General features: G+C 46.8%; 114 protein-coding genes (2 of these 114 running past the window's edge). 52 read left to right on the top strand and 62 right to left on the bottom strand.

The window, feature by feature from the left end; all coding sequences use genetic code 11:
* The 13 genes from ACMUEV_RS10910 to ACMUEV_RS10970 all read right to left on the bottom strand — a co-directional run.
* Positions 1-21: the 5' end (the start) of a hypothetical protein gene (locus ACMUEV_RS10910; RefSeq protein ID WP_277880469.1), read on the bottom strand. It extends 114 nt beyond the left edge of the window; only the first 21 of its 135 coding nucleotides appear in the window; its start codon is at positions 19-21; its stop codon lies beyond the left edge, outside the window.
* Between the two features lie 38 nt (positions 22-59).
* Positions 60-347 carry a pentapeptide repeat-containing protein gene (locus ACMUEV_RS10915; protein ID WP_190653270.1) on the bottom strand — a complete coding sequence of 96 codons (288 nt, stop codon included), beginning with the start codon at positions 345-347 and terminating at the stop codon, positions 60-62.
* A 63-nt stretch (positions 348-410) separates the two neighbouring features.
* Positions 411-872: an SRPBCC family protein gene (locus ACMUEV_RS10920; RefSeq protein WP_190653269.1), complete on the bottom strand. Its 462-nt coding sequence runs from the start codon at positions 870-872 to the stop codon at positions 411-413.
* A 39-nt stretch (positions 873-911) separates the two neighbouring features.
* On the bottom strand, positions 912-1,466 hold the full coding sequence (locus ACMUEV_RS10925; RefSeq protein WP_190653268.1) for a pentapeptide repeat-containing protein: 555 nt from the start codon (positions 1,464-1,466) through the stop codon (positions 912-914).
* 16 nt (positions 1,467-1,482) lie between these two features.
* Complete coding sequence (locus tag ACMUEV_RS10930) at positions 1,483-1,680, bottom strand: NblA/ycf18 family protein (RefSeq protein WP_190653267.1); 198 nt, start codon at positions 1,678-1,680, stop codon at positions 1,483-1,485.
* A 212-nt stretch (positions 1,681-1,892) separates the two neighbouring features.
* Positions 1,893-2,294 carry a fasciclin domain-containing protein gene (locus ACMUEV_RS10935; RefSeq protein WP_190653266.1) on the bottom strand — a complete coding sequence of 134 codons (402 nt, stop codon included), beginning with the start codon at positions 2,292-2,294 and terminating at the stop codon, positions 1,893-1,895.
* A gap of 156 nt (positions 2,295-2,450) precedes the next feature.
* Positions 2,451-2,750, bottom strand: coding sequence for a P-II family nitrogen regulator (locus ACMUEV_RS10940; RefSeq protein ID WP_190653265.1), 300 nt, complete (start codon positions 2,748-2,750; stop codon positions 2,451-2,453).
* Between the two features lie 96 nt (positions 2,751-2,846).
* The gene (locus tag ACMUEV_RS10945) at positions 2,847-3,290 is read right to left on the bottom strand and encodes a response regulator (protein ID WP_190653264.1); all 444 of its coding nucleotides are present in this window, start codon (positions 3,288-3,290) and stop codon (positions 2,847-2,849) included.
* A gap of 139 nt (positions 3,291-3,429) precedes the next feature.
* On the bottom strand, positions 3,430-3,915 hold the full coding sequence (locus tag ACMUEV_RS10950) for an allophycocyanin (protein WP_190653263.1): 486 nt from the start codon (positions 3,913-3,915) through the stop codon (positions 3,430-3,432).
* An 83-nt stretch (positions 3,916-3,998) separates the two neighbouring features.
* Positions 3,999-6,344, bottom strand: coding sequence for an NACHT domain-containing protein (locus ACMUEV_RS10955; RefSeq protein ID WP_190653262.1), 2,346 nt, complete (start codon positions 6,342-6,344; stop codon positions 3,999-4,001).
* Between the two features lie 90 nt (positions 6,345-6,434).
* Positions 6,435-8,843 carry an AAA family ATPase gene (locus tag ACMUEV_RS10960; RefSeq protein ID WP_190653261.1) on the bottom strand — a complete coding sequence of 803 codons (2,409 nt, stop codon included), beginning with the start codon at positions 8,841-8,843 and terminating at the stop codon, positions 6,435-6,437.
* A gap of 66 nt (positions 8,844-8,909) precedes the next feature.
* The gene (locus tag ACMUEV_RS10965; RefSeq protein ID WP_190653260.1) at positions 8,910-9,272 is read right to left on the bottom strand and encodes a pentapeptide repeat-containing protein; all 363 of its coding nucleotides are present in this window, start codon (positions 9,270-9,272) and stop codon (positions 8,910-8,912) included.
* Between the two features lie 182 nt (positions 9,273-9,454).
* Positions 9,455-9,757, bottom strand: a complete 303-nt coding sequence (locus ACMUEV_RS10970) for an RNA recognition motif domain-containing protein (protein ID WP_026148750.1) — start codon at positions 9,755-9,757, stop codon at positions 9,455-9,457.
* A gap of 382 nt (positions 9,758-10,139) precedes the next feature.
* Between ACMUEV_RS10970 and ACMUEV_RS10975 the strand changes: the two genes are divergently transcribed.
* A complete protein-coding gene (locus tag ACMUEV_RS10975; protein ID WP_017289052.1) occupies positions 10,140-10,340 on the top strand; it encodes a chlorophyll a/b-binding protein in 201 nt (66 codons plus the stop codon).
* Positions 10,341-10,526: 186 nt separating this feature from the next.
* Here ACMUEV_RS10975 and ACMUEV_RS10980 read toward each other — a convergent pair whose 3' ends face one another.
* A complete protein-coding gene (locus ACMUEV_RS10980; protein WP_190653259.1) occupies positions 10,527-10,958 on the bottom strand; it encodes a universal stress protein in 432 nt (143 codons plus the stop codon).
* A gap of 112 nt (positions 10,959-11,070) precedes the next feature.
* The gene (locus ACMUEV_RS10985) at positions 11,071-12,648 is read right to left on the bottom strand and encodes a phytoene desaturase family protein (protein WP_190653258.1); all 1,578 of its coding nucleotides are present in this window, start codon (positions 12,646-12,648) and stop codon (positions 11,071-11,073) included.
* Positions 12,649-13,188: 540 nt separating this feature from the next.
* Here ACMUEV_RS10985 and ACMUEV_RS10990 point away from each other — a divergent pair.
* The 3 genes from ACMUEV_RS10990 to ACMUEV_RS11000 all read left to right on the top strand — a co-directional run bounded on the left by ACMUEV_RS10990 (position 13,189) and on the right by ACMUEV_RS11000 (position 14,330).
* Positions 13,189-13,758, top strand: a complete 570-nt coding sequence (locus ACMUEV_RS10990) for a fasciclin domain-containing protein (RefSeq protein ID WP_190653257.1) — start codon at positions 13,189-13,191, stop codon at positions 13,756-13,758.
* Between the two features lie 68 nt (positions 13,759-13,826).
* Entirely contained in the window at positions 13,827-14,006 is a 180-nt protein-coding gene (locus tag ACMUEV_RS10995; protein ID WP_190653256.1) for a hypothetical protein, read from the top strand.
* Between the two features lie 96 nt (positions 14,007-14,102).
* Positions 14,103-14,330 (top strand): orange carotenoid protein N-terminal domain-containing protein, encoded by a 228-nt coding sequence (locus ACMUEV_RS11000; RefSeq protein WP_190653255.1) that lies wholly within the window; start codon positions 14,103-14,105, stop codon positions 14,328-14,330.
* Positions 14,331-14,426: 96 nt separating this feature from the next.
* Here ACMUEV_RS11000 and ACMUEV_RS11005 read toward each other — a convergent pair whose 3' ends face one another.
* The 9 genes from ACMUEV_RS11005 to ACMUEV_RS11045 all read right to left on the bottom strand — a co-directional run bounded on the left by ACMUEV_RS11005 (position 14,427) and on the right by ACMUEV_RS11045 (position 22,013).
* A complete protein-coding gene (locus ACMUEV_RS11005) occupies positions 14,427-16,007 on the bottom strand; it encodes a B12-binding domain-containing radical SAM protein (protein ID WP_190653254.1) in 1,581 nt (526 codons plus the stop codon).
* Between the two features lie 359 nt (positions 16,008-16,366).
* Positions 16,367-16,693 carry a hypothetical protein gene (locus ACMUEV_RS11010; RefSeq protein WP_190653253.1) on the bottom strand — a complete coding sequence of 109 codons (327 nt, stop codon included), beginning with the start codon at positions 16,691-16,693 and terminating at the stop codon, positions 16,367-16,369.
* Positions 16,680-16,946 carry a hypothetical protein gene (locus ACMUEV_RS11015; RefSeq protein WP_199329703.1) on the bottom strand — a complete coding sequence of 89 codons (267 nt, stop codon included), beginning with the start codon at positions 16,944-16,946 and terminating at the stop codon, positions 16,680-16,682. The genes ACMUEV_RS11010 and ACMUEV_RS11015 overlap by 14 nt, the downstream gene beginning before the upstream one ends.
* A gap of 13 nt (positions 16,947-16,959) precedes the next feature.
* Entirely contained in the window at positions 16,960-17,313 is a 354-nt protein-coding gene (locus tag ACMUEV_RS11020) for a hypothetical protein (RefSeq protein WP_148664732.1), read from the bottom strand.
* Positions 17,246-17,866, bottom strand: coding sequence for a hypothetical protein (locus tag ACMUEV_RS11025; RefSeq protein WP_017289042.1), 621 nt, complete (start codon positions 17,864-17,866; stop codon positions 17,246-17,248). The genes ACMUEV_RS11020 and ACMUEV_RS11025 overlap by 68 nt, the downstream gene beginning before the upstream one ends.
* A 53-nt stretch (positions 17,867-17,919) precedes the next feature.
* The gene (locus ACMUEV_RS11030; RefSeq protein WP_017289041.1) at positions 17,920-18,399 is read right to left on the bottom strand and encodes a hypothetical protein; all 480 of its coding nucleotides are present in this window, start codon (positions 18,397-18,399) and stop codon (positions 17,920-17,922) included.
* 2 nt (positions 18,400-18,401) lie between these two features.
* Positions 18,402-19,007: a heme-copper oxidase subunit III gene (locus ACMUEV_RS11035; protein ID WP_242044778.1), complete on the bottom strand. Its 606-nt coding sequence runs from the start codon at positions 19,005-19,007 to the stop codon at positions 18,402-18,404.
* A gap of 329 nt (positions 19,008-19,336) precedes the next feature.
* Positions 19,337-21,007: a cytochrome c oxidase subunit I gene (gene ctaD, locus ACMUEV_RS11040; protein ID WP_190653252.1), complete on the bottom strand. Its 1,671-nt coding sequence runs from the start codon at positions 21,005-21,007 to the stop codon at positions 19,337-19,339.
* A gap of 4 nt (positions 21,008-21,011) precedes the next feature.
* Positions 21,012-22,013 (bottom strand): cytochrome c oxidase subunit II, encoded by a 1,002-nt coding sequence (locus tag ACMUEV_RS11045; protein ID WP_190653251.1) that lies wholly within the window; start codon positions 22,011-22,013, stop codon positions 21,012-21,014.
* Between the two features lie 656 nt (positions 22,014-22,669).
* Between ACMUEV_RS11045 and ACMUEV_RS11050 the strand changes: the two genes are divergently transcribed.
* Complete coding sequence (locus ACMUEV_RS11050) at positions 22,670-24,274, top strand: helix-turn-helix domain-containing protein (protein WP_190653250.1); 1,605 nt, start codon at positions 22,670-22,672, stop codon at positions 24,272-24,274.
* A 15-nt stretch (positions 24,275-24,289) separates the two neighbouring features.
* Here ACMUEV_RS11050 and ACMUEV_RS11055 read toward each other — a convergent pair whose 3' ends face one another.
* The 11 genes from ACMUEV_RS11055 to nifB form a co-directional block, all read right to left on the bottom strand.
* Entirely contained in the window at positions 24,290-24,886 is a 597-nt protein-coding gene (locus ACMUEV_RS11055; RefSeq protein WP_190653249.1) for a (2Fe-2S) ferredoxin domain-containing protein, read from the bottom strand.
* 266 nt (positions 24,887-25,152) lie between these two features.
* Positions 25,153-25,353 carry a putative nitrogen fixation protein NifT gene (gene nifT / locus ACMUEV_RS11060; protein WP_190653248.1) on the bottom strand — a complete coding sequence of 67 codons (201 nt, stop codon included), beginning with the start codon at positions 25,351-25,353 and terminating at the stop codon, positions 25,153-25,155.
* Positions 25,350-25,616 carry a nitrogen fixation protein NifZ gene (locus tag ACMUEV_RS11065; RefSeq protein WP_017289033.1) on the bottom strand — a complete coding sequence of 89 codons (267 nt, stop codon included), beginning with the start codon at positions 25,614-25,616 and terminating at the stop codon, positions 25,350-25,352. Before ACMUEV_RS11065 ends, nifT begins: the two co-directional genes overlap by 4 nt.
* Positions 25,617-25,626: 10 nt before the next feature.
* Positions 25,627-26,736 (bottom strand): homocitrate synthase, encoded by a 1,110-nt coding sequence (nifV, locus tag ACMUEV_RS11070; RefSeq protein ID WP_190653247.1) that lies wholly within the window; start codon positions 26,734-26,736, stop codon positions 25,627-25,629.
* A 72-nt stretch (positions 26,737-26,808) separates the two neighbouring features.
* Positions 26,809-28,347: a nitrogenase molybdenum-iron protein subunit beta gene (gene nifK / locus ACMUEV_RS11075; RefSeq protein ID WP_190653246.1), complete on the bottom strand. Its 1,539-nt coding sequence runs from the start codon at positions 28,345-28,347 to the stop codon at positions 26,809-26,811.
* A 110-nt stretch (positions 28,348-28,457) separates the two neighbouring features.
* Positions 28,458-29,939 carry a nitrogenase molybdenum-iron protein alpha chain gene (gene nifD, locus ACMUEV_RS11080; RefSeq protein ID WP_190653245.1) on the bottom strand — a complete coding sequence of 494 codons (1,482 nt, stop codon included), beginning with the start codon at positions 29,937-29,939 and terminating at the stop codon, positions 28,458-28,460.
* Positions 29,940-30,095: 156 nt separating this feature from the next.
* On the bottom strand, positions 30,096-30,983 hold the full coding sequence (gene nifH, locus ACMUEV_RS11085; RefSeq protein ID WP_190653244.1) for a nitrogenase iron protein: 888 nt from the start codon (positions 30,981-30,983) through the stop codon (positions 30,096-30,098).
* Positions 30,984-31,164: 181 nt separating this feature from the next.
* Positions 31,165-32,049 (bottom strand): Fe-S cluster assembly protein NifU, encoded by an 885-nt coding sequence (gene nifU / locus ACMUEV_RS11090; RefSeq protein WP_190653243.1) that lies wholly within the window; start codon positions 32,047-32,049, stop codon positions 31,165-31,167.
* 21 nt (positions 32,050-32,070) lie between these two features.
* Positions 32,071-33,276, bottom strand: coding sequence for a cysteine desulfurase NifS (nifS, locus tag ACMUEV_RS11095; RefSeq protein WP_190653327.1), 1,206 nt, complete (start codon positions 33,274-33,276; stop codon positions 32,071-32,073).
* Positions 33,251-33,655, bottom strand: coding sequence for a DUF362 domain-containing protein (locus ACMUEV_RS11100; protein ID WP_415354768.1), 405 nt, complete (start codon positions 33,653-33,655; stop codon positions 33,251-33,253). Before ACMUEV_RS11100 ends, nifS begins: the two co-directional genes overlap by 26 nt.
* Positions 33,656-33,828: 173 nt before the next feature.
* Entirely contained in the window at positions 33,829-35,169 is a 1,341-nt protein-coding gene (nifB, locus tag ACMUEV_RS11105) for a nitrogenase cofactor biosynthesis protein NifB (protein ID WP_017289026.1), read from the bottom strand.
* 1,396 nt (positions 35,170-36,565) lie between these two features.
* Between nifB and cysE the strand changes: the two genes are divergently transcribed.
* The 19 genes from cysE to ACMUEV_RS11200 all read left to right on the top strand — a co-directional run bounded on the left by cysE (position 36,566) and on the right by ACMUEV_RS11200 (position 48,417).
* A complete protein-coding gene (cysE, locus tag ACMUEV_RS11110) occupies positions 36,566-37,279 on the top strand; it encodes a serine O-acetyltransferase (protein ID WP_017289025.1) in 714 nt (237 codons plus the stop codon).
* Positions 37,280-37,291: 12 nt separating this feature from the next.
* Positions 37,292-37,546, top strand: coding sequence for an Asr1405/Asl0597 family protein (locus tag ACMUEV_RS11115; RefSeq protein WP_017289024.1), 255 nt, complete (start codon positions 37,292-37,294; stop codon positions 37,544-37,546).
* Positions 37,547-37,610: 64 nt separating this feature from the next.
* On the top strand, positions 37,611-38,147 hold the full coding sequence (locus tag ACMUEV_RS11120) for a Dps family protein (protein WP_190653242.1): 537 nt from the start codon (positions 37,611-37,613) through the stop codon (positions 38,145-38,147).
* 112 nt (positions 38,148-38,259) lie between these two features.
* Positions 38,260-38,559, top strand: a complete 300-nt coding sequence (locus ACMUEV_RS11125) for a Mo-dependent nitrogenase C-terminal domain-containing protein (protein WP_190653241.1) — start codon at positions 38,260-38,262, stop codon at positions 38,557-38,559.
* Between the two features lie 41 nt (positions 38,560-38,600).
* Entirely contained in the window at positions 38,601-39,980 is a 1,380-nt protein-coding gene (gene nifE / locus ACMUEV_RS11130; RefSeq protein WP_199329701.1) for a nitrogenase iron-molybdenum cofactor biosynthesis protein NifE, read from the top strand.
* Positions 39,980-41,287 carry a nitrogenase iron-molybdenum cofactor biosynthesis protein NifN gene (nifN, locus tag ACMUEV_RS11135; protein ID WP_190653239.1) on the top strand — a complete coding sequence of 436 codons (1,308 nt, stop codon included), beginning with the start codon at positions 39,980-39,982 and terminating at the stop codon, positions 41,285-41,287. Before nifE ends, nifN begins: the two co-directional genes overlap by 1 nt.
* 30 nt (positions 41,288-41,317) lie before the next feature.
* Positions 41,318-41,731: a nitrogen fixation protein NifX gene (gene nifX / locus ACMUEV_RS11140; protein ID WP_017289019.1), complete on the top strand. Its 414-nt coding sequence runs from the start codon at positions 41,318-41,320 to the stop codon at positions 41,729-41,731.
* Positions 41,728-42,195 (top strand): NifX-associated nitrogen fixation protein, encoded by a 468-nt coding sequence (locus ACMUEV_RS11145; RefSeq protein WP_017289018.1) that lies wholly within the window; start codon positions 41,728-41,730, stop codon positions 42,193-42,195. The genes nifX and ACMUEV_RS11145 overlap by 4 nt, the downstream gene beginning before the upstream one ends.
* A 4-nt stretch (positions 42,196-42,199) precedes the next feature.
* Entirely contained in the window at positions 42,200-42,412 is a 213-nt protein-coding gene (locus ACMUEV_RS11150; protein WP_026148744.1) for a CCE_0567 family metalloprotein, read from the top strand.
* Complete coding sequence (gene nifW / locus ACMUEV_RS11155) at positions 42,409-42,729, top strand: nitrogenase-stabilizing/protective protein NifW (protein ID WP_017289016.1); 321 nt, start codon at positions 42,409-42,411, stop codon at positions 42,727-42,729. Before ACMUEV_RS11150 ends, nifW begins: the two co-directional genes overlap by 4 nt.
* A gap of 422 nt (positions 42,730-43,151) precedes the next feature.
* Positions 43,152-43,976, top strand: coding sequence for a HesA/MoeB/ThiF family protein (locus tag ACMUEV_RS11160; RefSeq protein WP_017289015.1), 825 nt, complete (start codon positions 43,152-43,154; stop codon positions 43,974-43,976).
* Positions 43,977-44,005: 29 nt separating this feature from the next.
* Complete coding sequence (locus tag ACMUEV_RS11165; RefSeq protein ID WP_190653238.1) at positions 44,006-44,371, top strand: iron-sulfur cluster assembly accessory protein; 366 nt, start codon at positions 44,006-44,008, stop codon at positions 44,369-44,371.
* A gap of 88 nt (positions 44,372-44,459) precedes the next feature.
* Complete coding sequence (gene fdxH / locus ACMUEV_RS11170; protein WP_017289013.1) at positions 44,460-44,759, top strand: ferredoxin FdxH; 300 nt, start codon at positions 44,460-44,462, stop codon at positions 44,757-44,759.
* 14 nt (positions 44,760-44,773) lie between these two features.
* Entirely contained in the window at positions 44,774-45,022 is a 249-nt protein-coding gene (locus tag ACMUEV_RS11175; protein WP_190653237.1) for a FeoA family protein, read from the top strand.
* A 22-nt stretch (positions 45,023-45,044) separates the two neighbouring features.
* Entirely contained in the window at positions 45,045-45,335 is a 291-nt protein-coding gene (fdxB, locus tag ACMUEV_RS11180) for a ferredoxin III, nif-specific (protein ID WP_026148743.1), read from the top strand.
* A gap of 78 nt (positions 45,336-45,413) precedes the next feature.
* A complete protein-coding gene (locus ACMUEV_RS11185) occupies positions 45,414-45,623 on the top strand; it encodes a TOBE domain-containing protein (RefSeq protein WP_017289010.1) in 210 nt (69 codons plus the stop codon).
* A gap of 262 nt (positions 45,624-45,885) precedes the next feature.
* The gene (gene modA / locus ACMUEV_RS11190; RefSeq protein ID WP_242044776.1) at positions 45,886-46,683 is read left to right on the top strand and encodes a molybdate ABC transporter substrate-binding protein; all 798 of its coding nucleotides are present in this window, start codon (positions 45,886-45,888) and stop codon (positions 46,681-46,683) included.
* Entirely contained in the window at positions 46,680-47,381 is a 702-nt protein-coding gene (gene modB, locus ACMUEV_RS11195; protein WP_190653235.1) for a molybdate ABC transporter permease subunit, read from the top strand. Before modA ends, modB begins: the two co-directional genes overlap by 4 nt.
* Complete coding sequence (locus tag ACMUEV_RS11200) at positions 47,332-48,417, top strand: sulfate/molybdate ABC transporter ATP-binding protein (RefSeq protein ID WP_190653234.1); 1,086 nt, start codon at positions 47,332-47,334, stop codon at positions 48,415-48,417. The genes modB and ACMUEV_RS11200 overlap by 50 nt, the downstream gene beginning before the upstream one ends.
* Before the next feature lie 34 nt (positions 48,418-48,451).
* Here ACMUEV_RS11200 and ACMUEV_RS11205 read toward each other — a convergent pair whose 3' ends face one another.
* The 3 genes from ACMUEV_RS11205 to ACMUEV_RS11215 form a co-directional block, all read right to left on the bottom strand.
* Positions 48,452-49,450 (bottom strand): LLM class flavin-dependent oxidoreductase, encoded by a 999-nt coding sequence (locus ACMUEV_RS11205; protein ID WP_190653233.1) that lies wholly within the window; start codon positions 49,448-49,450, stop codon positions 48,452-48,454.
* Positions 49,447-49,803 (bottom strand): hypothetical protein, encoded by a 357-nt coding sequence (locus tag ACMUEV_RS11210; protein WP_348251525.1) that lies wholly within the window; start codon positions 49,801-49,803, stop codon positions 49,447-49,449. Before ACMUEV_RS11210 ends, ACMUEV_RS11205 begins: the two co-directional genes overlap by 4 nt.
* Positions 49,804-49,950: 147 nt before the next feature.
* Positions 49,951-50,361 (bottom strand): winged helix-turn-helix transcriptional regulator, encoded by a 411-nt coding sequence (locus ACMUEV_RS11215; RefSeq protein ID WP_017289004.1) that lies wholly within the window; start codon positions 50,359-50,361, stop codon positions 49,951-49,953.
* A gap of 658 nt (positions 50,362-51,019) precedes the next feature.
* On the opposite strand from ACMUEV_RS11215, the gene pflB reads away from it, so the two are divergent.
* The 7 genes from pflB to ACMUEV_RS11250 all read left to right on the top strand — a co-directional run bounded on the left by pflB (position 51,020) and on the right by ACMUEV_RS11250 (position 63,416).
* The gene (pflB, locus tag ACMUEV_RS11220; protein ID WP_190653232.1) at positions 51,020-53,245 is read left to right on the top strand and encodes a formate C-acetyltransferase; all 2,226 of its coding nucleotides are present in this window, start codon (positions 51,020-51,022) and stop codon (positions 53,243-53,245) included.
* A gap of 92 nt (positions 53,246-53,337) precedes the next feature.
* The gene (pflA, locus tag ACMUEV_RS11225) at positions 53,338-54,084 is read left to right on the top strand and encodes a pyruvate formate-lyase-activating protein (protein ID WP_017289001.1); all 747 of its coding nucleotides are present in this window, start codon (positions 53,338-53,340) and stop codon (positions 54,082-54,084) included.
* A gap of 45 nt (positions 54,085-54,129) precedes the next feature.
* Positions 54,130-56,769 carry a bifunctional acetaldehyde-CoA/alcohol dehydrogenase gene (adhE, locus tag ACMUEV_RS11230; protein WP_017289000.1) on the top strand — a complete coding sequence of 880 codons (2,640 nt, stop codon included), beginning with the start codon at positions 54,130-54,132 and terminating at the stop codon, positions 56,767-56,769.
* A gap of 10 nt (positions 56,770-56,779) precedes the next feature.
* On the top strand, positions 56,780-59,533 hold the full coding sequence (locus tag ACMUEV_RS11235; RefSeq protein WP_190653231.1) for a bifunctional acetate--CoA ligase family protein/GNAT family N-acetyltransferase: 2,754 nt from the start codon (positions 56,780-56,782) through the stop codon (positions 59,531-59,533).
* Positions 59,534-59,544: 11 nt separating this feature from the next.
* On the top strand, positions 59,545-60,336 hold the full coding sequence (locus ACMUEV_RS11240) for a radical SAM protein (protein WP_190653230.1): 792 nt from the start codon (positions 59,545-59,547) through the stop codon (positions 60,334-60,336).
* A gap of 11 nt (positions 60,337-60,347) precedes the next feature.
* Positions 60,348-60,971 (top strand): 4Fe-4S single cluster domain-containing protein, encoded by a 624-nt coding sequence (locus ACMUEV_RS11245; RefSeq protein WP_190653229.1) that lies wholly within the window; start codon positions 60,348-60,350, stop codon positions 60,969-60,971.
* A gap of 18 nt (positions 60,972-60,989) precedes the next feature.
* The gene (locus ACMUEV_RS11250; RefSeq protein WP_017288996.1) at positions 60,990-63,416 is read left to right on the top strand and encodes a phosphoketolase; all 2,427 of its coding nucleotides are present in this window, start codon (positions 60,990-60,992) and stop codon (positions 63,414-63,416) included.
* 107 nt (positions 63,417-63,523) lie between these two features.
* On the opposite strand, the gene ACMUEV_RS11255 is transcribed toward ACMUEV_RS11250, so the two are convergent.
* The 8 genes from ACMUEV_RS11255 to ruvB all read right to left on the bottom strand — a co-directional run bounded on the left by ACMUEV_RS11255 (position 63,524) and on the right by ruvB (position 75,479).
* A complete protein-coding gene (locus ACMUEV_RS11255; RefSeq protein WP_190653228.1) occupies positions 63,524-65,428 on the bottom strand; it encodes a tetratricopeptide repeat protein in 1,905 nt (634 codons plus the stop codon).
* 174 nt (positions 65,429-65,602) lie between these two features.
* Positions 65,603-67,798 (bottom strand): hypothetical protein, encoded by a 2,196-nt coding sequence (locus ACMUEV_RS11260; protein WP_190653227.1) that lies wholly within the window; start codon positions 67,796-67,798, stop codon positions 65,603-65,605.
* A 284-nt stretch (positions 67,799-68,082) separates the two neighbouring features.
* Positions 68,083-68,310 (bottom strand): hypothetical protein, encoded by a 228-nt coding sequence (locus ACMUEV_RS11265; protein ID WP_144056231.1) that lies wholly within the window; start codon positions 68,308-68,310, stop codon positions 68,083-68,085.
* Positions 68,311-68,478: 168 nt separating this feature from the next.
* Positions 68,479-69,552, bottom strand: coding sequence for a class I SAM-dependent methyltransferase (locus ACMUEV_RS11270; protein WP_190653226.1), 1,074 nt, complete (start codon positions 69,550-69,552; stop codon positions 68,479-68,481).
* Positions 69,553-69,647: 95 nt separating this feature from the next.
* Positions 69,648-70,169: a nickel-binding protein gene (locus ACMUEV_RS11275; RefSeq protein WP_190653225.1), complete on the bottom strand. Its 522-nt coding sequence runs from the start codon at positions 70,167-70,169 to the stop codon at positions 69,648-69,650.
* 7 nt (positions 70,170-70,176) lie between these two features.
* On the bottom strand, positions 70,177-73,206 hold the full coding sequence (locus tag ACMUEV_RS11280) for a BTAD domain-containing putative transcriptional regulator (RefSeq protein ID WP_242044787.1): 3,030 nt from the start codon (positions 73,204-73,206) through the stop codon (positions 70,177-70,179).
* 383 nt (positions 73,207-73,589) lie between these two features.
* Positions 73,590-74,402, bottom strand: a complete 813-nt coding sequence (locus tag ACMUEV_RS11285; protein WP_017288990.1) for a tetratricopeptide repeat protein — start codon at positions 74,400-74,402, stop codon at positions 73,590-73,592.
* Positions 74,403-74,411: 9 nt separating this feature from the next.
* Positions 74,412-75,479, bottom strand: a complete 1,068-nt coding sequence (gene ruvB / locus ACMUEV_RS11290) for a Holliday junction branch migration DNA helicase RuvB (protein WP_415354785.1) — start codon at positions 75,477-75,479, stop codon at positions 74,412-74,414.
* Positions 75,480-75,592: 113 nt separating this feature from the next.
* On the opposite strand from ruvB, the gene ACMUEV_RS11295 reads away from it, so the two are divergent.
* The 7 genes from ACMUEV_RS11295 (at position 75,593) to ACMUEV_RS11325 (ending at position 81,548) form a co-directional block, all read left to right on the top strand.
* On the top strand, positions 75,593-76,132 hold the full coding sequence (locus tag ACMUEV_RS11295; RefSeq protein WP_017288988.1) for a hypothetical protein: 540 nt from the start codon (positions 75,593-75,595) through the stop codon (positions 76,130-76,132).
* Between the two features lie 43 nt (positions 76,133-76,175).
* Positions 76,176-77,057: an ABC transporter permease gene (locus ACMUEV_RS11300; RefSeq protein WP_017288987.1), complete on the top strand. Its 882-nt coding sequence runs from the start codon at positions 76,176-76,178 to the stop codon at positions 77,055-77,057.
* Positions 77,058-77,067: 10 nt separating this feature from the next.
* Positions 77,068-78,345, top strand: a complete 1,278-nt coding sequence (locus ACMUEV_RS11305; protein ID WP_017288986.1) for an ABC transporter ATP-binding protein — start codon at positions 77,068-77,070, stop codon at positions 78,343-78,345.
* 6 nt (positions 78,346-78,351) lie between these two features.
* A complete protein-coding gene (locus tag ACMUEV_RS11310; protein ID WP_190653222.1) occupies positions 78,352-79,146 on the top strand; it encodes a TylF/MycF/NovP-related O-methyltransferase in 795 nt (264 codons plus the stop codon).
* Between the two features lie 177 nt (positions 79,147-79,323).
* Positions 79,324-80,139 carry a PEP-CTERM sorting domain-containing protein gene (locus ACMUEV_RS11315; RefSeq protein WP_190653221.1) on the top strand — a complete coding sequence of 272 codons (816 nt, stop codon included), beginning with the start codon at positions 79,324-79,326 and terminating at the stop codon, positions 80,137-80,139.
* 113 nt (positions 80,140-80,252) lie between these two features.
* Positions 80,253-80,579: a carbon dioxide-concentrating mechanism protein CcmK gene (locus tag ACMUEV_RS11320; RefSeq protein WP_017288983.1), complete on the top strand. Its 327-nt coding sequence runs from the start codon at positions 80,253-80,255 to the stop codon at positions 80,577-80,579.
* A gap of 60 nt (positions 80,580-80,639) precedes the next feature.
* Complete coding sequence (locus ACMUEV_RS11325) at positions 80,640-81,548, top strand: glutaminase (RefSeq protein ID WP_017288982.1); 909 nt, start codon at positions 80,640-80,642, stop codon at positions 81,546-81,548.
* Between the two features lie 9 nt (positions 81,549-81,557).
* Here ACMUEV_RS11325 and ACMUEV_RS11330 read toward each other — a convergent pair whose 3' ends face one another.
* Both ACMUEV_RS11330 and ACMUEV_RS11335 read right to left on the bottom strand, forming a co-directional pair.
* Complete coding sequence (locus ACMUEV_RS11330) at positions 81,558-82,019, bottom strand: CYTH domain-containing protein (RefSeq protein WP_190653220.1); 462 nt, start codon at positions 82,017-82,019, stop codon at positions 81,558-81,560.
* Positions 82,020-82,022: 3 nt separating this feature from the next.
* On the bottom strand, positions 82,023-82,997 hold the full coding sequence (locus ACMUEV_RS11335) for a carbohydrate kinase family protein (protein WP_190653219.1): 975 nt from the start codon (positions 82,995-82,997) through the stop codon (positions 82,023-82,025).
* 233 nt (positions 82,998-83,230) lie between these two features.
* Here ACMUEV_RS11335 and ACMUEV_RS11340 point away from each other — a divergent pair, with 233 nt between their 5' ends.
* A complete protein-coding gene (locus ACMUEV_RS11340; RefSeq protein ID WP_190653218.1) occupies positions 83,231-84,106 on the top strand; it encodes a M23 family metallopeptidase in 876 nt (291 codons plus the stop codon).
* A 50-nt stretch (positions 84,107-84,156) separates the two neighbouring features.
* Here ACMUEV_RS11340 and ACMUEV_RS11345 read toward each other — a convergent pair whose 3' ends face one another.
* From ACMUEV_RS11345 to ACMUEV_RS11360, 4 genes are all read right to left on the bottom strand, one after another.
* On the bottom strand, positions 84,157-85,221 hold the full coding sequence (locus ACMUEV_RS11345) for an SH3 domain-containing protein (RefSeq protein ID WP_190653217.1): 1,065 nt from the start codon (positions 85,219-85,221) through the stop codon (positions 84,157-84,159).
* A gap of 700 nt (positions 85,222-85,921) precedes the next feature.
* A complete protein-coding gene (locus tag ACMUEV_RS11350) occupies positions 85,922-86,662 on the bottom strand; it encodes a dinitrogenase iron-molybdenum cofactor biosynthesis protein (RefSeq protein ID WP_190653216.1) in 741 nt (246 codons plus the stop codon).
* A 310-nt stretch (positions 86,663-86,972) separates the two neighbouring features.
* Complete coding sequence (locus ACMUEV_RS11355) at positions 86,973-87,413, bottom strand: RrF2 family transcriptional regulator (protein ID WP_190653215.1); 441 nt, start codon at positions 87,411-87,413, stop codon at positions 86,973-86,975.
* Between the two features lie 137 nt (positions 87,414-87,550).
* Positions 87,551-89,173 (bottom strand): ABC transporter substrate-binding protein, encoded by a 1,623-nt coding sequence (locus ACMUEV_RS11360; protein WP_190653214.1) that lies wholly within the window; start codon positions 89,171-89,173, stop codon positions 87,551-87,553.
* Between the two features lie 89 nt (positions 89,174-89,262).
* Between ACMUEV_RS11360 and ACMUEV_RS11365 the strand changes: the two genes are divergently transcribed.
* Positions 89,263-89,679, top strand: coding sequence for a hypothetical protein (locus tag ACMUEV_RS11365; protein WP_190653213.1), 417 nt, complete (start codon positions 89,263-89,265; stop codon positions 89,677-89,679).
* 6 nt (positions 89,680-89,685) lie between these two features.
* Entirely contained in the window at positions 89,686-90,891 is a 1,206-nt protein-coding gene (locus ACMUEV_RS11370; RefSeq protein ID WP_017288975.1) for an AAA family ATPase, read from the top strand.
* Between the two features lie 120 nt (positions 90,892-91,011).
* Here the strand turns inward: ACMUEV_RS11370 and ACMUEV_RS11375 are convergent, their stop codons facing one another.
* Positions 91,012-91,938, bottom strand: coding sequence for a tetratricopeptide repeat protein (locus ACMUEV_RS11375; protein WP_190653212.1), 927 nt, complete (start codon positions 91,936-91,938; stop codon positions 91,012-91,014).
* A 427-nt stretch (positions 91,939-92,365) separates the two neighbouring features.
* Between ACMUEV_RS11375 and ACMUEV_RS11380 the strand changes: the two genes are divergently transcribed.
* Positions 92,366-94,144, top strand: a complete 1,779-nt coding sequence (locus ACMUEV_RS11380) for a sensor histidine kinase (protein ID WP_190653211.1) — start codon at positions 92,366-92,368, stop codon at positions 94,142-94,144.
* A gap of 164 nt (positions 94,145-94,308) precedes the next feature.
* On the opposite strand, the gene ACMUEV_RS11385 is transcribed toward ACMUEV_RS11380, so the two are convergent.
* Together ACMUEV_RS11385 and ACMUEV_RS11390 are read right to left on the bottom strand one after the other, a co-directional pair.
* Positions 94,309-95,274 carry a M23 family metallopeptidase gene (locus ACMUEV_RS11385; protein ID WP_190653210.1) on the bottom strand — a complete coding sequence of 322 codons (966 nt, stop codon included), beginning with the start codon at positions 95,272-95,274 and terminating at the stop codon, positions 94,309-94,311.
* A 77-nt stretch (positions 95,275-95,351) separates the two neighbouring features.
* Positions 95,352-97,211 (bottom strand): TolC family protein, encoded by a 1,860-nt coding sequence (locus ACMUEV_RS11390; protein WP_348251524.1) that lies wholly within the window; start codon positions 97,209-97,211, stop codon positions 95,352-95,354.
* A 442-nt stretch (positions 97,212-97,653) separates the two neighbouring features.
* Here ACMUEV_RS11390 and ACMUEV_RS11395 point away from each other — a divergent pair, with 442 nt between their 5' ends.
* The gene (locus tag ACMUEV_RS11395; RefSeq protein ID WP_190653208.1) at positions 97,654-98,265 is read left to right on the top strand and encodes a DUF938 domain-containing protein; all 612 of its coding nucleotides are present in this window, start codon (positions 97,654-97,656) and stop codon (positions 98,263-98,265) included.
* A gap of 318 nt (positions 98,266-98,583) precedes the next feature.
* Here ACMUEV_RS11395 and ileS read toward each other — a convergent pair whose 3' ends face one another.
* On the bottom strand, positions 98,584-101,466 hold the full coding sequence (ileS, locus tag ACMUEV_RS11400; RefSeq protein WP_190653207.1) for an isoleucine--tRNA ligase: 2,883 nt from the start codon (positions 101,464-101,466) through the stop codon (positions 98,584-98,586).
* A 415-nt stretch (positions 101,467-101,881) separates the two neighbouring features.
* Here ileS and ACMUEV_RS11405 point away from each other — a divergent pair, with 415 nt between their 5' ends.
* Positions 101,882-102,643 (top strand): PEP-CTERM sorting domain-containing protein, encoded by a 762-nt coding sequence (locus tag ACMUEV_RS11405; protein ID WP_190653206.1) that lies wholly within the window; start codon positions 101,882-101,884, stop codon positions 102,641-102,643.
* 70 nt (positions 102,644-102,713) lie between these two features.
* On the opposite strand, the gene rdgB is transcribed toward ACMUEV_RS11405, so the two are convergent.
* Both rdgB and ACMUEV_RS11415 read right to left on the bottom strand, forming a co-directional pair.
* Positions 102,714-103,289 (bottom strand): RdgB/HAM1 family non-canonical purine NTP pyrophosphatase, encoded by a 576-nt coding sequence (gene rdgB / locus ACMUEV_RS11410; protein ID WP_190653205.1) that lies wholly within the window; start codon positions 103,287-103,289, stop codon positions 102,714-102,716.
* Complete coding sequence (locus tag ACMUEV_RS11415; RefSeq protein WP_190653204.1) at positions 103,286-103,978, bottom strand: GDSL-type esterase/lipase family protein; 693 nt, start codon at positions 103,976-103,978, stop codon at positions 103,286-103,288. Before ACMUEV_RS11415 ends, rdgB begins: the two co-directional genes overlap by 4 nt.
* 144 nt (positions 103,979-104,122) lie before the next feature.
* On the opposite strand from ACMUEV_RS11415, the gene ACMUEV_RS11420 reads away from it, so the two are divergent.
* The 3 genes from ACMUEV_RS11420 to ACMUEV_RS11430 are packed head-to-tail and all read left to right on the top strand — an operon-like array spanning position 104,123 to position 105,208.
* Positions 104,123-104,368: a DNA-directed RNA polymerase subunit omega gene (locus ACMUEV_RS11420; RefSeq protein WP_017288966.1), complete on the top strand. Its 246-nt coding sequence runs from the start codon at positions 104,123-104,125 to the stop codon at positions 104,366-104,368.
* 46 nt (positions 104,369-104,414) lie between these two features.
* The gene (locus ACMUEV_RS11425; RefSeq protein WP_190653203.1) at positions 104,415-104,852 is read left to right on the top strand and encodes a hypothetical protein; all 438 of its coding nucleotides are present in this window, start codon (positions 104,415-104,417) and stop codon (positions 104,850-104,852) included.
* Entirely contained in the window at positions 104,849-105,208 is a 360-nt protein-coding gene (locus ACMUEV_RS11430; protein ID WP_017288964.1) for a DUF1818 family protein, read from the top strand. The genes ACMUEV_RS11425 and ACMUEV_RS11430 overlap by 4 nt, the downstream gene beginning before the upstream one ends.
* A gap of 51 nt (positions 105,209-105,259) precedes the next feature.
* On the opposite strand, the gene ACMUEV_RS11435 is transcribed toward ACMUEV_RS11430, so the two are convergent.
* A complete protein-coding gene (locus ACMUEV_RS11435; protein ID WP_347277630.1) occupies positions 105,260-106,816 on the bottom strand; it encodes a phospholipase D-like domain-containing protein in 1,557 nt (518 codons plus the stop codon).
* A 93-nt stretch (positions 106,817-106,909) separates the two neighbouring features.
* Here ACMUEV_RS11435 and ACMUEV_RS11440 point away from each other — a divergent pair, with 93 nt between their 5' ends.
* Positions 106,910-108,079, top strand: coding sequence for a cysteine desulfurase family protein (locus tag ACMUEV_RS11440; RefSeq protein WP_017288962.1), 1,170 nt, complete (start codon positions 106,910-106,912; stop codon positions 108,077-108,079).
* Here ACMUEV_RS11440 and ACMUEV_RS11445 read toward each other — a convergent pair.
* The 3 genes from ACMUEV_RS11445 to psbD form a co-directional block, all read right to left on the bottom strand.
* Complete coding sequence (locus ACMUEV_RS11445) at positions 108,076-108,609, bottom strand: hypothetical protein (RefSeq protein WP_190653202.1); 534 nt, start codon at positions 108,607-108,609, stop codon at positions 108,076-108,078. The genes ACMUEV_RS11440 and ACMUEV_RS11445 overlap by 4 nt on opposite strands.
* 131 nt (positions 108,610-108,740) lie before the next feature.
* Positions 108,741-110,123: a photosystem II reaction center protein CP43 gene (gene psbC / locus ACMUEV_RS11450; RefSeq protein WP_190653201.1), complete on the bottom strand. Its 1,383-nt coding sequence runs from the start codon at positions 110,121-110,123 to the stop codon at positions 108,741-108,743.
* Positions 110,107-111,162, bottom strand: a complete 1,056-nt coding sequence (gene psbD / locus ACMUEV_RS11455; protein ID WP_017287122.1) for a photosystem II D2 protein (photosystem q(a) protein) — start codon at positions 111,160-111,162, stop codon at positions 110,107-110,109. The genes psbC and psbD overlap by 17 nt, the downstream gene beginning before the upstream one ends.
* 366 nt (positions 111,163-111,528) lie before the next feature.
* On the opposite strand from psbD, the gene ACMUEV_RS11460 reads away from it, so the two are divergent.
* The 4 genes from ACMUEV_RS11460 to cobM all read left to right on the top strand — a co-directional run.
* Positions 111,529-112,098: a photosystem I assembly protein Ycf4 gene (locus ACMUEV_RS11460; protein ID WP_017288959.1), complete on the top strand. Its 570-nt coding sequence runs from the start codon at positions 111,529-111,531 to the stop codon at positions 112,096-112,098.
* Positions 112,099-112,280: 182 nt separating this feature from the next.
* Positions 112,281-113,090 carry a peptidylprolyl isomerase gene (locus tag ACMUEV_RS11465; RefSeq protein WP_051077806.1) on the top strand — a complete coding sequence of 270 codons (810 nt, stop codon included), beginning with the start codon at positions 112,281-112,283 and terminating at the stop codon, positions 113,088-113,090.
* 76 nt (positions 113,091-113,166) lie between these two features.
* Positions 113,167-114,279, top strand: a complete 1,113-nt coding sequence (locus ACMUEV_RS11470; RefSeq protein WP_190647081.1) for a beta-ketoacyl-ACP synthase — start codon at positions 113,167-113,169, stop codon at positions 114,277-114,279.
* Between the two features lie 8 nt (positions 114,280-114,287).
* Positions 114,288-114,806, top strand: the 5' portion of a protein-coding gene (gene cobM / locus ACMUEV_RS11475) for a precorrin-4 C(11)-methyltransferase (protein ID WP_190647080.1). The gene runs 297 nt beyond the window's last position; the window shows 519 of its 816 coding nt (coding positions 1-519); it begins with the start codon at positions 114,288-114,290; the stop codon falls past the right edge of the window.

Here is a 114,806-nt window from a genome sequence, read left to right on the forward strand (position 1 = left end):
GCCTTTTTTCTCTTTCGCCATGTCCCTTCCTCCCATTAAGAGTTCTCGCCTTCAGTAGACTAAGTACCTAAGTAATTAGCAGATTCCAAAAAGTCGTTGTGTATACTGCCATTGGGCAGTTTTGCGCCTTTTAAGTTTGCTCCGCTAAGGTTAGCTCCTTTCAAAGTTGCCCAGTTTAGGTTTGTATAGCTTAGGTCTGAACTGCTCAAGTCTGATCCAGCCAAATTTGCTCCGGTAAAATCAACTCCGCTTAAATTTGCTTTCACAAAGTTCAAGTTTTTCAAATCTTCTGTTCTGAAATTCCTTTGTCCGTCTGCGTATCGTTTGAGGACTTCATTAGCATTCATCTTGGTCGCCTCGCGACGTGTAGCGCGATCGCTGTATCTCTATTGTAGAGCTTAATAGCTTTTCTAGCCACCTGATTGAACAGTCTGTCGAATTACTTCTGCTTCAATTTGCGACTGAAACTGATTTAAGCTTTCTATTAGATTAGTTTCTAACCAGCGATCCACACCAACTCTCTCTAATAAAGCTCCTACAATTCCTCCTGGTAAGTCGAAAGCGATCGTCAGCCGTAAGCGGCAACCACGATCGCTTGGAAAGAATTCGGCAGAACCTCGGTTTGAGAGTCCAGAAACTGATTGCCAAACAATTAAACGCAAAGGAATGCGTTGAGTAATGCGCGAAGTCCACTCAGTCAGAAGCGGAAAGCCTAAACCAAACGTCCAATGCCAGAGTTCTTGATCCCCAGGTAATCGACTGACTCTTTTGACAAGTGGCATCCAGCGAGGAACGTTTTCTAAATTTGCCCATAGACCGTAAACCTGTTCTACGGAACATCTCACATCTACTTCTACACTACGTTCAAGCATGATTGTCACACCCATCATTGTTCATGAGCATTCCTTAAGCTAGTCATGAATGCTGCCATCAGGCATGATCGTTTTACTGAACCCTGCATGGTCGAGATTGGCTCCTTGAATTGTTGCTCCCGTTAGATTCGCTTCACTCAAATGCGCGCCGTTGAGGTCTGCATCACTCAAATCTGACTCTCTCAAATCGGCTCCAGTCAAATTTGCGCCTCGTAAATCAGCACCGCTTAGATCTGCCTTGCTCAAGTCTGCTTTCCGCAAATTTGCCCCACCTAGCTTAGCTTCACTGAGATCTGCACCGCTCAAATCTGCATGAGTCAAATTCGCCCCACTTAGGTCTGCCCCACTCAGGTCTGCATGAATCAAGCAAGCTTGAATCATTGCGGCATCGGCTAGATTTGCTTGATTGAGTTTTGCTTGGTTAAGGTGAGCATCAGTGAGATCTGCTCCACGCAGATTCGCTCTAACCAACTCAGCCCCAATCAGCTTAGCTCCAATCAGCTTGGCATCTGTTAGGCAGACTTGAAGCAGTTTAACATGGCTAAAATCTCGTTGTCCTGTTGCATAGAGTTCTACAATCTCTTGAGCATTCATTATGTTTCTCCTGAGTTTAAATATTGGTGGGATTGAGTTCCAATTTCCATTCCTGCTTGAGAAGCCCTAGATACATCGTTTTCTGAACTAACATGAGTCGATACTGTACAATCAGAAATTCTTGAGCCTGCTCACGGGACATCTGATGAGCTTGATCTGCGAATTCTCTGAGGTTGAATTCTTGCTCTAGAGTGAGTCCGATCGATGAATCCATATTGACCTCTGATAATCCTAGTGAAGATAAAAATTGCGAACCTGATGGAAAATCACGAACTAGACAAAATGAAGCTGTGGATCTAGCGTGATTCAACTGATAGAAAACTCCCACCCGGTTCTGTAGAGACAAGGGTGAGAGCTAAAGTAATTCATCTATTGTAGCTTACCTCTAGAGAACGAATCTAGAGATCCACTCCTCAGCTACTTAACTTATGCAGGCATAAGTACCGTATCAATGATGTGAATGACTCCATTATCCGCCGCTACATCGGGGGTTGTCACATGAGAGTCATTGATTTGAACCCCATTTGAGGCATCAATCTTTACATCTGAACCTTGAACTGTCTTCGCTGACTTCAGCTTAGTTACATCAGCCGCCATGACTTTGCCGGAGACGACGTGATAAGTCAGGATTTTCTTGAGTTGGGGAATGTTTTTAAGCAATCCATCTACTGTTCCTGCTGGCAATTTAGCAAATGCCTCATCCGTGGGTGCAAACACTGTAAATGGCCCCTTACCTTTGAGCGTCTCAATTAAACCAGCAGCTTTGAGAGCAGCAGCTAGAGTGCTAAAAGAACCAGCTTTAACAGCAGTATCAACAATATCAGCCATGAGTTTCACCTTCGTTTGTTACTCGTTAACGTTGATTACGCTAACAATCATGAGTATGTCAGCTCCGTGTTTGATTTCATGTTGGAATTGTTGCTTGAGCTGTATTGTGTGAACGATCTCTTAGCTCATAACAGATGAATCTCTCCAAAGATAGATCTAATCAAACAATCCTTCTACGGTTTGCCGAAATGCAATTAGAGCGTGGGTTGATTGATATTGCTTTAGGTCTTCGAGCAGTTGATCCGAAATTTCTAAAGTGACAATGGTTTTGAGTTCGATATTGGTGTTGTACCCTGCTATGTCTCCCATGCGTTTACCATGGCTTCCTCCTCCTTGGGCTGGAATAATTGTGTAGCCGGATACTCCTAGCTTTGATAACAGACGAATTAGTCTCTCTTGTAAGACAGCTTCACCAATAATCGTGACAAGGACACCTTGAGCTAAAGAAGTAGACATATCATTTTCCTCCAAAGTATCGATTAAATGTATCAATCAATTCAGCCTACTACTCAGTAATGCACAATATGCATTGCCGATTCTCTGCATCAGTACTCAACTTTGAATGTTGAGTGGATAAGTAATTTCCGTCTCTTGAGTCAGATTCCAAACTTCATCTACAAAATCATCGAGGCTCACAGGTTTGAGTAAATACGCTTCTGTCTTTAACCTCCAGTGCTGAGTAAATTCTGTTCGAGAACAGGTTGAAATAATCAATATCGGAATCATTCTGCTATGCTTGCGCGCAAGATATCTAATTCGGCAAATCAGTGGATAAACACTTTCACCTAGAAATCTCATTTCACAGATCAAAACTTTAGGTATCCACCCATTCAGCAAAGCTAATCCATCTTGGACTGAACCTGCTGTGATGACTCCTGCACCACAGCCTTCAAGCACAAAAGCATAGAGTTCCCTATTGTCCCGATCATTATCTACAATAAGAATCTGGACATCGTTGAGGGGCTTAGGGTTTAGAGGTTTATTCAAGTTCAACATATCAATAGACCCAGTAAAACAACAGAGTTGCCTTCCTACGTTCTTTCTAAATTAATGCTGCTTGACTTTCTAACTCAATTGATTGATTACGAGACAAATCGTTACCTAAGTCCTGCCGAAGGACAGATGAAACTCTAGCTTACTGAAGCCTAGTAACTAAATAGTCAAAATACGTACCAACCTCACTTGCTTCTTCTGCCGACATAAGTGAAGTTGTCATCGCTTTCATGGCACGAACACCCTCAGCCACGCCCTCAAGCGGTGTACCAAGAGAATTGTACATCTGGCGCACTCCAATCAATCCGATTTCCTCAAGCGGAGTCGTTTCTCCAGCAGCAACACTATACGTGATTAAGCGCAGGTAGTAATCCATATCTCGCAAGCAGGTTGCGGTCATGGTCTCACCATAGGCGTTGCCACCTGGAGAGACTAAGTTGGGACGACGCTGGAACAATTGTCGAGCGGCTTCTTTAACAATGCGATCGCGGCTTTCGGTTAAGGTCTTGACCAAGCGTAATCGACGATCGCTACTCATCATAAAGCCTTTGATCTGATCCATTTCTCCTGGCGTAAGATAGCGGCACTCTGCGTCTGCGTTCACGATTAATTTTTGAATCACACTCATGATTACATTCCCCTAATGTTTTACAACCACATTGACAGAGCGATGTTTGATTTCATGTATGAATTGTTTGATTTCGATGCAATTCATTCTCCTTGCCATTCTCGATCCTCTAACTCTTTCTGAGGCAAGAGCAACGTCGCTTCAATCTCTTGTCGAATTGCGGCTGTGACTTCACAGTTACTATTCAAGCAATCAATCAGAAGTTGGTTGGCATCGTAGTAACGCTGTAGGACTTGCTGTTGCTCAGGACTAAACTGCCAGGGATGCTGAATGTTACGATAATGCGCAACTGTGCTTTTCAACTGTGTCACCCAAGCCGGATAGTTTGTCTGCCACCAGTCCTGAAGCCGTTCTCGATTTTGACTTGGAGCGGGCAACTGATCTCTCAACTGCTGCAGAGATTTATAGAATCCAGCATCCAGAACCATCACCAGAATGTTGTTGAGCGCTTCACTACACGCATTGATATAGGCAAAATCCTGGCTATGGTCGGTGGCAAACTCCAGCAGCAAGTTCTCTAATGCCGCATCTAAAAACATGCCTTGATCTAGGGTACTTGCTAAGGCAAACTGTCCTGCTGTATGGGGGGCTTGAGCAAGTGCAAGGTAAAATGCGCGCGTGGTTGCAACTTTCGGTTCGATTGGAATCGATTGGGATTTTTGGCTGACCCACATTAGGAAATCTTGTAAATAGGGGTCTTGAGCCACTAACGCATCAATTTGTTGTTTCATCAACTGCACGAGCGAATCTGCACTTCGCAACATCGCTGCCGTTAACAAGAACACTTCGCGCCAGTGGGGATCGGTAATGTGGCTCACCAAGCTTCCTAATGCTTGCTCTAATGCTCGCAGATTATGACTCGCGACAATTTTGCGAGCCGTGAAGTATTCTTGAAACGCCAAGTAGGAGAATGAAAAAATGCCTCGCGCTCGTTCAATTAAGAGTCCGTGCTGTGCCTCGATCGCTTTTAGCATCGCCTCGCTTTCAAGTTGCAGTTCTTCGGGTTCTAACGACGCATTCGGTAAGTTTCGTAGATAGTCTCCGATGTACTGTTCAATAATACGTTGTTCAAAAAAGTACTGACCCTGCTCAAAAGTGACTGCTGCTAATTGGCTCAGTAATCTTAGCTTCTGAGGTAGTAAAAAGCCTCGGTAAGCATCATCGCGTTCGACTCCTCTGGCTTCATCCCACTTCCCCAGCAGCAGATCGAGTCCTTGCTTGTAAAATTCAGTCCGCTTTGTTGGAAATTTTTCTTGACCATGAAACACCCAGCAGGCAAGGTGCAGAAACAAAGGAGTAACAACCAGTTGGCGAAACTGCCAGTTCTCCGGTAGGTCGAGTTTCTGCAGAAACTCAACGGACTGATTTTGCTGCGGTTCCTTCGGAGTTGCGCTCTGCGCTAATCGCGGTGTTGTTCGGCTGAATACGGCGAACCACTTTTGCGCGAATGTTGTGATTTGCGCTTGGGTGAACGGTGCAATCTCAACATCGGTGAAGCCTCGAAGTTGCAACTTTTGAGCCGCTGTCCGACAGGAAACAACAAACTGATTGCGATGATACTTATCTGAGAATTGACGAATTTCTCGTAGAACCGATGCACTGTCCTGATTCAGCAGTTCATCAATACCGTCCATTAATAGCAAAACTCGACCCGATTGCAACAATGTTTCAATCACGGCGGGGTCTGAAATGCCAGAAGGGACAAAGCAAGAGCAAACATAATGAAAAAGGCTAAAAGTGCCACTGTGTCTAGATTCTTCTGCAAACTCTCTCATCATCATAAAGAGCGGCACTCGATCAGCAGCAAATTCTCCCCGATTGCACTGAATCGCTAGATGTTGCAAAAAAGTGGTTTTTCCGACTCCTGGCTTTCCCAAAACTCTCAGCTTTGAATAAGTCTCGACTGCCTGCATTCCTGGGATCTGCTTTTGCTCAACGTCTCCTAAGCCCACACGGTCGAAGTCAGTCGGTTCTATGTTTTGTAGTTCAGCGATCTCGAACCATTGTTGGCTGGCAATTTCTTCTAAAATATTGACATCGACATAGATGTCATCAATTCTCACCGGACGGTTGACATCAAGTAACTGCAAGATGCCGCACTGATTTTGAATCGTGTCTCGATGTTGCGATCGCACTTGCTGGACTAAACTATCCACATCGAGAGGAACTGCTTTTGCTCGTTCTCCAGGTACGGGAAAATCTACAGGCGGATCAAGTGCAATCTCGCGCCAATCTAAATCCAAAATCGAACAAATTTCTAGAAAAATTTGGCGATCAACGGGCTGCCCAGTGAAAAAGCGCCAGATGGGTTGACGGGTCTTTAAGTTCACTTCCCCTGCCAGATTTTCCTGCGTCCAGCCTTTGAGAGCAAACGCACGTTTAGCCTGTTGAATACCAGTGGGCGATGCCTGAAGTGAGCGTTTGACCATAAGATAAAAGGCTCATATTAAAAATCAAAGCATTCCTCTACTAAAAATATAAGCGTTTGATTTCGTTACAGTCTTGTTCGACTAAATTCTTTAAACAATCTCGATCTGTCCATGCTCATCTAGATCGACTTTCACAGAATCACCAGACTTGGCTCGACCAGAGAGAATTGCCTCAGCTAGACTATCTTCGAGTAGACGAGTGATCGCTCGTCGCAGCGGACGTGCGCCTTGCTCTGGGTGATAGCCTGTTTCGACGAGGCGATCTTTAACGCGATCGCTGACTTCCAGTGTGATGCCTTGTTCTAGCAAGCGAGCTGAAAATTCATTCAGTAAGAGATTCGCAATTTGTTTGATTTCATCATGTGTTAATTGTCGGAACACAATGATGTCATCTAAACGGTTCAAGAATTCTGGGCGAAAGTACTGCTTCAGTTCTTCATTGACCAAAGCAACAGTGCGGTTATAAGATGCTTCTGGAGCATTCGTCGAGAGTTCAAAACCGAGTCCGCCGCCTCCTTTCTGAATCACCTTGGAACCAACATTCGAGGTCATCACGAGCAAGGTATTCTTGAAATTCACAGTCCGACCTTTCGCATCGGTTAGGCGACCATCTTCTAAGATTTGCAGCAGCAAATTAAATACATCGGGATGTGCTTTTTCGATTTCGTCAAATAGCACAACGGTGTAAGGCTTGCGTCGAACGGCTTCTGTTAACTGTCCGCCTTCGCTATAGCCCACATATCCGGGTGGAGAACCAATCAGCTTAGAAACGGTATGGCGCTCCATAAACTCAGACATATCTAGTCGAATCATCGCCGATTCAGATCCAAAAAAGCAGGCAGCTAATGCTTTGACTAACTCAGTTTTGCCCACTCCCGTTGGCCCTGAAAAAATAAACGATGCGATCGGGCGATTGGGATTGCTTAAGCCCACTCTTGCCCGACGAGTAGCTCGTGCGATCGCGCTGACCGCTTCTTCTTGTCCAATCAGTCGTTGATGCAAAACTTCTTCCATCTGCATTAACTGTTCTGACTCAAGTTCGGTGACTTTGTTCACCGGAACGCCTGTCCAAGATGAGACAATGTGAGCGATATCGACCTCATCCACAACGATTGCAGAACCAAATGCTGGAGCCTCGGTCTGAACCTCTGCTTGCAGAGTCAGCTCACTCGATCTCACTTCACCAGCACGCTTAAAGTCCTGTTGTGCGATCGCGCTTGCTTTGGTGAGCAAAATCTGTTTGAGTCGTTCACTCATGCTCTTATCGAGCGAGAATTTCTTGCCGTGAAGAATTCGAGCGCGAGATCCGGCTTCATCAATCAAATCGATCGCTTTGTCTGGGAGCAGCCGATCAGAAATATATCGATCGGCAAGCTTTGCCGCCGCTTCTAGTGCAAGATCCGAAATTTCTAGCCGATGGTGCTGCTCATAGCGACTGCGTAATCCTTGTAAAATCAGAATCGTCTCTTCAATGCTCGGCTCATTAATCATCACGGGCTGAAATCGCCGTTCTAGTGCTGCATCTTGCTCAACATATTGACGATATTCATCGAGCGTTGTTGCTCCAATACAGCGCAGTTCGCCGCGCGCGAGAGCAGGTTTCAGAATATTTGCAGCATCGAGTGAGCCTTGAGCAGAACCTGCCCCTAGCAAAGTATGAACTTCATCGATGACTAAAATGATGTTTCCCGATGAGCGAACTTCCTTCATGATGGTTTTGAGTCGTTCCTCAAACTCACCTCGATACTTTGTTCCAGCCAGTAAAGTTCCGATATTCAACGTGAGAACTTGCTGATTTTGAAGCGATTCGGGCACATCTCGATCGACAATACGCTGCGCTAATCCTTCGGCTAAAGCAGTTTTTCCGACACCCGGCTCACCAATTAAAATCGGATTGTTCTTCGTGCGGCGACCCAGAATCTGAATCATCCGTTCTACTTCTTGCTGACGACCGACTACCGGATCAAGCCTTCCCAATGCCGCAAGTTCAGTCAGATTCGTGCCGCACTCATTCAAAATCGGTGTGCTCTTGCGACCGGAACTCTTCCCTTTTAAGATGGGCTTAGCTTCAGAGATGGCTTGTAGCACTTTAATCCGAACTTCAACCCGCTCCACGCCTAGCCGTTCTAAAACCTGAGTGGCTAATCCCGCCTCATCTTGCACGATCGCCAGCAACAAATGCTCTGGTTCCACCTGGCTATGTCCGAGCCGCTCTGCTTCTTTTAAGGACTGCTCTAAGACACGCCGACTCCGGGGAGTAAAGGGGATCTCAGTCCGAGACAGTCCAGGCCCTCGACCAATCACTGCCTGCACTTGCTCTTGTACTTCTTCCAGAGTAATGTCTAGATCCGCTAACACTTGTGCAGCAATACTGGGTCGAGTCGCAATTAAACCTAGCAAAAGCTGCTCTGTGCCAACATAATTATGGTCAAGGCGACGAGCTTCGATTTGAGCCGCATTCACAACCCTAATGCTTCTCTCTGTAAATTTATCAAACACAGGGATTTCCTCTGATAATGGAAGCGTTGCTCAAACTATGATTTTCTCAATCTCAAGCATTGACTGTTAGATCTGCGGCACTTTAAGACGGTTCGAGAGGGTGCTGGGAGTGGTTCCGTCTGGCAAGATTGCACCCTTAAGATAGGTCTGACCCAAAATTGCTTCACCCAAATTCGTATTGCTTAAATTTGCCTCAGTCAGATTTGCACCTGTGAAGTTTGCTTCGCTTAACATTGCTCCAACTAAAATTGCGCCTTTGAGATTGGCGTAACTTAAGTTCGTTTTAGTCAGATTTGCCTTGGTTAAGTTTGCACCGCTTAGATTGATGCCTGTGAAATTTAAACTTCTGAAATTTACGGCAATTAAGTTCAGATTCCGAAAGTCCCGTTGTCCTGCATTGTATCGGCTCAGAAGTTCTTTCGTATTCATTTGTTTCTTGGGTTTAGTTAAGGAATGCTGTATCGCTGCATGAAAAAATAGGTGAGTTGAAACGCTTGCACCATTTTCAATCCAGCCATGAATCATGTTTTCAGAGATCGACAATAAGGCAGACTCTGTAAGAGCTGCCTTTAAGACGGTAGAGTTGTACTTGCTCCCTGCTCGATCAGAATCTAGCGGCGAGAAGAGCCGCCTCTGCGATCGCCCCAACTTCCACTAGAAGAACTTCTCTCTTCACGAGGTTTTGCCTTGTTGACGGTCAAATCGCGCCCCATCCACTCGGCTCCGTTGAGAGCTTCGATCGCAGCTTCTTCCTCAGTGTCGGTTGCCATTTCGACAAACGCGAAGCCCCGAACTCGTCCAGTCTCCCGGTCGGTTGGTAACTGAACTCGCTTAACGGTTCCATATTCAGCAAAAATTTCGCTGAGGTTGTCCTGCATCACTTCGTAAGAAAGATTGCCAACGTAGATTGACATAAAAAACGGCTCCAGAATCATAATGTAGAGAGATTTAGGTTCGGAGCAACACTTAATGATAAGGAATTACACAGCCGAAAATATCGCTTCAGCCTTCAGCCTAACACAGCTTCTAAAAGTTCAACGACTGTATAGCTTAATAGAAACAATCCGATGTGTAGCTTAATAGAAGCAATGAGAGTTTTTTATCTACTGACAACACGCTCTAAGGTCGAAAGCATCTTCTAAGATTGCAAAGGACAAAGCGGATAATTTAGCACTCAAATCTACGTATTGTGCTGTAACTTCTCTCTGTAACACTCAGAGATACCCCCAACGGTATAGGCTCGATGGGAATTCTGCCGATACTATAGTGAATAGAAGTTCATTAAGAAGTGTAACAATGCAATCGAACAAAGCGACTAACTTACCTCCTGTTGCCACAGAATACAATGGTGTCGATCGCAATGCTTTTCTTTTCGGCTTCAATCCTCAAGCAGAACTCTGGAACGGTCGATTAGCAATGATCGGATTCCTTGCTTACTTAGCGTGGGACTTAGCAGGCTTTAGTGTGCTGCGCGATGTTCTACACCTGATTAAGTAGAGTGGTGGATTTTACATCTCAGCAACAGAGGTGTTTGCCAGGTATAACCATTCAATAATTTAGTCCTCAAACTTTGGAGCGAATCAATCGCGCCTCTAGTTCTGGGGACTTTTCAAATTTTATGCAGGTTGATGAATCACCATTGCGCTCCGATCTCTTTTCTATGCTGGTTTCTCAATGGATAATTTAAGAACTGGGTGTAAGGTCAAGCAACCTTTCTAAGCGATTACGCACTGCAACATCTGGGACTTGTGGTTTTAATTGCATTGTCATAGAAATGGTATGCTCTTGTTCTTGCTGCACAATCAGCACGGTACAGGGCAAGATTGGAGACAATGTCGGATGTAGTGCGTGACCGATGACGATCAAATCAGCGTACCAATTTCTCGCCGTTCTAATCAGAGCTTGCTCCGTCTTTTCGCTCAATTCTGAAATGTCAACCTGAATTCCCAAGCCTATCGCCATTTCTGCCAGCGAATGTGCGATCGCTCCTGGATTTGTTCTCAGATCAACTAAACATAATTGAGCTTGATTTGCTCTAGCAAATCGGAGCGCAGTGTTAAACACACAATGCTGAGATGGAGCATCTTCAAGAACGACTAAAATTCTTCGGAACATTGCTTTTACCCCCTGCTACAGTGCTCAATATAATCGAGTTAGTTGAGGAACTTGTGAGGATGCACAGGTCGTAGCCACAAGTTCCTCAACAGTGCATTATGGTGCTTGTCCTTTAGTAAAAACTAGCTGCGGGTTCTTGGACGAGTTGTGATCGCCGCTCTGCTTGATGCCAGACTGGTCTACTTGTTAGAAGTTCTGTTACATCCATGCCATTCCCGATCACGCCAGGAACGCTTGGATAGCCAGCACTTGCCCCGACCAGGAATAAATTCGGCAACTCAGTTTTGTAGCCCAATCGATTTAATCCGACTTGACGAGGCACTAACTTTGCTCCATAGATATTGCCTTCGGGTTGTCCGAGGTAAAACTCACTCGTCGTCGGTGTTCCGTAGACTTTCATGCGGCAGTAGCGATCGACATCTGGAATCAAATCTCGGACACTTTGCATGAGACGTTGATAGACCTCACGTTTTTTCGCCTTGTAAGCCTGCATATCTGTCTTGTGCAGTTCAGCAAACGCTTCATAGGGACAAACTGTTGCGACTTCTAACACATGATGCCCAAGAGGAGCCATACCGGGTTCTGAAGATTTGAGCGTTGGACAGGATAAAAAGATCCACGGATGGCTTAGATCGCCTGCGAGTTGGTTCTGATATTCTTCATTCAGATTTCCGGTTGGATAGTACCAAATGTTCCAGTTGCCAATGCCATATTGAGCCGGATCAAAGCGTTCATCGAGTCCAAGATAAATATTAAATGCGCTGGCAGAATAGTCATACTTTGTTAAGCGATCGCGTTCTTTCAAACTCAAGGCTTCAGCATCATGCATTAATCCGACAGTCAGTTTTGGATCAAGATCACTGATATAAGCCTTGCTGGCAGAATAAGTTTTGCCGTTAGCAATGATTCCAGTAACCTGATGATTTGTGACCTGAATATGCTCCACTGGAGTCGAGTAGAGAATCACGCCACCTCTTTGACGAATCGCATCTGTAATCGTATCGACAAAGAATTTGAAGTGATGTTTCGGATAGTAAGCTCCTTCTGAGTAGTCCCAGACGAGTGCTGTATGGGTGAGTAGTGCAATTTCATTAGGTGGGAGCGCGTAATCGCCGCTCTGACCTGCGAGAATGGCTTGCAGTTTTGGAGATAGCCCGACCTGATCGTAGAGCATTTGCAATGTCCAATTGCGGCGGGCGAAGAGATGCCAGTATTTGGGAAGTTTCAGCCAGTCTGTCCACTGCTGATTAAACCATTTCACTTCTTGAGTCAGGTCATGCACTTGCTGGTGAATGAGTTTGATTTCATCACAGTAGCGACGAATTGCATTTGCTTCTTCTGGAAAGGTTTGCAGAAGACGATTTCTCAAATTTTCCCACCCTAACGGAATCCTAAAATCAGCTTCATTTGTGATCACTCGATCGATACACTCGGGGTCAAGACTGTTGAACTCAACTTCTCGATCGATATAGTGGAGAAATTGATCGATTGTCTGTCCTTCTCCACATTGCGAAATATAGTGTACATCAGCACAGAAGCGGTAGTTTCCATAGTCAAAGGTATGGCAACAACCACCTGGAATATCATGCTGTTCTAGGATGAGGACTCGATGACCTTGACGAGTCAGACAAGCGGCTGTGGAGAGTCCACCTAGTCCTGCGCCCAGAATAATGTAATCAAAACGTTCCATATCAATCACCTTACGTTGCAGTGCAAAGGATCAGGAAACTTGCACAACAGGGAAACAATGTTCCCAACTGTTATGCAAGCAAGTGAGAGAAGGATGTATCTGAATGTTGCCGATTAAGAAGAACGAGCACTTCGGAATGTAAGACTAAACAAGAGAGGGTCTCATCACGTTTTCTCGTTGATAGAGGGCTGCTTTTCTATCTTTGACATCAGCGTAAACGAGGATTGTGAGGAACTTGTGAGGAATTCCACATTAAACGCAACATAAGTTCCTCAAATGATTTTTTTGCAGCCAAGAGGCAAATTTCTTCTGAATTTTTACTATACCTACCTCTATGCTATGAGTTGTCAGAAGATTTACCTTTTGACTGAGGCAGGCAAGACTTTTCTAGCTTATTACGAATCACATGCTGAAGCGACATCTATAGATATATAGATTGTTTGTATTAAAAATATTAATCCTTTTGACAGAAGGTCTGTACATTTCTACGACTTACCTTAGAAGCACATCACAAAACTTCATGAATGGAAACAATTTGCAATGTATAACTACCAAAATAAATTTCTACGATCGCTCTCTGCATTAGCTGTGCTTGCAGGACTGAGTGCAGCAACCATTCTTCCTGCTCAAGCACAAACAAATCCGCAGACTGGAACAACTGAGAATCAACGTCTTGCGCCTCTACTTCAGCAGGCGGCTGGAGCGGGTTCATTTACGACACTTGCAAGAGCCGTTGAAGCAGCAGGACTGACGAACGAGCTACAATCTCGCGGAGGAAATTACACGATTTTAGCTCCGACTGATGCCGCATTTGCTGCGCTGCCTCAAGGAACGCTCGATCGCTTGCTGCAACCTGAGAATCGCAACTTGCTCCGACAAGTACTTTCTTATCACATTATCCCGCAAGAGCTTACTGCAAATGACTTTAGTACGGGAACGACAAGAGTGCTAGGCGGCGGAATTGCGGTTCGTGTCACTCCAGAACGAATTATCGTGAATGATGGTAGCGTTGTCCAAGCGGATATTCAGGCAGAAAATGGTGTGGTTCATGCAATTAACCGCGTTTTAATGCCGAGAGAGCTACGTGATCAATTAGCTTCACTGCAATAGTTCAGCAGATCAAGTGTGCAGTAGATTCAACTGAAATTCAATTATCACCTTGCTTGGGAGATTTTCTGATGACTTCTATCAACACTAGCAGTCTGGATCAAGCTGCTTTAGCATTTCAAAAATTGCCCGTTGAGGAGCAACTTGCAACATTGGGAATGCTATTACAAGAGATTTCTGGATCGATTCCCGTTCATGTTTCAAGCATGGGCGGAGAGATTGTCCCATTGATTCAACAAATTCACGAGTAACGTCAAGACGAGCAGTTACAAACACTAAGTGATTTCTTAGCAAATGAGACTGCAAAAGGGGATGAAGTTGCACTTGATCCTCATCCTAGTAAAGCAATGCTAGAACTGGTTCCGGGTTCGACTCAACCTGCTCTTACGCGCTATAAGTCCCTAGATAGTAATGCTCGCTTGGCGTTCTGGTATCAACTGGGACAATACTTGGGCGATGGCATTCCAGCAATTCCGTCTGGTTTTTCATTGTCGTCAGAAGCAAATGACTTGTTGACTGCTCTACGATCGCTGAGTTTAGAGCAGCAGGCGGCTTTTCTGAGTCAAGTTGTATAACTGGGTTGAGCCAGGCTTTTGAGGTGTAAATGCTCGAAAAAAAGTGGGGAGTGGGGAGTAGTTCTCTTAGCTCCCTGCTCCCTACTTTACAGATGGCTAGACCATTGCAACTGGCTTGCTCGGTTGTGGGGCTTTTAATGGATCATGTCCGATTTGCTGCATGATCCGATCTCTTGCTAAGCAACGGTACTCAGCAAAATGCTCTCCGGCGGCACAAAGTCCAAAATAGAGATTCAGCGATCGAGGTCTACGGACGATCATTTTCCAAAGCTGCCGCCAAAATTGAGCACGAAGCTCTGTTCGACGAATGCCTTGAATCCAAATGACCTGTGCTATCAATCGCAACCCCTTTTTCATCGGAAAATGTAAGTTTTGAGCTAAGCGCGGATTTGGAGAAATGGCTAAACAATGCTGAAAACAGCGTTTCAGATAGTTCGATGGTTCGTAGAGTGTCCAGAGTGTATTGATATAGTCCCTCGCAATCTCATCTAGGGAGCGAGTCGGAACAAAATTCATCAACGTGTTTTGATCTCCCACTTCGAGTAGGTCTCCTTGACTCTGCCGTAATCGATTTTCTCGCTTTAATCGTTCCCACAGATCGGTATTCGGAAGTGCCTGGAGAATTCCGAGCATCGGCTGGGGAATGTTTGTTTCTTCCACAAATGCACGAATGCGATCGCCTGCACCTTCTCTCTCTCCATCAAAACCTAAAATGAACCCGGCATAGATTAACAGCCCTGCTTTTGTGATCTTCTGACATGCTTCTACTAGAGGGCTGCGCATGTTTTGATGTTTTCGAGTCGTCTGCAAGCTATCTTGATCCGGTGTTTCAATCCCAAGAAAAACACCATAAAATCCCGCCTGCACCATCAGTTCTAGTAGTTCTGGATCATCTGCTAGATTCACTGAAGCCTCGGTCACAAAGGTAAATGGATAGTTGTGGGCTTCCATCCAGGGAATCAGTTCGCGGAGGAATCGTTTCACATTGCGTTGATTCCCAATGAAGTTATCATCGACAATAAATACGGAACCGCGCCATCCTAAAGAATATAAAACTTGCAGCTCTACGATCGCTTGGTGGGTTTCTTTAGTTCGCGGCTTGCGGCCATAGAGCGTAATGATGTCACAAAATTCGCAATTGAAGGGACATCCTCGCGAAAACTGAATCGACATCATTAAATAAGCATCGAGATCTAGTAAATCAAATCGAGGCACTGGGCTTTTAGCAACATCAGGTTTCTCTAAACCTCGGAAGATGCCTTTTTCTTCCCCGGCTGCGATCGCGCTGATAAATTGTGGAACAGTAACTTCACCTTCATCAAGGACTAAATAATCTGCGCCTGATGCTAAAGCATCTTCCGGTAGAGAAGTGGGATAAGGGCCACCAACTGCAACTTTCTTACCTTGCTGGACAGCTTTCCGAATCAACGTATGGAAGTCTGCTTTTTGTGCCAGCATTGCGGATAAGATGACGAGGTCACACCATGCCCAATCGTCATCTGTTTCGACGGCGACATTGCGATCGCGAAATCGGACTTCCCAATCTAATGGAAGCATTGCGGCAACGGTCAAAATCCCTAGTGGGGGAATAAAAGCTTTTAGCCCTGCCATTTCAATGAAGCGATCGTACGACCAAAATGTTTTCGGAAATTTTGGATAGAGCAATAGTACTTTCATAGCAAATTCTCAACGTAGCGTGCAAGAACAAGTAGCGTCAGCTCACGTCTAACAATGCGTTCAAAGGGAGGACATTGCCCTTCAAATGAGAGATTCTTGATTGAGGATTCTTGAGAAAGCGGAATGCTCTAATTTTGATAGCAGTTTCTAAATCAAGATTCAGAAGATATAAAATTTATTACATAATCACGCCAAACTGTTACCTTTATTTACATAAAAAACGAAGGCTGCTGACTGTCGGTATATTGCTCTATTTTATATGTCACTCGGTACTTGCGTTTCGGCTGTGTTCAATGCTCGGATGCAATATCCTGTGCGAGTGCTGCATAACCGAAACGCATCTTTTGTTTAGTTTTTGGTTAGCGAGCGTTGCGTTCTGCAATCACAATATCGGCGATCGCTTCTGGGAGTTCTGCTAAATCCGTATGATCGTCATCTATACTCACTGGCGAGACGAAAGTATAGCTCGGATCACATTCGCGAGTGTCATAAACTTGAACCACCCACTTATCTGGAATGCCTTCGATTCCAATCTCGACGACATACCAGCTTACACCCAAAAACTTTGAAGACAGAACAGTGAACCATTCTTGCTCAAGTTCAGGGATTCCTAAATCTTGGGTGAGAAATGCGATCGCTAATTCTCCGGCTTCGGTTGCAGTCAGTTCTAAGTTATTGATCATCATTGGGTTTCTCTGGATAAAGTCCAAGCTGTTTTGCCAGTTCGCGGGCAATGTAGATCAGAAATCTTGCCCCGTCTGGATTGTTTTCGTGGGCCATCATGCTCGACACTTGTACTAATGTTTGTACAAATCCGGCATCAATTAAATCGGGTTGAGCATCTAACACTTCAGGTTCTTGCCCATTCGGACAAGCCATCAATTCTTGAATCAGTTCGATATACTGAGCTTGTCTCGCTTCAGTGATTGCTTCAGCCATAAGATGAGGTTCCTCAAATACTTTGTTGCCAGAGACGTTCTAAGCGGGCGACTTTTTGCTTGAATCTTGCAGATTGATAAGATTGATAGGCAGTCCAGAGTGGAAACAAGAAGAATCCACTCATGCTGATCAAAGAAAGAGCTTCTGAAATTTGAGAGAGAGCCGGCAATCGGTGAATAAACTGCAAGTGGTGATACCACACTAAAGCAAATACGAACAATGCGGGTGTAATCACGATGAAGGTAATCAGACAGACTGCCAAAACATCGTCTAGGTTAGTTTTCATGGTGAGATCAGGGTTAGAAAGGCTTTGCAGTATGGGTTTCGCGATCGAAGAAAAACCGCGATCGCGGCTGAGTATCGCCATAGATCTGAAAGCTAACTGTCGGCTCATCCCCAATGGCTTCAACACAATGAATCGCGTCTGGTGCAAAGCTGACAATTTCGTTCGGGCTAATAATTTTTTCGCCAATTGGCTCAATTTTGTTCGGGAAATCCGGATCACCCACTCGCCGCCAAAAGGTTTGCTTTTCCTGCCCCTTCAGAACAGCCGTAATTCCCCAAGTTCCATGATTATGAATTGGAGAAACCAAACCTGGAGCAAAAGTAACATTTTGGACCGTGAGAGGATAGCCAATTTCGTCGTATAAGGTCAAAACCGAACTGCCTGTTTTAGAGCAAGGTTCGAGAAATTGGGTACGAACATAGTAAGAATTGATGATCAGTTTACGAACTAAGCGACGGAGTTGGGGCAAATGATCCCACTCATCTGCCTCATGTTTGACTTGTGCGAGAAGATCAATGACTTCGGTCAGAAATCGATGAAGATAGTAATGTTCTTCAATTAAGTCCCATTCTCGTGTTGCAGGTCGAGTCTGGCACTGTCCATCATCGGTTACAATCCAGTCCAAGGTTTTCATAGTCTTGAGAGAGGTGAAGGTCAATTCTATGCGATTCCAGAGTTCCGAAAAGGCTAGTCATCTTCTTCAGGCGGTTGAGTTAATACATCAAATACAGTTGTTGCACTTCCGAATTCTTTCCCATCGATTTCTTTAATCCGAGAAGTAATCTCTTTTGCTTTTTCTAGCTCTCCCAACTTTGCCCAAACTAGTCCTGATGCACCATAGGCATTGAGGTAAAGCCGAATGCTCGGATCTTCTCGTCGATCGAGCAATATCGGCTTCAAGTCACTCCACAGCTCAGGCAATTTTTCGAGTTCTCGAACACGATCAATCACTTTCTGAGCAATTTGCAGTGCCATCCAAGCATTACTTTTGTAGAAAAAGTAGCGATAGGCAGTGACCAAGACATCTAAATTGACTTCAGCTTTTGCGAGAGCTTCGAGGATATACTGGTCAGACTGCGCTGTATTTTCCCAAGCATTGGCAGCACAGAGCAAAATTGCTTTGATATCTTCAGGGACATCGTACCAGGAAAGAGTTGGGGAGGACATGGTTAGAATTGAGTCAAGATGTAGAGTAAGGCAAACAAGATAATCCAAATGATGTCTACAAAGTGCCAGTAGATTTCTGCCATTTCAATGCCTGTATGTTTGGTAGCAGAGTAATGATCCGGACGACGCGATCGCCATAACACTCCCAGAATCAAGAGCAACCCGATGAATACATGCAATCCGTGGAATCCGGTCATCATATAAAAGCAATTTGAGAAGGTATTGGTCGTCAGACCATAACCGAGATTGAGGTATTCGTAGACTTGACCGCCTAAGAAAATTGCTCCCATTAACGCTGTGATGCTGTACCAGAGGCGCATTCCTTTCACATCATTCTGTTTGATAGCAACATCGCCTTTGTGAATTACGAAGCTACTCGAAACCAGAATGATCGTGTTGATGCTGGGAATGAGCAGTTCGACTTCGGTTTCTTTCGGAGGAAACTCTGGAGTGATTCCTCGTAAAAAGAGGTAAGTTGCGAACAGTGCGCCGAACATTAATGATTCAGAAATCAGAAAAGTGAGTAGCCCCAAAGTCCGAAAATCGGGATGTTCTTCGTGGCCGTGTGAGGCGGTTGAATGGGTGGAGTCGATAGTAACTTGAGTCATGATGATTGAAGAGATAGCAAGAAGTTTGGAAATGCTTGAGAATGGCTCTCTAAATTCTCTCAATTTCGGAATTTACAGAACCAAGAGGATGTTTGAAAAGTATCGTTTCTGGCACTCACCCGCCCCTCGACTGAAAGTCGGGGCTAACGGTACGAAGTCCTTTGAAAAGGACTGGAAACTTGATGTTGACAGTCTTTTAGTCCCTTGAGTGGACTTGCTTCTGTTAGCCCGGATTTTCAATCACGGGCGGGATAGCAACGAGAGCAAAGAAACTTTCTATACCTTTAAAACATCCTCTAAAGCTAACAAAAACGCAATAAGCAGATCGACTACTGCACAGGCGCAGGCTCGCTTGCAGATGGAGGCGCTTCCGGCTCACTCATCCCATAGTCGTAAGGGCCATGAGTGACAACAGGCAGCACTTCCCAATTCTCAATCATGGGTGGAGAACTCGTTGTCCATTCCAGAGTCAATGCATTCCAAGGATTGTCACTTGCTAGCTGACCCTTACTCCAACTGCGAATCACATTGAAGTAGAAAGGAATGACCGAAATTGCCAGAATATAGGCTCCAACTGTGCAAAGCTGATTCACAGAAGTAAACTGAGGATCATACATTGCGACCCGACGCGGCATTCCTTGTAAGCCTAAATAGTGCATCGGTAAGAAGGTTAAGTGTGTTCCAATAAAGGTCAACGCAAAATGAATGCGTCCCAAACGCTCATCTAGCATTCTGCCCGTGATTTTGGGGAACCAGTGGTAAATTCCAGCATAGATGCCGAACACAGAACCCCCGTATAGAACATAGTGGAAGTGTCCAACCACATAGTAAGTATCATGAACATGCAAATCAAATGGAGCTGTTCCTAAAGTAACTCCACCTAAACCGCCCATTACAAACATTGAGAGTAGCCCGATCGCGAAGAGCATCGCACTGGTATAGCGAATTTTTCCACCCCAGAGCGTTGCCACCCAACCAAAGATTTTCACCCCAGTCGGCACAGCTACAATCAAGGTTGAAATCGTAAAGAACATTCTCATCCAGCCTGGCGTTCCACTTGTAAACATATGGTGAACCCAGACAAACAATCCGACTAAACAGATTGCCACGCTGGAATACGCGATCGCTTTATATCCAAAAATTGGCTTGCGAGCGTGTACCGGAATGACTTCAGACATGATTCCGAAAATCGGCAGAATCATCAAGTAAACCGCAGGGTGAGAGTAGAACCAGAATAGGTGCTGATAAAGCACAACATTGCCGCCTGCATCTGGCTTATAGAAAGACGTGCCGAAGTTGATGTCAAACAGCAGCAAGATTAAACCGATCGTTAAAACAGGAGTCGAGAGTAGCGCCAAAATCGAGGTTGCCATCAATGCCCAACAAAACAGCGGTACTTGCGTCCACTTCATGCTAGGAACTTTCAGCTTCCAAATCGTAATCACAAAGTTGAGCGAACCTAGGACTGAAGAGGTTCCGACTAATGCGATCGCAGCAATCCAAATCGATTGTGCAACCGGAGCGGTGATAATACTCAAAGGCGGATAGGCTGTCCAACCTGCCTGAGCACCCCCAAACACAAAGCTCAGCATCAGCAATAACCCTGCCGGAGGATTGAGCCAGAATGCGATCGCATTTAGCTTCGGAAAAGCCATATCGCGCGCACCCACCATCAGAGGAATGAGGAAATTTCCAAATCCTCCAATTGCCGCAGGAACAATCCATAAGAAGATCATGATTGTTCCATGATTGGTCATGAAAGCATTGTATAAGCTGGTATCTACTAAATCAGGATCTGGAGTCGCGAGTTCTGTCCGAACTGCAACCGCCATAAATCCGCCGACTAAGTAGAAGAAGAATGCAGTGACCAGGTATTGAATCCCAATCACTTTATGATCGGTGTTGAATGTGAAATAGTCATACCACTTCCAAGCAGGATGGGAGGCAGCCGGATTTGCCTCGGAAGAGATGACTAGATTTTGATCTTGAGTTTGAGCCATGATGCTAAGGATGCAAGTGCGCTAAATGTTCTGCGGTGATGCCGAGGTCTTTGGCATAGGGTGCAAGAAATTCTGAGTCAGAGAGGGTTGCAACTGCTCGATTTGTCTCTGAGACTTGAGCAATCTTGGTTTCCTCGACCCATTTCTCATAGTCTTCGCGAGTTTGCACAACGACTGTCGATCGCATTCCACCGTGATAAGCTCCACAGAGTTCGGTACATACGATCGGAAATTCGCCCAGTTTTGTTGCGACGAATTGGAGCTGGGTTTGCTCACCTGGAATGACATCTTGTTTGATGCGGAATTGAGGAACCCAGAATGAGTGAATCACATCCTGAGCTTTCATATTGAGAACAACTTTTTGCCCGATGGGTACATGCAATTCACCGGGCATGACCCCTTCAGTAGGATAGTCAAACAGCCAAGCATACTGCATTGCAGTTACATTCACATTCAGTCCACCTTCGTGATTCTCTGTGAGACCATAGGCGGGAATGCGAGTTGTAGAACTGGTCGTAGAACTGTCTGTAGAACTGCTCGTTTCATCACTTGCATCGGCAATCATTGGTGCTGCGATCGCAGTTCCCATCGTATCGTGATGAGTATGAGTCGCAGCAGAGTGGACATGCGCCATTGCTGAACCCGCAGAAATGCCGCCCATGTGTTCATAGACATCAACGCTGTAGACTCCCAAGCCAATCACAATGATGCTGGGAATCGCAGTCCAGAGAATCTCTAGAGCAAAGTTGCCTTCGATCGGAACGCCATCTGTTTCGTCGCCATCAGGTTTGTGGTATTTGAGGGTGAAAAACAGAATTGTGCCTTGAACCACAATGAAGAGTGCAGTTCCAATGCCGACCATAACGCTAAAGAAGTCGTCTACCCAAGGAGCTTGCTCTGAAGCTTGCACAGGCAGGAGGTGATGGTTTTGGCTAACCCAGAAGCTGATCAAGGTGATCACAACGCCTGCAATTAGGGTCAGCAGTGAAGTAGGAATTTGATTCATAGGTTGCTTCAAGCGAGTTTAGAAACAGCAATGTTGCAAAATTCGGAAATACAATTGCTGAAGCTATATGGATAGATTGGCTAGTGCTAAAACGAGCTTTTACTATCTAGAATTACTGCTCAATCGTAATCTGATTTGCGGCAAACTCAAGTTAAGAAGATCTTAAAATCCTCTGTATTTAGACAGATAAACGATCGCTGAAACCCCTATGGCGATGAAACTAATTGTGGATATGTATTTATAATTACAAATCAAATTTGAGCGACTGTTTGCGATAAACATATTTTGAAATCGCCCAGCTAAATTTCAAGAACAAATCGATGTTGACTTTGAATTACAGTCATTAAATTAGTCAGTTATCTACAACATAATTTTTAGAAAAATTGTAAAAAATGCTATGTTTTAGAAAACAGGGATTGTTTACTATGAACAATCTTTTCTAAATGTTAAAATAATGTTGATTTGCTCAAACTGAACAGTAGAACGCTGCTAGCTCAATTAGAAAAGAATACGAATTGACTTGTATAAATACTCTCCTGCTTTTTCGTTACGTGTGCTCCAGTTAAAACTTCAATTTATTTTGCGGTCTCAACAACAAGGAGACTTAGACGGATCAAGCTTACTCTCTACCTGTGTTGCCCCAACAACGGAGCATTATGGCGTACAAAATTTCTGGTGACTGTATGGGATGTGATGTCTGTCGTCCTCAATGCCCGACCGGAGCTATTTGCATTGAGGACACTGGCGCTCTGTGGATTAATCCAGTGCTCTGTAATGACTGCGAAGGATATTTTGACGAGCCTCAATGTTTGTCGGTGTGTACTCAAAATTCGGTGCTACCCTACCAAGCAATGAAAGGTCGATCGAAAATTGTAGAGACAAGACCGATTACTAGCCCTGAATTGTTTACAAATGGTAAGAATAGCCCGTTTGCTTCTGCGATCGTGATTTGGGAAGCTTGTAATCTACTCGCTCAGCGCAAATCTTTACCTTGGAAAGTTCAAAACGGAACGGTCGAATATCAGCGATCGATTCATCACGGTCAAGGCTTGATTACGCTCAAGTTAGCGAATGATCTGGGGGATTCTCCCATCCCTGCGACTAAGCAGGATGCTTTAGAAATTTTAGATGAGATGGATATTCGAGCCGCTTGTTTGCATCTGCTGTATGCCGCTTATGCAACCACTTTAGAGAAGCCTTGGGAAGAAGAATTTGTGATCAGTGATCAACAGATTGAAGCTTATCTAGGGTTAGACAAGCGAAAGGATTTGAGTAAGCCTGTCAAACTGAATTTGATCAAAGATTTAGTCGAAACGCCTTGTTGGTTAACTGCCTCGATCGATTTTCCAAAGCAAGGTAAAGTTCCAGCATTTTCGCTGTCTGATAGTCGCTTATGGCATTTACTCGAAATTCAGCATCACTTTCAAGAAGATGATTTGAAGTGTAAGCATTTAGTTGGCTTGACGTTTAGGATCAAAGCGGGTGCGTGGGCGAAGTACTTTCTGAATAAGCAAGAGTGTAAAGAGCAATCCGCATTTTATCAATACGGTAATCTCCCGAAATCTTTGATTTTTCTGATTATGAGCATTTGGCAGCAGCATGAAGGTGCAGCTCGGATGCTGTTGTGGTTGCTATTTAAGGTGCGAATTGGAAGAGAGCAAAGGGTTACAGTGCCGACCTTGATGCGGATTGCGTATGGCGAAGAAAAAGTTATGCTTGCCAATGCTCAACGGGAGGAACGAAAGCGGATTGTCAGAGCGTTTGAGAATGATTTGTCTGTGTTGGATAACTATGGGTTAAAGCCTGAGTTTGATCCAGTGACTTATCCGCCTGAGATTCGACCGTTGTGGTCGAAGTTAGCAGGTTTGCCAGATGATGCGGAAGAAGCGCTTGAGTTCTGGATGAATGATGGCAGCGGAGATTCACGATTGACGGATGCGGCTCCTCGCGGGAAGTGGAATCTATTGATGAATGCTCGAATTTTGTCGTTTGCTTTGCCCGTGGACTGGGAACAGTCTTCAGGGTTGCAGAAGAAGAAAAAGCGGCAGAGTGGGAAACAGCAGAAGTCTAAAAATCGAAGTTCGCAGTCAATGCTATCAAGTGACGAGATTGTGAATGCGAGAAAGAGTATTGGGTTGAGTCAGAGACAGCTTGCTGAGCGGGCTGGAAAGAGCCAGAGTTGGATTCGGGATATTGAGAATGGGCGATTTCAGATTAAAGCTCAGGATCAAGCAGTGTTGAAGAAAGTCTTGGGATTGTGATGTCTGATGGACTGATTATCTGGATGATAGGGTTTTGAGGAGATCTGCGATCGCGTTTGGTTCCATCCCACTGAGTCGCTTTTTCCCAGGCATGAGCATAATGTTGGGAGCCATTGAGCATTTGCCTAAGCAGTCAGATCGTTCAATGGTGGCAACGGTGTGCAGTTCGCGATCGCGGATGGCGGTTTCGAGTTCGCGATGCTGCTTGCGTCCCCCTCTGCGTTGGCATTTAGAATTTTGACAAACTAAGACACGGTAGCAAGGTTTATCAGAGCAGGGTTTGTCAGGGCAGGATTTGTCAGACTTAAATTCAATGAGCTTTTCGCTATTTGGATTAGCTCGCAAAATTTGCTGTGCGGTCAGTTTTACGCTGCCAGATTTAGGGTCAATGCTTTGTTTACCTGTGACTTGAATCAGGTCTAGAGGGCGGAGCGGAGAGGATTGCTCGATCGAGCGAAATAACGCAGCGCGAACCTGTTTTGAGAGCTTGATTTGAATTTCTTCGTTGGCGGAAGACATCCGGAGATATTTGAGTTTTCCACTTTCGACAACAAAAGCTAAAAACTGTCCCTCTAAGCAAAATTCACAGGACTGAGCATTTTCAATGAGCATAATAGGACTCTCGGTGAAAGATTTTGAATACGGTTTGTGTTCTTAGCTCAGTGGTAGTAACCCTGAAACACTGAGAATAATAGCTGAGAATTATTGTCAAATTAAAAGCAGTATTTCCCGACAAGAGCTTCAATTAAAGCAATCTGAATTAATGCAAAGCTTCATCTAAGAGGCGCATATCCGCCAGAAACACAATCAACAACCTACGATCAAGGGAGAGACAAAGAGCAACAACTCCCTATCTCTCCACTCCCCATCTCCCTAACCTAAAGCCGCCGAGCCTCAACTGTCTGCGGCAACTTCATCGGCTCCTCCATCACTGGCATTGCTAGCTCCCAACCATTTGCCAATGTGTAAATCTTACCGTCCGCAGTTTCCGCTTCACTGACAACTTCTTCTTCTAAATCCTTCTTTGGTACATAAACGACTAAATGCCCGATCGCATTTTTCCGTAACATTACTTTCATAGCACTTCCTCTGCGGATTCTAGTTCTTTACTCCGGCAACCGACTACAAAGCCGGACTGCATAAAATGAACGGCGTAAATGTAATAGGTCTGTAGAAATGTTCCAATACTCACGACGTAGCCAGTGTCCCCTTTTTTAGCAAGAGTTACACCGATATCTTGTCCTGGAAAAGTTCCATCATTGCGAATCAAGCGGCGGGTTTTTACTTTATGACCAATTTCATAAAGGGGTTGATCATCAATTTCTACTTCATCGGGTCGCATCGTATCACTCCTATCGAGGGACTAAACTTAGTAGTTCTTCAGTCGTCAAACTTCGCTTCAACTGCATCGACAAATCCCGAACCGAATTTAAAACGGATTGTGTTTCTTCAAGTTCTAGAATGATGCCGTGCTGTGCAAGCAGATTTGAAACGAGATGTTTACCTGAATGTTTACCAGCAACAAGACGACGCTGCCAACCGACTTCTTCAGGCGAGAAAGGCTCATAGGTCTTCGGATCTTTTAGAACTCCATCCCCATGAATTCCAGCTTCGTGAGCAAAAGCATTTGATCCGACGATCGCTTTCCAGGGTGGAACTGTACTGCCGGATGCTTTGGAAACCACCCGTGACAGGGAAAGCAGTTGTGATGTATCGATTCCAACGGGCGTATGATAGACCTGCTTCAAACCCATGACAACTTCTTCAAGGGCAGCATTTCCGGCTCTTTCACCTAAACCATTGACGGTTGTGTTGACCGAAGTTGCGCCTGCTTTTATGCCTGCTAGAGCATTGGCAGTCGCGAGTCCTAGATCGTTGTGAGTATGCATCTCGATCGCGATATCAGACCGTTTGACTAACGCTTTCACTTTGTTAAATGTACTAAATGGATCGAGAATGCCAACCGTATCGCAGAAGCGAAATCGAGACGCACCCCACTCCTGGGCATAGAGTGCAACATCAAGCAGGAAGGTTTCATCTGCTCTGGAGGCATCCTCACCGCCGACTGAAACATACAATCCATGATCCACTGCAAAGCAAATCGTGTCCCGTAAGCGTTCTAACATCGATCGCCAACGTCCTTGGAACTTGGCAGCAATTTGAATTTCTGAAACGGGAACGGAGATATGGACTCGGCACAAGCCACAAGAGAGTGAGGCAGCAATGTCAGAAATGGTGGCGCGATTCCAGCCGAGAAGCTTTGCATTTAAGCCAAGCTGATTAATCGCAGAGATTGCTTCTGTCTCTTGTTTCCCCATTGCGGGGATGCCGATTTCCAGTTCTTGTACTCCAATGTCGTCGAGGAATTTTGCGATCGCAATTTTTTCATCGATCGTAAATGCAACGCCTGCTGCTTGCTCTCCGTCTCTCAAGGTCGTGTCATTAATTTGGATCTTGTTCATCGGCTCTGTCTCCCAGGATTGCACAAAGCAAGAAAGGTGGTGGAAAGACAATCCCACCACCTGAGATCGGCTTTATCGGATCAAGTCATACGAGATGTCAGTCTTCGATGGAATGATCGTGTTGCGATCGAGTTCATCTAACAACGTATTGACGATCCAGTTGAGCAGGTTGATCGTTCCCTTGTACCCAAAGGTTTCGTAGCGGTGTAAGTGGTGACGATCAAAGATCGGATATCCAATCCGAACCATTGGTGTTTTAGTATCACGCCAGAGGTACTTCCCGTAGGAGTTGCCAATGAAGAGATCAACAGGCTCAGTGAAGAGCAATGATCTCATATGCCACAGGTCTTTTCCACCCCAGATCTTGCCATTCGCTCCAAATGGGCTAGAGTCGAGAATTGCTTGCAGCTCCGCTTCAAATTCAGCATTGCTATTGGTGACAACAATGTGAGTCGGTTCTGCACCCAGTTCGAGCAAGAAGCTGACTAATCCAATGACGAGATCCGGATCACCGTACATTGCGATCTTCTTGCCGTGAAGCCAAGCTTGCGAATCGGTGATTGCATCGACTGCGCGTCCCCGTTCGTCTTCTAGCTCCTTCGGAATGGGCTTGCCTGTGAGTTCAGAGAGTTTCACTAAGAAAGCATCTGTGCCACGAATCCCAATCGGACGAACCACAGAAACAGGTTGTTTCCAGTCTTTTGCGATATAGTCACGGGTTTTGGTGGTGGAGTAGGCTTGTAATGCGATCGTTGCTTCTGCGTTGATCGAATCTGCTGCAACATCGAGCGGGGTTCCACCGGGGTACATATTGTACTCACCATTGTTGGGTGAATCGAGATAGTCAGAGTTGTCAGCGAGGAGCGTATAGTCAACCCCCATGACCTCAGCTAAGCGCTTCACTTCACGCAGGTTGCCAACATAAGTTTCAAACCCTGGAATGAAGTTGATCTTCCCGTTTGTCGTTTCTGCCTTCTTGCCTTCGGTGAGAGTCGTCAGAATGCCCTTCATCATGTTGTCGTAGCCCGTGATGTGGGAACCGACAAAGCTCGGAGTGTGAGCGTAGGGAACTGGGAATTCTTCAGGGACGGAGCCTCTTTCTTTCGAGGTTTTGATGAAGGCTTGTAGGTCATCCCCGATGACTTCTGCCATGCACGTTGTACACATGGCGATCATTTTAGGCTTGTAGAGGCTGTAGGAGTTTGCTAAGCCTTCAACCATATTGTTCAGCCCGCCAAAGACGGCTGCATCTTCTGTCATTGAAGAGGAGACAGCAGAGAAGGGTTCTTTGAAGTGGCGGGTGAAGTGGCTACGGAAGTAGGCAACACAACCTTGGGAGCCATGTACGAAGGGAAGAGTTTGCTCAAATCCGACTGCTGCGAGGATTGCACCTAAAGGTTGGCAAGCTTTTGCAGGGTTAACAGTTAGGGCTTCACGCTCGAAATTTTTCTCGCGGTATTCCCAGGTTTTTGTCCAGTCTGCAATGCGTTGGACTTCTTCGGCAGGGTGGCTCCCTTCGTATTGTTTTTTGTCTGCAAACAACTCCTGGTATTCGGGTTGTTGGAACAGTGTTGCGTGGTCTTGGATTTTATCAATATTGTTCTGAGCCATGAGAGAGTTCTCCAGAGAGAGGATGGAGTGAATTGGGCTTGAGGAGGGGTTGTTATTGCTTGCTCCACCCGGAATCTAAGTGCCGGGTGGAATGATCACAAAGCAAAAGACTATTTGTTCCAAGGAGCACCGATTAAGCCCCAGGTTGGGCTATTCAGCGCCATATCCATATCGCGAGCAAAGATCGCGAAACCATCGTAACCATGATATGGGCCAGAGTAGTCCCAAGAGTGCATTTGACGGAAGGGAAGCGCCATCTTTTGGAAGACATACTTCTCTTTAATTCCAGAAGCAACCAAGTCAGGCTTCAGTTCCTTGATGAATTCCTCAAACTCAAAGGCAGAGACGTCATCATAGATCAGTGTGCCATCTTCGATGTAGTGCGTCGTACGTTTATAGTCATCGTTGTGACCAAACTCATATCCAGTTCCGATCAATCTCATTCCGAGGTCATAGAACGCAGGAACAACGTGACGAGGACGCAGACCACCCACCATCAGAGCCACTGTTTTACCTTCCAAACGAGGACGGAATTTAGCGATGACTTCTTCGGTTTGGGCTTGGTACTTGGCGATGACTTCTTCTGCTTTTGCTTGAATCGTTTCGTCAAACTTAGCAGCAATTTCGCGCAACGATTTTGCAATCTGAGTTGGCCCGAAGAAATTGTACTCCAACCAAGGAATACCATACGTTTCTTCCATGTGACGACTGATGTAGTTCATCGATCGATAACAGTGAACCAAATTTAATTTCACGGTCGGTGTATTGATCAACTCGTTAATGGTGCCGTCCCCTGACCATTGTGCAACGACTCGTAAGCCAATTTCTTCTAGCAGAATCCGGCTTGACCAAGCATCTCCACCAATGTTGTAGTCCCCAATGATTGCCACATCATATTGAGTCGGATCAACATCGATCGTGCCATCTTTTTTTGCTTTATCGGTTCTGGGGAAAATCCAGTCCCGAACCGCATCGTTTGCAATGTGGTGACCCAACGATTGAGAAACGCCTCGGAAGCCTTCACACCGAACGGGAACCACTGCTTTATTAATTTCTTTTGCAGATTTCTTAGCAACCGCTTCAATATCATCTCCAATCAAACCAATTGGACATTCAGATTGAATGGAAATCCCGCGATTGAGAGGGAACAGTTCTTCGAGTTCTGTGATCAGTTTTGCCAGCTTTTTGTCACCACCGAATACGATGTCGCGTTCTTGGAAATCGGAGGTAAATTGCATGGTTCCGAAGGTATCAATTCCGGTTGTACCAATGTAGTAGTTCCGACGACCAGACCAGGAATAGTATCCGCAACCAACTGGACCGTGGCTAATGTGAATCATGTCCTTAATGGGACCCCAAACCACACCCTTCGAGCCTGCATATGCACACCCACGGGTGGTCATAGAACCAGGTAAGGATTTGATGTTGGATTTAACGCCACAATCGGGTTTGCCTTCTTGGTAGACATTGAGGTGTTTTTCCCGTTTTTTGCGTCCTTTTTCAGGATATGCCTCTAGAACATCTTTGATCAGTTCTTTGGGGTCAAGAGCAGGAGCTTCGTTTTCTAGGGTTACAGATTCCGGAGGAGTCATAGGTGTGCCTCGCTGAGAGTGCTGAAGGTTCTGGAATGGATGAGAGAGAGTAGTAAATTGGGGGAGTGGGGAGGTGGGGAGTGGGGGAAAGAATAAGCTAGATCGTGACAGCAGACGCTTCTCTACTCCCTACTCCCCACTCCCTACCATTTAGGCTTAGACTGCAACGCCTTGGTCTTGCTTGATAGCTTTTTCGTACTCTTCGTCGCCACCCAATAGACCGAATTCGACCAAGAGATCTTCTAATTCGTCCATCGAGATCGGAGTCGGAATTGTTAGATCTTTGTTGTCTTTGATCTTGCGAGCTAAGGTTGCGTACTCTTGAGCTTGAGCGCTATCAGGAGCATACTCGTTCACTGTCATCCGGCGCAGTTCTGCGTGTTGGACGATGTTGTCGCGAGGGACAAAGTGGATCATTTTAGTATTCAGACGTTGTGCCAGGGTTTCGATCAATTCGATTTCTCGATCGACCTTACGGCTGTTACAAATCAGACCGCCCAAACGTACACCACCGGAGTGAGCATACTTCAGAATGCCTCGTGCGATGTTGTTTGCAGCATACATTGCCATCATTTCACCGGAAGTCACAATATAGATTTCTTGTGCTTTACCTTCGCGAATTGGCATTGCAAAACCGCCGCATACAACGTCACCTAGTACGTCATAAGATACGAAATCGAGATCTTCATAAGCACCGTTTTCTTCGAGGAAGTTGATTGCGGTAATGATGCCTCGACCTGCACAGCCGACACCGGGTTCTGGACCACCGGATTCTACACATTTAACATCGCGATAGCCCTTCAATAGCACTTCTTCGAGTTCGAGGTCTTCAACTGCGCCGCGTTCTGCTGCTAAGTGCAGAATCGTGGTTTGTGCTTTACTGTGCAACATCAAGCGAGTGGAATCTGCTTTTGGGTCGCATCCTACAATCATGATGCGTTCGCCCATTTCTGCTAAAGCTGCGATCGTGTTCTGCGAAGTGGTGGATTTACCGATACCGCCTTTGCCGTAGAACGCTATCTGTCTAATATTTTCGTCAGACATGAGAATGGATCTCCTTTGAATTAGGTGTGTGGTTTGTCAATTCAGGTTGTCGGTGGGGGGTAGAGACGTTCCAATCAAAACTGTTGAATCGAAACGTCTCACTCTCTCGTTTACGGAGGTGGCGATCGTTCGCCCCAGGGCAGAGATTTTTTTAAATTCATTAGGACATTAGGTAGGAACGTTACACCGCTTGGACAACAAGGGTGGGAAGGACTCGAAGACGCAACTTAGCTTCGACGGCATCTTTGAGCGTGGCAGTACTGCTTGCACAAGAACCACAGGCTCCTTTGAGCGTTACTTTGACGAAATCGCCATCGACATCGTAAAGTTCAACATCGCCGCCATCCGCAATCAATACGGGTCGAACTTCTTCGTCTAGCACTTTTTGAATCAGTGCAATTTTCTGAACATTGGTCAGAGGTTTACGGGTCTGTGCCTCGGAGATTTCAGCCGCAATTCTGGCAGCCGTGGTTTCTTTCTCATCGATCACCGCAGTGATGATATCTTCAATGTCTGCAAGACAAGAACCACAGCCGCCGCCTGCTTTGACATAGCTTGTGACCTGTTCTACTGTCGTCAGTCCGTTCTCAATTACGACTCGACGAATCTTCGGTTCGCTAATGCCAAAGCAACTACAAATCAATGCGCCTTCATCTTCTTCGTGGTGTTCGACTTCGATGCCTCGATATTTGAAGATGGCAGCTTCTAATGCTTCTTGTCCCATGACAGAACAATGCATTTTCGCTTCTGGCAGTCCACCTAAGAATGCTGCAATGTCTTGGTTACTGACATTCAAAGCTTCATCTAAGGTGAGACCTTTGACCATCTCGGTTAGGGCAGAAGAAGAAGCGATCGCGCTAGTACATCCAAAGGTTTGAAACCGCGAATCGAGAATCTTATCGCTTTCGACTTCGATTTTGAGGTGAAGTCTCAATGCATCGCCACAAGCAATGCTGCCAACTTCGCCATAGACTACAGCAATTCCTTCTTGATTCGGGTCTTCGATCGTGCCTTGATTTTGTGGATTGTAGAACAGATCCAGAACTTTGTCGGTGTATTCCCACATAGCTTTATCTCACTGAAAGGGTTATTTACTGGTAGCAACTGCTTCTTCTCTACCTTGGAGCCATTCTGCTTGGTCGCTATTGAATGGGGAGAGGGCACGAAGTCGATCGACGATTTGGGGCATGAGTTCGAGAACGCGATCGACATCTGTATCTGTATTGAAGCGAGACAGACTAAAGCGAATCGAACCATGCAGAATGGTGTAAGGTAAGCCCATTGCTCTGAGAACGTGCGAGGGTTCGAGCGAACCAGAAGTACAGGCAGACCCAGAAGATGCACAAATCCCGTATTGATCCAGTGAGAGGAGAATCGCTTCACCTTCGATATACTTGAAGCCAATGTTGGTTGTATTGGGCAATCGCTCTGTACCACCGCCATTGACTTCGATTTCTGGAATCGTTTTGAGCAAAGTTTTCTCTAAGCGATCGCGCAATTTTTTCTCTTGTTTGACATTTGGCAAATGCTCAAGGGCAAGTTCTGCTGCTTTACCCAATGCGATTAGCCCAGGGACGTTTTCAGTTCCAGCTCTGCGTCCGCGCTCTTGGTGTCCGCCGAGTAGGAAAGGACGGAAGCGGAAACCTTTGCGGATGTACAATGCGCCGATGCCTTTTGGAGCGTGGAGCTTGTGACCGGAGATTGTGAGCAGATCAATCGTGCTGTCCTGCATGTTGAGTGGAATTTTTCCAGCCACTTGCACTGCATCGACATGCATCGTCGCACCATATTCTTTTGCGATCGCTCCTGCTTGCTCGACTGGGAAGATCACTCCGGTTTCATTGTTCGCATACATCATGGATACAAGCGCAGTATTGCCCGTCATGGATGCTTCTAACTCCATCATGTCCACTTGACCTTTGCGGCTGACAGAGAGATAAGTAACCGTGTAACCTTGCTTTTCGAGTTGCTTGTAAACGTTGAGAACGGCGGGATGTTCAACTTGAGTCGTAATGATATGTTTGCGCTCAGGTTGAGCGGCGAGTGCCGCGCGAATTGCAGTATTGTTTCCTTCAGTGCCGCAGCTATTAAACACGACTTCAGATTCTTCTGAGTTAAACAGTGCTGCAACTTGAGCGCGGGCAGTTTTGACAGCTTTTCCGACTTGCCCTCCAAAGCGGTGCATCGAAGAGGGATTGCCGTAGTACTGAGTCAGATAAGGCAGCATTGCCTCGACAACTTGTGGATCAACCTGGGTGGTTGCGTTGTTATCTAGATAAATGCAAGTTTGCATTGCGAGTCCCCGAATGATGAGAGAGCAAGGTGGAAAGTCTTTCTGAATAGCGATCGAACCAGTTTTGCCAGTAAGGGCTATTATGATTCGGGTCATGGAGATGACAGACTAAACGTTCATACGTTGCGAACCATTTTCTCCAGTACTCATCTGAGTGAAAGAGCGCTCTATGAGTGACTACGGAAGTCGTACCAGGAACACATCCGTAATTAGTCGGGCAGGTTGCTGCACATTGGGCGACGGAGTATGAGTCAGCGCAATTGTTACAGCGATTAGGATCGATCCAATGATGCGTTCCATCATATTGAATGGCTCCTGTCGAGCAAACTGGTAAACAATGATTGCATCCGATACATTGGCTGGTAATCGTGTAGCTCATGGCTTGACTCCCGATTTGCGATAGGCGGATCACCCGATGCTGAGCGAATGAATTCGGGACTCGATAGACAAAGTGTGTGTCTGTACACGGGCAGGAGAAAAGTAGGAGCTAGTCTGCCTGCGTGAGTTTTGTCTGTACAAGGCGCGACTTCATTCGCTCACCTCGTTCGTCTGCTAACTAACCTGTGCCGTCATGAACTCGTCGTAAAACTCTCGCGCAACTTTTTCAATCACGTCGTAAGCTTCTACAACTTGCAGTCCTGCTTTCTTTAACTCTTCTTGAGGACAGCCTCCAATTTTTGATGCGAGAACTGCCTTACAATCTGCGATAGCTTGAATCACATGATCCAAAGTTGCTTCTTCGCCGTATCCACCTTGGCAATACTGATCGATCTTACGGTGTCCAACAAACTTAGCTTCGTTTGCATCCACTTCAAAGATCTGAAACTCTTTCGCATGACCAAAGTGTTGATTCACAATGCCGCCACCTTTAGTCGCAACCGCAACCAAGATTTTCGGACTGTTCTTCACTCGCTCACTCGGCTTTACTTTCGCTTTTGCAAGCTTGATCTCTTCTTTGAACTGAGCAATGCCTGCATGGACTTCCTGCCGGGTTTCTAAGTCATACTCAGATTCCATTTCCATGAACTTATCTTTGGTGAATTCCTGCGATCGATCTTCACCGAGTAAGCCGACTGCATCTGCACGACATTGACGGCAGTGACGCATCATTTTCATGTTGCTATCTGCACATTCATCTTGCAGGGCTTTTAGCTCTTTAGGGTTCGGCCCACGTTGACCTGTTAAGCCAAAGTGTGTGCCATGCTCTGGAGCTGAAATCAGAGGCATGATGTTGTGTAAGAAGGCTCCGTTTTGGCGGATCACTTGATCAACTTCAACTAAGTGTTTGTCGTTGATTCCAGGGATCATAACCGAGTTGACTTTGCAGAGAATGTCCGCCTCTCTCAGTGCTTGTAAGCCTTCCATTTGCCGCTCATGCAGGATACGAGCAGCTTCTAAACCTTTGTAGCGTCTGCGGCGATAGTGAACCCAAGGATAGATTTTCGTGCCGATCTCAGGATCAACCATGTTAATCGTGATCGTCACGTGATCAACATTGAGGGCTTTAATGCGATCGACATGATCTGGCAACATCAATCCATTAGTAGACAAGCATAATTTAATGTCAGGAGCTTTGTCTGCAATCAGATCAAAGGTGCGGAATGTCTTGTCTGGATTAGCCAATGGATCGCCAGGGCCAGCGATTCCTAAGACCGTCATTTGCGGAATCTTACCAGCAATCACCAGCACTTTGTGTGCTGCTTCTTCTGGTGTGAGCAATTCACTCACCACACCGGGTCGGCTTTCATTCGCGCAGTCGTATTTACGATTGCAGTAGTTACATTGAATGTTACAAGCGGGCGCTACAGCAACGTGCATCCGAGCATAGTGATGATGGGCTTCTTCGCTATAGCAGGGGTGCTTTTCGATTCGTTCTCTCAGGCGGTCATCCATTGTGGGGGTAGCATTTGGGTTACTGCTGCAACCACAGCTACTATCGGATGATTTGGGCTGGGGGTTATTCGGATCGGTAGACTTATTAATGGTCAGATCGGTAACGGGTGTTGTAAGCAATGCCGAGGGTGGTGGTGTCATTGAATTTCGGAATAGTCAGTGGACATCGCCACCTGTGGAGGAGTTTACACAGTCACAGTCTAAGGAATGAAAGTCGCTTCTGTTGAGATTGCAAGACTTGTCTAAACAAGTAATAAACCCTAGTTAAGTTAAGGGAGCTGTTTTAGTGAGCAATCCAGACAAAAGCGACTTCATGGTTGGACGGGGACATGGTGTTATCACTTTGCTCCACACACGTCTGCTTCAAGTTAGGAACGGTATAAATCTCAGTTCCAGGTAGAAGCTTCAGTGATTGGTGTTGTGGAAGTTATAGCAGCCAGGTTTTTCTGCATCGTTTGGCTGAGCGCTGATAGGATTTATTGAAATAATTAGAGATGTACTCAACTGCTGAGACCCCGATTTGTAGAGGAGAAAAAATTATTTTGGGGTGCAGGGTGCGAGTATTTTTAACAGAGGGATTGAGTATTAAAGGGGCGGGGGTTGGGTTTTTCTGTACTCTAGTTGAATCCTTGAATTAATTAGGTTTCAAGGATTTTTGAGTTAATTTTTTGATGAATTAACCTGTACTCAACTCTTGAGTTTTCAGTCGTTTTAGGCGGGGTTAGAAACTGGAGTAACCGAAGTGTGGTTACTCCAGACAATTCCGAAATTCAAATCTGTATCTAAAATATCACTTTTTTGAATTCAGCGATCGACTTAATATTTTTTTAACGTTCTATATATAGTGAAAAATATCAGTTGCGCATAGCAATAATTGCGAACCGCAATACTGTTGAGCAGTTCTCGTTTCTATTGCTGGAGAATGACTGATCCAGTTCTTCAAGGATTGCAAATGACCTCTAGCAATTTGCGATCGAACACTTGCTTTTTCAAAACTATCAGAATAGAATTCAAACCGTAACCACAGATACAGAAAATCTCGTTTTGCCTCAAACTTCCTCAGCTTGAGTACAGTTGAGTACAGGCAAATTTGTGGCAGAATTTGAACTAGAAATAAGCTGAATAGCTTGCTAGTTAAGGAATAGAAGCTTAGACAAATTGAGTGTAGAAATACTCATCCTTATTCCCATAAATACTAGAGCTAGCCCTGAAAAAAGCTAGTCCCTTCACCCTAAAGAAATTTCAAATTGCTTGTACATCAGACTTTGCAAGCTGAGTACATTGCTAATAAGTTCAATAAATCCTATCCAGAGCGATCTCCGAATCAGCATTTTGCCTGCCTGTTATAAGCAAAGCAGACCAGGCACACATAGCTTTAATTCCCTCTTGAGAAGCGATGCTCCAGCCCTTAGTTCTCCCCAAACGCTCTTTTAATCCCTTTCCCTCTTTTCTCAGGAACGGCTTGCAAACGCTCCAGGCTGACTTTCAAATCATCTTTGAACGTGATCCTGCGGCGCGTCACTGGTTAGAAGTCTTGGTGTGCTACCCAGGCTTACACGCTCTCGCCTCTCACCGTTTAGCTCACTGGCTTCATCGTTGTGGTGTTCCATTCTTTCCGCGCTTTATTTCTTTTCTGACTCGTTTTCTGACCGGAATCGAAATTCATCCCGGTGCAACGATCGGTCAAGCAGTCTTTATTGATCATGGCATGGGAGTTGTGATCGGCGAAACTGCGATCGTGGGTGACTATACTTTGATCTATCAAGGAGTCACGCTCGGCGGAACTGGGAAAGAGACTGGAAAGCGTCATCCGACTCTCGGGCAGCATGTTGTCGTTGGGGCGGGTGCGAAAGTACTCGGGAACATTACAGTCGGTGATCATGTGCGAGTTGGGGCAGGCTCGATTGTCCTTCGAGATGTTCCTTCAGCCTGTACCGTTGTGGGCATTCCTGGTCGGAATATCTGTCGGGGCTGTAATAAGACCTTTCAGCCGCTTGAACATCATCAATTGCCTGATGCACAAGCAGTTGTCATTCGGAATTTATACGATCGCATCGAACAGCTTGAGGAGCAACTGCAATCGCTCCGCCCTACCCTCACCAATTCCTAACCCTTCAAATCTATGTTTCAGCACACTCGAAGTCCTAGCATCACGGCTGCTCAGGTCGTCAACATTTCCCGAACCGATCGCTGGCGAATCTATCATCGCTTACAAGAATTAAGGATACCTGCTTGGTGTCCAGAGGATGGCTCACTTTGGGTCGAAGTCGATGATGCAATCGCTGCTTTTTTAGTTCGGAGTACAGTTCAGCAATTTGCCGCATCCCGGAGTGAATTGCTCGGATGGTTAGAGCGATGCTGGACAGAGAGTGTGTAAGACGAGTTTAGATGAAACGAGATTTCAACCATCAAGTCCACCTTATAAGTAAGGGAGTAAAACAATGACAGCAACGCTCGTTCAGTCCTTTGGTCAAGTCGCAGAGAATCCAGTTGGTTTTGGGCAGGATGTAACTGTTCCAATCTGTGAAGGCTTGAATATTGCATTAGCAAGTTTTCAGGCACTTTATCTGCAATATCAGAAGCACCATTTTGTTGTAGAAGGTGCTGAATTCTACTCATTACACGAGTTTTTCAATGAAGGTTACGATGCTGCTGCGGGATATGTGCATCAGATTGGCGAGCGGCTGAATGGACTCGGCGGAACTCCTGCCGCAACGTTCTCTAAATTAGCCGAACTGTGCTGCTTTACTCCTGAGCCGGATGGAATTTTCTCGGCTCGGCAGATGGTCAGCAACGACTTGCAGGCAGAGCAGGCAATTATCAATGTTCTGCGCCGTCAGGCGGCTCAGGCTGAAAGTGTTGGCGATCGCGCAACTCGATATCTGTATGAGCAGATGTTACTTGCTACAGAAGATCGGGCGTTTCATTTAGCTCACTTCTTAGCTGAAGATAGCTTGACATTTGCGTTCGCTCGATAGGTCTTATGGCTTTGGCAACCCCTAAATTCTCGAAGGTTTGGGAGTTTAGGGGGCGAATCTTCAAACTGACGAAAAAACCTATTCCTAATCACCTCACCCATGACGTTGTCCTATGACTGCAACACACCCGTCTCCTCAAAGCCCAAAAGGGTTGCCTGACCTCCTCCTACCTTTGCGCCGCTTGATCAATAACTTCACGATTCGCAGTTACAGAGTTGCACATCTTATCTGTAAGGTGGTTCCCTGTGCTTGCCCTTTCGAGCGTGATGTGACTCTATTCGGGCGAACTTTTCACATTCCAGCGCTTTGTAAGCTCAATCCTCTTTATAACGAAGTTGTTTTACTTCGCTTCCGAGCACTGAGCTACTTAACGGATATTTGCGAAGAAGATGTTGCACAGTATCTCTGCTAGTTGAACCACCTCACTAAATTACAAGGGCTTGAGCCATGAGAATGACCCAAGGCAAGATCAACGAACTATTGAGTGAAACAGGTTGTGAACACAACCACAAAAAAAACCAAAAAAAGAATAAGTCATGCACTCAAGTCGCTCAGCCCGGAGCCGCTCAGGGAGGATGTGCTTTTGATGGAGCTATGATTGCGCTTGTTCCGATCGCAGATGTTGCCCATCTGGTTCATGGCCCGATTGCCTGTGCGGGCAATTCTTGGGGCAGTCGAGGCAGTCTTTCTTCAGGAGAGACGCTTTACAAGATGGGCTTTACCACTGATATTACTGAAAATGATGTCATTTTTGGAGGAGAGAAACGGCTGTACAAAGCGATCGCTGAAGTTCAACAACGCTATCAACCTGCTGCCGTCTTCGTCTATTCGACTTGTGTGACTGCACTGATCGGAGATGACTTAGATGCAGTTTGTCAGAAAGCGGCTGAAAAGTTCGGCGTTCCAGTTGTGCCTGTCAATTCACCTGGATTTGTTGGCAGTAAGAACTTAGGCAATCGGATCGGTGGTGAATCTTTACTCGACTATGTTGTTGGTACAGGTGAGCCAGAATATACTACGCCTTACGACATTAACTTAATCGGTGAGTATAACATTGCAGGTGAGATGTGGGGCGTGCTTCCACTCCTTGAAAAGCTTGGAATTCGAGTGCTTGCTAAGATTACCGGAGATGCCCGGTATAAAGAAATTACCTACGCACATCGAGCCAAGCTCAATGTCATGATCTGCTCAAAAGCATTGATCAATATGGGGAGAAAGATGGAGGAGCGCTATGGCATTCCTTACATTGAAGAATCTTTCTACGGTATTGCTGATATGAATCGATGCTTACGCAACATTGCAGCCAAGATCGGAGATGCGAACCTTCAAGAGCGAGTCGAATTACTAATCGCTGATGAAACTGCGAAATTAGATGAAGCTCTAGCACCTTATCGAGCACGCCTCAAAGGTAAGCGAGTTGTGCTTTACACAGGTGGCGTGAAAAGTTGGTCAATCATTTCCGCAGCAAAAGATTTAGGCATGGAAGTGATGGCAACCAGTACTAAGAAAAGTACTGAAGAAGATAAATCTAAAATTAAAGAGTTGCTCGGCAAAGACGGCATCATGCTAGAAAAAGGTAATGCTCAGGAATTACTCCGAGTGATTGCTCAGACGAAAGCAGACATGCTGATTGCAGGCGGACGAAATCAGTACACCGCTTTGAAAGCTCGAATTCCTTTTTTAGACATCAACCAAGAGCGTCATCATCCTTATGCAGGCTATGTCGGCATGATTGAGATGGCAAGAGAAATCGACGAAGCTCTGCATAGTCCTGTTTGGCAACAAGTCCGTCAACCTGCTCCCTGGGAAACTCAACGATTGGAGGTTTTGTAATGGCTGTAATCACGACTCCTAAAAAATCTGTAGCGGTAAATCCATTAAAGCAAAGTCAGCCGCTTGGAGCCGCGCTAGCTTATTTGGGACTGAAGGGTGTAATGCCGCTATTTCATGGCTCTCAAGGCTGTACAGCATTTGCAAAAGTGATGCTCGTTCGTCACTACCGGGAAGCAATTCCGCTCTCAACGACAGCAATGACTGAAGTGAGTACGGTTCTGGGTGGTGAAGACAATGTTGAACAAGCAATTTTGACTTTAGTTGAGAAATCTAAGCCGAGCATCATTGGACTCTGTACCACTGGGCTGACCGAGACTCGCGGGGATGATATGGATGGGATTCTGAAAAACATTCGCAAGCGTCATCCAGAGCTGTTTGATTTGCCGATCGTATTCACTTCGACTCCTGACTATAAAGGTGCATTACAAGACGGATATGCGGCAGCAGTGGAAAGCATTGTGACTGAACTTCCGCAACCGGGAGAAGTGCGCTCGGATCAAGTGAATCTTTTAGTGAGTTCTGCCTTCACTCCAGGTGATGTGCAAGAAATCAAAGATATGATCACAGCATTTGGGCTGACTCCGATCGTGGTTCCTGATCTCTCTGCGTCTTTGGATGGACATTTAGACGACTCTTATGGAGCTGTGACTGGCGGTGGAACGACTCTTGCCGAATTGCGCGAAATGGGCAGTTCTGTCTTTACTTTGGCAGTCGGAGACAGTATGACGAAAGCCGCGGAAATTCTGCAAGAGCGATTTGACATTCCGTTTGAAGTGTTCGATCGCTTAACTGGATTAGGTGTCGTCGATGAATTTATTCAATGCTTAGCAGATTTGAGCGGGGCTGAAGTGCCTGCGAAGTTCTCTCATCAGCGTCGGCAATTACAGGATGCGATGTTAGATACACACTTCTACTTTGGGCGGAAAAAAGTCGCGATCGCATTAGAACCTGATTTGCTCTGGTCTACAGCACAGTTTTTAGAGTCGATGGGCTGTGAAATTCAAGCGGCTGTAACAACAACAAAATCGTCCTTGTTAGAACAGCTGGCAATCGATTCAGTCACGATTGGCGACTTAGAAGATTTTGAGCAGCTAGCCGTTGGGGCAGATTTGCTCATCACCAATTCGCATGGAAAAGCAGTGTCTAAGCGACTAGGGATTCCATTGTATCGACAAGGATTTCCGATCTTCGATCGCTTAGGGAATGGGCAGTTTAGCAAAGTTGGCTATCAAGGCACAACGCAGCTATTGTTCAACATTGGAAACTTGCTTTTAGAAGTAGAAGAAGCACATGCTGCTGGCGCGTAGCAGCTTTAGTAAATTTTAGGAGTGATCATCATGAAGATTGCTTTTACAACCCAAGATCAAGTTCACATCAATGCTCATTTTGGCTCAGCCAGTAAGATTGATGTGTATGAGATTTCGGCAGATGGATATGAGTTTGTTGAGACGCTGAGATTTGGGGGTGACCTCAAAGAAGACGGCAATGAAGACAAACTTGCCCCCAAAGTAGAAGCCCTAGCAGATTGCACGATCGTTTATGTTTCATCGATTGGTGGCAGTGCGGCAGCCCGACTGATTAAGAAGCGCATTACCCCTGTCAAAGCAAAGTCAGAAGAAGAAGAAATTAACGATGTGCTGACCCGGTTGGTGCAAACGTTGAAAGGCAATCCACCACCGTGGTTACGCAAAGCACTCCAGCAAAAATCACAATCATTTGAAGAACTTGAAGCAGAGGAAGCAATTGTATGAGCGTTACAGAAGTTGAATCGACATTTGAAGTCGCAAGTAGCCCATTTTTGAAAGCGATCGTCAATCAAATCCGCGCCAATGATTCGTATGGAACTTATCGCGCTTGGAGTGATGAGTTGCTCCTGAAGCCCTATGTGGTCACCAAGGCACAAAAGCGTGAGATCTCGGTCGATGGCGAGGTTGACCCGATTACGAAAGGAAGAATTTTAGCGTTCTATCGCGCGATCGCAACTCGTGTGGAAGAAGAAACGGGGCAGCTTTGCCAAGTTGTGATTGATCTGAGTCATGAAGGCTTTGGTTGGGCGTTAGTCTTCTGTGGTCGGCTGCTTGTGGTTGCTAGAACCTTGCGAGATGCTCAACGGTTTGGATTTGACACGCTCGAAAAGACTGCGCTGGAAGGCGAAAAGATTGTCCAGAATGGCGTGAACGCGATTCAAAAATTCCCTGATGCAGCGAAAGGATAGAGCGATGCCAACGACGACCAGCGTTGAAGAACTCAAGACGCAAATCAAACGCCTCAATAGCAAAGCAGGCCAAATGAAAATGGACTTGCATGATCTCGCTGAAGGGTTGCCAACTGATTATGAAACCTTAATCGAAGTCGCAACTTCAACTTATGAGATTTTTCGAGAAATCCATGATCTCAAGCAACAGTTAAAGCAACAGGAGCAAGCAAAATGACGACGTTAACGCTGGCTGAGTTTAAGAACATTACCGATGCTGAGGCATATTTTGAGTTTTTTCAGCTACCTTATGATGCCAAGGTTGTGAATGTGAATCGGTTACACATTCTGAAAAAGCTCTCGCAATTTATGGCAGAAATTGATGCAAATTTCCCAGAGATTGATGATGCAGAGCGTTTGGCACAGTATCGAGATGCTTTGATCCAAGCTTATGAAACCTTCCTGACAACTTCGCCCTTGGAAACGAAACTGTTCAAGGTTTTCAATGAGAAGCCGAAAGGTGTTGTGATGTTGTCGGAACTATCAGCGGATTAAAGCTTCGCTGAGTGTGATCTCTCTGTCTTGCTAATCCAGATGCATTCAGGGGAATCAATAAATAGATCGGCGCAATTCACTTGAAGATAGTTGCTGCGTTTGTGTCTCGCCCTGAACTGGAAGTTCGGGCTAACAGTGCGAAGTGGGTTGAAACCCACTGAAGAAGACGTTGAGATTAGCTGTTAGTTCAGTTCAGTAGAAGACGTTGAGATTGGCTGTTAGTCCAGTTCAGTGGACTGCGCACGGTTAGCCCCGAATTCATTCCGGGGCGGGTGAGCAACGAAGCGAGAGGACTCGTCGAACTTCGAGAGGACTCTCCGAACTGATATTGAATCACGCCCATCTACTTACTTCTCCAGCCCGATAGATTTGATCCTCCCTAACCCTTGCCCTGTCCTTTTTGAATCTGAAGGTAACTGATCGTGTTAGACCTAACCCCTACAGAACTAGAACGCTATCGCCGTCAGATGATGCTTCCCGGCTTTGACGAAGATGCACAGCGACGACTGAAATCATTTACAGCATTAGTCACTGGAGTTGGCGGACTGGGAGGCACAGCAGCCCTGTACCTAGCAGTTGCAGGCATTGGAAAACTCATTTTAGTTCGTGGGGGTGAGTTACGACTCGATGATATGAATCGCCAAGTTCTCATGACGCATGACACTGTGGGACAACCGCGCGTGTTCAAAGCAAAAGAAACTTTGGAGAAAATCAATCCCGATGTCGAAGTCGAAGCAGTGTTCGACTATATTACTCCGGACAATGTGGATCACTTAGTTCGATCGACTGATATTACACTAGACTGCGCTCACAATTTTGCAGAACGGGACTTGTTAAACGAAGCTTGTGTGAGATACCGGAAGCCGATGGTAGAAGCGGCGATGGATGGCATGGAAGCTTATTTGACAACCATTTTGCCGGGGCAAACAGGCTGTCTTACCTGTTTGTTTCCAGAAAAGCCAGAGTGGGATCGGCGCGGCTTTGCAGTCGTGGGTGCAGTTTCTGGGACGTTAGCGTGTTTAGCAGCATTAGAAGCGATCAAGCTGATTACGGGGTTTGAGAAGCCTTTGGTATCTGAACTGTTGACGATGAATTTAGGACGATTAGAGTTTGCGAAGCGTCGGATTTATCGCGATCCGCATTGCCCTGTCTGTGGCAATCATGCACCTTGGCGGCAGCACGTTAGCCGATCGTTGGAATCACAACTTCGAGATTTGGATGTGCGATCGCATTTTCAACTTGTCTAGACCGATTTAGAACAATCAGGAGAATATTCATGACAGTTACTTTGACGGAAAGAGCAGAACTTCGCCTACGTGCATTCTTGCAAGGTACAGCAAATCCTTCGGATACAAAAGGCATTCGAGTTGGGGTATCAGATGGGGGCTGTAGTGGCTATCAGTACACGCTGGACATTGCGAATGAGCCGAAACCCGATGATGTGATTGAGCAGCAAGGGCGAGTCAAAATCTATATCGATCCACAGGCTGCTGCTTTGATTAATGGAGTCGTGGTTGATTTTGTAGAAGGTTTGATGGATAGCGGATTTAAGTTTAGTAATCCGAATGCGACAGATACTTGCGGGTGTGGACAATCTTTCCAAGCAGGAGATTGCACTCCGGCAGCGGTTCCTTGTAGTTAACTCACTCGATCTCACGATATCGCGAGAAATAGCAATTCGGCGAGATCTAAAAAACAATTGAAGTACTACTCTCTCAGAGGTTCAAATTATGGCTACTTACCAAGTTCGACTGATCAACAAAAAGCGCAACCTCGACATCACACTTCCTGTCGATGAAGATACGACAGTTTTAGAAGCTGCGGAAGAGGCAGAACTCGACTTGCCGTTCTCTTGCCATTCTGGCGCGTGCTCAAGCTGTGTGGGTAAAGTTGTCGAAGGAGAAATCAACCAAGACGATCAAACCTTCCTCGATGAGGAACAAGTTGCTAAAGGGTTTGTCTTGCTCTGTGTGACTTATCCTCGCACCGATTGTACGATTCGCACTCATCAAGAAGCTTACCTAGTTTAGTAGAGGACAGAAGAATGACAGGATTTACGATCGAAGGTTCCTCACTCAAGCTTCTAAAGCCTCAAGAACAAGGAGTTGTGAGTCGAATTGATAGTTCAAGAGGCGATTTTGTAGCTCAGAAATTACGATCGATGAACATCACTTTGGGAACAAGAGTGACCGTTGAACAGCGATCTCCTCGATTTCTTCTGAGAGTTGGAGCGGATCAAGTCGCACTCAGCGATCCGCTTCAAGAAGCAATTTATGTTCGGCTCAATCGATAATCTAGCTTACGAGGAGAACACAGTGGCAACTTTAACGAATGTGACGTTTGGTGGAACGGCTTGGATACCGCAGTTTGTACAATCCATCAATCAGACAAAATGTATTGGCTGTGGTCGATGTTTTAAAGCTTGTGGTCGTGATGTCTTAGCACTCAAAGCTCTGAATGACGAGGGAGAATGGGTCGAGGATGAAGACGATGAAGAGATCGAACGTAAGGTAATGACGATCGCGAATCGCGATAAATGTATTGGTTGTGAAGCTTGTTCGCGGGTTTGTCCGAAGAACTGCTACACCCACGAATCTCTGAATTAATTGTATCAACCGCATCAGCTTGCCCAATTGTACTCAGCTAAGCTCTGAATTCATTATCTTTCTAGTAGGAGTGAGTTTATGCAGATCAGTGCTCGTAATTCCCTAAAAGGAACAGTTAAACAGGTAGTTCCAGGAGCAATCAATACAGAGATTGTAATTGAGATTGCACCCGGAGTTGAAGTCGTTTCAGTGATTACGAAATCCTCAGCCGAGGGCTTAGCTTTAGACATTGGAAAAGCAGTGTATGCTGTGGTTAAATCTTCAGATGTAATGGTTGCGATTGATTAGAGTTGATTGATCCTTTATCGCTTCAATGATTCTTTAGCTAGTTTTAATCTTTTGAACTGTCTCATAGATCCTTCAGCATGGGATAGGGAATTGAAAGTCTTTCAGCCTACCTAGATTGAGTGGATTGTAGATTGAGCTGATTTTTCGAGAAAAATTTTGCTCTATATTTCCTAGTCAACGAATTGAGGTTCAAGAGTTAAAGAATCATTGAAATTCAGTGATCAATCAAAGATACTCTTTAAACATGTTCTATGACTTCGCCATGAATAGAAGACGATTCTTTGCTTTTGCATCGCTACTTCTGCTGTCCTGCACGATTGTAGTAGGTTGCCAATCCAAGCCTGCTGTACAAACTCCGGCCACTATTACTGTTTCAGCAGCAGCAGATCTGAAATATGCCTTTCAAGACTTGGCAACGCAGTGGGAACAGGAGACCGGACATAAAGTTGTCTTGAACTTCGGATCGACCGGGCAACTTGCTCAACAAATTGAACGAGGAGCTTCACCCGATTTATTCGCAGCAGCCAACAAATCATTCATTGAAGCATTAGACCAAAAAGGATTAATTCAGTCAGAGACAAAATTACTGTATGGTCGAGGTCGGCTTGTCATCTGGACGAAGCCAAATCGGGAATTAGCACTCAAAGATTTAAAAGATCTGACGCGACCTGAAATTCAACGTATTGCGATCGCCAATCCGAACCACGCACCTTACGGAGTTGCTGCTCAGCAAGCATTAGAATCAATTGGGATTTGGCAAGAAATTCAACCGAAATTAGTATTAGCAGAAAATATTCGTCAAGCACAGCAATATGCTGAAACGGGCAATGTTGATGTTGCACTCGTTGCTCTTTCTTTGAGTGTGCATAAATCCGGAAAATGGCAACTGATTCCTGAAGAGTTGCACAAACCACTTGACCAAATGATGGCAGTGCCCAAACGTGCTCAACATCCAGGACTAGGGCAAGAGTTTGCAAAATTCATTGATAGTCAAAAAGGAAGACCAACCATGCAAAAATATGGCTTCGTTCTACCCGGTGAAAAAATCGCAGCAGAATGAACCTCTCCCCTTATCTCTTATCAATTCAAGTCACGATCGTCGCAACTCTCCTAATTTTAATTGTTGGATTAGGTGCGGCGATCGTTCTTGCACGAGTTCGATTTCCAGGTGAAACGATTGTTTCGACAATTCTCAATTTGCCGTTAGTTCTCCCTCCGAGTGTTGTCGGGTTTTATCTACTCATGGCATTCGGTCGAGGTAGCCCAATTTATGAATGGTTCGGGATTGATATTCTATTTACTTGGCAGGCTGCCGCGATCGCATCCGCAATCGTTGCATTGCCGTTGATGATTGAATCAGCTCGATCGGCGATCGCATCGATTCATCCTGAGCTTGAAGCCGTTGCTCGAACTTTGGGATCTTCGGAATTAGAAGTCTTATGGCGTGTGACCCTACCGATGGCGAAACCTGGAATTCTAGCAGGCTTTATCTTATCGGTAGCAAGAGCAATGGGAGAATTTGGAGCCACCTTAATGGTTGCAGCAAGTATCCCAGGACAGACGCAAACGTTACCTTTAGCGATTTATGATGCAGTGCAAAATCAAGAATACGATCGCGCACATCAAATGGTTGCAGTGATGACCTTGTGGACATTTTTCTTGCTGCTCTGGGCACGTCGATTAGAACATTCAAACCGGAGATCTCGCTATGCCGTTGTTCGTAAACATCCAAAAACAACTCACGAGCTATCCGCTTAAGATTGCTTTTGATCTAGACCAGAACACACTGGGAATTTTGGGAGGGTCTGGCTCTGGTAAAAGCATGACGCTGCGCTGTATTGCGGGAATCGAAACACCCGATCAAGGGCGAATTGTCTTGAACGATCGCGTGTTATTTGATTCTAAGCGAGGGATTAATGTTCCGATTCGCGATCGCCGAGTCGGATTTGTGTTTCAGAACTATGCGTTGTTTACCCATTTAACCGTAGCGCAGAACATTGTTTATGGATTGCAGCATTTGAAACGGGCAGAACAGCGATCGAGATTAGCAGAACAGATGGAGAAACTCCATTTACAAGGGCTTGAGAATCGCTATCCGCAGCAAATTTCTGGAGGACAACAGCAACGAGTTGCATTAGCGCGAGCATTAGCAATCGAGCCAGAAATCTTGATTTTAGATGAGCCTTTTTCGGCATTAGATACTTATCTGCGAAGTCATTTACAAGAGCAGTTAGCAGAAGCATTAGCAACCTATTCAGGTACGACATTATTTGTGACGCATAACTTAGAAGAAGTATATGGAATCTGCCAGAAGATTTTAGTCATCTCAGATGGAAAGCAAATGGCGTACGATCGCAAAGAGGCAATCTTTGATCGACCAGAAACTTACACAGTGGCACAAATTACAGGATGTAAGAACTTTTCTCAGGCGCATCAGATTAGCGCGACTCGGATTGAAGCGCGTGAGTGGGGATGTCAATTAGATGTGGTGGAACCGATTCCAGATGACTTTGCTTGTGTGGGCATTCGTGCCCATCATTTGACGTTTTCAGACGACGCGAATCAGATGAATACGTTTCCTTGCTGGGTAACAAAAACACGGGAAACGCCGCATCGAACAACGATTTATCTCAAGTTAAACAGCCCGCCCCTGCATCCTATGGACTATCATGTGCAGGCAGAAGTCTTTAAGGAGCGATGGGCGATGGTGAAGGATCAGCCGTTGCCTTGGTTCGTGCATCTTGACCCGTTGCGATTGTTTATGATGCGATCGCACGACGTTGGGGGCGGCTAGGTTAAAAGCGTTTGAGCAAGTAGAATCAGCGAATTTAACCGCGGACTTCCTGCCAATATCGCGTCAGACTCTCCTGATTCTTGGCTAAATCGAGCGCGACAGGTTGAAGCGCGATCGTATCTACATTCAGCTCCTCCTGAAGTTGTTTCACCTTATCCTGACAGGTTTTCACACTTCCAATAATCGAATTTTGAATTAGAAAATCAGCATCAAACGGATTCGATTGTTGACTCAACTGAGTAAAGTTCTGAGCATTGCCACTACTCTCAATCCGATTTGCTAATCCCTGCATTCGGCTACTAAATTTATCAATAAATGGCAGAGCTTCACTGACTGCTTCTTCATCGGTTCGCGCGACATAGAAAAATCGAGCTAGCATCAATTTCTCAGAACCACTGGCATTTAACTGACGGTACTTCGCGAGTGTTGTTTTTAATTTTTGAATGGAGAATGGCGCACCTCCCATCAATCCAAAATTATGTTTTGCTGCAAACGCGATCGCATCATCATCGCCACTGGCGATCCAGACAGGCATCGGTTGTTGAACGGGTTTCGGATAGATAGTAACGCGATCGCATTGATAAAACTGCCCTTGAAACGACACCTCTGACTCATACAGCAACTTCCAAACTAGCTCCATCGATTCCAACGTTTTAGCCCTTGCTTCTGACATCGGAGTCGCAAAATGCTTGTTCTGCTCTGGAAATGGGCCGCCTTTTGCAATTCCAAAAGCAAATCGTCCCTGGCATAAGTTATCTAAGGTTGCGATATCTTCTGCGATTTGAATCGGATGATGGAATGCGAGTAAAACCGCAGCAGACCCTAAGTGAATTCGACTTGTAACCGCAGCTAAATGAGCGAGCAACGGTAAAATTGATGGACTGACATGGAATTCATCAAAATGATGTTCTGTCACCCAAGCTTCCTCAAACCCTAATTGTTCCGCATGTTGAACGATCGCGACTTGATCCGCGATCGCGCGTTGTGCATTCTGATGATAGTTCTCGTAAGTGCAAAAAAGGCCAGTTTTCATGGGGTTTCAGGGAGTTGGGCAGGAAGTAGCCAGTGCAATTCCAACCAGAATCGAGGCGCTTCTTTTTTCAATTTCGACATCGGATCGCGAATTAACCGATTTGCATTGATGCACACTGGATCTGCAAGTCCCATATAGCGAGAGATATGCCCAAATGCCTCCTTCTGTTCAGAAACCGTCTCAAACATGGCATTTGGGCAATAAATTGCAAAGTAGTCTAATCGGCTCGGAGGCTCTCCCCAATGAGCAGTGACTAGCTTAATGTAGCAATGACGCAACACCTTGCTCGGTTGAGGATAGGTACGCCTCATCAAATGGATAAATTCCTGCACCAAAAGGGGTTCCGATAGCATGATGATGCCGTCAGTCGTGGATATCACTTTATATCATGCACCTCAAAATGAGTAGGTTTAGTCTACTCCCATTAGAGTTATTAAACCTGTACTCAGCCCGATCATTTGGCACTCACAGCCTCGCGGTAGGACAAGGAGCAAGTATTTTTAGGAAGAGGGACAAGCATTTTCTACCGGATTAAATTGCTCCAACGGACAAGAGCAAGGTGTTTGTTCTAACCATTGAGTGCCCACTTGATGCAGGGCGATCATCACCGGCTGAATTTGACGACCCTTGGCCGTCAGAGAATATTCAACATGAGGCGGAACCTCTGCGAAAACTTGACGATCGATTAACCCATATTCTTCCAGTTCTCGTAGCCGAACCATCAGAGTCTTAGTACTAATTCCTGGCATCGCCGCTAACAGTTCATGCGTTCGACGGTTACCTGTAAATAGCTCTCGCAGTACTAAAATTGACCACTTATTCCCCAGGAGATCGACGACGAATTGAATCGGACATGTGACTTCAAGGCAATCTTTAGCGTTATCTATCAAATTCAACTTAGCGTTATCCATCAAATTCAACCTGGTGCAATCCGTCTCTATCTTAAACATCACAGTTGAATACACTGTACTATTCATCCTAAAAACTTAAGACTTTCTTTACAGTTGTACAAACCGCCGCTGGAGAGCGAATCTTTTACTTTCAGTTACTATGCGGTATTGGCTGTAATCACCTTGTAAATCGATTTCAACAGACTAGGATGAGGGTGTTGAGTTTTGCTCAATCGGGGACTGTCGAGTCTGGCAGTCTTTGTGCGTTCGATCTGACGAGGACTGGGAAATAATTTGCCGACCTATGTGTGATTTGGTGTTTGGGATTAGTCAAAAAATAGCGATGATTTGATGCCGTATTTCAATGGGCTAGAAACAGTGGCACGATGTCTCTATATCTGACGATTCGGGATGTTTAAAGCATTCAATTGGTTTAAATTCAAAAAAGATGGTGTCATTTACAGCATTCCAAAATCTAAACGAATGCTGTTTTTATTTGAGAATTTATTCCGAATCGATTTTTGTTATGTTTCTATCATGGTTAGCGATTTATTTAACATTTCAGTTGCGATTAACTTTGTGAATTGTAATATACTCAGAGTGCGAGAGAAAAGAGTTGATAGCAATGCTTCAGAGCATTCCTTCTTTTCCAAAATCCTTCACCAGAGGTGAGATAGATATGGTGAAACAATGGCAAGATTTTCAATCAGGCAATTGGATGCAAGAAATTGATGTTCGCAATTTCATCCAAACCAATTACACACCTTACACCGGAGATGATTCGTTTCTAGCAGGTGTAACTGAAACAACACAAAAGCTTTGGAATCAAGTCAGAGATTTGATGAAGCTAGAGCGTGAGAAAGGCATTTTAGACGTAGATACAGCAACGGTTTCGTCGATTACATCTCATGTTCCCGGATATGTCGATCGCGATTTAGAAAAGATCGTCGGTTTACAAACAGATCACCCTCTAAAACGGGCGATCATGCCCTTTGGTGGAATTCGAGTTGTGAAAGCTGCGCTCAAAGCTTATGGCTACGAGCTTGATCCCAACACCGAAGCGATCTTTCATTTCCGTAAGACTCATAATGATGGCGTGTTTGACGCTTACACTCAAGAAATGCGCTTAGCGCGGCATTCTGGCATCATTACAGGCTTGCCGGATGCCTATGGTCGAGGTCGCATCATTGGAGACTATCGGCGAGTTGCTTTATATGGAGTCGATCGCTTAATTGACGATAAAAAAGCTCAACTCAAATCGCTCGAAGTTGATTCGATTGATGAAACGGTGATCCGCACCCGTGAAGAACTTTCCGAGCAAATCCGCGCTCTGTTTGAACTCAAAGAAATGGCAGCCGCTTACGGCTTCGACATTAGCCAACCTGCACAAACTGCTCAAGAGGCGATTCAGTGGCTTTATTTTGGCTATTTGGCAGCCGTGAAAGAGCAAAATGGAGCAGCGATGTCGATCGGGCGAATTTCGACCTTCCTGGACATTTATTGCGAACGGGATCTGGCTCAAGGACGGGTCACGGAATCAGAGCTGCAAGAACTGATCGATCACTTTGTCATGAAGCTGCGCATGGTGCGCTTCCTGCGGACTCCAGACTATAACGACCTATTTTCAGGCGATCCCACTTGGGTGACTGAAAGTATCGGCGGCATGGGCGAAGATGGTCGTCCCTTGGTTACTAAGACCAGCTTCCGATTTTTACACACCCTTGAGAATTTAGGTGCTGCACCCGAACCGAATCTCACGGTGCTCTGGTCAGAACAATTGCCGAGAGCGTTTAAGGAATTTTGTACTAAAACCTCGATCGCAACAAGCGCGATTCAGTACGAGAACGATGATGTGATGCGCCCGTATTGGGGAGACGATTATGCGATCGCGTGTTGTGTCTCGGCAATGCGCGTCGGCAAGCAAATGCAGTTTTTCGGAGCTAGAGTCAATCTTGCTAAATGTTTGCTCTATGCGATCAATGGCGGAAAAGATGAAAAATCGGGTGAGCAAATTGCTCCTGCTGCTGAACCAATCACGTCGGACTTCCTAGAGTATGAAGAAGTGCTGAGTAAATTCAAGGCAATGATGGCTTGGTTAGCCAAAGCTTACATCAATACTTTGAATGTGATTCACTACATGCACGACAAGTACTGTTATGAACGCCTAGAAATGGCATTACATGACAGAGACATTCTCCGCACAATGGCATGCGGAATTGCCGGACTCTCTGTTGCGACCGATGCGCTTTCTGCCATCAAATATGCAAAAGTCAAAGTTCTACGCAACGATGCCGGACTTGCCGTTGATTATGAAATTGAAGGTGATTTTCCGAAGTATGGCAACAATGACGATCGAGTCGATCAGATTGCTGTCAGTCTGGTAACAGAATTTATGAGCGAACTTCGGAAACATAAAACTTACCGGGATGCTGTTCCGACCCAATCGGTGTTAACGATTACGTCGAATGTCGTTTACGGCAAGAAAACCGGAAACACACCCGATGGTCGAAAAGCAGGCGCGCCGTTTGCACCCGGAGCCAATCCGATGCACGGACGAGATAGTAAAGGAGCGATCGCTTCTTTGGCTTCTGTCGCCAAACTGCCTTATTCAGAGTCACAAGACGGAATTTCTAACACATTCTCGATTGTGCCTACGGCTCTCGGCAGAACTGTTGGGGATCGCGTCAATAACCTGACTGGAATGTTAGATGGCTATTTCCATCAAGGCGGACATCACATCAATGTGAATGTGCTCGATCGTGAAATGCTGCTAGACGCAATGGATCATCCAGAACTGTATCCTCAACTCACGATTCGCGTGTCAGGCTATGCCGTGAACTTCATCAAACTGACGCGAGAACAGCAGTTAGATGTGTTAGAGCGAACATTCCACGATCGCTTTTAGAATGGGATAATCCAGCCGTGTCGCAGATGTCCCAAGGGATTCGTAAAACTGTGCCACCAGAACCATTTATTTGATCCGAGAAAGTAGCACCTATGACGAATACGCTTTCAAAAACAGCAGGCTACATCCACTCAATCGAAACCTGTGGCACAGCCGATGGTCCCGGCATCCGCTTTATTATCTTTACCTCTGGGTGTCCTCTTCGCTGTCTATACTGTTGCAATCCCGACTGTCGCCATCTCGAAGATGGAAAGCTAGTAACGGTCGATGAACTGATCGAGGAGATCCAAAAATATATTCCCTACATGCAGGCTTCTGGCGGTGGAGTCAACGCCTGCGGAGGGGAACCGCTTTTTCAGCCCCAATTTGTTCGAGAGATCTTTAAACGATGTCACGAACTCAAGATCCATACAGCGCTTGATACATCTGGATTTTGTGAGTTGAATGTTGCAAAGCCTGTGCTCGAGTATACCGACCTTGTGTTACTAGATATTAAATCATTCGATGCAAGCACTTACCACAAAGTAACGGGTGTTAATATCGAACCAACTTTAACTCTTGCTCGGTATCTGAATCAGATTCACAAACCGGTTTGGATTCGATTTGTGCTTGTACCTGGTTTAACAGATGATCCCCAGAATATTGCTGGGCTAGCAGATTTTCTAGCAACGCTCACCAATATCGAAAGAGTTGATGTTTTACCGTTTCATAAAATGGGCGAGTACAAATGGGAGCAATTAGGCTATGACTATCAGCTAAAAGACACCCCAAACCCAACTTCAGAGCAAGTTCAAGCCGCGATCGACATTTTCAAAAGTCGCAATCTCAATGCTATGTAACTTGCTCAACCTAAAATAATCGCTACTCTCATCGGGACGGAATTTATGAACATTGTCGCCGAAAAACCACAAGATCTCGAAACTCTGATTCAGCAAGTCAAAGCGGCTCAAGCTGTCTATGCAACCTACACACAAGAGCAGGTTGATCTGATTTTCAAAAAAGCAGCGCAAGCTGCAAACGAAGCGAGAATTCCGTTAGCGAAGCGTGCCGTTGCAGAAACAGGCATGGGAATTGTCGAAGACAAAGTGATCAAGAATCACTTTGCATCGGAATTTATCTATAACAAGTACAAGCACGAGCAGACCTGCGGCATTCTAGAAGATGACCCTGCCTTCGGCTATCAAAGAATTGCCGAACCGATTGGCATCCTCGCTGGAATTGTGCCCGTCACGAATCCAACTTCGACGACGATTTTCAAGGCGTTGCTGGCACTCAAAACCCGCAACGCCATTATTTTTTCCCCTCATCCCAGAGCGAAACAATGTACTGCGGCGGCTGCCAAAATTGTGCTTGATGCTGCGATCGCAGCAGGCGCACCTGAAGGCTTGATCGGTTGGATCGAAGAGCCGACGATTGAGCGATCGCAGGCTTTAATGCAGCACCCAGATATTAAATTGATCATCGCAACTGGCGGCCCTGGAATGGTCAAAGCCGCTTATTCATCCGGTCATCCATCGTTAGGAGTCGGTGCTGGAAACACGCCAGCCATCATTGATGAAACGGCAAACATTAAAATGGCAGTCTCATCGATTTTACTCAGTAAGACGTTTGACAACGGCATGATTTGCGCGAGCGAACAATCGGTTGTGATTGTCGATGCCGTGTATGAAGCCGTGAAGCAGGAATTTATCGATCGAGGTGCATATTTCCTCGATGCAGCAGAACGCGATCGCCTCCGAGACTGCGTCCTCGAAAATGGTCACTTAAATCCTAAAATCGTTGGGCAGTCTGTTGCTCGACTTGCTGAACTCGCAGATCTGCAATTTGAAGCAGGCATTCCGAAAGTGCTCATGGCAGAAGTGGAAGAAATCGGCACTCAAGAACCGCTGTCTTATGAAAAACTTTCGCCGATTCTGGCAGTGTATCGAGCCAGTGATTTTGAAGATGCGGTGCTGAAAGCCGAGAAGATTGTCGAGTTTGGCGGATTAGGACATACTTCAGTTCTCTATACTCAGCCCGCAAACACCGAGCATATTCGACACTTTGAGAATGTGTTGCGAACCTCGCGGGTGTTGATCAATACGCCTGCGTCTCAAGGTGCGATCGGAGATTTATACAATTTCCGGCTTGATCCATCGCTGACATTGGGATGCGGCAGTTGGGGCGGCAATACTGTGTCTGAAAACGTTGCGGCTCATCACTTGCTGAACATTAAAACCGTATCGCAGCGGCGTGAAAATATGCTGTGGTTCCGCGTTCCCCCGAAAGTTTACTTCCGGGATGGGTGCTTACCTGTAGCTCTCAAGGAACTAACTGGAAAACATCGAGCTTTTGTGATTACGGATAAGCCGCTATTTGAACTGGGCGTTTCGGAAAAAGTGACGCAGGTTCTAGAAGGAATTGGCATTACGCATCAAACTTTCTATGATGTCGAACCTGATCCATCTTTAGAAACGATCGAGAAAGGTTTAGCTCAAATCAACCTCTTTCAGCCCGATGTGATTATTGCCATTGGTGGAGGTTCGCCGATGGATGCTGCAAAAGTCATGTGGCTGATGTATGAGCAACCGGATACCGAGTTTGAAGGCTTAGCAACTCGCTTCATGGATATTCGCAAGCGTGTCTATGAAGTCCAACCTTTAGGGCAAAAAGCGAGCATGGTTTGCATTCCAACTACGTCAGGAACGGGTTCGGAAGTCACACCGTTTGCTGTTGTTACAGACCAGCACACTGGGATTAAGTATCCGCTTGCCGATTATGCGCTCACGCCGAATATGGCGATCGTCGATCCTGATCTCGTGATGCAGATGCCAAAACGCCTGACTGCGTACGGCGGTATCGATGCCTTGACCCATGCCCTCGAAGCTTATGTGTCAGTCTTTGCATCCGAGTTCACGAATGGGCTAGCTTTAGAAGCAATTCGCTTACTTCTGAAGTATTTACCTGCGGCTTACAAAGAAGGCGCAAACAATCCCAAAGCTCGCGAGAAAGTGCATTATGCGTCAACGATGGCAGGGATGGCATTTGCGAATGCATTCTTAGGCATTTGTCATTCAATGGCACATAAACTCGGTTCGACTTTCCATGTCCCGCATGGGCTTGCGAATGCCTTACTCATTTCTCATGTGATTCGGTACAATGCCACCGATGTTCCGTTCAAGCAAGCAATTTTTCCACAGTACAAATATCCGAATGTGAAATGGCGCTATGCGGTGATTGCTGAGTATGTGGGCATTACGGGTGCAACGGATGAAGAAAAGATTGAGAAATTGATTGCCGCGATCGAAGATCTCAAAGAGCAGCTTGACATTCCAAAAACGATTAAAGCAGCTCTGTCCGAAGACGATCGAGCTTTCTATGCACAAGTGGAATGGATGGCAGAGCAAGCGTTTGATGATCAATGTACAGGTGCAAACCCGCGCTATCCACTGATTGAAGACCTCAAAGCTTTGTACATTCAAGCCTATGAAGGCAATGCAACTACGCTAGGACAGGCTGAAAACCAAGCTCTAGTAGCACCGTAAGGGGGATTGCATGACTATTGTTTCTTTCGCAAATTGTCAGAGCGATCGCGTTCATGACATTTGGCGCTCTGGATATCATCCGCTGGATGCAATCTTCTCACCGAAAACGATTGCCGTCATTGGTGCAACTGAGCGAGATGGCAGTGTAGGAAGAACGGTACTCTGGAACTTGATGAGCCATCCATTTGGAGGCACAATTTTTCCAGTAAATCCGCAACGACCGAGTGTTTTGGGAATCAAAGCGTATCCCACGATCGCGGACGTTCCCGAAGCAGTTGATCTCGCAATTATTGCAACGCCTGCTCCGACGGTTCCTGATCTCGTGGGCGAATGTGTTGATGCAAATGTCAAGGGTGTGATTATCCTTTCGGCTGGTTTTCGTGAAGTTGGCTCAGCGGGTGTCGAGCTAGAACAACAAATTCGCGCCCATCTGAAACGAGGTCAGTTGAGATTGATTGGTCCAAACTGTCTCGGTGTCATGAATCCTCATCTGGGTTTGAATGCAACCTTTGCAAATTCGATCGCGAAACCTGGAAAAGTCGGCTTTATCAGCCAGAGTGGGGCTTTGTGTAGTGCGATTTTGGATTGGAGCTTTCATGAAAATGTGGGCTTTAGCTCGTTTATCTCGATCGGCTCAATGCTCGATGTCGATTGGGGCGATTTGATTTACTATCTCGGTGATGATCCCCACACTGAGAGCATCGTGATCTATATGGAATCGATCGGTGATCCACGATCGTTTCTTTCTGCCGCACGAGAAGTTGCACTGACTAAACCGATTATTGTGATTAAAGCCGGACGAACTGAAGCAGCGGCTAAAGCTGCCACGTCTCATACCGGAGCAATGGCGGGTAGCGATGATGTGTTTAATGCTGCACTGCGGCGCTGTGGTGTTCTGAGAGTCGATAGCATTTCTGACTTGTTTGATATGGCAGAAGTGCTAGCAAAACAGCCTCGTCCAAAAGGCTCACGATTGACAATCATTACCAATGCAGGTGGTCCCGGTGTTCTCGCAACCGATGCTTTAGTGACAAATGGTGGAACTTTAGCCGAGCTATCACCCGAAACGATTGAGGCACTCAATCAGCATCTTCCTGCACATTGGAGTCATCACAATCCCATCGATATTCTTGGAGATGCGGAACCTGAACGTTATGCCAAAGCATTAGAGATTGCTGCTCAAGATCCCAATAGTGATGGATTGCTTGTCATTCTCACGCCGCAAGCAATGACCGACCCAACTCGAACGGCTCAGCAATTGCAGTCTTACTCTCAACTGGGTAAACCCATTCTTACCAGTTGGATGGGAAATTCAGAAATTGCAGCCGGAGCAGAGTTGCTCAATCAAGCCAAGATTCCAACCTTTGCTTACCCGGATACTGCGGCGCGATTGTTTAACTATATGTGGCGATATAGCTACAATCTGCGCGGCATCTACGAAACGCCAACTTTAGCCGAAGCTGAGACAGTAAATCGGCTCGAAATTGAACAGATCATTCAAAACGCGAGAACCGCACGAAGAACCCTACTCACAGAGTTTGAATCCAAGCAATTTCTTGCGGCTTATGGCATTCCAACTGTTGAAACCCAGGTGGCTCGGAGTGCGGAAGCAGCAGTTCAAGTGGCTGACAAGCTAGGCTATCCAGTCGTGCTTAAACTGTATTCAGAAACGATTACCCACAAAACCGATGTCGGAGGTGTGCAATTAAACTTGCTGAATGCAGAGGCAGTTCGTGAGGCTTATCAAGCGATCGCGGCAACCGTTTTACAACGCACCCAGGACTCACAAGCTTTTCTTGGAGTCACCGTACAACCGATGATTCAAAGAGAGGGGTACGAATTAATCATTGGCAGCAGCCTTGATCCCCAGTTTGGGTCTGTGATGCTATTCGGCTCTGGAGGGCAACTCGTTGAAGTGTATCGCGATCGCGCGATCGCGCTTCCCCCCTTGAACACAACGCTCGCCCGGCGAATGATGGAGCAAACGCATATCTATCGAGCATTGCAGGGAGTACGAGGACGTAAAGCGGTCGATCTCGCCGCCCTAGAGCAACTCTTAGTTCGGTTTAGTCAGTTAGTCGTTGAGCAGCGATGGATTAAAGAGATTGAAATTAATCCTTTGCTTGCTTCGGCTGATAAGCTCTTGGCTTTAGATGCAAGGATTGTTCTACATGATCCGGATGTGACTGAAGCTGAACTCCCGAAATTAGCAGTTCGTCCTTATCCTAGTCAGTTTACTTGGAAGTACAAGCTATCTGATCAAAAAGAGGTGACGATTCGCCCGATTCGTCCTGAAGATGAGCCTTTGCTGATTCAATTTCATCAAACTTTGTCAGAGGAAAGCGTGTATTTTCGCTACTTCCATATGATTGGGCTAAAACAGCGGATTGCTCACGAACGTCTGACTCGACTGTGTTTTATTGACTACGATCGCGAACTTGCTCTAGTCGCTGAAAGGAAAGATGCTCAAACCGGAGCATCTGAGATTTTAGCAATTGCAAGGCTGAGTAAACTACATGCGACGAATGATGCAGAGTTTGGAATGATGGTCAACGATCGCTATCAGCGTCAAGGGCTTGGAACTATGTTGCTCAACTGCTTGCTGAAGGTCGGACGGCATGAGCATCTTGAGCGCATTCGTGCTGAGATTCTTTGCGAAAACAGAGCGATGCAGCGCGTCTGTGAGAAACTGGGATTTCAGCTCAGACGGGATGCAGAAGAAGGCGTGATGAAAGCAGAGATTTCATTCGCGATCGACGAGTAAGGAGAAATTCCATGCAAACCACGCAATTCGCTTCAGTGTATGGGCCTGTAAAATCTTGGCGTTTCGGTCGATCGCTCGGCATCGATCCGATTGGTTCAGTTTCAACTTGCTCATTTAACTGTGTTTACTGTCAACTGGGAGAAATCGAGCAGCAAAACGCGACTCGCAAAATCTTTGTCCCGACAGAGCGAATTCGGCAGGATCTTCTTGGCTTTCAGCCTTGGGATATTGATGTCATCACGTTGAGCGGAAGTGGGGAACCGACGCTAGCTCAAAATCTGGGCGAAATCATTACGATGGCTCAGATTCTCACTGGTAAATCGGTCGGAGTGCTGACCAATGGCAGCCTACTGGGGGATTCCTCAGTGCGTGCGGAATTAGCGATCGCTGATTTCGTTGCCGTCAAAATTGATGCCGTCTCTGATCAACAATTTCAAGGCATTAACCGCCCCGTTCAAAATTTGACTCTCGACAAAATTTGGTCAGGTTTGAAGCAATTTCGACAACGCTACCAAGGACAGTTAGCAATTCAAACGATGTTGCTTTCTCCCTGGCGCGATCAAGACCAACTCAACTACATTACCCACCTACAAGAACTATGCCCCCAAGAAATTCAACTCAATACGTCCACGCGCCCTAAACCGCTAGAACATCAATTAGATGCGCGGGGCAACCATGAACTGCTTCAGTCTTATCCAGTGCGATCGCTTAAACCCGTGAGCGAAGAAGTGCTGAAGCAGTTTCGCGATCGCATTCAAGCACAGCTTGATGTTCCAGTTCGTTATCCCGCTTTAATCCATTGAGGTGAAAGACTATGCACACCAAACCTGATGCTTATCAAGAACTGCTCGAGATTCCCCCTGGATATCTCAACATTATGGGCTATGTCGATGAGTCAGCCGTAAACGGGCCTGGATGCCGAGCGGTGATTTGGGTGCAAGGATGCTTACGTGAATGTCCAGGATGCTTTAATCCAGCTTCTTGGTCGTTTGAAGCCAATCAACTGGTCACGATTGAGAGTCTAGTCGAGAAGATTTTGAGCAACGATCGCAATCAAGGTGTGACTTTTTCCGGTGGAGAACCGTTCTGGCAAGCTCCTGCGCTCGCAAGCCTTGCGCGCCAGGTAAAAGCGGCTGGACTGAACGTGATGTCGTTTACTGGATTCACCCTAGAGCAATTGCGATCCGAGTTTGCTCCAGCAGGCGCTCAAGATCTGCTTGCAGAACTCGATTTACTGATTGATGGTGCTTATGTTGAATCATTAGCGATTCATAGTCCTGACTCTCTTGTGTCTTCAAGCAATCAGAGAGTGCATGTCTTTAATCCGGAATTGCATGATCGCTTAACTTGGGCGAGCGATCAAATTGAAATTCACGTCCTCAAAAATGGCGATCGCATTATTACTGGCTTCCAAGGTCAGATGTCTCTCACAGAGTAATTTAAGGAGTAGAAAGCGATGGTAACCACTCCCGCAGCAGAACGGTCGATTAGTCCGTATGGTGAAGCACGATCGACCGTTCAAGGATCGCCGCTCAGCACCGAAGAAGCTCGCAAAATTCATGCGTTTTGGCAAGCCTGCAACTATCTTGCAGTCGGCATGATTTACTTGCGTGACAATCCGCTTCTGCAAGAACCCCTCAAGCCTGAACATATCAAAAACCGTCTGCTCGGTCACTGGGGATCGAGTCCAGGTCTAAGCTTCATCTATACCCATTGCAATCGCCTGATCAAGAAGTTTGATCTCGATATGATTTTCTTGGCAGGTCCTGGGCATGGTGCGCCCGGTGTGCTAGCTCCCATCTATCTAGAAGGAACCTATTCGGAGGTCTTCTCAGATAAAAGCGAAGATACCGAAGGACTGCTGCGCTTCTTCAAACAGTTCTCTTTTCCGGGCGGCATCGGCAGCCATTGTACGCCTGAAACCCCTGGATCAATTCACGAGGGGGGTGAGCTAGGGTACAGTGTCTCTCACGCCTATGGAACTGTCTTTGACAATCCAGACTTGATCAGTGTAGTTGTCGTCGGCGATGGTGAATCGGAAACAGGCCCGCTCGCGACTGCTTGGCACTCGAACAAGTTTATCAATCCGGCACGCGATGGTGCGGTCTTGCCAATTCTGCACTTGAATGGCTACAAGATTAACAATCCCACAATTCTGTCGCGTGTCAGTCACGAAGAACTCGAAGATTTGTTCAGTGGCTACGGCTATAAGCCTTACTTTGTGGAGGGAAGTGATCCCGAAACCATGCATCAGGCAATGGCTGCGACCTTAGAGCATTGTGTGAACGAAATTAAAGCCATTCAGCAACAAGCTCGCAGCAGCGATGTCGCTCAACGCCCTCGCTTTCCGATGATTATTTTTCGGACTCCCAAAGGCTGGACAGGACCTCAGACAGTCGATGGGCATAAAGTCGAAGGATTTTGGCGATCGCACCAAGTTCCCTTATCTGAAATGCAGCACAATCCGGAGCATCTTCAACAGCTAGAAGCTTGGATGAGAAGCTACAAACCAGAGGAACTCTTTGATCAAAATGGCAAGCTACTCGCTGAACTTAAGGATATGGCTCCGACTGGGACGCATCGCATGAGTGCGAATCCTCATGCTAATGGTGGGATTCTGCGTCGGGCTTTAAAAATGCCAAACTTCCGCGACTATGCGATTGACGTGCCCAAACCAGGACAGCTCGAAGTTGGAAATACTGTGCCGTTAGGCAAATTTCTGCGGGACATCATGAAGATGAACCCGAACAACTTCCGAGTCTTCGGGCCGGATGAAACGACTTCTAACAAGCTGAATGCAATTTACGAAGTCAGTAAGAAATTCTGGATTGCAGATTATTTGCCTGAAGACGAAGACGGCGGCGAACTCTCTCCAGACGGGCGCGTGATGGAAATGTTGAGCGAGCATACCTTAGAAGGCTGGCTCGAAGGCTATCTCCTCACGGGACGACATGGATTCTTCTCAACGTATGAAGCATTTGTGCATGTGATCGATTCGATGTTTAACCAACATGCGAAATGGTTAGAAATTTGCAATCATCTCTCTTGGCGCGAAGACATTGCATCATTAAATCTTTTAATTACGTCTACAGTGTGGCGGCAAGACCATAACGGCTTTACTCACCAAGATCCAGGCTTTCTAGATCTCGTTGTTAACAAGAGTCCTTCTGTGACTCGGATTTACTTACCGCCCGATGTCAATTCGTTGCTTTCTGTAGCCGATCATTGTTTGAGAAGTACTAACTACATTAATGTGATTGTTTCTGACAAGCAACTCCACTTCCAGTATATGGATATGGATACAGCGATTAAACATTGTACAAAGGGACTTGGCATCTGGGATTGGGCGAGTAATGACCAGGGAACAGAACCCGATGTTGTGATGGCAACAGCGGGAGATATTCCCACTCAGGAAGCATTAGCTGCGACAGCGTTACTGCGGCAAGAATTTGCGGATGTGAAGATCCGATTTGTGAACGTCGTTGATCTGTTTAAACTACAACCGGATACAGAGCATCCGCATGGATTAAGCGATCGAGACTTTGACAGTCTGTTCACAACTGATAAACCGATCATTTTCAATTTCCACGGCTATCCTTGGTTGATTCACCGTCTGGCTTACCGTCGGACGAATCACGCAAATCTGCATGTCCGAGGCTACAAAGAGAAAGGCAATATCAACACGCCTTTAGAACTGGCGATTAACAATAATATCGATCGCTTTAGTCTCGCAATGGATGTTATCGATCGCGTTCCCAGACTTAGAACAACGGGCGCTCATGCGAAAGAAAAGTTCAAAAACATGCAAATTCAATGTCGCCAGTATGCGTATGAACATGGGATTGATCAACCTGAAGTGATTAACTGGAGGTGGAATCTTTAGGACTACTCATAGTTCACGAAAATTAAGCTGATAGGGAGATAGGGAGTAATCTAAGTTTGGGTTCTCCCCATCTCTATCCTCTCTCCATTTCGCACGTTCAGAGTCTGCTATGTTTGGAGCAGATTCAAGGATTGTTCTAAAAGAGGGATTGCTTTTGCAGATTGCTTTTGCGTGAGATAGAGATTCGCGATCGCAATTAAATTTGCCCGAACAAAATCTTGATGCTGAGCAGACCGAGAAAGTTTCGTTAAAAGGGACTGTGCTACCTCTGGCTGATTTGCTGCAATGGCTTCTAACACAGCAAATTGAATGATGGATGCTTTGAAGGTGCAGTACTGGTCGGGAATCTTTTGGATCAGTTGATCCGCTTTTGTAAAATTACGGGCGCGACTATAGAAGGTTGCAAAACTGCCGAGGTTGATAGCTGCTGTTCCTGCGATCGAGGGCTGAACTGGAATTGCTGTAACGGTTGGAGTAGGTTTTTCGGGTTGGAAGGATGAGGCACTTAGCCGGACATACTCAAAAAATCGCCATAAAGCGGATTCGTCAGGAGGAGTGGGTGAGATGGGCAACAAAGGTTCAAACGTTGGAAATTTTGGTTTTTGCGATCGTTGCTCAAAGCTTTGCAATTGTCGATCGAGCAGTTGATTTGCCTGCTCAAAATCGCCCGCTTCTGCAAACTGAACTGCAATCGTCGGCAAAAGGGGCTGAATGTTTTGCTGAGTTGCTAAAGATAAGGCTTCTTGCAGTAAGGTGCGTGCTTTCGTTTGGTATCCGACCTGATTGAGTGCGGATGTAGTCTGAAGTAGGCGAATCAGATCTCCGTTGTTGCCGCGCATGGTTGAGATCACACGATCGCTGAGTGCGGATTGATTTGCCAGTGCTGCTTTGTAGGCAACCATCGCTTGTAATTTCGGTTCTGCTAATGATGAAATTGCCGCTGCGGATGCCCATTGTTCTGTTTGAAGGAAACGCTGGATGATCCGTTGAGCCGTCTCTTGTTGTAGCTTCGCATCTTTGAGCGAGAGTAGAAATCGTTGGCTTTGTTGAACATTTTTTTGTTCTGCAAATTGTCGCGCGATCGCGGATCGGGTTGAATCTTGACGATGGAAGCTAAAGGAATCCGGATCAGCTTGAACTGGGAGCTTTTGAATCAAGTCTGCAACTGTGGTTAAATCTCCAATGGCAGCATAAGCAAGGCTCAAGTGATGGGTCAAGTCAGGGTTCACAGAAAGGCTGTTTGATTCTGTTTTGATGTTGAGTTTCATGAGTTCAGCCCGTGCGCGATCGCGCTGTCCGATGCGAGCAAATTCTTGAATCATCCTGAGCTGATTGGATAGGTTGCGAGGTTCCGATCGCGCTTGATCTGCTAGGGATTCGAGTAGAGATCGGGCTGCCTGAAAATCTCCTGCTTGACGATAGACGACTGCTAAATTCACCCATTCGGAAAGTTGATCGTCTTGGGTCAGCACAGAGCGAATCTTTGCTGCAATTTTTAGAGTGATAGGTTGATTGGGATATAACTCCGCTAGTACAATCCACCACAGCAATTTGCCGTTTTTGATCGGGAGTTGATCGACCACGTTCAGTATCCAATCGGCTTGATCTTGAACAGGTAGAGTCCGCGCCGCGAGAAAGATCGCATCAATATCTCCAAATCCAGTCAGGTTGAGCTTAGGCACATGTGCGGTTGCAGCAGCTTGATCTCCAGCGATAAGAGACTGAATCATGACTAAGGTTGAGAGATCTTTAGGGGCGAGCTTGAAGCGCGATCGCATCTGCTCGTTGACCTGAGCGGCGCGTTCTGGTTGACCTGCTTTGAGAAATGCGATCGCAATTTCTGCCATTTCTTTTCCTTGCTGACTTTTCGCCAATTCAGGATCACTTAACGGAATCGCGCGATCGTCTCCACCATAGGGACTGATGCAGGCTGGCTTAACCTGCGCCAGACTCATCGAAGGCAGACCAACGAGTTGCAGACTGAGAAGTGTGACCGGGAAAAGTTTGTGCATTGGTCGAGGAGATTACGTTGAATCGGTATAGGATTTTGCGATCGTGAGCAAATGCAAACCGCGATCGCGTAACTTTGAATCAGAATAGTCTCCCTCAGCAAAGTGGGTTTAGCCCGTGGATAGAATTCCTAGGCTAAACCGCAACGAACTGAAACCCCAGGGAAATTTTCTCGACTAGCTTGAAAGTGCACATCTCACCTTTTCGAGTGCTTGATCGCGAGTCTTCTTCTCTTTCAAAGTATTCGCAACTTTCAAAGCCTGAGCGGGTTGCTTCAATCGAGCGTACTGAACCGCGATCGCTTCAATCAAACTTCCGCGATCATTCTCCATCTCGATCACCGTTCCCCCCTCTGCACCCAATCGATCAAACTGAGATTCTTCTCCTGGAATCGTTTGAGCAACTTTGAAGGCTTGAGCGAGGAAAGGAAGCGCTTTATCGGTCTGTTTGAGTTGGGTGTAGCGTTGAGCGATCGCCAGCAGTAATTGAGTTTGACCACTGGCTGAATTTAATCGAGGCACAATGGAAGTTGCCATATCAAATCGATTTTGCGCTAATGCCATTCCTGCAACTGTCTGTAGGCGTTGAAAGCGCTTTTCAGGCAACACAGAACCGTTTGCAAGCTGAAAGGCTCCATCTATCTGATTGGCTTCTCGAAACAGTTCAAACGGATTGTCTATTCGTCCACCTAGCTGCATATCATTCTGATTCATCTTGCTCTTAACAACGCGATCGAGCAATCTCTGAGTCGTTACAGTATCTCCTATCTGAGCGTAAGAAAGGGCAAGTACTCCGACACCAATGTATTCAATGTCATCTGGCTCGTTCGTGTCGCCGCCCTCACGCTGAAGTCGATCACGGGATGCTTTTATCAATGCGCTAATTTGCTGCTCAGTGGTCTGAAGCAAGTTCTTTGCCCAAGCTGTTTGTCCAGATTGATGAGCAGCTAGCGCGATCGTAGATTTCAATCGAACCTGCAACACTGGGCGATTCGCGATCGGCAACTTTTCCGTCCACTGCAAAGCTTGCAGATGCCGACCTTTCTGAGCATGAGATGTCGTGATTCTCTCGACATCTTGATCCGTCAGACCAAAATCAACCTTTGAAATGCGATTCCATTCTTGGATAAACCAATCAAACTGCTCCGCTTCAGTCGCAGTGTTTATCAGATTAACAAGTTCAAATCTGTGCCAACTGCTATCTTGCTGATTCAGGATCTCAGTCAATTGCTGAGAAAGCAGTTTCTTCGCTTTGACTGGCTCATTTGCACGAACATCAGCCAAAAGAATGACCTTGTAAGCTTCTTTCTTGAAAGATGGCATCTCAGAATTGATAGCAAGCCGTCTTGCTGCATCTCTTCGACCTACCTCGACTAGATTGACGACGAGATCTCTTCTCAGCATTTCTGAAGTATAGAAACCACTCACTAGGTTTGGAGTGGCAGCAATCGCCATTGCCTGATCAAACCGTTTTGTCGCTATTCCTGGTTGTTGAGCACGCTCATAAGCTACGGCAATTTTTCCAAGCGCGATCGCTTTTTGCATCGGATGTGTAATGGTTTGAATCGCTTGATCTGCATTGCCTAATTGCTTGATTCTGATGTAGTTCTCAGCAATTGCTCTGAATACGATCGCGTGTGATTCTGAATTTTTAGGCAGCTTAGCCGCGATCGCTCTTGCTTTCGTAAAATTCTCATCTTCAGCATGGAGTGTTGCGAGTCGAACGAGTCGGACAGCTCGATCGGATTGCTGAATCTGCTGAATTGCTTTCTCAGCTTGGGTGAGACTGGTTTGAGCGATTTGCGGTTGAGGCAATGCAGCATATCCTGCGGCAATATCGAGTAACCGATCTGCTTTTTCAGTTGTCCCCTGAACAAAACGCACAGCATCCCGAGCTTGATTGAGAGCATTGATCGCAGATGGGAACTGATTGAGAACAATGTAGGATTTTGCGATCGCAGCGAAGGCACGAGTTTTAATTGAGCTATGGTTTGGTTTCAGCCGTTGCGTAATTTGATAAAGCTGATCTAAGATTTGCGTCGTCTGTTTTTTGTCAGAAAATTTCAGCAACTGCTCAATTCGAGTGCCGTTGTTGTCTTCTAAAAGCCACTGCTCGACTGTATTATGAGGATATTGCGTTCGCGGTGTGATCAACAAAGCTTCTCTTAAAGTTCGCACCGTTGTTGCCAGATCACCATTGTCTAGTGCAACACGAGCCTGATCGCGCAGCGCATATTCATCCGTATCTAACGTTTGATCTGGAGTGCAAATAGAAGTTTGAGCAACGGCTGGAAGCTCGATCGCTGGATAAGACTGCAATCCTGTAACTGTCAGTAGCGTGAGGAGAACAGAGAACCGGGTGACACGAATCATAAGCAATGAATTTCAATCTACGGATAATAGCTACAATGGCAAAGACTCCGGGTTCTGAATGTCAACGTAACAAAATCAGAAACAGAAATTGATATACGCGAAGCCCCCTAAAAATCTCAGCACCTAATCGTCTGCCCCGTTGATGATGAGAGGTGAATTTCTGGATAAAGACGCTTGGCATCAGTACTCGTAAAGTGCCAGTCCAGGGTGGCTTTCTGATCATTGAGATTGCCGAGAACTAAGCGAATCTTGATAGCCATGAGAAACTATTCCTCAACTAGGCGTTAAAGCCAACGAGCAAAATCAGCATTCGTCCGGTGTTCGGTGACTTCCACATGTTGCCACCCGACGCGGTGTTGAAAGGCAACAAATATGTTGAAAGGCAACAAATAAGTGCAAGTTCCATTGCGCTCACACTCAGGTGAACTTGACGTTGTGGCATAACGAGATTGCAGGGTGTTGATGCCTAATTCACCTAAATTTGTCTCACCCTGCAAAACTAGTGGGGTCAAACAGGAGTCTCCTAGTTTTCTCCTAGGTTAGTGACTGGTTGATTTGGCTTTGTCTCAGTCGATGCTTTTGTTTGAATTACAGTTGAAAATTGACTAAGATTTTGAACAAGAGAATCTTGGCGAACACGGGCATACCGTGCTGCAAGTCCGCAGAGTTGGCACATAGGGCTATTGCTTGTAAGTGATGTAGTAATCGTTCAGAAAATCTTGGGGCACTTGTTTGAGTTCGACCCGCTTGAATCCCGCTTCAGCTAACATTTTTAATGCTTGCTCATTGCCCCACACCGTTCCCAGACCCATACCGCCATAAGCCAAAGAAACCGTCATACAATGCATACAAGAAATGGTATAAAGCCAGGGTGCGATTGGATGCTCTAGGTTGCCCTCGATCTGGCTGGAAGCATGAATGTCTTGCATCAAGTAAACCCCATCGCTTCGTAGGGCTTGATAGATATTGCGTAGCACGATGTCCGGTCGTGCTTGGTCGTGAATTGCATCAAACGTTGTGATTAGATCGTAGCGATCGTGCTCGTTCAAAGTAGCGGCATCTTGCACTTGAAATCGAATATTGCTGAGATTTTGCGATCGCGCTTCATGGTTTGCAGTCGCGATCGTCACCTCCGAAAAGTCATAGCCCGTAAAGCGACTCTTAGGGAAGTTCGCGGCAAGGGTGCTCAGTGCCCGTCCACTCCCACACCCGAGATCGAGGACATCAATGCCTTGTTCTAGTGCTTCAGTCAGTCCCGGAACGAGCGGTAAGATCTGATCGAATAGTGCTGTTACTGTCGATTGACCACTGTCTTCCGCCATCACCTCGTGAAATCGCTGGAACTCAGAATAGGGAACACCGCCACCTTTATAGAAACACTCGATTACTTGCTCTTCGACCGAGGCAAGCACCGGGATGTATTGAGCAACAAGAGCCAGATTGTTCGGTGTGGCAGATCGCGTCAAAAAAGCAGCATACTCTATAGGCAGCACATAGGTTTGAGTCAGTGGATTGTAGGTTACGAATCCACCTGTGACCATTGCACCGAGCCATTCGCGCACATAGCGTTCGTTCAGCCCAGCAGCCGCAGCAACTTGCTGACTGGTCGAGGGCGGCAAGTCTGCCATTGTGTCAAACAATTGAGTCCGATGTCCGATCGACATCATCAGCGACAAAGCGGCACTGTTGAAAATCTCGAACATTCTTCCTGCAAAGGCTTCTGCTTTGGTGGTATCAAAAGTTTGGGTTGTCATCGGACGCTCCTTGAAAATTCATCTGAACTTAAAGGTAGCGATCTCGCCGTTCCTAAACCGTTGCCAAAGCGTTCCAACTCTAAAACCCTTCTGGGTTAGGGCATCAGCAGGTGAGCCGACCAGATGCGATCAAAGGAAGTGCCCAATTTTCGAGAAACGTCGCGAATCGTTTCTGCATCCAATCCCTCTAGTTCATAGACCGCAGAAGTACGATCGAGTGACAAATAGGAGCGTAACCAGTTCACCCCTAACTCTGTGCAGCATTGAGAAAATTGTTGGTGAATTCTGTTCCAGTCTGGTGCGCTCGAAGCAGGAGAGTGTGCTTCGATGACAGAGCGATCCGCCGAGTTGGGTTGAGGGCGAGAACGGTTTGGAATCATTTCCCCTGACCAGATTGCCCGTTTTTGAACTCCTAGATGAGCGTAGGCGTTCCGCACAGTCGCAGCATCGGGAGAATCGTAAAGACAGATCATTTGAGCACGATCGCGAGACAGGAGGGAATGAAGCCAGGTGATCCCACGAGCTTGTAGACAGGGCAACGCAATTTCAACGGCTTCTTCTAAGTAAGCATCGGTCAGTGGTTGTTCGGCAACAGTTTCAACAATCACGAGTGACATAACGACCTCAACTAGAAAGTTTACGTTTTTTCATTAAGGGCTGTAGTTGTTGCGTCATGCAATCAACCTGAGTTTGAGCGCGGACACTGAGCAAACGGCGATCAATCCGATGGTGTAAAGTTTCAAATACTCCTATTGCCCGTTCGGCGTGCTTTAATACTAAAACACTTTGAATCAGCAGCGCTCCAGCGATCGCAATCTCGCTCGGATGCTTCATCGTTTGCGCCGCTTGTAAAGCTTCCTCGGCTCGAAGAGCCGCTAATTCAAATCGTTCCTGAGCAAAATCTACTTCTGCTGCTCCAATCAGGATGTAAGCTAGCATTCGCTTGATATCCAGTTGTTGCAGTTTGACGATCGCGGCTTCTAAATTGGCTTCGGGGCGCTGAAGCTGATAATGGGCAAGCGCTGCTAAGGCTGCTGCTATAGCGTTTTCACTCTCTTTGCCTTCAATCTGGGCAACAAGATGCGTCATCGTTGAACAGTAAGACAAAGCAGCGCTTGGATTGCCTGCTTCTAATTCGGTCATGATTAACCCCATTAAACAGTTACATTCTCGCCAACGATCACGATCGCGTTGCGCGAGTTGCAATGCCTGTTGCAAGAAAGTTCGCGCTGCATCATAGTTCGCCTTGTGTAGTTCAATCCCTCCTAATCCACTATGGATATCACACTGCTCTAGTCCGACCCGATTCGCCAAGGATTGGGCTTCTAGGAGGAGTGCTTCTGCCCGAATCATATCCTGTCCCAATTCTGTCAAGCAGGAGCCACTCAGCGCTAACACTCTAGCGGCTGTCGCAGGGCTAGCGGCACGACTCACTTCTGTTGATCGCAGGGAATGTTGATGCAGTTGAACGTAATTGCCCTGCTCGTAATATAGAACGTTTAAAGTTTCGTGTCCGATTGCGGCATCGTCATTCAAGCCTAATCGATTTGCTTCTGCCATCAGTTGATGAACCTGAGTTTCGATCTGCACAGCGAGATCGTGCTTGACACCTGCGATCGCCCAGACTCGGAGTAACTTCAACTGTAAGGGAATACGAGAGCGCTGATCGAGCCATTGACACGACTGCACCCCCCGCTCTGCGAGAACTGTTGCTTCCGCATAAGCAAATAATTTTAAGCAGCGTTCTGCGGCAAGCAAGGCATGAGAGGCAGCGAGTGCATGATCTCCTCCTAGCCCCGCATGATGAGTAATATCTCCTGCGAAAGAATGATCTAGCGTTGCGATTTGGTTGAGCCGGTGAGCAATCTGCCAATGCATCAACTGGCGGCGCGGCTCTGAAATGTGTTGATACACAACTTGGCGCACGACATCATGGGCAAAGTCATAGCCTAGTTCATTTTCACCTGTCGCACTGGGACGGATAATGCTTTGTTGCTCTAGTTGCGCGATCGCGCTGAATAACTCCGGCAACGGATAGTCTGCCACCTGAGCGACCATTGCAGGCTTGAAACTTCGTCCGAGCGCGGCTGCCCAGGGTAAAAGGTCACGCGCTTTGTCCTCTAATTGGTCTAAGCGATCGCGAATCAACGCTGCCAAATCCGTTGCATGAGATTGCCGCTGAGACAATGCTCGTGCTATCTCCAGCACAAAGAGAGGATTGCCGCCACTATCTCGAAAAACTCGATCGATGAGTTCTAGAGACATCTCAAATGGATGATCGGTATTGGCTGCATGAATCAAGGCTGCTGTGTTACCCCGATCGAAGGGTTGGAGTTCAATCGTATTTAAACGTTGCTCCCGTCGAAGTGATCGAAGAACTTGCGAAATCGCGGCATTTTTGGAGAGTTCCCCAGAACGAGCCGTACAAGCAAATTTAACCGGGAGATGAGTCAACAAGCGACTCGCATAGTGCAGTAAGGCGGATGAGCCTTCATCTATCCACTGAATATCATCGAGCATCACCAGTAAGGGGGTTTGTGCTGCCCAGTTTGCTAGCAATTGCACGACCGCATCAAACAAATGGCTTCGATCCGGTGGGGCTTTGCTCGGTTGTCCGATTTCGGGCAGTAAGAAGCCTAATTCTGCTGGGACAGGATTGAGGAGCCGTACCGATCGCAATGCATCGATCCAGATGCCGTAGGGTCGTAGCATTTCAGCCGCAAATCCCCGTCCCCAGAGCGCAAAAGGGGTTGTTTCTCGAAGTTCTTCTAGAAGTCGAGTTTTGCCAATCCCAGGTTCACCAGTGAGGAGTAGAACTTGATGGTCAGCGATCGCTGACCATTCTTGAATTAAATGCCACTCGTGGTCCCGTCCGACCATTGGCAAGGCGGATTGTGACGGCAGCGATAGGGGGAGATGTACCCTTGGCTGAATTGGAGATGTGCCGATGGGTGATTCTTCTTCTAGTAGCAATTGTTCATAGAATCTACGAGTGGTAGGACTCGGATCAACGCCCAACTCCTCGCGCAGCATCGTCATACAGTGGTGATAAACCTGAAGTGCATTAGCGCGATCGCCACTCAAATCATGCAATTGCATCAAGGTGCAGTAGGTCGATTCGTTGAGCGGATCGACCCATGATAGCTGTTGTGCGTAGTTTAAAGCTAAACGATAGTCTTGCTGGTTTTTGAGTTGTTCGATCAATTGCTCTAAGGCTCGAACATACACTTGCTGCAATCGATCTCGTTCTGGGAAAATCCAGTCATCGTCGCAACTAGGCAATAATTGACCTCGATAGAGCGCGATCGCACGTTCAAGTTGGTTCTGTGCTACCGCATTCTCAAACTCCATCACATCTAGCGCAAAAGGAATAGTTGGCGACCATGAGAGCGTTTTTGGCTCGATCCGTACAATCTGTTCTACATTGGGTAGGTTTTGCCGCAGATTGTATAACTCTTTACGTAGGTTAGTTCGAGCCTGCGGATCGCTCGAGTCTCCCCAAAATAGATAGGCTAAGTGTTGGCGAGATTGTGCCCTTTGCCGATTCAATGCTAGATAAGCCAGCAAAGACTGAAGCCGTTCTGAAATCGCCCTCGTCCACGACTGGTCGCCGTAGGATAAGTCAAACCCACCAAGAAGTTGAATCTGCAACATGGGTGGCACGATCGCGCTTCCTCCCTAACCTAGAGATCTCGTCTAACCTAAAGGCTCCCAATTCCATAGAATGAACGGATCGGATTTTTTGCAACTTTCATTACATTTCTTTAAATATTGCATCCGAATAATTCATGGTCTTCCGATATCTGAGGTTGCCTGCGGTGAGAACGGCTAGTTGACGATGCTGACTTTGTAGAGTGGAGAGGTGGGACGACGGGGAGCAGGACTATGATTTTAGGTCTTTCTCCGCTCTCCCCATCAGATTGATCGTGGTGAACTCTTAACCTTATGCTCAAGTTGAGTTGCGGATAGTTCAGAGTTCGCAATACTGCTCAACCATCGAATTTTTGAGCTTATAGTTTCAAAGTAGAGCCATTGTTCTAAGATTTGAGGCTGAGAAACTTCTCCAAAGCACTCGACATGGTTGGCGGCCAGCGGCGCACGTTTTTCACCCATTCAATGTCTTTGTACCGCTTATCTAATCCGACTGCTGAAACCCACTGGCTCTCTGCTTCGCCCTGCTTGCCTTCAACCCACAGTGCAGCCGTGAGCGCTGCCCGCATATCGGCAAATTTTGGATACTTGCGAACTAAATTTCGCATTGTCCGAATGGCATCTTCAATGTTGCCAAGTTGGTACTGAGCTAATGCATAGTTGGCACGAGCAAACGCATAGTCTGGAGCAGCATCCGCTGCTTTTTGAAAATCTTTTACTGCCACTTCCCACTGTCCTAATGCGGCTTCAGCACTGCCTCGATTGTTATAGGCAGCCGGATCATTGGGATCAAGTTCGAGAACTTTGTTGTAATCGGCGATCGCGCTTTCAAATTTTCCCAATCCTTCCATTGCGGCTCCCCGATTTAGATACGGATCCGGGGCATTCGGATCAAGCTCGATCGCTTTGTTGAAATCTGCGATCGCACTTTCTAACTTGTTTTGACTGACTTTGGAATTGCCGCGATTGCTCCAAATGGCGGGATTATCTGGCAGCAACTCTAGCAGTTCTGACCAATACGCTTCAGCTTTGGTAAAGTCGCCTTTGTTGGTCGATTCAAAGGCTTGCTGTTTTAGAGTCGAAAGTTGCTCAAACAGAGTCGCAGCAGTCATGGGTTCTTCTTCAGCAAGAACAGGTTGCCAAGCGATGAAAAACGCGATCGCAACCATCAACAGAGATTTGAGCAAACAGCGAATCATGAACATCTCCTACGGTAAAAGTGTCATTTGATGAGTATCGGGTGGGGTATAGCCCAAATGTTTCCAAGCAGCCGCAGTTGCCACTCGACCCCGTGGGGTACGGCTAAGATACCCGATTTGCATCAGATAGGGTTCGTAAACTTCCTCGATCGTTTGAGCGTCTTCACCCGTGGACGCAGCTAGCGTTTCAAGTCCGACGGGACCACCGTTGTGTCGTTCGATCATGAAACTGAGCAAGCGGCGATCCGTCCAATCTAAACCACAAGGATCGACGTTGAACAGTTGCAGGGCTTCGGCGGCAATGTCTCGATCGATTTCTCGAAAGGCTTTCACTTCAGCAAAGTCGCGGACTCGTTTGAGCAAGCGATTGGCAATCCGAGGGGTTCCACGGGCGCGGCGAGCAATCTCTTCTCCACCCGACTGGGTAATGTTCATTTTCAGCAGTGCAGCCGTACGCAAGACGATTTCAGTCAGTTCATCGATTTCGTAAAATCGCAGGCGTTGGATTAAGCCAAAGCGATCGCGCAACGGCGAAGTCAACGCACCGACTCGCGTTGTGGCTCCTACTAACGTAAAAGGCGGCAAGCTCATCGACTGCATTTTTGCACTTTTCCCTTTGCCGAGGGGAATGTCTACCCGAAAATCTTCCATTGCCGGGTAGAGCAATTCTTCAGCGACTTTGGCAAGACGGTGAATCTCATCGATGAACAGCACATCACCCGGCTGAAGGCTAATTAGTAAACCCATAATGTCGCGCGGGCGTTCGAGGGCAGGAGCGCTGGCAATCTTACATTTCACGCCCATCTCTTGTGCCAAAATCAGCGACATCGTGGTTTTGCCCAGTCCAGGAGGACCGTAGAGTAACAAGTGATCTAACGGTTCTTGGCGAGACTTAGCGGCACGAATCGCAATATCTAAGACATCTTTGAGATCTTTCTGTCCAATATATTCCGTCAGACATTGGGGACGGATTTTTTCTTCTTGTTTGCTGCGTTCTTCAGGCTCCGGCTCAGCTTGAAGAATGGTTGTCTTCTCAGGCTTGCCATTGGAGACAGCTTGGGAGACAGCTTGCGCCATGACGCTCACCTTGTCAGCGGGCGCAGCAGCTTTATCTCGATCGTTGGGCTGTTTTTTAGAGGAAATGATCGCCATAATTGTTGAGAACCATCAACTTTAGAGAGATCGTGAATATGGAGATTCCTTCTCGCTTTGCAATTCCCGACTCGATCTCGTTTGAAGGCGCGATCGAGCTAACCCAATCACTCCTTGCCGAGGTCGAACAGGGTCACGTCTCGGAACCTGAACTTGAAAGGATCATAACTGCGTTAGTACAAACTGAGAACGGCGCACGCGGTTTTTTTGTCACTTATTTAAGCGACGATCGGGAATTGATGGATGAAATTGGCTTTCATGTTGTATTAGGATTGCTTCCTGCTGAAGAGAAAGTCGCGGATCTGCTGACGAAGAATTTAGCCATGTCAACCGCCATGATCTTGACCCATACGCGCAATCAAAAGCCAGAATTGGCAGAGGGTTCAGCCAGAGTACAGCGGCGTAGCACTTATTTAATTCGCCGCATGATGTCGAAAAGCGTCGATCGTCAGCTCATGGAATTAAAAACCTCGATCGAGTCAGATGGAACCTATCGAGATTTTTTACGCCGATGGCAATATGACGATGAGCAACGATCGGCAATTTTGCACGCGATCGAACATGTGCGCCTAAACTGATATCCTGACGAAGACGCAATTGCGTTGAACTAGGGTGAGAGGTGTGAAAAATCCATTGAAAATCGTGGCGCGTAAATTCGTTACTTTCAGCACACGGCAACGCGATCGAGCAGTGCGCCGATTGCCGATTCCTCAATCTTTTTGGATCAAGTTTGATCTGCTCAAAACCTTGGTTAAACGCGATCTAGAAGCAAAATATAAAGGATCAATCCTCGGAAATTTTTGGGCGATCTTAAATCAACTTGCGCAGCTATTAGTATATACATACTTATTTTCGATTGTTCTGCAAATCAAACTCAATTTTCGGGGGTTGCCTGCGAATGACTTTACGTTTGGGCTGTGGATGTTTGCGGGGCTGATTCCTTGGACAGCCTTTGTCGCAGGATTCACAGGGGCAACCACGTCGGTGATTAGTCAGCCGAATTTGATCAAGAAAGTCGTATTTCCGCTAGGGCTGCTGCCGCTGGTGCCCATTTGTACAGCATTGGTCGAAAGCTCGTTTGGAATTATCTTACTGATTACATTTGTGGCATTTACCGCCAAACTGATTCACACTTCGGTGCTGTTATTTCCGATCATTTGGATTCCTCAATTGCTGCTCACAGCGGGTTTAGGGTATCTCGTAGCAGGATTGACGGTGTTTTTGAGAGACATTCCGCAAACGATTACGGTGATTCTGAATTTGTGGTTTTACTTGACTCCGATCGTTTATCCATCTTCACTCATTCCTGAAGGATGGCGATTTTTGGTGTTCTGGTTGAATCCGATGACCACGATCGTCGAAGTGTATCGTGATTTAGTGTTGGTCGGTCGGATGCATCATTGGGAAGAATTGGGCGTGTTGTGGGGCGTTTCCATGCTCACGTTTGCCATTGGGCTATTCGTTTATCGGCGATTGCGTCCAGCGTTTGCTGATGTTGTGTAGGATGAACTCTATGGCTGAGGTTGCAATTTCTCTCAAAGGTGTTTCAAAGTGTTTTAAGCGGTATGCGCGTCCGGTCGATCGCTTAAAAGAGATCTTGCTGCCTGGGAAAAGTCGGGCTGTGCCATTTTGGGCAATCCAAGAGATTGATTTAGAAATTTTCAGAGGCGAAACGATCGGCATTGTCGGGCAGAATGGAGCCGGAAAAAGCACGCTGCTGCAAGTGATTACCCAGACCTTGACTCCCACCTCCGGACAGTTAACTGTTAATGGTCGAATTTCTGCATTGTTAGAACTCGGGAGTGGTTTTAATCCAGAGTTTACAGGACGGCAGAATGTCTTTTTTAACGGTAGGATTTTAGGGCTAAGTCAAGCTGAGATTGAGCAGAAATTTGACACGATCGTTGAGTTTGCTGATATTGGAGATTTCATCGATCAGCCCGTGAAAACCTATTCGAGCGGTATGTTTGTCCGGTTAGCGTTTGCTGTGGCTGTCAATACTGATCCGGATATTCTCATTGTCGATGAAGCGCTGGCAGTAGGAGATGTCTACTTTCAGCAGAAATGCTTTATTCGATTGAGGGAGTTACGAGAAGCAGGTGTAACGTTACTCTTTGTCTCGCATGATTCGAGTGCCGTGTGCAAGTTGTGCGATCGCGCGATTTTGCTAGAACATGGCAGAGTCATTCTCGATGCCACTCCCCGGCAAGTCGTTGACCTGTACGAAGCGAAGCTTTTACAAAAACAAGATCAAGCTCCGGAGCGCATTGCGATTCAAATGCCTCAAGCGAGTACCGATGCTGCTATCACGTCAACATCAGTGCAATTGAAGTATGTGCAGTTTCTCGATGCGGACAATCACGCGATCCAATCCGCCTTTAGTGATTCTAAAGTTCAGCTGGCGATCGGACTCACCTTTCTAGAGCGCATGGAAGATCCGCATGTGGGATTCCGAATGCGAAATCGTACAGGAGAAGTCGTGTTTGAGTCGAATACATTCTGCATGAAGCACAGCATTGGAGCGGTCGAAGCAGGTAGCTCGATCGAAGCTCGATTTCAGTTTCATCTACCTCTACTGGCTGGAGATTATACGATTACAATCGGCATCGCAGAGGGTGGCTTCAGTGAACATCAATTCAAACGAGTCTTGACGATGCTTCATAATACTGCTGTGCTAAAAATTCTCCAAAACCCCAATGCGATTCTCTGGGCAGGCATTGTGAATCTCAATCCTACTTTTGAGATTTACCGCTCTAGTTCAACTCCAGACGAAACGCTTATCGAACTCTAATGCTTTATGTCTCTTGACCCATTGTTACTTCAGCAAGTTCAACCTTATACCCTGTGTACTTCCGATCGTCTGACGAATCTGGCTGCACTTTGCGAATACCTGAATTTGAATCAGATCGACGGTGACTTTGTGGAGTGTGGAACTTACAAGGGCGGCTCAGCAGCCGTAATTTCAACGTTTCTGGAAGACCGACATCTCTGGCTGTACGACAGTTTTGCAGGAATGCCACCGACAACTGCAAAAGATGGGGATGATGCGAAGGTTTGGGTCGGGGAATGTGTGGGCACGATTGAGGATCTCAAAACGATTTTGCACACGGTGGGTACGGATGAGCAGTCGTATACGATTAGAAAAGGGTGGTTTGAAACGACTTTCCAAGCGGAATTGCCTGAGAAGGTCGCGTTGCTGCATTGTGATGCGGATTGGTACGATTCGGTGACGTTGGTTTTAGAAACGTTTTATCCTCGCATTGTGACGGGTGGCTGTATTGTTCTGGATGATTTTGGCTATTGGGAAGGGTGTCGAGAGGCGTTTTATGATTTCTGTTACCGACATCATGAGAAGCCTGTTTTAGAGCGAGTTGGACCAGATCAGGCATTTTGGATCAAAGGTCGATCGCATAATCGTCAAGCGATCCCTCAGATTGTCGGACATCAAAATTTTGTGGAACAGCAGATTCAGCGAGAAATGCAGTTGCAAGCGGAGAATGCTGCTTTGAGAACGCGAATTGAAGCGATGGAAAGTAGTAAGTTTTGGAAACTGCGATCGCTTTGGTTCAAGCTCAAACATCAACAGACTTAACGTTTGTAGCACGAGTGCTTTCTGCACTAAACATACGAATGCACAATGCGAAGCAAGCGGAAAACTAAACTGCGATCGCATCAATTTCTCAAGAATTATAAAATCCCTGTTTTTTAGGTGTATTCTGCTACTGGCAGGGCGCTTCTATCCCGAATCATTACTTAGAGGGAAAGAAGAATGAGAACAGCAGTCGGAATCCTTGCAGGCTTGAGTTTGACACTCGCCGCAACCCAGGTACAAGCACAGACTCTAAATCTATACGATGGTTCACGTAATACCTCATTTGCCAAACAAGGTTGGACAAGCGTGACACCTCCCGGCACTGAAATCGTCAGCAATGGTGGGACAACCTTCAACACCAGAGCATCCAACACTCTCCAAGGCGGATATTCAATTTTTCGCACCCTCGATCGTACCAAAGGATATACATTGGGCTTCAATCTCCAACTATTGTCTGAAGCCCATCAAAATCCTGATCGAGCAGGATTTAGCATTATCGCTTTGAGTTCTGATCGGCGCGGTATCGAACTGGGATTCTGGGCAAGTGATGCGAAATTGAGCGATCGCATCTGGGCACAAAACGACGGAGCGACCAAACCGCCTCGATTTACTCATGCAGAAGGCACTTCATTTAGTCCAGTGCGCGCTGTTCGCTACGACCTCTCTGTGCAAGGCAATTACTATGGACTCTTCGCAAACGGCAATTTTCAAACTCCCATTCTCACCGGAAGCCTGCGTAACTACTCACCCGAAGGCGTGCCGTACAATTTACCAAATTTCGTTTTCTTCGGAGATAACACCACCTCAGCCAGTGCTTCTGTTCGCATCACCAGAGTCGATCTCACTCCTAGAGCGATCCCCTTTGCTAACTCTACAGCTCGTGCTGCTCGGCTTGCAGTCGATGCAACCGCTGTTCCAGAACCTTCTACTCTGCTCGGTTCAGGAATTGCCATTATGCTCGGTGGCTTAGTGCATCGCAAACGGCGCAAATAGATTAGATTTTCTAATCAGAATGAACAGCGGAAGCAACGACCCGAGTTTCGCCATCCATAGACCAAACTGTAATAATCTATATATTGCGCGCAATATGGAAGGGAGTTTAGAGGATGGCTAAGGCAGTCGGAATGGTAGAAGTGCGGGGTTTACCCCCGGCGCTTGCGGTTGCAGATGTCATGGTCAAAGCCGCACGAGTGACATTAGTTGAAATGGAACGTGTTAGCGGCGCTTATATTACGATCGTCGTTCGAGGCGATGTTTCAGAAGTCAAAATCTCCGTTGAAGCTGGATTAGAAGCTGCCAAAAAAATGACGGCTTACAAAGAAGGCGACAAACTGTTTCTATCATCGCACTATATTCCTCGCCCCAATGAAAACTTGATGGTTGTTTTACCGATCGATTACAGCGAACGCACCGAAGAATTTAATCAAGTCTAAGGAAAGCAGAACGAATGAGGCTATACTCCTGTTGGCTTCTTCTCTAAACTTCGGTTCCTCATGACTCTGGCAGTTCTCACACAAGCTGATTTCGATGCTTGGGTTATCCAAGCACGACGGTTTACGCTGCAAGGACGGCTTCCAGATTATATTCCGCAGTTGGCGCAGGTTGATTCGCGCCTGCTTGCGGCTCAAGTTTTGGCTGAAACTCAAACGCTAGCCGCGGGTGATGTCGCTCAGCCTTTTGTGCTGATGAGCGTCATTAAGCCGTTTTTGCTGCTTTATCTTCTAGAGCAGGTCGGTGCTGAGCGCGTCTTTCAGCAAGTGGGGATGCAACCTTCGGATTTGCCGTTTCATTCGATCGTGCAACTGAAAGCGGATCATAGCCGTCCTCGCAATCCTATGATCAATAGCGGCGCGATCGCGCTTACAGGTCTGATGCCCAAAGCTTCCGGTTCAGACCGCTGTGCCGCATTTTGCAAATGGTTGAACGATCTCGCTCACACTCAAATTGAATTGGATCAAAACGCGCTGAATTCGGTACGATCGCTGCCGAATGAAACCAATCGTGCGATCGCGGATTTACTTGTTCAGAGTGACTTGCTGGATCGTTCAGATCTGGCGCTGGATACGTATAATCAGCTTTGCTGTTTGTCAGGAACGATCGCAGATTTAGCACAACTGGGGTTATTGCTGGCAAAACCGCATCCGGAAATTTCTCACTTGCACCAGCAGACGGTTTCAGCCCTGATGTTGACCTGCGGATTGTATGAAGTGTCTGGAATTTTCGCTGTAAAGGTTGGCTTGCCGATGAAGTCGGGCGTGAGTGGAGCGCTGCTCGCCATCGTGCCAAAACAAGGCGTGATCGCTTGCTATAGTCCAGCGATCGATCGGATTGGAAATTCTGTTGCTGGACTTTTTCTAGTTGAAAAACTGGCTCAGGAATTGAAATTGAGTGTGTTTTGCTAGTGCAGAGCGTTACCACGTACTAAACGGATGCTTCGCTAAATTGGAGTTGTAATAGCGCGGGTCGTGAGAAACATCTTCTCCAATCCATTCGGGCAGATCGATCGACTGATCGGCGCTTTTTAGTTCAACCTCTGCCATGATTAATCCTTGATTCTGCCCTAAGAACTCATCGACTTCCCAAACTAAGCCATTCAGTGAAATTTTGTGCCGATATTTTTCAATCAGTGGCGGTTTGCAGAGCGTATCTAACATTTGTGCAGCATCCGTGAGCGGAATTTCATACTCAAACTCCGATCGCGAAATACCTTGAGTCATGCCTTTAATCGTGATAAATCCTCGATCGTCAATAATCCGAATTCTCACTGTACTTTCTAGCGTTGGAATGTAGCCTTGTCGATACAGAGTGCCTGGTGCAAGCGCGCGCCATTCCTCTCCAATCACTAAGAATTTTCGCTCAATTTCGATTCCCATCACTTAGCTCGCCTGTTGATCTAAAAATAAGAAAGCATCGACTTCTGCCCCGGTCGGTTGAGCGGCGATCGCGCCTGCTTTTAAGGTCGTTAACGCACCCGCAGCACTGGCATATTTGACAATATGTTCTGCATCTTGGCTAATTTCAGACAGTTGGTGCTGGCAGAGTTGATGCACAAATCCGGCTAAGAAGCTATCGCCTGCGCCTGTTGTGTCTTCAACGTCGATCGAGAAAGCTGGAATCTTTCCTTCTCGCTGATTGAGGCAGTAGCTACATCCTTTTTCGCCTGCGGTTACTAGCACGCCTTCTAGGGATTCGACGCGATGAGCAATCACACCCGGATCAGTTGTATCAAATAACCATGCGGCTTCTTCTTCTGCCATTTTGAGAAAATCTGCCCGCTTGATTAAGTCATGAATCAGTGCAGGTGCAATGTTCTGGTCTTTCCAAAACACAGGTCGCCAATTGACGTCTAAGACGACTTTGACAAAAAACTGTTCGGCAAGTTGTAAAGCCCGCTCGATCGCGACTCGACTGCGCGGATAAGCCATCAATAAAGTTCCAAGCACCAGATAATCTGCATGTTGAAACAATTCGACAGGAATGAGATCGCCTTGAAGTTGTGTATCTGCAAATTCGCTCGTATCGCGGTTCTCGCCGAACGCGACGAAACTACGATCGTTGGTTTGTGATCGCAACACCAGGACTGTCCGAGTTGGAGCAGGATAGATTTGCACACCGCTCGTATCGACTTTGAGAGTCTTGAGTAACTCGGTCAGCGATTGCCCTAAGTCATCATCTCCAACGGCTCCAACGAATGCGCTGGGTGTGCCAAGTTTAGTTAAGGCACAGGCGACATTGGCAGGAGCACCACCCGGATAATCTGTCCAAGTGGTGACTGCTTCGAGGGGGAGTCCTGGCTGGTTGGAAATGCGATCGAAGAGAATTTCGCCGAGACAGATAACACGCGGATGCATTACAGGCTTTAGGTTGAATGTGTTCTCTCATAGTGTATGAGCGGGGGAGACTTCAAAACCTAAAGAATGTTGAACTTGACAGAAAAAGTCGCCTTCAGATTGGTCAACCTCAACGGATGAGTGATCCCACAGATTTAGACTAAATTTCCCGATCTGGTGTTGAATGACGAGAATGGGGTGAAGATAAATGTGTTTTTGCTCGCCCTCGTTCCTACCCCCAGAATGCATCCCTTATGAAACTGAATCGCCCCAAGCGAATTTTAGCGAAAAGCTTGATTCTGTCTCTGTTAAGCCTTGTTTTGATCGTAACGTTCGACTGGCAAGGAGCCTCGATCGCGGCCCAACCTGCCGAACTCATCGCCAGCGATCGCACAGCGCAAATCAATGTCCGAACTCGCCCTTCGACTTCTGCGACTCTCGCAGGCTTCGCTGTCGCAGGGGATGGCATCCAAATCCTTGACCAAGTTCAGGGCAGAGACGGCTACACCTGGTACAGGATGCAATCTAATCGCTCTGGAATCGAGGGTTGGGTTCGAGGCGATCTCGTTCGGATTCTGGCTGCATCTTCACAGCCCAGAGCTAATCTCAGCCGAACAGCACCGCTCCCATCTCCAACTCAATCTGAAAATTGCGCTCCCGTCTATCCCGTTCCGATCCCAGCCATTAATCAAGGCTTTGGACAAGTTCCCGATTCGTTTAATCTGGGTCAAACTCGGCTACATACGGGTGTAGATTTTGACGGAAGAATTGGTGATCCAATTCATAGTCCAGTCTGTGGTGTCGTGTTCTATGTCGGTCGCGAACAAGATGAAACGAGCTATGAATGGGGCTATGGATGGCATATCAAGATCCGCGATCCGCAGGGCCGAATTCACCTGCTAGCTCATATCAGTAAAGCGTATGTTAAACCTGGTCAAACTGTGAACCCCGGTCAACGAATTGCTGACATTGGTAACAATGGAAACTCGACTGGGCCGCATCTACACTATGAGATTCGCCAAGGTGCAGATGATCATACTTATGCTGTCGATCCAATGCCTTTTCTGAATCGTGCAAGTAGTATGACGGACTCTGAACATCAGAGTATGCGATCGCCCTTACGCTTTTAACGCGAAAATTCAGGAGCAATTGCTCCTGAATCTCCTATCACTAGAACGAACTACTGAGCATAAGCTGCCGAGAACCATCCTCCGTCGGGTAATTGATACCAACCTCCCGACTGACGAACGACTCGTACAGTTTCACCTGCATTCAGCGGTCTTCCATTCAAGCTATAGTTCACACCAGGGCCATTCCGAACGTTTACCCAAGTGGTCGCTCTTACCGTTCGATTGATTGGTGTTCCGCCACTGACAGGCGTTCCACCACCACCAGTCCCGCCAGAACTGCCGCCAGAACCCGTCGTTGTATACGCTGCTGAGAACCATCCTCCATCGGGCAACTGATACCAACCATTTGAATAGCGCACGATTCGTACAGTTTCACCCGGATAAAGTGGTCTGCCGTTCAAGCTATACCCCGTTCCAGGGCCATTCCGAACATTAACTGTCGTTGTGGTCGTCACTCGGGTTGTAATTGCGCTTCCACCGCCACCAATCCCGCCAGAGCTACCACCAGAACCCGTCGTTGTGTACGCTGCTGAGAACCATCCTCCGTCGGGTAATTGATACCAACCGTTTGAATAGCGCACGACTCGTACGGTTTCACCTGAATAAAGTGGTCTACCGTTTAAGCTATACCCTGTTCCAGGACCATTCCGAACGTTAACTGTCGTTGTGGTCGTCACTCGGGTTGTAATTGCGCTTCCACCGCCACCAGTTCCGCCAGAACTACCGCCAGAACCCGTCGTTGTATACGCTGCTGAGAACCATCCTCCGTCGGGCAATTGATACCATCCTCCCGACTGCTGTACAACTCGCACGGTTTCACCTGGATAAAGTGGTCTACCGTTTAAGCTATATCCCGTTCCAGGGCCATTCCGAACGTTCAGGGCAGAAATTCCGCTGCTGACTTTAACATATTGCGCGGCTTGAGCGGATGGAACATGAGTGATTAAGGTTGATGCAGCAAGTACAAGACCTGCAAGACTGAGCCAAGCAGAACTCGGAAGGATCAATCCTAGTTTTTTCAGCGATCGTGTAATTCGAGCTATTTTTGATTCTGGTTGAGCGGACACTGCTTGGAGCGGAGCTTGTGCGGCTTCAGTACGTCCAGTTGTTTCCATAATTCCCCTGATTTTTGATGTACAAGGCTTTTACTGTTGAATCCTGAGTCAGAATCGAATGAAGGTGACAGGCTAGTCTCTCCCAGTGTGTTTACTAAGACACAAACTTACTTATTCGACTACTGAGGTTTTGAAAAATCTGCTCTCAGGTTGTGCTCAGAGCAATGAATCTACCATAGTTGCTTATTTAAGCGCATTCGCTAGAGCCAGAAGGAATCTGAAACATTTCTTTGCTAGATGAATTACTTCTTTTTCGTGCAGCTAAGAAGTAATTCATCTAGCACATAGGCTTGTTAGAGGCTCGTTCAAATTATGAAATTGAAGTATCTGATGTACCTCGCTCAATAAACTTAGAATCGACGATGGTACGATCACAAGAATCATGAAGAAATATAAGATCGAGCAGTTAGCTTAGATACGAATGAAAGATACAGACTGACTTACAGATAGATAAGATTTCTAAGCCGGGGGCAGTTTGCTGGAAAAGAGCGCGATCGCAGATTCACCATCTACTGAGGTGACTGCGATCGCGCTCTACTATCTACTAAGCTGGATGTTCCATTTTGGAGGACTTGAAAGTTCAAAGATTCCTCGAAATCAGAGAATTCTCTAATTTTCAAAGTCCCCAAAGTAAACTGTGGAGAACGATTCACCTTTGTATTGCAGATTCATTTGGAACTACTCCATCAGATTCGCACAGCTAGATTGCCTTGTAATTTTTAACACGATCACCTTCTGCAACACCTAAAACTTTTGCCATCCAAGGCGGTGGAGCCGTCGCAATGACGGTTTGCAGATCAGTCAGAATCGCTCTTGCTTCACCCCCTTCGATTAGTTTCATTGGATAAATACCAGCTTGCACAACCTTGGCAGCAGCAGGGCCACCGATGGAGACGATATACACGACATGGCAATCTCGAATCAGATTGATGCGAAATCCATTGCGATCGTCGGATAGATCAGCTTCGAGTGCTGAGCGAATATCAATTAATTTAAGCGTTGTAGCAGAAAGTTGGTAGACCAAGTACCGCAAACAAGATCCGAAGTGACCATCAAGCAGTTCGCGATTGTTAGAAGCAACTGCAATCCGAACAGAGTGTGGCATTTCACCATCTTGATAAGGCTCGATCGTCGGAAGTGCCTCAGCTTCATCTTTTGCACCCCAGAGAATCCGAACCGCTTCTTTGAGTGCAGCAATGTCGCCTGCATTGGCATCTTCGCCTTCTTCTTCACCATCTAGATCATAAGTCTGTCCAAAGGCAGTTTTTAAGTTCGTAACCGTAATGCGGCTGAGTGCTGCTTCATTCAACACTTCTCCAACATTATCTTGGAGTGCTTCAATCAACTCAGTCAGCGAAATTTCAGGCAGGACTCTAGCCGCTAGAGCGATTCTTAAGGCAACTTCATTCGAGATCGGAGGGTTACTTGTGGTAGTACTCATGCTTAGGTTTCCAGAGAGAGTAGGGCAAACGTGAGAAAATATCGGACGTTTTCTCTCTCTTCATTAGCTGAGACTTGACCTCAGATTTCAGTACGATCGACTACGAACGAGAGGTAAGCTCGATTGACTTAAGTGAATAAATCATCGTGCTTTGTAAACCTCTGTTGCACAAGCTGTTACAGTCGCATCAGAAATTGCGTCTGACACTCAATTGAGTGGGTGGACTAAGGTTGATGTTTCTGACTGTCGTTTCAACGATCGATGGAGATGGATTTTTGAAATTAATATTCCATCAACTGAAATCAATCGTTTAAATGTAATACATTGTAATCGGCTGCTGAAAATGATTGCGTTGGTCTAACAAATCTTGCAGGGTATGCGTTTCTAAAACCTCATCGGCCGCTCGTTTCACTTTTTGCCAAAAGCCAGTAATCGCTTGCATGGCAGCAGGTTCAGAACTATCCTCAGCAGCCGTTGCAGGTTCTTCTCCTTCCATACAGTTCACAATTTCCAACATCGTGATCCTGCGAGGATGGCGAGAGAGAAAATATCCCCCTTTTTTGCCCCGCTCACTCGAAATAAGAGTAGCTCGTCTTAGGGTCGCGAGTAACTGCTCTAAATAGCGATCGGGAATATTCTGTGATGCTGCAATCTGTCGAATCTGTAATGTTTCACCTGTCTCATAGACTGAAGCCAATTCCAACATCGCTAAGAGTGCATATTTCGTTCGACCTGAAAGTTCTAAGAGCATGATTTCGGACTATGAAACAGGTGCGCATTCAGATTTTAGCTTAGAATCACACTCCATTGATGGCTGAGGTGGGAATTTATACGGGGTCTATGTTGCCCCGAATCCTCGACTGATGGCAGTTTTGGTTCGTACCAAAATTATTGTTTGCGAATCGCTTCAAATGGCTCAGTTCCTAATGGGCTAGGTGTCCATCCGGCGATCGATTTTCGCTGCACTAATAACGGATCAGAATGCACGATCGATAATCGCACCGCTTCGCGCTGAATAATTTCATCTACTTCAGCATAAAGTTTTGCACGACGAGTTCGATCGCCTGTCAATCGAGCTTGATTCAGCAGTTGAATGACTCGATCGTTTTTCCAGTTGCCTAAATCGGTTGTGCTACCTGGGCCAAAGTGCGGATAGTAAAATGTATCTGGATCACCATAATCTCCTGTCCAACCCAACATAAACATTGGATAGCCTGGTTTTTTATTGCGATCAGCAAGATAAGCTGCCCAATCTTTTGTTTTCAGATTTGCTTTAATTCCCACGGCTTGTAGGTCGGCGGCAAACGCTTCTGCGATCGCTTTTGGTGTGGGAAAATAAGGGCGTGCTACAGGCATGTACCACAAGTCGATTTCAAAGCCATTGGCAAATCCTGCTTGTTTGAGTAACTCTTTTGCTTTGTCAGGATTGTAGTCATAGCCTTTGACCTTAGGTGACGTTGCCCAATCCAGAGACGGCGGAAGAAAATGCGGCGTTGTTTGGGCTGATCCTTTCCAAAACGCTTGCACCAGCGCTTCTCGGTTAATGGCATGTGCGATCGCTTGTCGCACTCGCACATCAGAAAGCTGCTTAAAGCTCGGATTTAATGCTAAGTAGCCGACATTAAACGAAGGACGATTCATCACTGCTAAATTCTGATCTTGCTCAATTTCTTGCTTTTGATCAGGTGCTAGCTCAACTGTAAAATCAACTTGTCCTGCTCTAACTTGTGCAAGTCTTGCGCCAGAATCCGTTACAAACCGCATCACAAGCTGATTTGACTGAGGTAAGTTTGGCTTCCAATAGTTCGGATTTTTCTCAAGCGTAATGCGATCGCCACTTTGCCACCCTTTGAATACAAATGCCCCGGTTCCAATTGCTCCGCTTGCAGGTGTTCCATAGTTCGCCCCTGCTTTCTGAATTGCAGTTGGACTCGCAATGCCAAAGTAAGAAGATGCGATCGCTGTTGGAAAAGCAGCAAACGGCTGTTTCAGAACGAATTGAATCGTCAAAGGATTGATCACTTTGACATCCTGAACGAGTGAATCAGGTTCACCTTTGTAACCGCCAAAAATCTGACCCCAAATTTCGTAGCTTTTGCCCGCATTGCGAAATCCATTCGGATTCTTTTTATCCCACCAGCGATCGACATTAAACTTCACTGCTTGTGCATTAAACTCGGTGCCGTCATGGAATTTCACACCTTTGCGAAGCTTGAATGTCCACGTTTTACCGTCTTTTGAGGCGCTCCAAGACGTTGCTAAACTCGGCTCTAAGTCCGCAGTTCCAGGCTTGAATTGGATCAAGCGATTGTAGATTTGATTCTGAACAATCAGAGAATTTCCGTCAGTGATATTTCCGGGTTCTAAATTGGTCGGCTGCCCACTGGCTGCATAGACTAAAACTCCCGGAGCCGTCGGAGTCGTATTTTGTGAGGCACAATTGGTAACGATCACGCTCATCACCATGAGAAGCCCGATGAATGTCGATCGCCAAATTCGAGGTTTGACCATTGCAACTGATGACTAAAAGACTTCAGGATTGTATCCGAAACCCGTTGACAGTAATTGTATTATATATGTAGTATGTCAGTAGTTTGCTCATGTATACGTCAGAAGATGAAATTACTGAATTGGTTCGAGCGTTTGAGGATTGTCGTTTAGCGAGAGAACACTGGACACATACAGCACATTTAACCGTTGCATTGTGGTATTTAATTCGATCTCCTCGCACTGCAGTAGAGAAAATCCGCTTTGGCATCCAACGCTATAATCATACACACGGGATTGAATCAACTCCAACTGGCGGCTATCACGAAACAATTACGTTATTTTGGATTCACCTCATTCAAACCGATCTCAATCATGTTGATATTCATGATTCTTTACTGAACTTAGCCAATCAACTCATTCATCACTACGCTGATCCGGCAGTGTTGTTTGAATATTACAGCCGCGATTGTTTGTTTTCACCGCTTGCTCGTTCTACTTGGGTCGAACCCAATTTAAAATCGTTCTGAAATCTTATGTCAGACTTCAACTTCAATCAATACAATCAATTTCAGCATAGTCAACAGCAAGGGCAAAACTTACTAGCAGCGGGATGGCGACCGCTGAATCGAGATTTTGACTGGAATTATTTTTTGCACCTTGTACAGAACGACGGGGATGAACTGAATCGCCGCATGATGGGTGCAGTGAGTACGATTACAGATTCTCTGGGACGGAGCTATCAAGCTTGGTGGTCAAATGTAATCAATCTTTGCTCGTCTTATACGCGTGGAGAACTAGATCAGGTTTGGAACTATCTCACGCCTGAGCCACCCTGTCCGGATCACCACTATATCGATAGCTTGAGTGTAGAAACTCCGATGCGGCAAGTTGTGAGCCGTAGCAGTATTCCGATCGATTATGCTTTGAATCGATTGCAGGAAACGGCAATTCGGAAAATGCTGGAAATCTTAGGTCGTCCAGATTTGATTACTCAGAACTATCTCGATCGCTGGTTTTACTTTCCACCCGATCGATTTGATCAGTGGGAACGTCTCGATGTAGTTAGTACCGTTTATGCCTATTGGTCAAGCCATGATGCGTGGTTGCAAATTGACTATGTCGATCGCGGTCGGCGGTATTGGACGCTGATGGCGAAGAATATGGCTCCGTTGATTCAAAAGGCGACCTATGGCTTAGCAGTGATGCTAAGTGGGTATCAGAACCGTGTAGGTCAAATTCATGCTCAGTTTAGTACCCGTGACTTTCCAGAGGAGATTCAAGCCTTTAGTGATGCGGTGCAGCAAACGGTCATGACGCAAGATCGTCTCGCCGTCTTAGTGCATGGTGATCCGGGAACTGGAAAGACTGCTTGGACGCAAGCGATCGCGAAAGAAATTCTCGTACCCTTGGGCTATGTGATTTTCATTTTGGATCACGATGCGGTTGAGAATTTTGTGCCGCCTGCTTATCTTGAGCGGATTTGTCTGATTATCAATGAGGCAGATAACTTAGCACAGGATCGATCAACAGAGATTGCTCAGGCGAGTAATAAGACAGAGCATATTTTGAGCTTGCTCGATGGAACGTTGTATCAGAGTGTGGTGAGCGTTGGTAACTTTGAGCTAGAACAAAAATTAGTCGTGCTGATGACTTGCAATACGACGGAACGGCTTGATCCGGCAATGTTGCGCAAAGGTCGAGTAGATTTGATCTGTGAATTTCAGCATCGATTTGTTTAGCGCGATCGAGTGAATCGTGGGGTTGAGTTGCGACTACGCTCAGCCCACGCATCGCTCACGTATCGAGTTAAGCCTAGTCGAGGAGAACCCGAAACTTTCCTCATACATCTTTGGGCGTATCTATTGCGGGCGCATCTCCCCGCGTTCAATCCGTTTCACTTGCTCAAGCTGCTGTTCTGTCTTCTTCGCCCAAGCTGTATTCCCTTGACTAGAAAAGAGATCTCTGGCATATCGCAACACCCGTTCAGCTTCAGGCAAATTCTTCTGCCGAACAAATACTAAACCTGCGGCATAGTAACCCGTTGCAAACTTCGGATTAATCTGCGTTGCTTTGCGAAACCCATTCAAAGCTTGGTCTAATTTACCTTGATAGTAAGAGACTAAACCTAAGCTATAGTGTGCTTCGACATAGTTCGGATTGCGCTGAATCGCTTGCTGAAACGCAGACATCGCTTCATTCAATTTTCCTTGCTGCTGATAGGCTTGTCCGATCTGAAATAAAGGCTCCGGAGCATTCAAACTTAGATTGGCTGATTTCTGGAACGCTTGCACTGCAGCATCATAGTTCTTCTCCTGCATCAGAACTAAGCCCAGATTATACTGAGCCACACCCGACTTCGGATCAAGTTCGATCGCTCTGGTTAAATAATCTCTTGCTTGCTTGATATTATTGCCCTCTAGTAGAGCAGCACCGAGATTTGCGAAAGCTAGGGCAAATTTTGGATCTGCTTTGGTCGCTTGATAGAAAGCATCGGCGGAGGGTTGAAGTTGTCCCGCTTGGCGTAAGGCGAGTCCTAAATTATAGTGAGCTGCCGCAAGACGCGGATTGAGCTTTGCTGCTTCGCGAAATGAAGCGATCGCTTCATTCAATTTTCCTTGCTGAATTTGTTGTAGTCCTTGATTTACCTTTGACTCTGCAGATTCTGCCGCTTGTCGAGACGCTTGAGCAAGCAGCAGTGGGGATGCATGAATCGGAGACACGACAGGAGGCAGAAAACACAATCCAGGAGACAAGAGTACGATTTTCAAACACAATCGGATAGACATATTTACACTCACAATCAATTGTTATCGTTGCAGACCTAACTCTCATCGCCTTCTACAAATATTCAGGTCTCATCTTTAAATTCAGGACATGATGCCCTTTTAATTTATTCACCAAACTTTCACGATTTCAATCGATTAAACAATCTTCTAGACATTATGACAAGGGCTTTTTGATGTATCAGATGTCTAAGTAATTCGGGACATGTGCAGAGTTAGAAAGCTTAAGACATATTACTTTATACGGTCTTGATCGTAATACCTTGCGTGTAACCGCGATTATATAGTAGCAGTCACTACAGCTTGTCTAAACTGTGCCCTCAGTATTCTCAATCATAATCAAAATATAAAGTTTCATACTTTGCGCTGATCGCTCCAGGACCCGTGATTTACTAAAAATTGAGGTTTTTTGTTCCTGGTATCCTGCCATATGGCTGCTTTGAATTTGGGCGGATTACGATCGCGATTATTGCTACTTGTATTACTTGCAATCTTGCCGGGGTTTGTCCTGACTCTACTGTTTAGAATACGAGAACGAGATTTAATCGCTGCCCGATATCGAGAACAAGCGGCGAGAGTGGCACAACAAGTCGTCGTCAAACAAGATGCTCTGGTTGAAGAAACGCGAGAATTACTTCAAACCCTAGCAACTCAACCAGAACTGAACATCACAGAATGTTCTCCAACCTTTGAGCCAATCTTGCAGAAATCGCAACAATATTTGGTCTTAGCAACTATCTCACCTCAGGGCGACTTAGTTTGCAGTGTGCCAACCTCTGCAAAAATGCTGAACGTCGGAGATCGGAGTTGGTTTCAAAAAACACTCCGCAATCATAACTTTGCCATCGGCGAATATCAGGTGGGTCGAATTACCGGACAGCCTGGGATTGGGTTTAGTTATCCAATCTTGGCAGACGATCGCGTGAAGACTGTGATTGTTGCCACTTTAAGTTTGACTTGGCTCAATGAGGTCATTGCTCAGCAGAATTTGCCAGCAGGTTCTACGATCAGTGTTATCGATCGACAAGGAGTTGTTTTAGCACACTATCCGAAACCAAACCTTTGGGTCGGTCAATCAATTCGACATACCCCTCTATTTCAGGAATTACAGCGGCAAAATCAAGCCTCGAACATCGTTGAAACTCAAGGGTTAGACGGCTCGCTCCAGTTATTTGCGTTTACGAATCTCCTGCCCCAAGATGTCTCCGATCTCGAAGTCATCATCAGCATTCCACAGTCTGTCATTCTCACTCAGGTCAATCAAGATGCACTGGAAAGCTTCCTTTGGCTCAGCCTGATTACCCTGTTTGCACTGACTGCAACTTGGTATTTCAGTGTTGTGGCGATTCAGCGCCCGATTTGCGAGTTACTAGATGTGACTCAGAAGCTCACAAAAGGAGAGTTAACGGCACGAGTTGAGAGACCATTTCAGCCGGGAATTTTAGGGCAGCTTGCTGAGGCATTTAATGAAATGGGTAGCTCCTTGGAAACTCATGTTGCAGAACGGGCGGAAGTAGAAAAAGCGAGAGAAGTTGCCACGATTAAAGAGCGCTTTGTTTCAATGGTGTCGCACGAGTTTCGGACTCCTCTGAGTGCTGTGCTCATTGCAGCCCGTATGTTGAAACAATTTGGTGATCAAATGTCAGTGATGCAGAAAAATGAATCGTTCGATCGCTTATTTTCTGCCGTGAATCAGATGACACAGTTGATGGAAGACGTTTTACTACTTGGACAAGATCAAGCAGGAGTCGCGCTCTTTTCCCCTAAGCTAATGAATCCGGCTGAGTTTTGTGGAAGATTGATTGAATCCATGCAGATCAATGCCAGTGCTCAGCATCGATTATTATTCGTCAATGATGAGAAATGTGAACAAGCAAATTTGGATGAAAAGCTGCTGCGATCGATTCTCACAAATTTACTATCTAATGCGATTAAATACTCTCCAAATGGTGGTGAGGTGCGTCTAGCCTTGACGTGTGATGCTGACGTGTTGACCTTTGAGGTGACAGATCAAGGGATTGGGATTCCTGAACCAGATTTGCTGCGATTATTTGACTCATTTCATCGCGGGCAGAATGTTGGCACGATTCGTGGAACAGGATTGGGATTAGCGATCGTGCAGCGATGTGTCGAATTGCATCAAGGAACGATTACCGTGGAGCGGCGCACGCCTGGAACGGTATTTCGGGTCAAGTTAATGCGATCGTGAGTGAAGGAGTCGGTGATTCCAGTAAATCTGTCTGGTAGAAGAGTGGGGAGGAGCAACCATGATTTCAGATTTTTGCCCTATTCTCCTATTTCCCCACTCTGCAAGTTGACGAGTAGCTCGACAGACTATTCAAGCACTAGGATCAAGCACTAAGATTGTGCCGATTAACGATCGAGCTGAGCAGGTTTTTGAGCGACTTGCATCGATTTCACTAATTCTGCCATCGCCGTTTCTAAGACGACTCCTGCATCCATTGCCACCCAACCTTCAGTCGTCTGCTGGCGCACCTCAAAGTGCAAGTGAGGTCCAGTCGAATTGCCTGTACTCCCCACTCGCCCAATCACCGTACCCTGTTTCACAATATCGCCCGGTTTGACGAAGATCTCTGATAAGTGAGCATAGAGCGTCTGTTGTGCCCCTGCATTGTGTTCCAGCGCAACCGATAAACCATAGCCTCCAAAGAAATCAGAGAGAATGACGCGGCCTGTTAACGCTGCTAAAACAGGAGTACCTAATGCTGCACCCAGATCAGTGCCTGTATGCAATCTTGTATTGCCCGTAATCGGATGAACTCGCCAACCAAACATGGATGTAATCGGAGACGGAATCGCTAGCGGAAAAATTAACTTGAGATCGCCATTCCCAATGCGTCCGATTGGGCGAACACTGCGATTGTAATAATTTTGAACCGTTCCGTAAGCAGAGCCAATCGGATTGGATTGCGCTGCTCCTGCCCAGTTAATTCCCGTGACGGACAAGTTAAAGCCGCCCACTTCAACCGGAGCCATACTCACCGATTCAGCAGGCGCACGATACCGAGGAGACACGATCGACGCTGGAGGTTTCGCAATCACGGTTGGAGTCGGAGTCGATCGTTCAGTTGCACCTAAGTCATAGTCGGTTTTGTCAATAAACGTATCCCCCTCCACAGGGGCAACTTCAACCGCAGGGGCAACTTGAACGGGTGGCGCAATCTCAACCGCAGCAGGAGCAGCAGGTTTGACTGCAGGCAAAGGATCGGTTGGGGCTTGAGCGTGGACAGAACGGATCGCACCGAGTCCGACGAGCCAGCCCAACCCTGAAATCATTAAGGCACGCATCCAGAAGAGATTAAGTAGAGAGTGAGTCATGGGACGATTTAGGGAGACAATAGCGATCGAGAAGGCTCAAGCTTTTATTGTGACGGGTATTTAGAAAATCGCGCCACTTATGGGCGAATGTTACTCACAGCACGTCGCAGTTGAGCGAGTGCTTGGTTGTAACCGATGATGGCGCTAACACGGTTTCCCTGAGCTTGAGTCAGGGCTGCTTCAGCACTAATTCGATCGGTTTGTGTACCGACTCCAGCCTGGAAGCGCAGAATTGCCAATCTCAGCGCTTCTTCTGCCTGGGCGACCGATTGCTGAGTCGTATTGATATTGGCAAAGTTGGCTTGGAGGTTCGCGAAAGCTTGCTCGACTTGGAAGCGGATTTGATTGCGGTTCTGAGCAAATCGGGCTTCGGCAATCTCGCGATCGCGTTCTCGCTGGCTAATTTGAGCATTGGTTGCCCCGCCATCAAAAAGATTCCAACGTGCTTGCAGTCCCAGGCTGTAATTGTCGGAATTGTTAGCATCGGTATCAACGGTTCCAGAGCGACTGAAATCATACGAGGCGACAAAGCCAAGAGTGACTCCATTTTGCGCTCGTGCAGCCCGAATTTGAGCTTGGCTAATTTCACGCTGCACAAGCTGTTCTTCGAGTTCTGCTCGATTTTTATAAGCCAAGACGATGCTATCTTCCAATGGAATCGTCCACGTTCCTGCAGGCTGAACTGGATCAGCCGCGGTCAGCGTCGCGGTTTCCGATAAACTGAGCCGCTGAGCCAGTTGTCGGCGATTGATCTCCTGGGTCGCTTGGGAGTTGCGAAGTTGCTGCTGAGCATTGGCTAAGTTAACTTCTGCACGCAAGGTGTCAAATCGAGTTCCTAGTCCGGCTGTTTCTTGCGCTCTCGAGTCTCGCAGGTTAGCTTCTGCATTTCGGACTGCTGCTTCGTTAATCGCAACTTGAGAGTCTGCATTCTGCAAGTTGTAGTAATCATTGGAAACTTGCAGCCGCAGTTCTTCGCGAGTTTGTTCCAATTGCAATTCAGCCGTGCGCGATCGCCGTTCTGCTGCTTCAATCTGAGCGGGACGTAACCCTGACGTAAAAATGTCGTAGTTTAGCTGTGCGCCCAGACCGAACGCCGTTCGTGTGGAGCTGCCGCTCTGACTTTGGATGCCCAGTTGCTCTAGAAAGCTATTTTGTTGGGTGTCTTGAGTGATGAAAGCACTTCCAGAACGAGTGAGGTTGGATGTCAATGCAAGTGTGGGAAAGTTTCCTGCACGCGCTTCTCGAATGGCAGCACGGCTTTGTTCAACTTGCAGACGGGCGATTTCTAAATCGCGGTTGTTGCGTTCTGCAAGGTCTAGCGCTTGTTGGAGGGTAATCGGTTGGACGAAACGGACTTGGACTTCTCCAGGTTTGGTGGGGAAGAGGAGACGGTTGGGGGAGGGGGTGAGGAGGGTTTGGGCAGAAGCGCCGGGGGTGGGAGGTGGGGAGGTGGGGAGTGGGGGAGTAGGGGTTGGTGTAGGGGTGGGAGTGGGGGTGGGTGTAGAGGTCGTTGGTCGGGGTAAGGGTGCAGAAGGACGTGGAGTTGCTGGAGCTTGGGCGGTTGGGTTGGGTTTGGGGGTTGGCTTAGTCGTGACGGGTTTGGTTGGGACAACGACGGAGGGAGTTTGTGCGATCGCGTTCGGTTTGAGATCAATGACCCAAGGAGGGGTAGGATCGCCTTCTAAGTCGCGCGATGCTGCGAGGGTGAGCGTTGGAGAACTGTTCTCTGGCTTGAATTGGTTAAAAATTGAGGGTTTTGCCACACTGGGGGGAGCCGCAACCAGAACACGAGATTGTGGTTGAGCGGCGACGGACGAGTTTGAGGCGGGTTCTGGCTCATTTTGGGGTGAGGTGGGATTGGCGGTTGCCGCATCCACCGAGCCGATAGCCATCCACGCTCCTACACCTAAAGCCAACAATTCAAAATACGGTTTCATACGATTTCGGTTCGCCCACTGAGATCACGATCATTTTTTAGACTTGTTCAGACTCTTTAGAGTTCTGAGTTGTGCAGCCTTAAGCAGGATATCGTTTCTAGCTGTCGATCGACAAAAAACCTTGCGACTTTAGAGGTTAAATTTTCGAGTTCGACAAGTTCCATCGAACAGATTTAGATTGGAAGATACTTGTAAATCGGGAGGTTTGGGGATTGGTTCCGCGATCGACAATCCTTCAGCAATATTTCAGATCAATGCATTGTGAGAAGAGTAGGAATGCCAATCTGATTTATGTCGGAAGGGGGTATACAGATGGATCAGCTTGTGGAGCAGTGAGGTATAACTATTACCGCTAGGGTCAAGCGTGAATCCGGATAAGTTAAAAATTTCAATGGCTCAATCAATTTTCTCTCGTTAAGTCGATGAATAGAAGGTATATCTAATGAATCCATCTCACGATCGTCAATTTGCTCCTGCCACTCAACGCAATCGTGAACCGATTCTAGAGGTTTTACTGGAAGTGCTCCCTCCAGCAGGAACAATCCTAGAAATTTCCAGTGGCACAGGAGAACATGCGGTATTCTTTGCACCTCGTTTAGCACCTCGACGATGGCAACCTTCTGATCCAAGCGCGATCGCGCGTGACAGTATCGCCGCGTGGCGCGAGTTTGAGCCTGCGGAGAATCTAGCTGCCCCGATCGAGATTGACGCATGTGATTCAGTTTGGAATGTTGAAGACTCAATTCAAGCGATCGTGAATATTAATATGATTCACATCGCGCCCTGGGCAGCGTGTTTAGGACTAGTGGCAGGTGCGAATCGACTGCTTCCACCCGGCGGAATTTTGTATTTGTACGGTCCTTACAAACAAAGCGGAATTCATACCGCTCCTAGTAATGAATTGTTCGATGACAGCTTGCAACTACAAAATCCAGAGTGGGGTGTCAGAAATCTAGAGGATGTAGTTGATGCGGCTCAAGCACAAAATTTAGAGTTATTGAAAGTCTTTCCAATGCCTGCCAATAATCTATCTGTTGTCTTTCAAAAGCAATAGGAATTTCAAACATAAGTAGATAGGTGTGATTAAAACTTAAGTTTGACGAGTCTTCTCGCTTCGTTGCTCACCTGCCCCGGAATGAATTCGGGGCTAACCGTGCGAAGTCCGCTCTGGAACTAACAGCCAATGAAAATGCCTTCTTCAGTGGGTTTCAACCCAGTTCGCACAGTTAGCCCCGTATTTTCAATGCGGGGCGGGACGCAAACAAAAGCGACTATCTTCAAGTTAATTCTACCTACATCCTTACAAACGATGAATTGCTTCTCTCACCTCAAGCTTCAATTTGAGGCGAGAGAGTTTAATCAAGAAATTGCGCTAAAAGTGACCTTCGATCGCAGGAACGCATCGCTCACATAACAATGGATGCTCTTTTGATTCACCCACATGCGTCGAATAGTTCCAACAGCGATCGCATTTCTCCCCTTCAGCATCAATCACGCCAATGCCAAGCGCATCTGTTTGAGAGCAATACTTTGAACCAGTTAAGCGATCGCTAGAGTCAAGCAGCTCAACCTGCGAAGTGATGAACAGATAGCGCAATTCATCCACACAATTGCCGCTCAAACTACTAGCAGGATTCAAAGCTTGCAGTTTTGCACGCAACTCTGAATCCGCAACAAAGAGTAAAAGCTTAGCTTCCAGTGAAGACCCGATCGCTTTATCAGCCCGAGCTTGTTCCAGAACTTTGTTCGCTTCTGCACGCAGTTCTCTCAACTGCTCCCACTGTTTTGCTAGCTCTGGGTTGCGCCATTGATCCTCTAGCTTCACCCATCCCGCTGCAAACACCGATTTGTGCGAAGTGGAATAAGGCAAGTACTGCCAGATATCTTCTGCCATGTGAGAGAGCACAGGCGCGATCGCTTTGGCTAAATTCTCAAGCGCGATCGCCAAAACAGTCTGACAACTCCGGCGACGTTGAGCATTGACCGAACTGATATACAGCCGATCTTTTGCAATGTCTAAGTAGAAGTTCGATAAATCAACCGTACAGAAGTTTTGAATCGTCTGGAAGAAGCGGAAAAATTGATAAGTTTCAAATGCATCTTGAACCTCGTCGAAGACTTCAGTGACGCGATGCAACATATATCGATCGAGTTCTGGTAGCTGCTCATAGGGAACCGCATCTTTTGCAGGATCAAAGTCATGCAAGTTCCCAAGCAAAAAGCGAGCCGTATTGCGGATCTTGCGATACACATCGGACATTTGCTTCAAGATATTTTTCCCGATCGGTACATCATTGGTGTAATCCACCGAAGACACCCACAATCGCAAAATATCAGCCCCATAAGGCGGTTCTTGCTGCTGATTCTTACCCCCTTCGATCACCACCATTGGATCAACCACGTTGCCTAGCGATTTACTTTGCTTCCGTCCCTGTTCATCCAAAGTAAACCCATGAGTTAGCACCGCTTTGTAAGGCGCATGACCATTCACTGCCACACTCGTGAGTAAGCTTGATTGGAACCAGCCGCGATGTTGATCTGAACCTTCGAGATAGATATCAGCCGGATAACGAAGTTCCGATCGCTGTTCTACAACCGATGCCCAAGACGACCCTGAATCAAACCAGACATCCATTGTGTCTGTGCCTTTTCGATACTTTTTACCGTGGTATTTTTCGGGAAGCAGTTCTTCGATCGACAATTCCCACCAAGCATCTGAGCCTTTTTCGGCAACGATCTGCTGCACATGCGCGATCGTTTCTTCATTCATTAATGGCTCACCCGTCTCTTCCTCATAAAACACGGGAATCGGCACGCCCCAGCTCCGCTGCCGTGAAATACACCAATCCGATCGCTCAGCAACCATTGATGTGATGCGATTCTCGCCTTGTGCCGGAATCCATTGCACTTCTGCGATCGACTTCAAGGCTTGATCGCGGAATCCTTCAACAGAGGCAAACCATTGTTCAGTCGCTCGGAAGATCGTCGGCTTTTTGGTGCGCCAATCGTAAGGATATTTGTGCTGGTAGGGTTCTTCTTTTAAGAGCGATCGGACTTCTTGCAATGCCTCGATCACGGCTGTATTTCCTTCACCCAGAACATTCAGCCCTTTGAATTGTCCGGCTTCTTCAGTAAAGTTGCCATTGTCATCGACAGGCGCAAGAATCGGCAATCCGTAGCGCTGTCCAACCTGATAGTCTTCTTGACCATGTCCTGGAGCGGTATGAACTAATCCTGTTCCGGATTCCGTTGTGACATAATCGCCTCCGATCAAGATTTCACTGACGCGATCGTACAAGGGATGCCGATACGTACAATGCTCGAGCAATCGACCCATCATCGTTGCTTTGACTTCTAAGGTTGTCCCAAGCACTTCTGACAAGCGATCGACCAAATCCTTTGCCACGATCAGATACTTAAATCTTCCCGGCGCATTCTCTCCAACTTCAACGACCGCGTAGACCAAATCTGGATTGACACTCACACCCAAATTCCCTGGAATTGTCCAAGGCGTTGTTGTCCAGATCGCCACACCCAATTCACCCAAAAATGGATCAAGGGGCATTTGCAATTCTTTCGACAAGTTCAACACTTCAAACGCCGCATACAAACTGCGCGAAGTATGACCCTCTGGATATTCCAGTTCCGCTTCAGCTAAAGCTGTCTTAGAGCTTGGACTCCAATGCACAGGCTTCAATCCTCGATAGATATAGCCTTTCAGCACCATTTGCCCAAACACACCAATTTGAGCCGCTTCGTATTCTGGCTTCAAGGTCAGATAAGGATGCTCCCAATCTCCCCAAACCCCATATCGTTGAAAGCTCTTAGACTGTTGCTCGACCGTTGCGAGGGCGAAATCTCTCGCTTTGTGGCGTAGCTCGATCGTCGTCAAGGCTCGACGCTCATCTGGCTTGAGGGTTTGCAAGACTTTTAACTCGATCGGTAAACCATGACAATCCCAGCCCGGAACATACCGAACCTTTCGCCCTTTGAGCAATTGGTATTTATTAATCGTGTCTTTGAGAATTTTATTCATCGCATGACCGATGTGTAACGCGCCATTGGCGTAAGGCGGCCCGTCATGCAGAATGAACACTTCACCCGGATTTTCTTGTGACAGGTGTTCATAAATCTTCTGTTCTGCCCAGAACTTCTGCAATTCGGGTTCCCGTTTGACGGCATTTGCGCGCATGTCAAACTTAGTCTGGGGAAGATTGACACTATTTTTGTATGAACCTGGCTCTGTCGCAGTCATAAGAAAAAAGGGCTAGAAAAAATCACATCTATCTATTCTGTCAGGAATTTCGCCACTGCGGAGATTCAAGCTGATTTTGCTCCGCATTCTTAGCAAGAATAGAATCTTTTATCAGTGAAAAATACGATAGAAGTCGCATCATCTTTCCTGTATTTCTAGTGCCTTCTCATCAATCTTACGGATTGATCATTGAATAAAATCTATTCTTAATTGCTTAAATATTGAAATTAATCTAATTTTATCTCCGGGTTTACAAGGAGAATGTGAAGCGATCTCTTTTACTATGCAAGAAATTTATTTCCTCCTCAAAAACGCCTGGGATTACATCAGTAAAGAAACAAGAAGAGTGTAAAAACATACACACTAAAACACTGAGATGTCAGTATGAACGCATTCATCTCAAGGAGCTACAGGCATGTCTCTCTCTGGAAAACAGTTCATTGCTGGAGCAATTCTTGCAATGGGGATCGCACTCTCAAACGCAGGTCAAGCGTTTGCAGCTTCCCTCACGAGTCGGGCTACGCTAACTGCTGATAATCACTACGGACTCTTTCATGGCAGCAGCACGGGCGACCGCTTAAACTTCGTCGGACGCAATGAGTATGGTCCCAATGGCAGCACGGGCGGCTACAACTGGTCACATGCCGAAACTTGGGATTTCACAATGGACTCCAATGATTATTTGTATGTCGTCGTTTGGGACGATCGCAGTGTGGACGAGTCTTGGGTCGGCGAGTTCAGCTTCAAAGACAAAGACAGCAAGACTTACAACTTACTCTCGAAACCGGATGCGTGGGAGTATGTCATTACTCAGAAAGGCACAAACCCCGGTGACTGGGGACACACACCCGGTAATGCTGAGTTGAACTGGGAAATCTCGAATGCGAATTGGATTTCTGCTCGTAGCCGAGGCTTAAACGATGGTTCAACTCGTCCTTGGGGACGGATTTCGGAAGTGACTCAAGCAGCAGAATTCCTCAACACCACGACCAATTCATCCGGTGACAAGCGTGATAATAATCGCTACACCATTTTCCGCACCAAGCTGACGGTTGCTGATGTCACTGATATGCCGCCTGCTGAATCCGTTCCAGAACCCGCTTCTGCTGCTGGATTGCTCGCTCTGGGCGCAGTTGGTGCTTACTCTGCCCACAAACGTAAAGCGAAAGCAGAATAATTTTTCGCTTTGCTAGTCAATGCCTATCAACCAGGGCTTGGAAAATTCCAAGCCCTTTTCTCTTTCTCGCTCACACTTTAAGCGCTTTCATCTGCGGCAAAATCGCCTGGAAAGCCCGCCCACGGTGACTAATTTCCTGCTTAACCTCTAACGGCATCTCAGAAAACGTCATTCCCTGCTCTGGCACGTAAAAAATCGGATCGTATCCAAATCCGCCTTCGCCTCTCGGAGCGGTTAAAATCTCACCCGGACAGAATCCTTCAGTCAAAAGCGCGATCGTGCCATCTGGCTTCGCCACCGCGATCGCACAAACAAACTGCGCCCGCCGATCGGTGGCATCTCCCAATTCACCCAATAATTTCGCAATTCGAGCTTGGTCTGACTCTGCATACCGAGCCGAATACACGCCGGGTCTACCGTCTAATGCCATGACTTCCAATCCCGAGTCATCGGCAATCGCCCATTGTCCGGTCGCGATCGCAACTTGAGTCGCTTTTTGAGCCGCATTCTCCTGAAACGTTGTTCCCGTTTCTTCCATCTCCAATTCTGGCGGCTTCAACCGTAATTCCCAATTCAGCCCAGACAAATACGGCTCAATCTCTTTCACTTTGCCCGGATTCCCGGTTGCTACCACTAAAACTGTCATCTCTCAATCCACTTGCGAAACGCATCCCAACTCGAAATATCTTCTAATAATGCCTGATATCCACTGACATTAGGGTGCAATCCGTCTTCAGTAAATTGCTGCTGACACCAAGTTAATCCTCGCGATCGCCAAGTCTCGAACAGATCTAAATGCGGGATCTTTCTTGCCTCACATGCTGATCGAATTGCTGCGTTATAGCGACTCTGATCTTGATGGTTGTAATGCATACAGTCCAGAAACGGCATTCTCGCTTCGTCTACTGGAACCATGCCAACAAACAAAACAGGACAAAGCTTACTGGCTCGATCGAGTAAATCCGCCATTTCAACTTGAAAGGTCTCAAACGGCGTTAAATTTTTTCCATCCAGCTTGCCAACTCGTGGCGAATCGTTCACTCCGACCGACAAAATAATCAAATCCGGAACGCGATTTCGCAATTCTCCGCGGTGATGAAATTCGACCTCTAATCGCCGTGCGACCTGCCGCACCCCATCTCCTCGCACTCCCAAGTTATAAAGGGCGTGGTTTGCCTCTCCCGGACTCATCCAGCGTCGTCTGAGTCGCTCTACCCAACCTCCACCTTCTGGATCACCAAATCCATAGACGAGGCTATCGCCTAATGCCAAAATTCGCCGTGAAGACACTGGAGGAGCCGTAGAATTGATTGGGGGAGAAACCAAAATCTGCATGAATCTTGTGCGAATGAAACAGGTCTGCGCTATTAATAGAGTCTGAGCTAATTCGGACTCTATCACTCTAAACGAAATTTTTCAAAACTTTACACAAGCTTTGAAGATCGAAATACCTCCGAATTCTTTACTGAGAGAACACTGATGGCAAAATCTGGATCCTTACATAAACGTCCCACCTTTGACACGGTTCAACTGATGCGCCGCGCCGATGACTTGATTAGCGCTGCTTCTAACCGTTACCGGATCACTGTTCAAGTTGCAAATCGCGCTAAACGCCGCCGTTTTGAAGATTTTGACAGTGGAGATGATCCGATGATGAAGCCTGTGATGCGAGCCATTATCGAAATGTCGGATGAACTGACACAGCCCGAAATTATCGGCGAATAATCCTGAATTTGGGGCAAGCAATTGCCCTTATTTTTTGATCAGTCTTATGAAGCGCTTTATTACTCTCAGTCTCGTCACGCTGTTCTTGAGTTCGCCTGCTCTCGCCCAAACGCCTGGTTCTCGCCCGACTCGGATTCAGGAAGCATGGCAGCAAGTATACAAAGACAATCCGGATCTCCCGCTCGAAAATCAATACGTGAATCGTGAAACGGGCAAGGTTGATCCCAACAACACTTTAGTCAGTCGTTTGGTGCGTTATCACTATTTCATCAAAGGTCGTCCGGTGAATTATCGGCTGGACTGGAAATATACGATCGCGGATTTTCTGGGCGCAAATGAACTGATGAGCGCAAGTACTTATCCTGGGGCTGAAAATCTCCGCAAAAATCCCTTTGAAAGCGATCGTGCGATTATCCAAAAGTTGAATCGCAAACAGCGCGATGCCTTGATTCAGTCGTTAGTGAATGTCTTTACCCCTCGATGAGCCGGATTCTGAAAACGGGTGCAGGTTGGCGATTAGGTTGGGATGCTGCGGCTCCTGAATTTAAAGGCTTAGTCGGTGGAGAAGATTGGGCGATCGAACTCACTGAACAGGAATGGAATGATTTTCGTCGCTTGAGCGAACAACTGCATGAGACCCTTCAACAGATTGCTCAAGAGTTAATGGATGAAGAGAGGATCGCTTGTGAATTAGAGAGCGATCGCATCTGGCTAGAGGTGGAAGGATTTCCGAATGCTTATAGTTTGAGATTAATTCTTCAAACGGGGAGAAGGGCAGAAGGCTATTGGGAAAACGCTTTGGAATTGCGAGAGGCACTGTGTACGATCGAAGGTTTCTAAAACCTGGACGGAATGCGTGAACATTAGAGATGGAGTGATCAGTTAAGTCTCCTACCAGGTCACACGATCGCTCAAGCGTTCTATCAACTTCTTCCCGACACCAGGCACACGATCGAGATCTTCCAAGGACTGAAATGGACGGGCTTGAATGATTCGTTTCGCTAATCCTGAGCCAACTCCCGGCAATGCTTCTAACTCTGCCTGAGTTGCAGTATTGAGATTGACTAACCCGGTGCGAGATTGGCTTGGTGGAGGACATTGTTTCTGTTCAGCCTCAACCTTGCGCTGAATTGCTGGAGGAATCCCCAGAACTGAATTTGCATACAGTCGATCAAATTCTCGTTGAAAATGGGCTGCAACTACCGGATTCCGAATCACGATAACCGTTTCATCATTTCCACGATTCGCGGCAAGCGTCCAGTTATGAGACCCTGTAATCACGGTATGTCCGTCTACAATTCCAAACTTGTGATGCAACATATCACCGGGCGGAAGTTGCGGCACTCCAACTGTCTTGATGGGATTTTGCCAAGGACGATTATTGACTTCCCACTTGCAGTTATTACTTAGCGCCACGCCTAACATATCTAAACCTTCGCTGAAAGGTCTATACATGAAGCTGGGTTCGATTAATGCCCGAATTGATTTTCCTTCGATCGTATTAACTAGATCCTGATCCGAGAACACAAACAACGCTAAATCGATCGCTTGCGTGGATTGCTGAAGCGTTTTGGCAATCAAACCATTGGGTGTTTGTTCCCAGGGAATCGTTCTGGAATTGGGTGAGAACTGCAAGGAAATCACGCTCTCGCCCAGTTTGAACTGCTGTGCTGGACGAAATGGCTTTTTCACGCCAAATTTGCGATCGCTCCACATGAGTTCAAATTCTGCTGTAAAAGCCTGTGCAACTTCCACACTTTCCATCTTCAGCAAATTATTAGCATTGCCACGGCTGCTAGGACGAGCAAAGTCTCCGTGTACGTCTGACATCGTGAAGTTTGCCGAAGTCACGATCGTAGTCTTTCCATCCACAACTATGAATTTGTGGTGCATTAAGTTACTGCCTCGGCTGCCATCGGCTCGATCATCGATCCGAGGAATCTTCGCAACATCCAAAATCACTAAAGCATCTCGATCCTGAATTTCAGTCAGGCTTAACTGTCCATCTTGATCTTGATCGATCAGCGTTCTGGATTCCTGATATCTCGCTTTTTCTCGCTCCGGCAATTTCTCAACTTCTGCGGCAGAATAACTGCTGTAAGGACGAGCGTACTGATTTTCGACAATCACTCGAACAGTCACGCCTGCTGCTGCGCGATCGCGCAGTGCCTTCGCCACATTGGGCAATCGAAACTCTTGTACCGCAACATCAATGCTCGACTTTGCACTCGTGATCGTATCGATTAAAACTTCTTCTAAGTTATCGCCCGCCCTTATAATTTTGCGATACGGCTCAGTATATTCAGAGGCCGCTGCTTGATTCGTAAAGACTTGGATGTTGGGATCTTGTGGCAGTGGGCGCACACTGATCGAAGATGAAGCTGCTCGGCATCCCGCAAATAGGAGCGTACAGAGACTAAACTGGATAAGGTGATTCAGTCTGACCACAAGCTAGATTCTCGCACAACATCAACGTGCTACTTTCAATGCATTCGCATCGAATAGCACCTGTAGCGTACCCATCTTTGGCAACCCCCACTCATGCAAATTTATCTCGACTATAGTGCAACTACGCCCACGCGACCCGAAGCGATCGCAGCAATGCAACAAGTCCTGACGGAGGAATGGGGCAATCCGTCGAGTTTGCATCAGTGGGGTCAGCGTGCGGCAACGATTCTAGAGCGATCGCGCGTTCAAGTTGCTCGTCTAATTAATGCACCTGAAGAGTCAATTGTTTTTACCTCGGGTGGAACAGAGTCAAATAATCTTGCGGTGATGGGAATCGCTCAGCAGTACCGTACGCCTCAACATATCATTATTTCTAGTGTTGAACATTCCGCCACTTCTGAGCCTGCAAGCCTTCTAGAGCAGTGGGGTTGGGAAGTGACTCGCCTGCCAGTGAATCGACTTGGACAAGTCGATCCCGCAGATTTAAAAGCATCGCTTCAATCCAACACCGTTTTAGTGTCGATCATCTATGGTCAAAGCGAAGTTGGAACACTTCAACCGATCGCCCAATTGGGTCAGATTGTTCATGATCATGGTGCAGTTTTTCATACCGATGCTGTCCAGGTTGCGGGACGATTGCCGATCGATGTTCAGCACTTACCGATTGATTTACTGTCACTGTCAAGTCATAAAATTTACGGCTCTCAGGGAGCTGGAGCACTTTATGTGCGTCCTGGGGTAAAACTTCTGCCGCTGCTCAATGGTGGTGGACAAGAAGCAAAACTGCGATCGGGCACGCAAGCCCTGCCAGCGATCGCAAGTTTTGGCATTGCAGCCGAGTTGATCGCTCAAGAATTAGCGATCGAAACTCCTCGCTTGATTCGACTCCGCGATCGCTTATTTGATGCGCTATCTAATGTTTCTGGCTTAGTCGTGACCGGAGATCGGGTGCATCGGCTCCCGCATCATGTCAGCTTCTGCTTACCCGAGGCAGATGGGCAGACGCTGAATGGCAAAGTGTTAGTTCGACAAATGAATCTTGCGGGCATTGGAATTAGTGCAGGGGCTGCCTGTAGTAGCGGAACATTGCGCCCCAGTACGATTTTGCAGGCGATGGGTTATGACGATCGTGTTGCGAAATCAGGTATCCGGCTTACGTTAGGAAAACAGACAACCGAAGAAGATATTGATTGGACTGCAATCGTATTGCAGCAAATCTTGGCGCGTCTGCAACCTCAAAAGCAGCCCTGTGAATGCTACTAAATTAGAGCATTCGGAAGCATTGCTAAAGATGCTCCTGCTTGGACTCGAACTTCTAAATCAGCATCTTCTATCAATCGATTCAAGAGGGTCACGACTCGATCAACCGCTTGCCCTCGTTTTGCCAACTCTCCCAATTCAACCGCAACCGCCAATCGCATGAATGGATCTGGATCGATGACCTTGCTCGTCAGCTGATTCAACGTTTCCTCAACCTGTTCTAACTGCTCAAGTTCTGCGAGAACAGGCTGGGAATGATGCGTTGCTTCTGGAGGTGAATCAGTCTCTAAGCTCGGATCAATCACCTCTGAAATTCTCAGCGATGTCGCCAAAGGAATATCAGGTGTAGGCTGTGGAATCATCGACAGAATTGCACCTTCAGAGTCTAAATCAGGCTGAAGTTTCGGAGCTTCTGGGGCAATGGCTTCTTGAACAGAATTGGGCTGTAACTTGAGTTTTGTATAAGTGCGAGATGCAGACACGATCGCGCCAAGAATTGCAGCGATCGCGATCAGAAAAAATAAAGTCATCATTCTTCTAAACTTTCAAGTTGGATAGTTCTATTCCACAGCGATCGCATTAGAACTTACATCTGACTTGATAGAGATTCTACGCAAAAAGCCCCCGCACGAGGCGAGGGCTTTGAAATCGAACTGACTAGAAATTAGTCAAGGTTCGGCATCGACAATACAGGTTCAGTCTCACGGTTGATCCCTTTCTCGAAGCCAGCAACAGCCGCGCGTGCGCGACCTGCGTGCCACAAGTGACCGACCAAGAAGAAGAAGCCCATGATGAAGTGGAAGCTCGCTAACCAAGCACGAGGGTTCACATAGTTGAACGAGTTAATTTCCGTTGCAACACCACCCACAGAGTTGATCGAACCGAGCGGAGCATGAGTCATGTACTCAGCCGCGCGGCGAACTTGCCAAGGCTGAATATCGTTCTTGATCTTGTTCAAGTCAAGACCGTTCGGACCCCGTAGCGGCTCCAACCAAGGACCACGGAAGTCCCAGAAGCGCATGGTTTCACCACCGAAGATGATTTCACCCGTCGGAGAGCGCATCAGGTACTTACCAAGACCGGTCGGACCTTGAGCAGAACCAACGTTCGCACCCAACTTCTGGTCACGAATCAAGAAGGTCATCGCTTGCGCTTGAGACGCTTCAGGACCCGTCGGACCGTAGAATTCACTGGGGTAAGCCGTATTGTTATACCAAACAAAGATAGAAGCAATGAAGCCCATCAAAGACAACGCACCCAAGCTGTAGGAAAGGTAAGCTTCACCTGACCAAATCAGCGCGCGACGTGCCCAACCAAAAGGCTTGGTCAAGATGTGCCAGACTCCACCTGCAATGCAGATGAATCCGATCCAAATATGACCGCCAATGATGTCTTCCATGTTGTCCACACCGATGATCCAGCCTTCTCCACCAAACGGAGCTTTGGTGAGATAGCCGAAGATCTTAGCAGGGTTTAACGTGGGGTTCGTGATCACACGAACATCACCACCACCCGGTGCCCAAGTATCGTAGACTCCGCCGAAGAACATTGCTTTAATGACCAATAGCAACGCACCCGCACCCAACAGGATCAAGTGATAGCCAATGATGTTGGTCATTTGATTCTTATCTTTCCAGTCGTAACCGAAGAAAGACGAATATTCTTCAAGTGTTTCCGGTCCACGAACTGCGTGGTAGATTCCACCCAGACCGAGTACTGCGGAAGAAATCAGGTGTAAAACACCCACGACAAAGTAAGGGAAGGTGTCAATCACTTCGCCACCCGGTCCAACACCCCAACCTTGGGTTGCCAAGTGAGGCAGCAAGATCAAACCTTGCTCATACATCGGTTTCTCGGGGATAAAGTGCGCAACCTCAAACAAGGTCATTGCACCTGCCCAGAAAACGATCAGACCTGCGTGGGCGACGTGAGCACCCAGTAATTTACCAGAGAGATTGATTAAACGAGCATTACCAGCCCACCAAGCAAATCCAGATGATTCTTGGTCGCGGTTGCCTGCGAAAGAAGTATTAGAGAGCGTTACCACGTGGAAGAACCTCTTCGGGGAATACAAAGTGTTCATGAGGCTGATCCTGAGATGCCATCCATGCCCGGATGCCCTCGTTCAGCAGAATGTTCTTGGTGTAGAACGTCTCGAATTCTGGGTCTTCAGCAGCCCGAAGCTCTTGCGACACGAAGTCATACGCCCGCAAGTTCAGCGCAATGCCGATGATGCCCACCGACGCCATCCACAACCCGGTCACAGGCACGAACAGCATGAAGAAGTGCAACCACCGCTTGTTGCTGAACGCAATCCCGAAGATCTGCGACCAGAAGCGGTTCGCCGTCACCATCGAATACGTTTCTTCTGCTTGGGTCGGGTTGAACGCCCGGAACGTGCTAGAGCCTTCGCCGTCTTCAAACAGGGTGTTCTCTACAGTCGCTCCGTGAATCGCACACAGCAGCGCACCCCCGAGAATCCCCGCCACGCCCATCATGTGGAACGGGTTCAAGGTGAAGTTGTGGAACCCTTGCACAAACAAGATGAAGCGGAAGATGGCAGCCACCCCAAACGAGGGAGCAAAGAACCAGGACGATTGTCCCAAGGGGTACATCAAGAACACCGACACGAACACGGCAATCGGTCCAGTAAACGCGATCGCGTTGTACGGACGGATGCCGACCAACCGAGCAATTTCGAGTTGGCGCAGGCAGAAGCCAATCAGTCCGAATGCCCCGTGTAGGGCAACAAAGGTCCACAGACCGCCGAGTTGACACCAGCGGGTGAAGTCGCCTTGGGCTTCGGGTCCCCACAGCAACAGCAAGGAGTGTCCTAAGCTGTCAGCGGGGGTGGAGACTGCGACGGTGAGGAAGTTACAGCCTTCGAGGTACGAGGACGCGAGTCCGTGGGTGTACCACGAGGAAACGAAGGTGGTTCCGGTCATCCATCCGCCGAGTGCCAGGAAGGCACAGGGGAAGAGCAGGATGCCCGACCAACCGACGAAGACGAATCTGTCGCGTTTGAGCCAGTCATCGAGAGCGTCAAAGACTCCTCTCTGCGGCGCGCGACCTACTGCGATGGTCATGAATCAAAATCCTCTAGCTTAATAAAAACTGCTGGCTGTCTAGAGTGAACGAGTTTATATGCCTATATATAATAAGAGAAATTAGAAAATTTACAAACCGACACGTCGAATCTCAGCATAATTTTTTTGTACTTTTTTGCGATCACTAAACAAATCAGGCTTTTCAGCATTTCAGTCTTTGAATCGCTTTATGAGAACGCTCGATTGTCAATGAGTAACTATACTTATGTTTACTTGTACTTAACGAAGTGTTGCAGGCGGTATACTAATTAAGATTGTCTGTAAGATTGTAGATCGGGCTGGGATACGGTTTGACGCGATCAATGAATTTGAGATTTTGTAAGTTTTTTAGGTAGTAAAAGCGCTATGGCGGCACAAACCACATCATCTTCAGAAAGCCTTGTTTTGAGGCAGCCAGTCTTAGGTGCGCGGCGGTTCAGTAACTATTTTTGGGCAACGGTTGTTTCAGTAGGAGCGACTGGATTCTTCCTAGCTTCAATTTCTAGCTATACCAAAACGAATTTTTTGCCGTTTTCTGATCCGACTCAGCTTGTCTTCGTGCCGCAAGGACTCGTGATGGGCTTTTATGGCACGGCTGGATTATTGTTGGCAACCTATTTGTGGTTGACGATTTCTTGGGATTTAGGCGGCGGTTACAACGAATTTAACAAAGAGAAAGGCGAAGTCAAAATCTTTCGCTGGGGTTTTCCTGGAAAAAATCGTAAGGTTGAAGTTGATTTGAAGACTTCGGATGTTCAGGCAGTGAAAGTGACGCTGAGAGAAGGGGTCAATCCTCGACGATCGCTGTACTTGAAAGTGAAAGGAATGCGCGATATTCCTTTGACTCGCGTCGGACAGCCGATGACACTAGCAGAATTAGAGAACGAAGCAGCAGGATTGGCGAAGTTTTTAAGTGTTCCCTTAGAAGGTTTATAAGGGCGGATTTACGATGCTGTAGCAAACGTTGACGCAGCTTACAGATGATGAATTCTGTTGATAGAAACTGATGAATGTATAGAAAAGCTTGTGGGTGTGGAATCTACAAGCTTTTTTATGCTTCATTTGCGCGAATGTGCGTAAGATGTTAGTTGGCTTTTTGTTGGAATAGGTATCTAGAAATGCAGACAAAACTCCAGAATTGGCTTGTATGTTTATTGGTCATCACAATGTTTGCCTTAGTTGGGTGTAATTCTCAACCGGAAACTTCTGCCGCTCCAACCGGATCGCCTACTCCAAGCCCTTCTACACCAGCAACAAGTTCGCCAACGGCAACGACACTGCCTCGCTTAGAAGGAAAAGCAACCGTGGTGATGACGGTGAAAGGTGCGCCCATCACAATGGAATTAGATGGAACCAGTGCACCGATTACAGCCGGAAACTTTGTCGATTTGGTAAACCGCAAGGTTTATGACGGATTGGTGTTTCATCGTGTAGTGCGGGAACCTCAACCGTTTGTAGTGCAGGGTGGCGATCCTCAAAGTAAGAATCCGAATGTACCGCTCGATCGTTTGGGAACAGGTGGATTTATTGATCCAGCAACTCAGCAACCGCGAGACATTCCATTGGAAATTACGCCCCGAGATGCAAAAGAGCCGATTTATAGCCGTACATTTAGAGAAGCTGGGGTGAATGTTCCACCGAAACTTAGACATACTCGTGGAGCAGTCGCGATGGCGCGATCGCAGTCTCCGGATTCGGCTTCATCACAGTTCTATGTCGCGTTGGCAGATTTGCAATTCCTAGATGGCGATTATGCCGTGTTTGGATATGTGACCCAGGGAATGGAGACGGTGGATAAGATTCAACAGGGCGATCGTATTGAATCTGCGAAGGTCACTCAGGGATTAGAAAATTTAAAGGGAGGTTCGGCGAGTCCAGCGGCGAGTCCAAGCGCAAGTCCTTCTCCAAGTCCGACGACTTCACCATAGTGAGAAAATGAAGAGTTGGGAGTGGTTTCTTCATTCCCCAACTTCGTTTTTCACGTTTAACCTTGCGAACTACTCAATGGATGTCGTTGTTACTGGGATTGGTTTAGTCTCAGCGTTGGGAAATCTAATGTCGAGTTGGAAAGGGTTGGTAGAAATGCGATCAGGCATTCAGTTCTACCAGCCTTTTTCGTGTGTGGAGTCGAAACCCATCGCATTGATTGAACAACAGCCGAGTGAGATTTTAACGTTGACGCGACAGGTTGTAGCAGATGCGATCGAGGATGCAGGATTAGAATCACCTTTGTTTGACTGTGGGATTGTGCTGGGGTCAAGTCGTGGCAACCAGATGCAGTGGGAAAAGTTAGCGGCAGGGCAAGGGGAGATGTCAAACTGGTTGAATACGTTGCCCAATGTGGCGGCGATCGCGACGGCTCAGATGGTCGGCTCTCAAGGGATTGTGTTGGCTCCGATGGCCGCCTGTGCGACTGGACTTTGGGCGATCGCGCGCGCGGCGGAATTGATTCGCAGTAGACAGTGCGATCGTGTCATTTGTGGAGCGATCGAAGCACCCATTACTCCTCTGACCCTGATTGGATTTGAACGGATGGGAGCCTTAGCGAGAGAGGGAGCGTTTCCGTTCGATGTAGATCGACAAGGCTTAGTATTAGGAGAAGGTGGGGCAGTTTTGATTTTGGAGTCGGCTGAGTTAGCCGCTCAAAGAAATGCCAAAATCTATGGACGAATTTTGGGGGCTGGACTGACAGCGGATGGGTATCATGTCAGCGCGCCGGAACCTGAGAGCCGAGCCGCGATCGCTGCGGTTCAACACTGTTTGGAGCGGAGTCAGCTTCGACCCCAAGAGATTGACTACATTCACGCTCATGGAACGTCCACCCAGTTGAACGATCGCAATGAAGCCCAGTTAATTCAGCGCTGTTTTTCCGATTCGGTTTGGGTCAGTTCGACGAAGGGAGCGACCGGACATACTTTGGGTGGATCGGGTGCTTTGGGAGCGGCGTTTTGTTTGATGGCTTTGCAAGAGCAAATTGTGCCCCCGAATGTAGGTTTGCGAGAATTAGAGTTTGAGTTAGCGATCGCGCGATCGGCTCAGACCGCAAAATTAGAAAATGTTCTGTGTTTTAGTTTTGGATTCGGGGGACAGAATGCGATCGTTGCTTTTTCGCGGTGAAAATTGCTATGGATAATATCCCTCTCTCTCCCGCGGTTTATATTGTCGGTGCAGGGCCAGGAGATCCTGATTTGCTGACGGTAAAAGCGCAAAAACTTTTAGCTCAGGCAGATACGATCGTATTCGCTGATTCCTTAGTTCCTCTTCAAATTCTTGAGGGGATTCGGGCTGATGCTGAGGTGATTCCGACAGCAGATAAGACTTTAGAAGAGATTTTGCCGATTCTGATTGATCGAGTGCGATCGCACAAATCGGTGATCCGGCTTCATTCCGGCGATCCTTGTCTTTACAGTGCTATCCAAGAACAAATGCAGGCACTATTTGATGCGGATATTCCTTTTGAAGTCATTCCAGGCATTAGTGTTTATCAGTTAGCGGCTGCGCGGTTGCGAGTTGAATTTACCGTTCCAGGCTTAGTGCAGTCGATCATTCTGACTCGCATTAGCGGACGGACTCAGGTGCCAGAATCCGAAGAACTTTCGTCATTGGCAGCCCATCGCTCAACGCTTTGTCTCTATCTCAGTGCG

Origin of the sequence: Leptolyngbya sp. FACHB-1624 (assembly GCF_047649235.1) — a bacterium.
In the GTDB taxonomy this organism is placed as follows: domain Bacteria; phylum Cyanobacteriota; class Cyanobacteriia; order Leptolyngbyales; family Leptolyngbyaceae; genus Leptolyngbya; species Leptolyngbya boryana.

Bases quoted from the DNA above. Each gene is read 5' to 3' on its own strand.
- ACMUEV_RS11020 (WP_148664732.1), bottom strand. From the start codon at position 17,313: ATGGCGATACTCAGCCGCGATCGCGGTTTTTCTTCGATCGCGAAACCC.
- ACMUEV_RS11100 (WP_415354768.1), bottom strand. From the start codon at position 33,655: ATGAGCTACACGATTACCAGCCAATGTATCGGATGCAATCATTGTTTA.
- ACMUEV_RS11035 (WP_242044778.1), bottom strand. From the start codon at position 19,007: ATGACTCAAGTTACTATCGACTCCACCCATTCAACCGCCTCACACGGC.
- modB (WP_190653235.1), top strand. From the start codon at position 46,680: ATGAACCTCTCCCCTTATCTCTTATCAATTCAAGTCACGATCGTCGCA.
- ACMUEV_RS11425 (WP_190653203.1), top strand. From the start codon at position 104,415: ATGAAGCGCTTTATTACTCTCAGTCTCGTCACGCTGTTCTTGAGTTCG.
- ACMUEV_RS11350 (WP_190653216.1), bottom strand. From the start codon at position 86,662: ATGAGTACTACCACAAGTAACCCTCCGATCTCGAATGAAGTTGCCTTA.
- nifV (WP_190653247.1), bottom strand. From the start codon at position 26,736: ATGAACAAGATCCAAATTAATGACACGACCTTGAGAGACGGAGAGCAA.
- ACMUEV_RS11010 (WP_190653253.1), bottom strand. From the start codon at position 16,693: ATGATGATCAATAACTTAGAACTGACTGCAACCGAAGCCGGAGAATTA.
- ACMUEV_RS11025 (WP_017289042.1), bottom strand. From the start codon at position 17,866: ATGAAAACCTTGGACTGGATTGTAACCGATGATGGACAGTGCCAGACT.
- ACMUEV_RS11255 (WP_190653228.1), bottom strand. From the start codon at position 65,428: ATGCACAAACTTTTCCCGGTCACACTTCTCAGTCTGCAACTCGTTGGT.
- ACMUEV_RS11430 (WP_017288964.1), top strand. From the start codon at position 104,849: ATGAGCCGGATTCTGAAAACGGGTGCAGGTTGGCGATTAGGTTGGGAT.
- ACMUEV_RS11250 (WP_017288996.1), top strand. From the start codon at position 60,990: ATGGTAACCACTCCCGCAGCAGAACGGTCGATTAGTCCGTATGGTGAA.
- nifE (WP_199329701.1), top strand. From the start codon at position 38,601: ATGACCCAAGGCAAGATCAACGAACTATTGAGTGAAACAGGTTGTGAA.
- ACMUEV_RS10950 (WP_190653263.1), bottom strand. From the start codon at position 3,915: ATGAGTGTGATTCAAAAATTAATCGTGAACGCAGACGCAGAGTGCCGC.
- ACMUEV_RS11395 (WP_190653208.1), top strand. From the start codon at position 97,654: ATGAATCCATCTCACGATCGTCAATTTGCTCCTGCCACTCAACGCAAT.
- ACMUEV_RS11325 (WP_017288982.1), top strand. From the start codon at position 80,640: ATGACTCTGGCAGTTCTCACACAAGCTGATTTCGATGCTTGGGTTATC.
- ACMUEV_RS11235 (WP_190653231.1), top strand. From the start codon at position 56,780: ATGACTATTGTTTCTTTCGCAAATTGTCAGAGCGATCGCGTTCATGAC.
- ACMUEV_RS11385 (WP_190653210.1), bottom strand. From the start codon at position 95,274: ATGACTCACTCTCTACTTAATCTCTTCTGGATGCGTGCCTTAATGATT.
- ACMUEV_RS11355 (WP_190653215.1), bottom strand. From the start codon at position 87,413: ATGCTCTTAGAACTTTCAGGTCGAACGAAATATGCACTCTTAGCGATG.
- ACMUEV_RS11050 (WP_190653250.1), top strand. From the start codon at position 22,670: ATGGCGTACAAAATTTCTGGTGACTGTATGGGATGTGATGTCTGTCGT.
- ACMUEV_RS11370 (WP_017288975.1), top strand. From the start codon at position 89,686: ATGTCAGACTTCAACTTCAATCAATACAATCAATTTCAGCATAGTCAA.
- ACMUEV_RS10925 (WP_190653268.1), bottom strand. From the start codon at position 1,466: ATGAATGCTCAAGAGATTGTAGAACTCTATGCAACAGGACAACGAGAT.
- ACMUEV_RS11200 (WP_190653234.1), top strand. From the start codon at position 47,332: ATGCCGTTGTTCGTAAACATCCAAAAACAACTCACGAGCTATCCGCTT.
- nifK (WP_190653246.1), bottom strand. From the start codon at position 28,347: ATGGCTCAGAACAATATTGATAAAATCCAAGACCACGCAACACTGTTC.
- ACMUEV_RS10990 (WP_190653257.1), top strand. From the start codon at position 13,189: ATGTATAACTACCAAAATAAATTTCTACGATCGCTCTCTGCATTAGCT.
- ACMUEV_RS11030 (WP_017289041.1), bottom strand. From the start codon at position 18,399: ATGTCCTCCCCAACTCTTTCCTGGTACGATGTCCCTGAAGATATCAAA.
- ACMUEV_RS11285 (WP_017288990.1), bottom strand. From the start codon at position 74,402: ATGATTCGCTGTTTGCTCAAATCTCTGTTGATGGTTGCGATCGCGTTT.
- ACMUEV_RS11440 (WP_017288962.1), top strand. From the start codon at position 106,910: ATGCAAATTTATCTCGACTATAGTGCAACTACGCCCACGCGACCCGAA.
- ACMUEV_RS10940 (WP_190653265.1), bottom strand. From the start codon at position 2,750: ATGTCTACTTCTTTAGCTCAAGGTGTCCTTGTCACGATTATTGGTGAA.
- ACMUEV_RS11005 (WP_190653254.1), bottom strand. From the start codon at position 16,007: ATGAAAGTACTATTGCTCTATCCAAAATTTCCGAAAACATTTTGGTCG.
- nifB (WP_017289026.1), bottom strand. From the start codon at position 35,169: ATGGATGACCGCCTGAGAGAACGAATCGAAAAGCACCCCTGCTATAGC.
- ACMUEV_RS11240 (WP_190653230.1), top strand. From the start codon at position 59,545: ATGCAAACCACGCAATTCGCTTCAGTGTATGGGCCTGTAAAATCTTGG.
- ACMUEV_RS11365 (WP_190653213.1), top strand. From the start codon at position 89,263: ATGTATACGTCAGAAGATGAAATTACTGAATTGGTTCGAGCGTTTGAG.
- ACMUEV_RS10995 (WP_190653256.1), top strand. From the start codon at position 13,827: ATGACTTCTATCAACACTAGCAGTCTGGATCAAGCTGCTTTAGCATTT.
- adhE (WP_017289000.1), top strand. From the start codon at position 54,130: ATGAACATTGTCGCCGAAAAACCACAAGATCTCGAAACTCTGATTCAG.
- ACMUEV_RS11390 (WP_348251524.1), bottom strand. From the start codon at position 97,211: ATGAAACCGTATTTTGAATTGTTGGCTTTAGGTGTAGGAGCGTGGATG.
- nifS (WP_190653327.1), bottom strand. From the start codon at position 33,276: ATGCAAACTTGCATTTATCTAGATAACAACGCAACCACCCAGGTTGAT.
- ACMUEV_RS11420 (WP_017288966.1), top strand. From the start codon at position 104,123: ATGGCAAAATCTGGATCCTTACATAAACGTCCCACCTTTGACACGGTT.
- ACMUEV_RS11065 (WP_017289033.1), bottom strand. From the start codon at position 25,616: ATGCGACCCGATGAAGTAGAAATTGATGATCAACCCCTTTATGAAATT.
- ACMUEV_RS11405 (WP_190653206.1), top strand. From the start codon at position 101,882: ATGTCTCTCTCTGGAAAACAGTTCATTGCTGGAGCAATTCTTGCAATG.
- ACMUEV_RS11460 (WP_017288959.1), top strand. From the start codon at position 111,529: ATGGCGGCACAAACCACATCATCTTCAGAAAGCCTTGTTTTGAGGCAG.
- ACMUEV_RS11305 (WP_017288986.1), top strand. From the start codon at position 77,068: ATGGCTGAGGTTGCAATTTCTCTCAAAGGTGTTTCAAAGTGTTTTAAG.
- ACMUEV_RS11215 (WP_017289004.1), bottom strand. From the start codon at position 50,361: ATGGATAACGCTAAGTTGAATTTGATAGATAACGCTAAAGATTGCCTT.
- ACMUEV_RS11320 (WP_017288983.1), top strand. From the start codon at position 80,253: ATGGCTAAGGCAGTCGGAATGGTAGAAGTGCGGGGTTTACCCCCGGCG.
- ACMUEV_RS11330 (WP_190653220.1), bottom strand. From the start codon at position 82,019: ATGGGAATCGAAATTGAGCGAAAATTCTTAGTGATTGGAGAGGAATGG.
- ACMUEV_RS11015 (WP_199329703.1), bottom strand. From the start codon at position 16,946: ATGGCTGAAGCAATCACTGAAGCGAGACAAGCTCAGTATATCGAACTG.
- ACMUEV_RS11340 (WP_190653218.1), top strand. From the start codon at position 83,231: ATGAAACTGAATCGCCCCAAGCGAATTTTAGCGAAAAGCTTGATTCTG.
- ACMUEV_RS11055 (WP_190653249.1), bottom strand. From the start codon at position 24,886: ATGCTCATTGAAAATGCTCAGTCCTGTGAATTTTGCTTAGAGGGACAG.
- ACMUEV_RS10955 (WP_190653262.1), bottom strand. From the start codon at position 6,344: ATGGTCAAACGCTCACTTCAGGCATCGCCCACTGGTATTCAACAGGCT.
- ACMUEV_RS11205 (WP_190653233.1), bottom strand. From the start codon at position 49,450: ATGAAAACTGGCCTTTTTTGCACTTACGAGAACTATCATCAGAATGCA.
- ACMUEV_RS11270 (WP_190653226.1), bottom strand. From the start codon at position 69,552: ATGACAACCCAAACTTTTGATACCACCAAAGCAGAAGCCTTTGCAGGA.
- nifD (WP_190653245.1), bottom strand. From the start codon at position 29,939: ATGACTCCTCCGGAATCTGTAACCCTAGAAAACGAAGCTCCTGCTCTT.
- ACMUEV_RS11045 (WP_190653251.1), bottom strand. From the start codon at position 22,013: ATGAATCAAATTCCTACTTCACTGCTGACCCTAATTGCAGGCGTTGTG.
- ACMUEV_RS10965 (WP_190653260.1), bottom strand. From the start codon at position 9,272: ATGAATACGAAAGAACTTCTGAGCCGATACAATGCAGGACAACGGGAC.
- ACMUEV_RS11245 (WP_190653229.1), top strand. From the start codon at position 60,348: ATGCACACCAAACCTGATGCTTATCAAGAACTGCTCGAGATTCCCCCT.
- psbD (WP_017287122.1), bottom strand. From the start codon at position 111,162: ATGACCATCGCAGTAGGTCGCGCGCCGCAGAGAGGAGTCTTTGACGCT.
- ACMUEV_RS11280 (WP_242044787.1), bottom strand. From the start codon at position 73,206: ATGTTGCAGATTCAACTTCTTGGTGGGTTTGACTTATCCTACGGCGAC.
- ACMUEV_RS10920 (WP_190653269.1), bottom strand. From the start codon at position 872: ATGCTTGAACGTAGTGTAGAAGTAGATGTGAGATGTTCCGTAGAACAG.
- ACMUEV_RS11335 (WP_190653219.1), bottom strand. From the start codon at position 82,997: ATGCATCCGCGTGTTATCTGTCTCGGCGAAATTCTCTTCGATCGCATT.
- rdgB (WP_190653205.1), bottom strand. From the start codon at position 103,289: ATGACAGTTTTAGTGGTAGCAACCGGGAATCCGGGCAAAGTGAAAGAG.
- ACMUEV_RS11470 (WP_190647081.1), top strand. From the start codon at position 113,167: ATGGATGTCGTTGTTACTGGGATTGGTTTAGTCTCAGCGTTGGGAAAT.
- ACMUEV_RS11375 (WP_190653212.1), bottom strand. From the start codon at position 91,938: ATGTCTATCCGATTGTGTTTGAAAATCGTACTCTTGTCTCCTGGATTG.
- ACMUEV_RS11465 (WP_051077806.1), top strand. From the start codon at position 112,281: ATGCAGACAAAACTCCAGAATTGGCTTGTATGTTTATTGGTCATCACA.
- nifT (WP_190653248.1), bottom strand. From the start codon at position 25,353: ATGAAAGTAATGTTACGGAAAAATGCGATCGGGCATTTAGTCGTTTAT.
- nifX (WP_017289019.1), top strand. From the start codon at position 41,318: ATGAAGATTGCTTTTACAACCCAAGATCAAGTTCACATCAATGCTCAT.
- ACMUEV_RS11145 (WP_017289018.1), top strand. From the start codon at position 41,728: ATGAGCGTTACAGAAGTTGAATCGACATTTGAAGTCGCAAGTAGCCCA.
- ACMUEV_RS10980 (WP_190653259.1), bottom strand. From the start codon at position 10,958: ATGTTCCGAAGAATTTTAGTCGTTCTTGAAGATGCTCCATCTCAGCAT.
- ACMUEV_RS11210 (WP_348251525.1), bottom strand. From the start codon at position 49,803: ATGCTATCGGAACCCCTTTTGGTGCAGGAATTTATCCATTTGATGAGG.
- nifN (WP_190653239.1), top strand. From the start codon at position 39,980: ATGGCTGTAATCACGACTCCTAAAAAATCTGTAGCGGTAAATCCATTA.
- ACMUEV_RS11315 (WP_190653221.1), top strand. From the start codon at position 79,324: ATGAGAACAGCAGTCGGAATCCTTGCAGGCTTGAGTTTGACACTCGCC.
- nifU (WP_190653243.1), bottom strand. From the start codon at position 32,049: ATGTGGGAATACACCGACAAAGTTCTGGATCTGTTCTACAATCCACAA.
- ACMUEV_RS11275 (WP_190653225.1), bottom strand. From the start codon at position 70,169: ATGTCACTCGTGATTGTTGAAACTGTTGCCGAACAACCACTGACCGAT.
- ACMUEV_RS10945 (WP_190653264.1), bottom strand. From the start codon at position 3,290: ATGTTGAACTTGAATAAACCTCTAAACCCTAAGCCCCTCAACGATGTC.
- modA (WP_242044776.1), top strand. From the start codon at position 45,886: ATGAATAGAAGACGATTCTTTGCTTTTGCATCGCTACTTCTGCTGTCC.
- ACMUEV_RS11415 (WP_190653204.1), bottom strand. From the start codon at position 103,978: ATGCAGATTTTGGTTTCTCCCCCAATCAATTCTACGGCTCCTCCAGTG.
- ACMUEV_RS10975 (WP_017289052.1), top strand. From the start codon at position 10,140: ATGCAATCGAACAAAGCGACTAACTTACCTCCTGTTGCCACAGAATAC.
- ACMUEV_RS11310 (WP_190653222.1), top strand. From the start codon at position 78,352: ATGTCTCTTGACCCATTGTTACTTCAGCAAGTTCAACCTTATACCCTG.
- pflA (WP_017289001.1), top strand. From the start codon at position 53,338: ATGACGAATACGCTTTCAAAAACAGCAGGCTACATCCACTCAATCGAA.
- nifW (WP_017289016.1), top strand. From the start codon at position 42,409: ATGACGACGTTAACGCTGGCTGAGTTTAAGAACATTACCGATGCTGAG.
- ruvB (WP_415354785.1), bottom strand. From the start codon at position 75,479: ATGGCGCAAGCTGTCTCCCAAGCTGTCTCCAATGGCAAGCCTGAGAAG.
- ACMUEV_RS10935 (WP_190653266.1), bottom strand. From the start codon at position 2,294: ATGGCTGATATTGTTGATACTGCTGTTAAAGCTGGTTCTTTTAGCACT.
- ACMUEV_RS11260 (WP_190653227.1), bottom strand. From the start codon at position 67,798: ATGATTCGTGTCACCCGGTTCTCTGTTCTCCTCACGCTACTGACAGTT.
- ACMUEV_RS11185 (WP_017289010.1), top strand. From the start codon at position 45,414: ATGCAGATCAGTGCTCGTAATTCCCTAAAAGGAACAGTTAAACAGGTA.
- ACMUEV_RS11445 (WP_190653202.1), bottom strand. From the start codon at position 108,609: ATGATGACTTTATTTTTTCTGATCGCGATCGCTGCAATTCTTGGCGCG.
- ACMUEV_RS11380 (WP_190653211.1), top strand. From the start codon at position 92,366: ATGGCTGCTTTGAATTTGGGCGGATTACGATCGCGATTATTGCTACTT.
- ACMUEV_RS11165 (WP_190653238.1), top strand. From the start codon at position 44,006: ATGACAGTTACTTTGACGGAAAGAGCAGAACTTCGCCTACGTGCATTC.
- ACMUEV_RS11345 (WP_190653217.1), bottom strand. From the start codon at position 85,221: ATGGAAACAACTGGACGTACTGAAGCCGCACAAGCTCCGCTCCAAGCA.
- ACMUEV_RS11150 (WP_026148744.1), top strand. From the start codon at position 42,200: ATGCCAACGACGACCAGCGTTGAAGAACTCAAGACGCAAATCAAACGC.
- ACMUEV_RS11000 (WP_190653255.1), top strand. From the start codon at position 14,103: ATGCTAGAACTGGTTCCGGGTTCGACTCAACCTGCTCTTACGCGCTAT.
- ACMUEV_RS11175 (WP_190653237.1), top strand. From the start codon at position 44,774: ATGACAGGATTTACGATCGAAGGTTCCTCACTCAAGCTTCTAAAGCCT.
- ACMUEV_RS10930 (WP_190653267.1), bottom strand. From the start codon at position 1,680: ATGGATTCATCGATCGGACTCACTCTAGAGCAAGAATTCAACCTCAGA.
- ACMUEV_RS11295 (WP_017288988.1), top strand. From the start codon at position 75,593: ATGGAGATTCCTTCTCGCTTTGCAATTCCCGACTCGATCTCGTTTGAA.
- ACMUEV_RS11125 (WP_190653241.1), top strand. From the start codon at position 38,260: ATGACTGCAACACACCCGTCTCCTCAAAGCCCAAAAGGGTTGCCTGAC.
- ACMUEV_RS10985 (WP_190653258.1), bottom strand. From the start codon at position 12,648: ATGGAACGTTTTGATTACATTATTCTGGGCGCAGGACTAGGTGGACTC.
- ileS (WP_190653207.1), bottom strand. From the start codon at position 101,466: ATGACTGCGACAGAGCCAGGTTCATACAAAAATAGTGTCAATCTTCCC.
- ACMUEV_RS10970 (WP_026148750.1), bottom strand. From the start codon at position 9,757: ATGTCAATCTACGTTGGCAATCTTTCTTACGAAGTGATGCAGGACAAC.
- cysE (WP_017289025.1), top strand. From the start codon at position 36,566: ATGCTCCAGCCCTTAGTTCTCCCCAAACGCTCTTTTAATCCCTTTCCC.
- pflB (WP_190653232.1), top strand. From the start codon at position 51,020: ATGGTGAAACAATGGCAAGATTTTCAATCAGGCAATTGGATGCAAGAA.
- fdxH (WP_017289013.1), top strand. From the start codon at position 44,460: ATGGCTACTTACCAAGTTCGACTGATCAACAAAAAGCGCAACCTCGAC.
- ACMUEV_RS10915 (WP_190653270.1), bottom strand. From the start codon at position 347: ATGAATGCTAATGAAGTCCTCAAACGATACGCAGACGGACAAAGGAAT.
- nifH (WP_190653244.1), bottom strand. From the start codon at position 30,983: ATGTCTGACGAAAATATTAGACAGATAGCGTTCTACGGCAAAGGCGGT.
- ACMUEV_RS11360 (WP_190653214.1), bottom strand. From the start codon at position 89,173: ATGGTCAAACCTCGAATTTGGCGATCGACATTCATCGGGCTTCTCATG.
- ctaD (WP_190653252.1), bottom strand. From the start codon at position 21,007: ATGGCTCAAACTCAAGATCAAAATCTAGTCATCTCTTCCGAGGCAAAT.
- ACMUEV_RS11115 (WP_017289024.1), top strand. From the start codon at position 37,292: ATGTTTCAGCACACTCGAAGTCCTAGCATCACGGCTGCTCAGGTCGTC.
- ACMUEV_RS11120 (WP_190653242.1), top strand. From the start codon at position 37,611: ATGACAGCAACGCTCGTTCAGTCCTTTGGTCAAGTCGCAGAGAATCCA.